Raw genomic sequence first — 115,343 nt, forward strand, 5'->3', positions numbered from 1 at the left:
GAGAGGTGGATGGTGACTAGGCTCCCACTCGTGCTTTAGGCACCGCTGGCTATCAGTCTGCCATCCACTGCTCTCACCCTTTTGAGTTTAATGGGCCTTGAAGACTCAAGCTGGCTTGCCGGCGATAGGGCCGGGGCAGGCAGCAAATCAGGCTCCGTCCAACCCCATCTGCCAGAAGTCCGCCTCCAGGCTGGACGCCTGGCCGAAAATCCCCACCAGTTCGGCAAACCGTTGCTCGGTCATGCTCCGCGCTGCCAGCTCGTCCAGATGCTTGCGCGCCGCGGTGGCGACACCCTGGTAGCCCTCGCCGGCGTACTCAGCGATCCATTCACGGTACGGGTGACTGCTCAAATCGCCAATGCGCTCGGACAGCGTTCGGCCGATCTCGGCATAGCCGATCACGCAAGGCGCCAGCGCCACATGCAGCTCCAGCAGGTCACCCGCAGCGCCGCAGTCCAGCACGTAGCGGGTATAGGCAACCGTGGCCTGGTGTTCTGGTGCCGCCTCGATATCGGCCTGGGTCAGGCCCCAGCGTGCACAAAGGCGCAAGTGCAGTTCGGTTTCGTCCAGAATCGCCGCCAGCCCGGCCTGCGCAGCGCGGATGTCGGCCGGACGACGGCTCTTGTAGGCAGCCAGCGCCCAGGCGCGGGCGAACTGGATGAGAAACAGGTAATCCTGTACCAGGTAGGTGCGGAAGGCGGCTTCGCTCAGCGTACCCTCGCCCATCTGGCGCACGAAGTCGTGGTCGACATAACTGTTCCACTGCGGCGTGGCGGCGGCCTTGAGGCGGTCGAAGATATCCATGCTCATTTGTCCTCCGGGTAGACGGCATCGAAGAAGGCCAACTCCAGCGCCACGGTGCGCTGGTAGAAGTCAGCCGCCAGCACGGCCTCCTGGGGGCCGACGCGGTCGAGTTCGGCTTGCAGGAAGGCAACGAAGTCCTGGAATGCAGTGTTGTCGTGCAGGGTGATCCATTCGGCGTGGACGAAATTGTCCGGCATCGGTTTTGGTGCCTTCAGCGCCCAGTCCAGGTACAGGCCTTCGGCGACATTGAGTACCGCCAGCGCAGCCGCATAGGACCGGGTGGCTGCCGCTTCGCGCATAATCGCCTTGAAGCCCGCGGTTGGCACGGTGTCGGTCGGTTCACTACGTTGTGCCGAGCTTACCCCCAAGGCCTCGAAGGCGCGCAGGAAGTAGGTGTTCTCGTCACTGGAGATCATCCCGGCAAAGCGGCCGAAGCGCAGGCGCGCCTCGAAGGTGTCGGCGGTGGCAATGGCCGCGCCCAGCAGGGTCAGGAAGCTGTCGAGGAAGCGGTGGTCCTGAACCAGGTAGTCGACCATGATCGGGTCCGGCAGGCTGCCGTCGCACAACTGGGTCACGAAGCGGTGGCCAACGGCCGCCGACCAGGTTGGCTCGCTGTGGCGGCGCAGGGTCTGGCTGAAACGTTCGGTCATGTTGCTGTCCTTGATGGGGGTGACAGCGAGACCGCGGTGGTTGGCATGGACGGGCCTCGCAGTGAGGCCGGCAAAAAGGCAGGTTTCAAGCCCCAATCCCTTCGCCGGCATGATCCGGATCAGGTTCGAAGGGTCACCGCGCTACAGCATCCAGCGGTTTCTCAGCCCGTTGCCGGGCTCCCCTTGGTGGCGCTCAGGTATACCCCAGGGCGCCGCTGCTGTCACTACCCAGACTACCCAATCCGTGGGCAATGGGGCCCCACTAGTGGGGCCTTTCACCCATTTTTGACACCATGGCATTCAGCGCGCATCAGGCGCCACAAGGGTTTGTTTAACAAGATATTCCTCGGATCCAGGTTGGCACAGCCGTTGCTCTAACCCCATAAACGGGCAAAACGCCATTGATGGCCACAAGCCATAAAGCCGCGAGCGAGGCATAAGGCAATGAAGACAACTGCCGTGATCCACCCTGCCAGGCATGCGTTCCAGCTGTCCTCTGTCACTGCGCTGATGCTCAGCTTAGGGCTGGTCACGGTCATGGCTGCCCCCCTCGACGACAACAGCATGCCGCCGCCGACCGACCCGTCGGCCTACACCGACCAGCCGGCCGACCCGACCCAGGCCTTGCTGGACCTCTACAACATGCCGCCGACCAACCAAGGTGCGCTGGAGCTGACCAATGGCGTGTTCGGTGACCGCGACACGGTACGCGCCAACAACGTGCTGCCGCCGGCCCTGCAAACCGGAAACAAATACCCCACCAACGGCAAGCCCAGCCCGCTGTTCGGGGCACTGCCGTTTACCCAGCAGTTGCTGCTGTTCGAGGAATTCGGCACGGAAAAGCTCGACCCCACGCTGCCGCCGCCCCCCCTGACCTTCCCCGTGCCCACCTTGGGCGCAGCACCGGCGCAGGACCCTAACGTGGTAGCTCGCAGCGGCCCCAGCGGCACGGCCCTGGAAGCCTTCCTCAAACAGCCGGGCCTGTACCCGTTCCCGACCCAGTATTCCAACGTGCTCGACCGCAACCCGTGGAAGGCGCAGATCGAGATGTTCCTCAACCGCAAGCCGGTCGGATCGCCGGCGGAGGGCCGGCCACCAGGAAAAGGCTGGTCGCACCAGCGCTGGAACGAGTTCACCCCACAGGCGGGGTTCAAGACCGCCCAGGCCGGTGCGCGCATCAACCTCGGCCTGCGTGACCGCAGGCAACTGCACAACTATGCGGTTGGCGAGTTCGCCCCGGGCGGCCTGTACTACCAGACCTCCGACATCCCGACCACGCTGGGCACCACCAAGGGTATCGACACCCGCTTCCACCCGAAAATGCCACTGCAAAACCACAAGTCGCTATGGACCTTCGACGGCACCTTCCCGCCCAAGTTGCTGATGGTGCGCTATGGCCAGCCGATCCTGATGCGCCACTACAACGCCTTGCCGATCGACCCTTCGGCCAACGCCGGCTTTGGCCTGCACACCCTTTCGACCCACGAGCACAACGGCCACTCACCGGCCGAGAGTGACGGCTTTGCCAACGCCTACTTCTTCCCTGGGCAGTACTACGACTACCGCTGGCCGCTGCAACTGGCCGGTTACGACACCATCAACACCCGGGCCCAGGACCCGCGTGCAGCGTTCCCCTGCTCGCCGGGTGAAACCCTGTTCGTCAATGACGCCTCGCCAGGCCTGAAAACCTGCCAGAACGGCAGCATCAAGATTCGTGGTGACTGGCGCGAAACCATGAGCACCCACTGGTTCCACGACCACATGCTGGATTTCACGGCGCAGAACGTCTACAAAGGCAACGCCACCATGATGAACTACTACAGCGCCCTGGACCGTGGCAACGAGGCGCTGCAGGATGGCGTGAACCTGCGCTTCCCCAGTGGTTCGGGCATGCCGTGGGGTAACCGCGACTATGACGTCAACCTGGTGTTCGCCGACAAGGCCTGGGATGCCAACGGCCAGCTGTGGTTCAACCCGTTCAACACCGATGGTTTCCTCGGCGACCAGATCCTGGTCAACTGGCAGTACCGGCCCGTGCTCAAGGTACGGGCACGCAGCTACCGCTTCCGTATCCTCAACGGCTCGGTGTCGCGCTACTTCAAGTTCGCCGTGGTGCGGGAAATTGCCGGTACCAGTGGCGAATTCAAAGGCCCGACCGGCTCCAACGTATCGTATGCGCGGGTGCCGTTCCACATGATCGCCAACGACGGCAACATCATGGAACACACCGTGCCGTTCGACGGCACCCTGGACCTCAACGGTGACGGCAACCTGCAGGACAACAACGGCATCCTGCCACTGCAAGGTATCGCCGAGCGTTACGACATCATCATCAACTTCGCCAAGAACGGCATCAAGGTCGGCGACAAGCTGTACTTCGTCAACCTGGAAGAGCACTTGAGCGGCAAGGGGCCGGAAGGCGCCATCTCGCTGGCCGACGTGCTCTCGGAAAAGTACAAGCCAGTGATCAAGCAAACCACCAACGGCCCGCGCTGGGAAAACGGCGACCCAGGGATCGGCAAGTTCCTGCAGCTTGTGGTACAGCCCTACAGTGGCCAGGACCTGAGCATGAACCCGGCAGACTATGAGCCGGCCAAACCGGGCAAGGCCGAAGGCCTGAAGATGCTACCACTGCCGATTGACCGCAACTCTGCCACCGACCAGGCCAAGCTCAAGGCGGCCCGCCACCGCGAGTTCATCTTCGGTCGCTCCGACGGTACCGATACCCAGCCCTGGACCATCAAGACCGATGGCGGCTTTGGCTACAGCATGGACCCACGGCGTATCGGTGCGGCGCCACAGCTGGCCCAGCAGTCCACCGACGGCGGTTTCAGCGGCGACGGCACACTGGAAGTGTGGAAGATCATCAACGGCGGCAATGGCTGGAGCCACCCGGTGCATGTGCACTTCGAGGAAGGTGTAATCCTCAGCCGCGACGGCAAGGCACCGCCAGAATGGGAAAAATGGGCGCGCAAGGACGTGTACCGCATCGGGCCGGATGTCGATTCGTCGGAAGAAGTGGAAATGGCCATCCGCTTCCGCGAGTTTGCCGGTACCTACATGGAACATTGCCACAACACCCAGCATGAGGACTCATCGATGCTGCTACGTTGGGACCTGGAACACCCAGGCCAGTTCCAGGTGATGCCGACCCCGTTGCCGGGCTGGGATGGTGTGGAGTACGTGGCTTCGGTTGGTCTGCCGACCTTCCGCACCAAAGACCATGGCGAAGACCCGGCCAACAAGCCGCCGGTCGCGGCCAACGACAGCGCTGCAACCACGGCCGGCAAGCCGATCACCCTGAATGTACTGGCCAACGACACCGACCCGGAAGGCAACCTGCCGCTGAAGGTCGTCGGCCTCAGCCAACCGGACTCCGGCCAGGGCACCACCAGCACCGATGGCACCACGGTGACCTACACCCCGCCGGCCACGGTTGCCACGCCGTTCACCGCCAGCTTCAACTACTCGGCGCGTGACGCCAAGGGCGCCGAATCGGTAACACCGGCCACGGTCAGCATCGCGGTAGGCGCGGCGGCGATCGACCAGATCCAGGTCACCACTGCCACGGTGCAGGTGCTCAGCGGCAACCGTTTCACCTGGGAGGTCGCAGGCACTACCTCGGTGGCCACGGGCAACAGCATCACTGTGACCGTGGCTACCACCGGCGGCCCGGTGAACCTGGGCACCGCCACAATGACCGCCACGGGCAGCGGTGCCAGCTGGCGGTTGGTGGCAACCACCAGCGGCTATGGCCCGGCCACGCCGGCGACGGTGACCGTGAAATCGGCGCTGGGGCAGAGCGTAACCGCGCCAGTCAGATACAAATGAGGGTAAAGCGGGGGGGGCGCTGTGCGGCCCATCGCTGGCAAGCCAGCTCCCACCTCGACCGCATCGGCTCCAAGCCTTGTGCACTACCTGTGGGAGCGGCTTTAGCCGCGAAGAATCCAACGCGGTGCATGGCACCGGCTGCGCCGGTGTTCGCGGCTAAAGCCGCTCCCACAGGGCCCCTGCTAACTCAATGAGTGATGTGCAGTTCTGTGGAGGCTGGCTTGCCGGTGATGGGCTGCGTGGCAGCCTCAATACCGTTACGAGGACCGCATCATGTCCGGCTCATGGCGTTTCCTGCTGGTGCTCTCGCTGTTCGCCGCCAGCATCCCGTTCTGGCCGCTGCAACCGCAACAACCCGTGGCCGAGGAAGCGGCAACCCCTTGGGGCGCCGACTACTTTCCCAACATCCCCCTGCTCACCCAGGAGGGGGAAAAAGTGCATTTTTTCGACGACCTGATCAAGGACAAGGTGGTCGCCATCAACTTCATCTTTACCGGCTGCTCCGACTCCTGCCCAGTGGAAACCGCCCGGCTGCGCCAGGTGCAGAAAATCCTCGGTGATCGGGTCGGCAAGGACATCTTCCTCTATTCCATCAGCATCGACCCCTACAACGACACCCCCGCCACCCTCAAGCGCTATGCCGAAAAGTTCGGCATCGGCCCTGGCTGGACGCTGCTCACCGGTGAGCCGGCCGATATCGAGCAATTGCGCCGTAGCCTCGGCCTGTACATCGAAGGCCTGGAAAACGGCCGCTCCAAGGACCACAACCTGAGCCTGATCATCGGCAACCAGGCCACCGGCCGCTGGATGAAGGCCTCGCCCTTCGAAAGCCCGTACATCCTCGCCGACCGCCTGGGCAACAGCCTGCACAACTGGAAACAGGCCAGTGCCATGGCCAATGACTACGCCCAGGCTCCCAAGATACGCCCCCCCAGCAGTGGCGAGCAGCTTTTCCGTACCCGCTGTTCGTCCTGCCACACCCTTGGCAACGCCGAGCCAGGGCAACCCGGCATCGGTCCTGACCTGCTGGGCGTGACCCGCCAGCGTGACGCCAACTGGCTGACCCGCTGGCTTAAGGAACCCGACCAGATGCTGGCACAGAAAGACCCCCTGGCCATGCTTCTGTACGAACAATACAACCGCCTGGCCATGCCCAACATGCGCCTGGGCGATGCCGAAGTCAGCGCGCTGATGAGCTATATAGAGGAAGAAACCGCGCGCCTGCAGACGCCCCTGGCAGCTAAGGGAAACCCTTAAAGGCAACGCGCCATCAGTCATACTGAAAACCACAGCCGGGACAGGCAACCCATTTCGGTTTATCGTGTGCCTATCGCCCACCAACACCCGCACCATGACCGACATCGAGCGCTACCTCCGCGCCGCCACCCGTGACAACACCCGGCGCAGCTACCAGGCCGCCATCGAGCATTTCGAAACCCACTGGGGCGGCTTTCTCCCGGCCACGGCCGAGAGCATTGCCCGCTACCTGGCCGATCACGCAGACCAGCATGCAGTCAGCACCCTGCGCCAGCGCCTGGCCGCGCTCAGCCAATGGCACGTGGCCCAAGGTTTCCCCGACCCGACCAAGGCGCCGCTGGTGCGCCAGGTACTACGCGGCATCCGCACCCTGCACCCGGCACCACCCAGGCAGGCCGCGCCGCTGTTGCTGAAGCATCTGCAAAGCGCGGTGGAATGTTTTGAAGAAGAAGCCCGCCAGGCCCGGGAACACCATGACCTGGCCGCCTTGCGCCGGGCGCGCCGCGACGCTGCCCTGTTGTTGCTGGGCTTCTGGCGCGGCTTTCGTGGTGATGAACTGGCACGCCTGCGCGTCGAGCACATCCAGGCCGAGGCCGGTGTCGGCATCACCCTGTTCCTGCCGCGCAGCAAGGGCGACCGCGAAGCCCTGGGCGTACAACACCGCACCCCGGCCCTCAAGGCCTTGTGCCCGGTCACGGCCTACCTGCAATGGCTGGAAGTCGCCGGCATCGCCCATGGGCCGGTGTTCCGCAAACTCGACCGCTGGGGCAACCTCAGCGACGCCGCGCTCAACAGCAACAGCCTGGTCGGCCTGCTGCGGCGCATGCTGGAACGCGCCGGGGTACCGGCGGCGCTGTATACCGGTCACTCGCTGCGCCGTGGCTTCGCCACCTGGGCCACGGCCAACGGTTGGGAGTTGAAGTCGCTGATGAGCTACGTGGGCTGGAAAGACGCCAAGTCGGCGTTACGCTACATCGACGCGGCGCAGCGCTTTGGTGAACTGGCCGTGCTACCGGCCAGCCAGGCTCAAAAGCTTGTCTCTTGAAACCCAGGAACGGCAAGAGCCGCCTGATAGTCCGGTCGAAGCAGGCCCTGGTTCGCTGGACCTAACATTATTGATAGTAGTCGTGACTATCGCCGCTCAAGATACTGGGCATCACAACATGCGTTGTTGAATCAAATATATAACGAAGGTCACACTATGGATTCCAAAAGTTCCATACTTCATGCGCCGGCTATTACAGAGAGTGCAAAGCAGCACACCTATTCAACTTACGGATATCATCAGACAGCCCTGCCGGGCCAGCCATTGCTGGGGTTCAATGGTGAGCACTTCGAGACAGCGTCAAAGACCTACTTGCTAGGCAATGGATACCGGGCCTATAGCCCCAGCCTGATGAGTTTCAACTCACCAGACAGCTTGAGCCCCTTTTTGGCCGGAGGGATCAATTGCTACTGTTTCTGTGGGAACGATCCGGTCAATCACGCCGATCCGGACGGGCATATGTACAAGCGCAAAACGTCTCTCGGCAAGATTCCTACCAAATCTTCAGGCTCTGGCAGCAGCGGCGACAATCTGACGCTCTATGTGCAAAAACCAGCAACCAATGAGGTGGTCTACCCATCTATTGCACCGCCTTACCCCGCGCCTCGTGCATCCAGAGCCACAGAACAGAACAGGTCACCTCAGGGCCGGGCTCCGATGCCGCTACCTGAGCAATCCCCTTGGGGAGATCGCAAGGAAACCGTCGATGAACTTTTCAGCAGGCTACTCGGTGCTCAGCAACGCGGAGGCACTCACCAGACCGATCTGATCCTGCCCTCCGCGCCCAGTGGCTATGCACGTTTTCAAACCCCGCCAGATACCCAAAACGCGGCACAGACCATTCGACAGACTTAGGTACGGCCGCCCCAGCAGGCAATACCCTGTGGGAATTTACACAGGTTCACCGGTCAACCTGCTCAGATCTGCTTCGCGCAGCGCCACAGCCGCCCGATATCACAAGCCCGTCCTCGCAGCAGCCCGGCGGCATCGGTACATGCCTGCTCCAGGCTCATCGGCCCGCTGGCCAGGGCAAAGGCGGCATCGATACCATGGGCATACAGCTGCTGGTAGCCCTCACCCAAGGTCCCGGCCAGTACCACCACCGGCACCCCATGGCGCTTGGCAACCCTGGCCACACCCATCGGCGTCTTGCCACGCAAGGTCTGGGCGTCGAAGCGCCCTTCGCCGGTCACCACCAGGTCCGCGCCCTGCACCAATGCATCCAGGCCGGCCAGTTCAGCCACCACTTCCACCCCGGGACGGAACTGCGCGCCCATGAATGCCCGGGCCGCGAACCCCATGCCGCCGGCAGCGCCGCAGCCTGGGTAGTCCCGCACATCCTCACCCAGCAGCTGCGCACAATGGTCGGCAAAATGCCCCAGGGCCTGGTCCAGCGCTTGCACCTGCTGCGGGTTGGCGCCCTTCTGCGGGCCGAAAATCGCCGATGCGCCGTTGGTGCCGCACAGCGGGTTGTCGACGTCTGCCGCGACTTCGAACTGCACCTCGGCCAGGCGCGGATCGAGGTCGCTGGCATCGATGCGGGCCAGCTTGGCCAGGGCCAGGCCACCCTCTTCCAGTGCTTGCCCGTCGGCGTCCAGCAGGCGCAGGCCCAGCGCCCGCAACATGCCGCTGCCAGCGTCGTTGGTGGCGCTGCCGCCGATGGCCAGCACCACCCGTTGCGCGCCGGCGGCCAGGGCGGCGGCAATCAGCTCGCCGGTGCCCCAGGTGCTGCTGCGGCAGGCATCGCGCAGGCCAGTCGGCACCAGCTGCAGGCCACTGGCCTGGGCCATTTCGATGATCGCCGTGCGGCTTTGCGCCAGCCAGCCCCAACCGGCTTCGACGCTTTGCCCCAGTGGCCCGCGCACGGCCTGACGACGCAGCTCGCCGTGGCTGGCGGCGAGAATCGCATCCATGGTGCCTTCGCCACCGTCGGCCATCGGGCACTCGACCAGCTCGGCCTCCGGCCAGGCTTCGCCCAGGCCTACCGCGATGGCGCGGGCGACACCGGCAGCGTCGAGGCTGTCCTTGAACGAGTCGGGGGCAATGACGATCTTCATGGGGTTTCTCCTGTCCTGATGAGCGGCATGCTGACAGGTGGCTGCCAAGGTGGCCTCGGTCAAATGCACAAAACGCTGGGCGGGTTGTTTGGGCAGATGCCTTCGCGGCTGCCTCTGTAGGAGCAGCCTTGTGCTGCGAAGTGGCCCGTACTGACCATGCACATCTGTTGCCTGTACCGGCCTCTTCGCAGCACAAGGCTGCTCCTACATGTCTCGCGTCAATCTACAGGCAGCAGTTGCAACCCCAGGTACAAGCTAAGCATCCCTTCCATGCGCAGCGGGTCGACCTCGCCCAGTTCGGCAATCCGTTCCAGGCGGTAGCGCAGGCTGTTGCGGTGAATGCCCAGGGCATCGGCACAAGCCTGGCTCTGGCCGTCATGGGCACACCAGGCGCGCAGGGTGGTGAGCAACTGCCCACTGCTGTCCTTGCTGCGTATACGCTGCAACGGCTCCAGCAATTCATCCAGCGCATCATCGTTGCGATGCCGCCACAGCAATGCCGGCAACCGATAGCGCTGCAGGCTGAGCAGACGCTCGCCGGGCAACACCTCGCGCCCATAGGCCAACAGGTCGCGCACCCGGCGATACCCGCGGCGCAGTTGTTCCAGGCTTTGCGCGGCACTGCCCAGGGCCAGCCGCTCCACTTCCCAGCCATGGCGTTGCAGGCGCTCCAGCAGGCGAGGCTCGTCCAGTGCCACACCTGCCGGGCGACACCACAACAACGACTGGCGGGCTGGGCTGACGCACCAACTGTCCGGGTAGCGGCTCATCAACCATGCCGCCAGGGTTTCGGCGGGTGGCCCCGAGGCCAGCTCGAACAGGCACGGCACCCGTGGCAACTGGGGTTTCAGCCCCAGTTGCCGGGCCTCGTCGAGTAACCGGGGAGAATCGCCGCTACCGCCCAGCAGCAGGGCCAGCAAGTCGTCACAGCGCTGCCGTCGCCATTGCTGGTCGGCCTGCAAATGGCGTTGGGCGAGCAGCATTTCGGCGGTCATGCGCACCAGCTCGCCATAGGTGCGCACTTGCTGCGGGTCACCGGTCAGGCCAAGTACGCCCATCAATCGGCCATCAAGCATCAGCGGCAGGTTCACACCGGGCTGCACGCCCTTCAGGCATTTGGCCGCGTCGGTATCCAGTTCGACGATTCGGCCATTGGCCAGTACCAGCTGCGCGCCCTCGTGACGGGTGTTGATGCGCTCCGGTTCGCCACTGCCGAGGATCAACCCCTGGCTGTCCATGACGTTGACGTTGCATGGCAGAATGGCCATCGCCCGGTCAACGATATCCTGTGCCAGGTCATGGTCGAGTTCGAACATTGAACGGTCCTTTGGGTGTCAGGGTTTTGGGCTCGGGCACAGCAGCCTGGTGCAAGTGCTGTGCAAAAGCACAAAGACAGGCACGCCGCTGTCCCCGAGACTCGTCAGGGCGAGCGCCGGAACAGGCGACGCGGCGACAACCATAACAACAGAGAACCCGATCATGGCATACAGCCCCGCCCCTGACCAAGGCACGGACACCACCCGCAACGCGCTGTACCGGCGCATTACCTTGCGGCTGATTCCGTTCATTTTCATCTGCTACCTGTTCAACTACCTGGACCGCGTCAACGTCGGCTTTGCCAAGCTGCAGATGCTCGACGCCCTGAAGTTCAGCGAAACGGTGTACGGCCTTGGCGCCGGCATCTTCTTCATCGGCTACGTGCTCTGCGGCCTGCCGAGCAACCTGGCGCTCAACCGCTTCGGCCCGCGGCGCTGGATCGCGTTGATGATGATCGCCTGGGGCAGCCTCTCCACCTGCCTGCTGTTCGTCACCACACCCACCGAATTCTATGCCCTGCGCCTGCTGACCGGCGCCGCCGAAGCCGGCTTCTTCCCGGGCGTGGTGCTGTACCTTTCGCGCTGGTTCCCGGCGGCCCGCCGCGGCCGCATCATGGCCCTGTTCATGTCGGCGATCCCGGTGTCGGGCCTGCTCGGCGGGCCGTTCTCCGGCTGGATCCTCCAGCACTTCGCCGCCGGCCAGCACGGCCTGGCCGGCTGGCAATGGATGTTCCTGATCCAGGGCCTGCCGACCGTTGCCTTGGGTGTACTGGCAGTGTTCCTGCTCAGTGACGGCTACCAGAAAGCCGCCTGGCTGAGCCCGGCCGAACGCCAGCTGATTGCCGCCGACCTCGACGCCGATGCCGCCAGCAAGCCGAATACCACCGGTGACAGCGTGCTCGCCGTGCTGACCAACCCGTTGATCTGGACCTTCGGCTTTGTCTACTTCTGCATCCAGAGCGGCGTATACGCGATCAACTTCTGGCTGCCATCGATCATCAAGAACATGGGCTTCGACAACCCGCTGCTGATCGGCTGGCTCAGCGCCATCCCGTACCTGCTGGCCGGTGTGTTCATGATCCTCTGCGGGCGCTCGGCCGACCTGCGCAACGAGCGCCGCTGGCACCTGGTGGTACCGATGCTGATGGGCGCCATCGGCCTGCTGATCGCGGTGAACTTCGCCAGCAACCCGGCCATCGCCATCCTCGGCCTGTCGATCGCCACCATGGGCGCCCTCACCGGCCTGCCGATGTTCTGGCCGATGCCCACCGCGCTGCTCAGCGCCGGCGCAGCTGTCGCCGGCCTTGCGATCATCAACTCGGTGGGCCAGATGGCCGGCTTCCTCAGCCCGTATCTGGTCGGCTTCATCAAGGACCAGACCGGCTCGACCGATGCCGCGCTGTATTCGCTGGCGGCGTTGATCGTGCTGGGTAGCCTGGTGGCCTTGCGGGTCACCCGGGCCGGTGCGCTGAGTACTGCACGGGCCAGTTGAGGCATTCGCGGGTAAACCCGCTCCCACAGGATCACCACCAACTGGAAGATTGTGGGATCCATGTGGGAGCGGGTTCACCCGCGAAGAGGCCCGACCAGGCCACACACAATCCACACCCTCCACCGGTCGTCAGCTCAACGCATCCCCTCCCCAGCCCAGGCGTCAAATGGTTCCAAAGCCCCCTTTGGAGAACCTCCATGACCCAGTACGCCGTGGCCCGCCTGGCCCAGCTCGACGAACACCGCCCCCTGCGCGTCCAGGCCGGCAGCGAGGAGATCATCCTCATCCGCCAGGGCGACCAGGTGCACGCCTACCAGGGCAACTGCCCCCACGAAGGCGCACCACTCAATGAGGGCGTGGTCTGTGGCGGCCTGCTGATCTGCCCCTGGCACAAGGCCGCGTTCGCCGTGGACGAGGGCGCAGTCTGCGAGCCGCCGGCGCTGGCCGACCTGCGCCGCTACAGAACCTGGGTCAAAGGCGACGAGGTCTGGGTCGACGACCAACCCCTGCCCAGAACCGAGCCGCCCCGCCACAGCGATGCCCGCTGTTTCGTGGTGGTCGGCGCCGGCGCCGCCGGCAGTGCCGCAGTCGCCACCCTGCTGGACCATGGCTTCGCCGGCCACCTGGTCTGGGTCGATCAGGAGCGCCAGCCGGCCTACGATCGTACTTCCCTCAGCAAGTTCGTGATCGCCGGGCAGATGCCTCCCGATGAAGTGCCAGCCCTGCTCGATGCCGACGCCCTGCGCAAGGGCCAACTGGAGCGCAAGCATGGCAAGGTGCGCACCCTGAACGCTCAGAAGCGCCAGGTCACTCTGGCCGACGGCCAGCAGATCGACTATGACGCCTGCCTGCTGGCCACCGGCGGCAAAGCACTGCGGCCCGATATCCCGGGCGTCGATCTGCCCGGGGTATTTACCCTGCGTTCACGGGAGGATGCCGCGCACCTGCTTGACGCTGCCGAGCCCGGCCAGCCGGTAGTGATCGTCGGCGACGGGTTCATCGGCCTCGAAGCCGCCTCGGCCTTGCGCAAGTACGGCGTGCAGGTGCACCTGGTCACTCGCCACGAAGTCCCCCTGGCACGGCAGTTGGGCGAGCGCATCGGCCGTAGCATCCGCGAGCTGCACGAACGCAAGGGGGTCACCTTCCACGGGCCCACCGAGGTCGAACGGATCGAGGGCCAGGGCAAGGTCGAAGCCGTGCTGCTGGCCAACGGTGAGCGGCTACAGACACCATTGGTGCTGTTGGGCACCGGGGTAGAACCGGCGACCGCTTTCATCCAGGGCGTGCTGCTGACCGAAGACAAGTCGGTGCAAGTCGATGCCGAAATGCGCGCGGCAGATGGCCTATGGGCCGCGGGGGATATCGCCACCTTCCCGCTCAGCGGGCGCCCGGTGCGTATCGAACACTGGCGCCTGGCCCAGCAACACGGGGTGATCGCCGCCGCCAACATGCTCGGCGAGCAGCGCCGCTACGCCGATGTGCCGTTCTTCTGGACCTACCAGCACGGCCGCACCTACGAAGTACTTGGGCACGCACGGGACTGGAACCGTATCGAGTTCGTCGGCGAGCCGGAAAAAGGCGACTTCATCGCCTTGCAATGCGTGGATGAGCGGGTCGAGGCGATCATCGCCAAGGGCTATTCCGATGCCATGGCGACACTGTCGCAACGCCTGAAACGCCCGTTGAGCCTGCAAGAGGCCTTGGCGCTGATCGGTTGAGGCCACCTTTCATTGCGCCGCGGTTGTGTGTAAAACAGGTAGATCAGCCGATCTGTTAAAGGACCCACGCGCATGATCTACCGCCCCCTCGGCCACAGTGGCCTGCAGGTTTCCGCCCTTACCCTGGGCAGCATGATGTTCGGCGAGCAGACCAGCACCGAGGACGCCCTGCGCATCATCGACAAGGCCTGGGACCAGGGCATCAACTTCATCGACACTGCTGACGTGTACAACGCCGGGCGCGCGGAGGAAATCGTCGGCGAAGCGGTGGCCCGCCATCGCCAGGACTGGATCGTGGCCAGCAAGGTCGGCTTCGGCCCGGCCGATGGCCTGCCCAACCGCAGCGGGCTGTCGCGCAAACACATCTTCAACGCCCTCGATGCCACGCTGACGCGCATGGACATGGACTACCTGGACATCTACTACCTGCACCGCGAAGACCACAAGGTACCGCTGGAGGAGAGCGTGCAGGCCATCGGCGACCTGCTGCGCCAGGGCAAGATCCGTTACTGGGGCGTGTCCAACTTCCGTGGCTGGCGCATCGCCGAGGCCTGCCACATTGCCGAGCGCCTGGGCGTGCCGAGGCCGGTGGTGAGCCAACCGCTGTACAACATCGTCAACCGCCAGGCCGAACCGGAGCAACTCACCGCTGCGGCTGCCCACGGCCTTGGTGTAGTGCCATACAGCCCGCTCGCGCGGGGCGTGCTCAGTGGCAAGTATGCGCCAGGCGCAGTGCCAGATGCCGGTAGCCGTGCCGGGCGCCAGGACAAACGCATCATGGAGGTGGAATGGCGCCAGGAGTCGCTGGCCACCGCCCGGCAGATCCAGGCCTATGTTGAAGCCAAGGGCGTGGGTATCGTCGAGTTCGCTATCGCCTGGGTGCTGAACAACCAGCTGGTCAGTTCGGCGATTGTCGGGCCGCGTACGGAAGAACAGTGGGATACCTATGGCGGTGCGCTGGCGGTGAAGATCACGGCAGAGGATGAGGCATTCATCGATTCATTGGTGACGCCGGGGCATGCGTCGACGCCGGGGTTCAATGATGTGGCTCATTATGTGAGCGGGAGGCTTGCACGGCCTTGACCTGCTGCTTGGGGCTGGAGAGCGAGTGTCGGTGCAATCATCGTTGACTCAGTTTACTTACAAACGCTCTCACAGCTTCATTGTTGCGCGCCAGAATATCAGCTGCGACACTTTTCCCCCATCCTGTGGTTACATCGGCACCGTGCCCCAACTGCCAGAGCATGCTCAGTGCCATCTTCTGTTTGACCTCTGCCCCCTCGCGCCCGGTCTCTTTTACAAGCTGATGCCGTACAAACTCGTGAACAACCTTCGCTCTCTTTTCTGGCGTCATTCCCTTAATTCCAAGCGTTGTAGAAAAAGTATCCCAGTTCTTTTGATCTGAGTCGCCGCCCCAGGTTTTTTCAGCAGGTCGCACCGTAGCTTTCGACTGGACGCGATTGGTCGAAATGGCGCGTGACTCAACCAACGAGGTAGTTGCCCGCAAATTGGGGTCATCAACAGACATTACTGCCATGTGGCGAGGCAGCCGCCTGGGACCAACACGGGGATTCGGATTACGTCGGTAGGCTATAACCTTGATATATGAATGACCGCTAGGATCGACACGGTTTATAGGGTCACCCGAGCAATATCCATAACTATTCCACCCACCTTCATCAAATGGGCTGAGGCTGTCCGGGGTCGTGAAGCGCATGAGAGAACAACAGTAAAGACGAACACCGTTACCTAAGAAATAGCCTTGAAGCAGTGGATCAAGCGCCTGGCCATTGAACCCAACTAATATAGTTGGGCTTCCGTTACCTGAATGACCATAAACAGTATAAGCACGCGCCGTGGTGGTGCTGTTTGAATCATGGGCAAGGCCTTCATAAAGCGGCATCGTAACCTTGGCCGGTTGTTTCATGATCCTGCCCTCACAAAGAAATATACACAACTTAACGACTTGGTTGTTTCATACTTGGTTGTTTCATGGTAGCGAAGGCTGGAGTGCCCGGTAACTGTCAAAACTGCCAGTTCACTTCAGGTTTCGCCCGTGCTTGTCGATTGGGGAGCCTTGCGCCGGGCTCCCGCCCCCCTCGCCAGCTGAGGGCCGAGTACTACTGCCGGCCTCTTCGCGGGTGAACCCGCTCCCACAGCAACCCCAAACTTTCAAGACAGGCGCAGTACCTGTGGGAGCGGGCATGCCCGCGAAGAGGCCGGCAGGTTTTAGCTCAGTTCAGCCAAGGCTCGCGCGGCATAGGCATGCGAACGCTGCCGCGACAGCGGGTCGTGGATGCGGCAGTCAATCATCAGTTCATCTGCGGCGGTCTGCTCGATCAGCGAGCGCAACCCTTCCCTTACCCGCTCCGGCCCACCGGCCACGGTGCAGGCCATGACTTGCTCAAGTACCGTGCGCTCATGGTCCGGCAGGCTCTCGACATAACCTTCCTGTGGCTTGGGCAACAGGCCGAAGCGCCCCACATGCAAGTCCAACATCCACTTGCGATGGGAGCTGGCCAGGTAGTCCGCCTCGGCATCGCTGTCGGCGGCGAACAGGTTCATGCCCACCATCACATAAGGCTTGGCCAGTTGTGCCGAAGGCTGGAAGTTGGCCCGGTAATGGGCGATGGCCTGCAGCAGGTAGCGCGGGGCAAAGTGCGAGGCAAAGGCATAGGGCAAGCCCAGTTTCGCCGCCAGGTCGGCGCCGAACAGGCTGGAGCCGAGGATCCATACCGGCACATCGTGGCTGCCAGGTACGCCACGCACCCGGCGCTTGCCGTTGTCGGCCAGATAATCGCGCAGCTCGGCGATGTCCTGGCTGAAATCACGCTCTGGTGCGGCACCACGCAAGGCACGCACGGTTGGCCCTGAGGTGCCTGGCGCACGGCCCAGCCCTAGGTCGATACGGCCTGGGTGCAGGGTGTCTAGCGTGCCGAACTGCTCGGCCACCACCAGCGGCGCATGGTTGGGCAGCATGATGCCACCGGCGCCGACGCGGATATGCCGGGTGGCGTTTGCGATTTCGTTGATGACCAGTGACGTGGCGGCCGAGCCGATGCCCGGCATGTCGTGGTGTTCGGCGATCCAGTAGCGGCTGTATTGCTGTTGCTCGACATGGCGCGCCAGTTGGCGGGACTCTTCGATCGCGTCGGCGAAGGTCTTGCCTTCGCCGATCATGACCAGGTCCAGTACGGACAGTGCAGTCATGGGGTCTCCACGGGGATTCTCGGTGACTGCCAGTTTCCCTGCTGCGCAGCCAGTGATAAACCCGGCTTCAGGCCCGGCACAGGGGCCTGCCAGTCCCCAATCAGTATTCCCAGGGCACGCCCGGTTCCCAGCTGGCTACCAGCAGGTCGATGAAGCCGCGTACCCGTGGCGACAGATGGCGCTTGCTTGGATAGACGATGCGAATCGGGTCCGCCGGCGGCCGATAGGCTTGCAGCACCTCCACCAGGGTGCCGGCGCGCAAGTCGTCGCCGGTGATGTAGGTAGGCAGGTGAATCAGCCCGAAACCCGCCCGCGCGCCATCGAGCATCGCCTCGGAGCTGTCGATGTTCAGCCGCCCGGGGTCTTCGCACAGATGCAGCCCCGCTTCGGTATGGAAGCGCCACGGCATGGTCTTTTCGCCGGCCAGGAAGGCGATCTTGTCGTGGCCATAGAGGTCGCCGGGCACCTGCGGTACGCCGCGCGCGTCCAGGTAAGCGGGCGAGGCGCAGGTGACAAACTGCTGCCAGGCCACCGTGCGGGTCAACAGTTGCGAGTCTTCCTTCGGTGCACCGATACGCACCGCAACGTCGATACCCTCCTCGACCAGGTCGACGAAACGGTCGGTGAAGCGGATATCGGCGCGCAGCTCGGGCCACTGCTTCAGGTAGCGGTCAAGCATCGGCAACACATGGCGCTGGCCGAATGACAGGGGGGCTGTCAGGCGCAGGGTGCCGGTGGGCTTGCCACGGCGCTGGGCCATGGTGCTTTCCACTTCGTCCAGGTCATCCAGAATCTGCCGCCAGCGCTCGTAGGCCACCAGGCCTTCGTCGGTCAGGCTCAGCTTGCGCGTGGTGCGATTGAGCAGGCGTACGGCCATGCGCGCTTCCAGACGGGCGATGCTCTTGCCCACCGCCGAGCGCGTCAGGCCAAGGGTGGCAGCGGCGGCGGTAAAACTGCCGGCCTTCACCGCACTGACGAAGGCGGCGATGTCGCCAAAGCGGTTGGGTTCCATGGGCGGTTCCTGAGTCCGGTGCGGCCGGCTTAGATGGGTATGAATCTGTGAAATACAAGCGGGGGCTGCTTTGCAGCCCTTCGCGGCCCCGATTACTGGTTCAGGATAATCCTTTGATGACCAGCAGATGCACCGGATAAAACAGGTAACCCCAACGTCCCACCGCAGGCACCCGCCAACCCTCATGGCGCAGCAGCGACCACCCGAGCGGAATCGCCGAGGCTGCGGCCATCAGCGTCAGCACGGTAATTGGCGCCAGCAGATGCTCCCTTAACCAGCTGTTGGTCAGATTCCCGCCCATGGCCAACAGGCAAGGCAACAACCAGGCCGCCCCTCCCTTGCTGCGCGCCATCAACCAGGCGCCCGGCAGCATCAACCCCGCCAGCCCGTACATCAACTGTTCACTGAACAGCCACCCCGCAAGCAGACTGGCAAGGCCAATCACTCGCGCCGATCTCAATGAGTGATGCACACCCCAGGCGACCAGCAACCCCAACACCAGGGTCGGCATCACGCTGAACGTTGGCGAACCACTGTCCAGCCGACGATACACAGGCTCCGACAGCCCCGCGAACACCAGCATCAGCACCACATAACGCAGGTTGCCACGGGTGTACAGCGCCTCTGCCCTGCCGCGCCCCACATTCACCGCAATCGCCAGGCAAAACAGCGGAAATGCCAACCGGCCGAGTACGAACAGGCCATCGGCATCAGGCCAAAGGATGCGTAGGTGGTCGGCGACCATGGTCAGCATCGCCGTCCACTTGACCAGGTCCAGCCCGGCTGAGCGCATGCCTCAGTGCCCGCGCTCGACTGGGCCGGCCCCCAGGTGGCGATCGGTCCAGGCAGCCAGTGGCAATGGTGGCTGCTGCTCGACGATCCGTCGCCAGATCAGCACCAGGTCGTCGCCATTGAACGCCGAGCCTGGCCCGGCACCCTTCCACATTGATGGCACATCGGCAATCCAGTGCCCCTGGCTGTCACGGTGGGCCATGCTGAAGCGGAACGTGTAGTTTCCCGGTATGCCCATACGCAGGTCGCTGACCACCAGCGCATCACCTACCTGGTCGTAGCGCAGCCAGTCATCGGTAAACCAGCGCAAGCGCTGGTGCAACGGGTGCCCGGCCAGCGCTTGCGCCAGCTGCAGATTACGCGGCAAACGCTGCATTTCTGGCGCCTGCTGGTCAAACCCGCTGCTGATGCCTTCGTAGTAATCACCATCCGGGGTTTTGGCCAGCACCCGCCAGACCAGGCTGTTGAAGGCGATCGGTACGGCACGTACCTGGCTGACGGCAATACCTTGCTGGTCGAGGGCAGCCTGAAAACGCTGCTCGGCCGCCATGCGTCCGGCCAGGCCGAAACCCAGGTAGGCTGCGCTGAACACCAAGGCCAAGGTCAGAAACCGCGTAGCCCTGCTCGTCAGCCCTTTGATGATTGCGTAGATCACCGCCGCCAGCAGCGGCACGGTGTACACCGGGTCGATGATGAACACCGCTGCCCAGCTTTCCGGGGTGGTCTGCAGGGGCCAGAACAACTGCGTGCCGTAGACCGTGAAGGCGTCGAGCAACGGGTGGGTGACCAGCACCAGCCAGAACGCCAGGAACAGCCTGGGCAAGGTATAGCCTTTGCCTGGCCAGCACGTGTTGACCAGCCAGGCCAGCAGCAAGGCCAGCCCGGTGAGCACGAACAGGGAATGAGAAAAGCCGCGGTGGTAGGTCATCTGCGACACCGGGTCGGCGTAGCGGATGATCACGTCCAGGTCGGGAACCGTGCCCAGCGCCGCGCCATACAGCAGCGAGCGGCGGCCCTGGATACGGCCGAGCACGGTGCCTTGCAGGGCGGCGCCGAGAACAGCTTGGGTGATGGAGTCCAAGGGTGGCAATCCTGAAAAGGTGGTTTCCGGAAACTACCCTCATCTCAGAACAACTGCCAGGTGTACACCAGCGTCAAGCGGTTCTCGTCGATGTCGCTGCGGTAGTTGGACCGGGCCATGGCATTGCGTACCCGAATCCCCAGCCCCTTCAGCACCCCGCCCTGCACCGCGTAACCAATGTCCAGGTCACGCTCGCGGTCACGCCCTTCATAACCCAGCCCGGTGTCGACATTGTTACCCGTGATGTAGCGCACGGTCGCGGTCAGCCCCGGTACGCCCATGGCCGCGAAGTTGTAGTCGTAGCGCACCTGGTACGAGCGTTCATCGGTATAGGCGAACTCATAGGTGGGCACTTCGTTACCCAGCGGCGAGATGTTGGCGAACACCCGTGGGAACGGGCTGTCGCCATAAATGCCCTGGTAGCCGGCATGCAAGCTGTGCCCGCCATGCCGGGCGGTAAACATCGAGAAGAACGCCTGGTTGTCGATGTTGCCGAGCAACGCATCGCCATCCTCGTGCGCGGTGAAATACCCCAGGTTGGCGCTGAGCACCCAGTTACCGACGGGCTTGCTGTGCTTGAGGCCGACAAAGCTCTGTTGGTAGATGTCCTCCAACTGCCCATACCACAGGCTGACACTGCTCTGGTTGGCATTGAACGCATAGTCCCCGCCCAGGTAGTTGAAGGCATCGCTTTCTACCTGGCGCATCGGCACATGGCCGAGCATGGGGTTCATCTTGCCGTCGCCGCCTTCGTTGCGCAGGTGGGTACTCTTCAGGTGCCCGGCCTGCATGGTCAGGCCGTCGATTTCCGCAGAGCTCAGGCTGGCGCCTTGATAGGTCGGTGGCAGCAGGCGGATGTCGCTGAAGGTCAGCACCGGCAGGTTGGGTTGCAGTTCGCCGACACGCAGTTCGGTCTTCGACAAGCGGGCTTTGAAAGTGGGTGCCAGGCGGCTGTATTCGTCGGCGGCGCGGCCGTCACCGTGCACTGGCAGCAACCCGGTGTTGGTGCGGTCGGGGCTGCTGTCGAGCTTGATGCCCAGCAGGCCCAGGGCATCCAAGCCAAAGCCGACCGTGCCCGGAGTGTAGCCGGACTTGAAGTCGAGGATGAAACCCTGGGCCCACTCCTCGGCCTTGGATTGCCGGTTGGCCCCGACAATGTCGGAGTAATCACGGCTGAAGTAGTAGTTACGGGCACTCAGGGTGGCCTTCGAATCTTCGAAGAAGCCGCCTTCGGCGGCCAGCAACGGTTGGCTGAGCAAAGTCAGGCCCAGGGCGACGCAAGGGGTGTGGTTCATTCCGAAGCTCTCTTGATCTTGTTTTTATGGGTAAAGCGTTGGAAACACAGCGGTTCATGGGGTACGAGGCAGCGCCTCCCGGGCACGTGGCTGGCCCAGCCTGAGCAGCGCATGAGCCAGCAGGCCGAACAGCAGCCCCCAGAACGCCGCCGAAAAGCCCAGGAAGGCCACCCCCGAAGCGGTGACCAGGAAGGTGAACAAACCGGCATCGCGCTCGACCGGTTCCGCCAGGCTGCGGGCCAGGGCCTCGCTGATGGCGCCATACAGGGCCAGCCCGGCCAGGGCGGCGATCAGGGCGGCGGGAAAAGCCGCGAACAGCGACATCAGCGTTGCTCCGGCGACGCCCAGCAACAGGTACAGCGCACTGCCAGCCACCGCCGCGACATAGCGCCGCCGTGGGTTTTCATGGGCTTCATGGCCGGTACACAGGCTGGCGGTGACTGCCGCCAGGTTCAGCCCGTGGCAACCGAACGGCGCCAGCGCGGCACCGGCCAGGGCACTGGCACCGATGATCGGGCTGGCCGACGTGGGGTAGCCGGCGTTGCGCAGTACCGCCATGCCCGGCATGAACTGCCCGGTCAGGGCCACCAGCACCAGCGGTAGTGCCAGGCTGAATACCGCTGCCAGGCTGAACTGCGGGGTGACCCACTGCGGTGACGCCAGCTCCAGCACCAACGCCTCGCTGCGAAACGCCCCGCTGGCCACGGTCATCACCGTGCCCACGCACAGCACCGCCGCCACGGCGTAGCGCGGCTGCACCCGGCGCATCAGCAGGTAGGTGACGAACATTGCCAGTACCAGCAGTGGTTGCACCGGCAAGGCGCGGAACACCTCGATGCCGAAGCTGAACAGGATGCCGGCCTGCATGCCGGCGGCGATGGAGCCCGGCAGGCGCGCGATGATGCGGTCGAAGGCCCCGCTGATGCCGATCAGCAACAGGACCAGGTTGGCCACCAGGTAGGCACCCACGGCCTGCTCCAGGCCCAGTAGCGGCAAGGCGGTGACCAGCAGCGCCGAGCCAGGGATCGACCAGGCGATTACCACCGGCACCCGGTAGCGCAGGCTGAGCAGCGCGCCGAGCACGGCGCTGCCCATGGACACTGCCCAGACCCAGGAGGACAGTTGCCGATGAGACAGGCCGGCGGCTTCGGCGGCGTGAAAGATGATCACCAGTGGGCCGGCGTAGGAGATCATCGTGGCGATGCAGCCAGCGACGATGGCCGACAGGGAGCAGTCCTTGATCAGGGTTTTCATGACGCTTCTCGCAAGGCAGCGGCCGGCCTTTGTGGCTGGCTCTTGTTCTGGTGTTGGCTTTTTCGCGGGTGAACCCGCTCCCACAGGGACTGCGCAGGTTTCAGCATTTGCGCCGTACCTGTGGGAGCGGGCGCGCCCGCGAAGAAGCCAACTCGGTGGCTCAGGCCTCCTGCAATGCCCGCGGCCGCCCACTGCGCTGCTCATCCGCGCTGCCCTGGGCCCGCTGCAACTGGAAGTCGAACTTCAGCTCGGCATGCCGCCCCGCCTCACCTTCGACGAACACCACCTCGCCCACCAGTCCATCCCGCGTGGCATAGGCGAAGTCGTCCCACAGGTACTTGTCCCCGGCCAGGTTGATCTGCGTGGTCAGGTGCCGGTGCCCTGGCGCCGAGATGAAGAAGTGCACATGCGCCGGGCGCTGGCCATGGCGGCCCAGCAGGTCCAGACACTCCTGGGTCGGCCCCTGCGGGTCGCAGCCATAGCCCGACGGCACGATGGAGCGCGCGCGATAGCGCCCTTCGGCATCGGTGACGATGCGCCGGCGCAGGTTGTACTCGGACTGGCTCTGGTCGAAGAACGAATAGGTGCCGCGGGTATTGGCATGCCACAGGTCCACCGTGGCACCTGGCAGCGGCCGGCCCTCCGGGTCGAGCACCTGGCCCTCCAGGTACATGAGCGTGGCCACGCCCTCCTCGCTGCCGTCGTCCATGCGTACTTCACCTTCGGCGATAGGCGCACCGGCCACGTACAGCGGGCCTTCGATGGTGCGCGGGGTACCGCCGCCCAGCCCAGCCTCGGCGTCCTTGGCATCCTGCAGCAGGTCGAGAAAGTGCTCGATGCCCAGCCCTGCCACCAGCAGCCCGGCCTCGCCGCGCCCGCCCAGGCGGTTGAGGTAGTCGACGGCATGCCAGAACTCGTCCTCGCTGATTTCCAGGTCTTCGATCAGCCGCGCGGTGTCCTGCAGCACGCACTGCACGATGCGCTTCAGGCGTGGGCTGCCGGCATCGTTGCCGAAGCCTGCGGCCTCTTCGAAGAACTGCTGCACCTCGGCAGTGTGGGAAATTTTCACGGTCATGGTGGGTCACCTCATGTTGTTGTTCTGGAATTACGCCTGCGCTGCAATGGCCTGGGCATGCCGACGGCCGCTGGCCAGGTGCACGGCCATGGCCAGCGCGGCGATCGCGCCAGGTATGGCGAAGGCGATGAAATTGAGTTGCAGGGGCAAGTTGATGCCCATCAGTGCACCACCCAGCAGCGGCCCGACGATGGCACCGTTGCGGCCGATGCCCGAGGCCCAGCCCAGCCCGGTGGAGCGCACCGACAACCCGTACATTTGCGCAGCGCCGGCATACAGCAGGATCTGGGTGCCGATGGTGGTGGCGCCGGCAATGAAGATCAGCAGGTACAGCACCGGCATCGGGCTATTGACACCCAGCAGGCTGATCGACAGCGCGGCAGCCATGAAGAACGCGACCTTGACCTTGACCAGGTTGTAGCGGTCGCCCAGCCAGCCGCCGAGGATCGCCCCAGCCATGCCACCGAAGTTCAGCGCCAGCAGGAACGACAGGCTCGAGCCCAGGCTGTAGCCGGCGTTGGCCATCAGCTTTGGTAGCCAGGAGCTGAGCGCGTAGACCATCAGCAGGCAGCAGAAGAACGCCAACCACAACGCCAGGGTACGAACGGCCAGGCCGTTGCGGAACAACTCCAGCACCGACGCCCCGCTGCCTTTGCGGTCGGCTGCCTGCAGCACATCATCCGCCTGCACGTCGCAATCCGGGTCCAGCCGCTTGAGCAGCTTGCGGGCCTCGTCGGTCCGGCCCTTGCGCACCAGGAAACCGATCGATTCCGGGAGGTGGTAGAGGATCACCGGCAACAGCAGCAGTGGTACCGCTGCGGCGAAGAACATCGATTCCCAGCCGAAACGCGGCAGCATGAAGATGCCGACGCCCGCCGAGAGCATGCCGCCGAGCGAGTAGCCACTGAACATGATCGCTACCAGCGTGCTGCGCAGGCGCTTGGGCGCGTACTCGTTCATCAGCGCCACGGCATTGGGCATCAGGCCGCCACAGCCCAGGCCGGCGATGAAGCGGTAGATGCCAAACTCGCTCGGGCTGCTGGCAAACCCGTTGAGGATGGTCGCCCCGGAGAACAAGGCGAAACAGATGGCAATGCCCTTCTTGCGCCCGATGCGGTCGGCCAGGCTGCCAAAGGCCAGGGCGCCGAACATCATGCCGAACAGCGCATAGCTGCCCAGCGCACCGGCCTGCAGCGGGGTCAGCCCCCACTCTTTCATGATGACCGGCAGTACCACGCCGTAGATGAACAGGTCATAGCCGTCGAAGATCAGCAGCAGGCCGCACCAGGCCATGACCATCCAGTGGAACGGGGTAAAGCGCGCGTTATCGATGATCGGGTGTACGTCAAGGGTTCGCATGGCATCTGTCGCTCTTGTTTTTGTTGTGAAAGAAAGCTCTTGCCTTGGGGTGTCGCTCAGCCGAGGTCACCGCCCCCTACCGGCAAGGTCACGCCGGTGATGTACGAGGCTTCGTCGGACGCGAGGAACAGAATCGCGCCCACCTGCTCGTCGATGCTGCCGTAGCGGTGCATCAGGCTGCTGTCGAGGGTCTGGTCGACGATCTGCTGGTACCAGTGCTTTTCCTGTTCGGTCTGCTCGGCACTGTTGCGCGGCACGCGCCGGGGTGGCGCTTCGGTACCGCCGGGGGCGGTGGCGTTGACACGGATGCCACGGCCGGCCGTTTCGAAAGCCAGGCACGCGGTCAGCGCGTTGACGCCGCCCTTGGCCGCGCCGTAGGGCACGCGGTTGACACCACGGGTGGCGATGGACGAGACGTTGACGATGGCGCCGCTGCCGCGTTCGAGCATGTATGGCAGTGCGGCGTGGCAGCACCAGAGGGTGGGGAACAACGAGCGGCGCACTTCGGCTTCGATCTGGTCCACTTCGTAGTGTTCGAAGGGCTTGGCCCAGATAGTGCCGCCGACGTTGTTGACCAGGATGTCGAGGCGGCCAAAAGTTTCCACCGCGCTGGCCATGACCCGCGCGCAGTCGCCATGTTGTTCCAGGTCGGCGGTGAGGGTGAGCATACCCTCGCCGGCCAGTTCGTGGACCAGTTCGGAGCGGTCCACCGCTACCACTTGCGCACCTTCGGCCTTGAGCCGCCAGCACACGCCACGGCCGATGCCCTGGGCGGCACCGGTGACCAGGGCAACCTTGCCTTGGAATCGGTTGTTCATATCCATCTCTCCGGTTCGCCACAGTTCCTGTGGGAGCGGGCATGCCCGCGAATGCGTCCGACCAGACAAAGTTCTTGAGCCTGCTGGCCTCTTCGCGGGCACGCCCGCTCCCACAGGGTCGGCGTATTACTTGGAATAAAAGGAATCAGGCCGCCGCCGCGAACTTCTCGTAGTAGAAGTTCGCCGGGGTAATGCCCTGCTCGCGCACGTACTGGCTGACCGCCTCGACCATCGGTGGCGGGCCGCACAGGTACACGTCGACATCGCCATCGTTCAGGTGGCGCGGCTCGATGTGCTGAGTCACGTAGCCCTTCTGCGGGTACTGGCTGTCCGGGTTGGCCACGCAGGCGCTGAAGGTGAAGTTGGGGATGCGCGCCGCCAGCGCCTGCAGGCGGTCGAGTTCGACCAGGTCGAAGTCGTTGGTCACGCCGTAGATCAGGTGCAGCGGGTACTCGCTACCCTGCTCGGCGATCTTCTCCAGCATCGCCGTGAACGGTGCCAGGCCGGTGCCACCTGCCAGCAGCAGCAGCGGGCGCTGGATCGGCCGCAGGTAGAAGCTGCCCAGCGGCCCGGCCAAGGTCATGCTGTCGCCGGCCTTGGCCAGGTTGGTCAGGAAGCTGCTCATCAGCCCGCCGGGCACGTTGCGGATCAGGAAGCTGACTTCGCCGTCCTTCTGCAGCGAGCTGAACGAATAGGCGCGGCTCTGCTCGCTGCCCGGCACCTTGAGGTTGACATACTGCCCCGGCAGGAAGGCCAGGCGGCTTAGGGCCTCGCCCTTGATCGACAAAGCAATGGTGCTGGCCGACAGCTGGCGGACATCGCTGATGGCGGCCTCGAAACTGGCCTGTTCGGTCTTGCACAGCTGCGACGAGGCCGGGATGCGAATGACGCAGTCGCTCTCGGCGCGCATCTGGCAGGTCAAGACGTAGCCTTCGGCGACTTCGTCTTCGCTCAGGGCGTCTTCGATGAAGTTGTCGCCCAGGTCGTAGCGGCCGGACTCGGCCTTGCACTTGCAGGTACCGCAAGCACCGTCGCGGCAGTCCAGCGGGATGTTGATGCCCTGGCGGTAGGCGGCGTCGGCCACGGTTTCATGGCCGGTGGCTTCGATGAAGCGGGTAACCCCGTCTTCGAAATTCAGTGCGATCTGGTAGCTCATGTTGCACCTCGCGGGCGAGCCGGGCCACGGCGCGTCACAGGACGCACCGGGCAGCGCTCGCAAAAACCCTGGATCAGATGTGGTAGATGTCGATGACCTGGCGCACGTAATCGTTCTTCAGCACCACCTTCTTGGCCTTGATCAGCGGCCGCTCACCGCGCAGGTCGAGGGTGTAGAAGCTGGTGCCGAAGTAACTGTCGGTGGTCTTGTAGCGGAAGCTCAGGGTGTGCCAGTTGAAGCGCACCTGGCACTCACCTTCGCCCTGCTCGACGATCTCGATGTTGCTGATGTTGTGCGAGGTGCGGGTGTCGGGCACGGTCGCACTGGAGCGCTCGGTCTTGATGCGGAACACCCGGTCTTCCAGGCCGCCACGGTTGCCGTACCAGATCAGCGAGATTTCGCTTTGTGGGTCTTCGGTAAGGGTGTCGTCATCGTCCCAGCTCGGCATCCAGAAGCTGGCATCGCAGGCGTACAGTTCCAGCCACTGGTCCCACTGGGCATCGTCGAGGTAACGCGCTTCACGGTAGAGGAAGTCGCGCACGGTTTCATACAGGCTCATTGCACGGCCTCCACGGGGATCAGTTGCTGTTCGTCCTTCAGTGCCTGGATCATGGTTTCCTGCCAGTACTTGTGCTGCAGCACGAACAGGCCTTCGTCCTCGGTGCGTACACCGGACAGCAACGGCTTGAGTTCGATCTCCCTGGCCGCCTCGTCGGCGCCCTCCACCCAGTGCGCAGCGCCGCGGGACATGTCGTTCCAGCCGGTACCGCCGCCATAGCCGGTCTGGCACGAACGGAACTCCTCCAGGTCATCCGGGGTGGCCATGCCGCTGACGTTGAAGAAGTCTTCGTACTGGCGAATGCGCTTGGCGCGGGCATCGGCGCTCTCGCCTTTCGGCGCGATGCAGTAGATGGTGATTTCGGTCTTGTTCACCGAAATCGGCCGGGCGATGCGGATCTGCGAGCTGAACTGGTCCATCAGGTACACGTTCGGGTACAGGCACAGGTTGCGCGAGTTCTCGATCATCCAGTCGGCACGGGCCTGGCCGAAGTCGGCTGCCAGCTGGTCACGGCGCTCGTAGGCCGGGCGGTCCTCGGGGTTGGCCCAGCGGGTCCACAGCAGCAGGTGGCCGTGGTCGAAGGAATAGAAGCCACCGCCCTGCTTGGCCCAGGCGCCGGCGCTCATGGTCTTGATCTCGTCACCCGCCTCGCGCTGCTTGCGTTGGTTCTGGGTGGCGGCGTAGTTCCAGTGCACCGAGCTGACGTGGTAGCCGTCGGCGCCGTTTTCGGCGGTGAGCTTCCAGTTGCCTTCGTAGATGTACGAACTGGCACCGCGCAGCACTTCCAGGCCTTCCGGTGACTGGTCGACGATCATGTCGATGATCTTGGCCGACTCGCCCAGGTGCTCGACCAGCGGCTTGACGTCGGCATTCAGGCTGCCGAACAGGAAGCCACGGTAAGACTCGAAGCGCGCCACCTTGGTCAGGTCGTGGGAACCGTCGCAGTTGAAGCTGTCGGGGTAGCCGGCGTTGCTCGGGTCTTTGACCTTGAGCAGCTTGCCGCTGTTGTTGAAGGTCCAGCCGTGGAACGGGCAGGTGTAGCTGGAGCGGTTGCCGCGCTTGTGCCGGCAGAGCATGGCGCCGCGGTGGCTGCAGGCGTTGAGGAAGGCATTGAGTTCACCGTCCTTGTTGCGCGCGATAAAGATCGGCTGGCGCCCCATGGTCAGGGTGAGGAAGTCGTTTTTCTCGGGGATCTGGCTTTCATGGGCCAGGTAGATCCAGTTGCCCTCGAAGATGTGTTTCATCTCCAGGTCGAACAGGCGTGGGTCTGTGAACATCTCACGCTTGCAGCGGTAGATGCCCTTTTCACGGTCGTCCTCGAGCAAGGCATTGAGGTAGTCGAATCCCAGGGACATGGCCAGGGTCTCCCTTGTTATTGTTTAGACCTGGTCAGGTTAGGGAGACGGCTGGCGGGGGACTATCCGGATTGTGCAGAGTATTATCCAGGTTTCCTTGTTTGCTCTATCCGCTCGAGCAAATTGAGCATGTACCTTTCATTAGCCAAAAACGATTTCATCCTCTGCTCGAGATGCTCAACCCTCTCAAGCCCAGTAATCAGCTTTTCAGATGCGATGAACCTAGGGTCACTGCTCGTTGAGGCAGGGTGCGATTTGAGATTGGCTAGCAGATTCTGTGCGTCCCTGCTTAAGCTCACTTTTACACCTTCAACCAAAGGGAGATCAGCTTTGGTGAATCTGCTTCGAAAGTTCAATTCGTCAATCCACTCACCCGAGCCCCTACCCTGATAAGCGATCAAGTCCTTGAATGTTGCACTAGGGCGATTTGCTATGTGAGACGCAAACGGTCCAATATCATTACTACTATATTCAGTGGGTTGCTTCGCTGCTGCGGCCATTGTCTTACTTGACGACGCGATTGGAGCTTTGGTATCACTTAAGCGCCTGTTGAAGTTCCTTTTCAGCGTATGCCCGCTGGGGTCGGTGTTGTTGACAGGGTCGCCGCTACAGTAGCAGTACGTATTAATCCCGCCTGCGCCAAAAGGACTAAAACTATCAGGCGCGCTGAAACGCATTAAAGGCGAGATGAAGGCACGGTAACCATCCCCCAGCAAATAGTGTGAAGTAGTCTTTTCTTTTCGTTGCCCGCAATATCGCAACACCGAAGTACACAGCTTGTCATTGTCATTTCCGTACGCGCTGTACTGTATCGAACACACGCCGCAGTTTAAGAGCCCCAGAACTGAACCTTGCATATCCGTAGCGTAAAGCGCTGTCTGGTCAGCACCACGCTGCGCCAACGCCTGTCCTGCGGCGCGCAACAGGGCCGAAGCCGCTGAGCCAGGATCTTTGACCACCGAGAGGCCTTCGGGAGAGTAGAAATATAATTGCCTCTGCGACTTCGCCATGGATGCCACCATTTATCCGAGATAGAGCAAACGGTGACTCAAGAGCAAAGCGCTCGCAACTGGCAGAAATACTAGGCGACAAGCCAAGCCCCCCTCATCCACGCCGCTTGAACGTCTGCGAAGGTAGCTCACCAAACTGCCGCCGATACACCTCGGAGAACCGTCCCAGATGCAGGAATCCGTAATCCAGGGCCAGCTCAGTCACACTGCGTACACCACAGGTTGGGTCGTTCAGGCATGCATGCACCCGTTCCAGCTTTCGCTGGCGTACGTAATGTTTGGGCGTGGTGCCCAAGTGCTGATCAAACAACGCATACAACGAGCGCAAGCTCATACACGCCTGCTCTGCCAACACCTCAGCCGACAGCTCCAGTTTCAGGTTGCGCTCAATGTACTCAAGAATGCGCTCAAGCCCCGCTTGCGGTACGCTCAGGCATTCGCGACGGATATTGGTGCTCATCAGGGTCAGCAGCTTGCTGGCGACGATCTGGCTGTAATGGCCCTGCACCCTGGGCAGCGAATCGCTCACCTCTGCCTCCTGGCAAACCATGGCCAGCAGGTTGACGAACCCGTCCAGCTCTTCCAGCCGGTAATGATTGCGCAAGAACCGCACCCCGCCATCGGGTCGCTGCCAGCGCTGTTCGTCGCAGATCGAGTCCAGTAGCCGGGTCGGCACCTTGAGGATGAATTTCTCGCAGTCTTCCGAGTAGGTCAGGTCAACCGGGTCGTCGGGGTTGATCAGCAACAGCTCGCCCGGCACCAGGTGCTGCTCGCGCTTGTGCCCGCGCCACAGGCAGTTGCCATTGAGCAACACCTGCAGGTGATAGATGGTTTCCAGTGCCGGCGAGGTAACGCGCACGCTGCCGCCGTAGCTGATGCGGCACAGGTCCAGTTCGGCGAACTTGCGGTGGCTGAGGCTGGCTTGCGGATGGGTGGTGCGGGACAGACCGATGCAATGCTGGCCTACATGCTGGTTGACATAATCAGACACAGCATAAGGGTCGGCGTGATGAAACACGCTACTGCGCTCGCTCAACAGGCGGCTTTCCATAGGCAAGGCACTCGGTATCGTTATTGTTCTGGTCGCCGCGTCCTACGGCCCGGTGGGCTGTGGTTGCGGTCGTCACGGTCATTCTATCGAGCCGGCTGCGGGTCGCGGGGGCAGGCGACAACCGGTGGATGGGCACACTTAAGCAAAAAGGCGGGGGTTGGGCAATGCAACCTTGGGAATGGATGGGCGGATAGCGGACAGACGGGACAGTGGCCGTGTTCGTTTATCGAACGGTCTTTCCTGTACCGGCCTCTTCGCGGGCATGCCCGCGAAGAGGCCGGTACAGGCTACCCGGTTTTCCCGGAACCGCTCACGTCACTGTACTGGCAGGAAGTTCATCAGCAACAGGCTTTGCGCGTAATTTAAGCCAATCCGCCGATAACGCTCATCCAGCAACTCCGCCAGCAAGTCCAGCCGCGCCACGATCTTGCCGAACTCCACAGCAAAACTCAGGTTGCTGCCCTCTTCCGAGATCTCGTTGGAGAACAATAGCAGCACGCCATTGGCATCCTGTCGCTGGCTCAACATCCAGGTGGCCTTCTCGATATTGCGCGCCGCGTTGTTGACGAACAGCGGGTCGATGGTATCGGTCATGTAGAACTCGGTACGGCCGCCGTGCGCGGTGATCAGCATGCTGCCGATGGCGTAGATGAAGGCACCGACCCGATCACCGCGAAACTCGGGGCTCAGGGCATAGCTCAAGGCTGCCAGGTCGCGACGGTTGCCCAGTTGCGGCAAGGGCTGGCGTTGTTCGATGGCGATACGGATTTGCCGCTCGGCAGTGGCAGCGTCCACGTAGCCGGACAGCTTCCACTGGTTGGGGTTGCGCAGGTACAGCTTGTTCATCAGCAGGTACAAGCTCTGCAGGTTGTCGCGCATGGACAGCGTGGCCAGGCGGTCGACGCTGGTCTGGAACAGTTCGCTGGGCTTGCCGTTGCCGAGCTGGTTGACCATGTCGCGCCCCTGCTGCTGGGTGCAGGCGCACAGGCATGTGAGGGTGCCTGCCAATAGCAGGCGGGGGAAAAATTTTGGCTTGCTTGCAACCATCGGCACCGGACAGATATTCGGCGGCCGCACCGGGGATCAGAGCGGCCTGGCCAAGCATAGAGCCCGGAAATTGGAAAAAGTGCGGTGATCGGGGGTTTTGGATACCTGTGCCGGCCTCTTCGCGGGCTTGCCCGCTCCCACAGGGACCGCACAGCCCGCAGCACCTGTGGTGAACCTGTGGGAGCGGGCAAGCCCGCGAAGAGGCTAGCGCAGGCAACACATGAATCACATGGCGTGCCGCAACATCTCCACCACCTGCGCATGCAGCGCCGGGTCACCACAGGCCACTACACACCCGCCGTTCTGCGCACTGCTGCCATCCCACGCCGTGATCACCCCGCCCGCCCCTTCGATGATCGGCATCAGCGCCTGCACGTCATACGGCTGCAGGCTCGCCTCGACGATCACGTCGACAAACCCGGAAGCCAGCATGCAGTAGGCATAGCAGTCGCCACCGTAGCGCATCAACCGTGCCTTGCCGGCAACGGCCTCGAACGCAGCCTTGCGCGCGGCGGTATCGAACATGTCCGGCGTGGTGCACATCAACGTGGCCGAGGCCAGGTCGGCACAGGCGCGGGTCTTCAACGGCGTACCGCTGCGCCAGGCGCCTTGCGGGGTGCCGACAAAGCGCTCGCCGGTAAACGGCTGGTTCATCACCCCGACCACCGGGCGCACGCCGTCGTTCAAGGCAATCAGCGTGCCCCACAGCGGCAGGCCGGTGATGAAGGCGCGGGTGCCGTCGATCGGGTCCAGCACCCAGGTAAGCGGGCTGCTGCCGACTGCCACGCCGGCTTCTTCGCCGAGGATGCCATGTTCGGGGTAACGGGCCTGGATCAGCTCGCGCATGGCGTCCTCGGCAGCCTTGTCGGCCACGGTCACCGGGTCGTACAGGCGCCCGCCCTTGTCCTCGACGTCCAGGCTGGCGCGAAAGTATGGCTTGATCGCCACAGCGGCAGCATCGGCCAACTGCTCGGCAAAGGCGCGGAATTCGCCGATCTGTTCAGCACTCAGGGACATGGGGCGGGCCTCGTGAAAATGATGGGGCCCGCATCATACCCGACACGCCGTACCGTGCCAGCCTCCGTCAGCTGCTCATGCAGCCCTGCGCGGTCTAGACTGAACAAGACCAGGTCACCGGGGGGCTGCCACACGTGGAGGTGTGAGATGAGCCAGTTCAAGCGTCTGTTCGTCATGCTTGGCCCGCAGATGCGCCATACGCCGGCGCTGCAACGCGCTGCGGCGTTGGCGGAATCCAGCGGAGCCTTGCTGGATATCAACGTGTTCGTCGACGATGTCGACACCTTCGGTTTGATGAGCGATAGCCACGAGCGTGAACGGCTGCTCAGCGACAACCGCCAATGGCTGGCGGACGAAGCCGAACAACTGGCCAACGCCGGCCTGGATGTGTCTACCGAACTGCTGCTGACCCGCGACCCGCTGGGCAGCGTGCTGGAGCGGGTCGAACGGCTGGGTTGCGACCTGCTGATCAAGGACGTGCAGCATGAACCGGTTCTCAAGCGCCTGCTGGTAACACCACTGGACTGGCAGTTGCTCAAGGACAGCCCGGTCGCCGTGCACCTTGTCAGCGATATCCGCCTGCCCCTGCCCCGGCAGATTGCCGCCGCAGTGGACCTGAACAGCCATGGCGCTGGCGAGCACCTGGATGAGCAGGTGATCCACTGCGCCCATGCCTTGGCCCTGCAGTGCAATGCCGAGTTGCACCTGCTGCATGTGTGCGACGCGGCCAAGACCCACATTGCCGACTTCGGCGCCGGTACGGTGACCATGCCCGGCTTCGATGGCAGCGTACGGACCGCCCAGCGGGCGGCGTTCAACCGGTTGGGCGACCACCACCAGATTCCGCTGGAGCGAAGGCACTTCCTGGAGGGGGCAGCGATCAAGGCCATTGCCGAGTTCGTCGGCCACAGCCGGGCGGATGTGATCGTGATGGGCAGCCACCGGCACGACGCCATGCAGACGTTCCTCGGCGGGACCACGGCGCATGTGCTGGAGCATCCGCTGTGCAATGTGCTGGCGATCAAGGCGGTCCGCTGAAGGCTGGGTAACCTGGACCGGCCTCTTCGCGGGCGCGCCCGCTCCCACAGGAGTCACCACAGGGCCAGGCACCTGGGTCCCTTGTGGGAGCGGGCATGCCCGCGAAGAATCCAACACGCTTGGCCGGCCTGGTATCTGGCACACCAGTACCACTTAAAAAGAATGAATTTGATAATGATTCGTAGTAGTTTCTCGGCGCTTGCCCACCCTACCCTCAGCGCCTTACTCCAGGATCGTCCCGTCGATGCGTCGCACGTTCGTTTCGCTTTGTGTGCTTCATGCTGTCTCCCCGCTTGCCTTTGCCGAGCCTGAACCGCTCAGCGAACCCGCCCAGATCGAACTCCAGGCCCTGAACATCACAGGCAGCGCCGACAGCGAACGTGCCGATGGCCCGGTCGAGGGCTACAAGGCCACCCGCTCGGCCAGCGCCACCCGCACCGACACCGCCCTGCACGAAACCCCGCAATCGGTCAGCGTGGTACCCAAGGATGTACTGGAAGACACCGGCGCCACGCGCCTGCAGGACGGCCTGGACTACGCCGGCGGTGTCGGCCGCGCCAACAACTTCGGCGGCCAGGGCCTGACCACCTTCACCGTGCGCGGCTTCACCACCGGCGAGTTCTACCGCAACGGTTTTCCGATCAACCGCGGCTACCCCAACGCCCCCGATGCCAACACCGTCGAGCGCCTGGAAGTGATCCGTGGCCCGGCCAGCAGCCTGTATGGCCGTGGCGACCCCGGCGGCACCTTCAACGTGGTCAGCAAGCAGCCACTGCCAGAATCCAAGGTCACCCTGGGCAGCCAGTTCGATGACCAGGGCATGCACCGCGCGACCCTGGACGCTACCGGGCCGCTGAACCAGGACGGCTCGCTGGCCTACCGCCTGAACCTGCTGGGCGAAGGCGGCGAAAGCTTCCGCGACGACGTGGAAAGCGAACGCTATGACGTGGCGCCGGTGCTCAGCTGGCAGGTCAACGACAGTACGAAGATCGTCTTCGAGGGTGATTTCATGCGCAACAACCACCCGCTGGACCGTGGCTTGACCCGCTACCCGACCCAGGCCGGCAGCGCTTCACGCGATACCTACATCTGGGAGAAAGGCAGCGACAACCTGCTGCACAATGACAACAACATGGCTCAGGTGCGCTTCGAACACCTGCTCAACGATAACTGGACGCTGGGTGGAGGCTTCCAGTATCTCGATGGCTCGCTTAAAGGCAATGCTGTAGAGGCCACCATTGCCCCAGCAGATGGCCGTACCCTGCAGCGCAACTTCAATTACCGAAAGCTGGAGTGGACCGACCGCGACTGGCAGTTGAACCTCACCGGGCATTTCGATACAGGTGCGTTCAGCCATACCCTGCTGACCGGCGTCGAGTACGAGAACTACCATTACAATTCGATCATTCGCCGTTCCACCGCGCCCTACACGATCGATATTTACAATCCGGTACTAGGCCAGCCGAGGCCGGAGCTGGCAGCGTTACCAACTACCTGGGACAGCGAGAAGCTCGAGACCTGGGCGTATTTCATCCAGGACCAGGTGGCCCTGACGGAGCGCTTGAAGGCACTTGCAGGTGTACGCTTCGAGCGTTTCGAGCATGATTACGACGACAAGCGGCCCGCGAACCGCGACTTCAGCAAAGGCGAGAACGGCGTCACCCCGCGCTTTGGCCTGATCTACGACCTGACCGACTCTGTCGCCGTTTATGCCAACACCGCCCGTTCGTTCAAGCCCAATAGCGGTGCCAGCCTGCAAGGTTCGGGCTTCGACCCGGAGAAAGGCAAGTCGTACGAACTGGGTATGAAATGGGAAGCGCCGGACCGTCAGCTGAGCGTTGACGCGGCGATCTATCACATCGTCAAGGAAAATGTGCTGACACGCGACCCGGCGGACCCCAACTACAACCTTGCCGCTGGCGAAGTACGTAGCCGTGGTCTGGATATCAACATCGCCGGCAATGTCACGCCAGAATGGCGGGTGATCGGTGGCTACGCCTACGTCGACGCTGAAGTGACCAAGGACAACCGCCTGCCCACTGGCACCCGGCTGGCGAACATTCCTAGGAACAGCTTCAGCCTGCTCAACACCTACGAATTCCAGGACGGACTGGCCAAAGGCCTTGGGCTGGGGGTTGGGGTGAAGTACGTCGATGACCGCAATGGCCAGACCGAGGCAGTGACTTACAACATGGACCAGTACACCGTTGTTGACCTGCTGGCCTTTTACAAGGTCAACGACAACATTCGCCTCAACCTGGACCTGAAGAACCTGTTCAACAAGGAATACGACGAGGGAGCATTCAACTTCTACGCCTACCCAGGAGCGCCGCGGACGGTGCAGGCTGGGGTTTCGTATACCTTCTGAATTGCCGGGGCTGCTTCGCAGCCCTTTCGCGACACAAGGCCGCTCCCACAGAAGTTAGGCGCATACCTGTGGGAGCGGCCTTGTGTCGCGATGGGCCGCAAAGCGGCCCCCGGTCTCAGAAGCCTTTGCTGTAGAACAGCGAGTACGACTCGATCCCGTCGTTAGGCTGCTTGAGCCCCGCGTTGGAGTAATGCATCGCGCGGATCCCCACCTTCTGCTCCCCCGGCAATTTCAGGCCAAAGCCGATGCGGTCTTCGAAGTTGACCGCCGAGCCCAGGCGCTGGTCGCCCACATCGGTCTTGGAAAACGCCGCCAGGCCAATGCCCGCCTCGATGTACGGGGTATAGGTAAAACCGCTGAATTCGTAAGTGAACACCGGGCTGAACGACAGCGAGTGCGCGCCACTGGCCTCACCGCCTTCCCAATAGGTATAGGCCGCATCCCAGTATCCGGTCAGATAACCGGCGCTGCTTTCCAGCCATTTCTTGTCCCAGTCAAACGACAGGCCAATACGGTAGGTCATGTCGCCTTGGCCAGTGGCGCCAACGGCGCCGGTCACCTGCGCTGCCTGGGCCAGATTCGCTCCGGCAAAGGCCAGCACTGCAGCAGCCAGCGAAGCTGCTAGACGGGTTTTCATCAACGACTTCTCCTGATGGTCTACACGGCAAGCGGGGGCTTGGGCCCCTCGATCTTATGCGGTGACCGGTTGCATCCAGACCGGTCACACGAAGTAATACTTTTCTGATTATCATCCAGATAATCAGAAAGTTGAAAGCGAGTTGCCACTATTGGCTAATTCCGTCTGCCAGCATCTGCCCTGCCGAACAGCAGGACTCAGTCGTATTCCGCTTCTTCGTGTTCGCCCAGCAGACGCCTTTGCCTGGGTGTGGCCTCCTCCAGCACCTGCGGATTGAAACGCCAGTTCAGGTAGGGCGAAAACTTCTGCGCGACCATGCGCCGACCATAGTGCACTTGCAGCATGTCGCGCTCGCGTGACTGGGTGCAATTGGCCCCACCGCTGTGCCAGACATCACTGCGAAACACCAGCGCGTCCCCTGCCTTGCACAGCACCGGCTGGGCCTCATGGCCCTGCCAGTGTTGCTCGCCAGCCCGCGGTGGCCGCGCCGCACGGTGGCTGCCCGGTACAACCCAGGTCGGCCCGATGTGATGGTCGATATCGCTAAGGTACAGCTGCGCAGTCAGGATCTGCGCGGGCTGGGTGAAGTCGCCACGCTCACTGAGCCAATCGGGCAACTGCATGGGTAGATGGTCCAGGTGCAGGGCCACGCCGGAGTAGCCCGGGTGGCTGCGCCAGGCGGTTTGCCCGATCACATGGCAGTCGGCGCCCAATGCCGCTTCGGCCAGGGCAATCAGCGGCGGCAGGTCGAGAAAGGGCAACCACAACGGGTTGCGGTTGAACACGCACTTGTAGTGTTCCAACAGCCCCTGGTAATCCCAGTGGATGGGCTGCAGGTCATCGATGGCGCAGCGCAATAAGGCGATACGCAAGGGTTCGAGCACACCGGGGAGCAACACATAGCCCCGCTCGTCCAACATCTCCAGCTGAAGGTCCAGGCTCATGGCGATGCGCTCCTTTCAGGCAAGAGCACATCCGTACTCCTGCCCGTTTTTCCATCAACGCCAGTTCAGGCTAACGGTCGTGGGGGCCTTGCCACTCACGGTCACCAACTGTTGCACCGTCTCACCCTGGGCGTTGCCAGTGACTTTGTACTTGCCGGGAGGCAACTGCACGTACAGCAGCGGCCCGGCATCCACAACGCTGAGCACGGACTGGCCCTGTGCATTCTGGATGTCGACGTTGGCACCGCTCTGGAATTCACCTTCCGGGCCGGTGGAGAGCTCTACGTGAAGGTCATAGCCCGGGGTTTTGCGCAGGGCGTTGGCTTCATCCTGGCCGATGCCGCCCTGCAGGTAGCGGATGCCGTTCTGCTCCTGCTGTTGCAGTTGCACGGCCTGCATGTTGATTGGGGCATTGAGGTCGGCGGCGGCGGCCAGGGTCCATGGCAGCGCCAGGGTGATCAGCAGCGCCGCGCCGAGGGCATAGTGATGGTTACGCATGGTACGACCCTCCTTTCGAGGATGGCTTACCTATTATCTGATCCTTCAGGCGTAACGGCGTTCGTGCTGATGCATGGTCGTCGGGATGAAATTTGCGTCAATGGCGTGGGTTTTGCGTTAGAACATCAGCTTGCGCGCCCTTCTTCGAGCAATTTCACGAACATGCTCAAACTGCGCGACACGGTGCCCCGTCGCCACACCAGCCAGGTTTTCAGGTAGCGGAAATCCTCCGACATCGGCCAGGCACTGACGGTGCTGCAACCGGGCATGTTGTCGAGCATGCTGCGCGGCATCATGGCCAGGCCGGCACCGGCGCTGACGCAGGCCAGCATGCCGTGGTACGACTCCATCTCGTGGATCTTGCCCGGCACGGCCTGGTCCTGCACGAACCAGTTCTCGAAGTGGTGGCGGTACGAACAGTTGGCGCGAAAGGCGTAGATGCTTTCGCCATTGACGTCCTGGGCGCGGGTTACCGGGGCGTGGTTGAGCGGCGCGATGACCATCATTTCTTCCTCGAACACCGGCATGCCCTCCAACGTCGGGTGCAGTACCGGCCCGTCGACGAACGCCGCTACCAGGCGGCCAGACAGCACGCCTTCGAGCATGGTCCCGGAAGGCCCGGTGGACAGGTCCAGGTCGACCTTGGGGTAACGCTGGTTGTAGGCCGCCAGCAAGGCCGGGATACGCACCGCCGCCGTGCTTTCCAGCGACCCCAGGGCAAAGGTGCCTTGTGGGTCTTCACCAGCCACGGTCAGTCGCGCCTCGTGCACCAGGTCGAGGATGCGCCGGGTGTACTCGAGGAAGTTCCAGCCTGCGGGGGACAGCCGCAGGCGGCTCTTTTCACGAATGAACAGCTCCACGCCCAGGTCCTCCTCCAGTTGCTTGATGCGCGTGGTCAGGTTCGACGGCACCCGGTGGATATGCTGCGCGGCGGCACTGATGCTGCCCTGCTCTGCCACGGCTTTGAAGATCTCCAGTTGCACCAGGTCCACAGCCTTTCTCCAAACGTGAATGTTTCGCTCATTATTATTCAGTTTTCATTAAAGCCATAGCCCACTAGTCTGGCGTCACGGTTCAACAACAACGAGAGTGTCCCGCCATGAGCGCGATCAGCAGCCTGACCCACGCCATCTCCCTCGACCCGTACAGCGGCGAGCAGATCGGCGCCTACCCGTTCGACACCGACGCCGCACTGGAAGCGGCGCTGCAACGCGCCAAGGTTGGCTACCGCCAGTGGCGCCAGGTGTCGCTGGGTCAGCGCAGCGAGTACCTGCTTGCCTTGGCCAGCACCCTCGAAACCAAGGCCGAAGCCTTCGCGCAAATGATCAGCCACGAAATCGGCAAGCCGATCGCCCAGGCTCGCGGTGAAGTCAGCAAGTGCGTCGGCCTGTGCCGCTGGTACGCCGAACACGGCCCGGCCATGCTCGCCCCCGAACCGACCCAGGTCGAGAAAGCCCGCATCGAATACCGCCCGCTGGGCCCGATCCTGGCCGTGATGCCATGGAACTTCCCGGTCTGGCAGGTACTGCGCGGCGCCGTGCCGGCGATCCTGGCCGGCAACACCTACGTACTCAAGCACGCGCCGAACGTGATGGGCAGCGCCTACCTGCTGGGCGAGCTGTTCAAGGATGCCGGCCTGCCGGAAGGCGTGTTCGAAGTGCTGAACGTGACCCCGGACGGCGTCACCCGCGCCATCAACGACCCGCGCATCGCCGCGGTGACCCTGACCGGTAGCGTGCGCGCCGGCATGGCGATTGGTGCACAAGCCGGCGCCGCGCTGAAGAAGTGCGTGCTGGAGCTGGGCGGTTCCGACCCGTTCATCGTGCTGGCCGATGCCGACCTGGATGCCGCTGTGAAGGCAGCGGTGATCGGCCGCTACCAGAACACCGGCCAGGTCTGCGCTGCGGCCAAGCGCCTGATCGTCGAGGAAAGCATCGTTGACGAATTCACCCGCAAGTTCGTTGAAGCCACCCGCGAGCTGAAGGTCGGCAACCCGCTTGAAGACGGTACCTACATCGGCCCGATGGCCCGTTACGATCTGCGCGACGAGCTGGATGGCCAGGTCCAGGCGACCATCGCCGAAGGCGCCACCCTGCTGCTGGGTGGCCACAAGGTCGATGGCGTGGCCAACTTCTACGCGCCGACTGTGTTCGCCAATGTCACCCCGGAGATGACCGCGTTCAAGCAGGAGCTGTTCGGGCCAGTGGCGGCAATCATCAGCGCACGGGATGCGGAGCATGCGGTGGAACTGGCCAACGACAGCGACTTCGGCCTGGCCTCGACCATCTACACCGCCGACTACGCGCTGGCCGAGCGCATGACCGCGGCGCTGGATACCGGCGGCGTGTTCATCAACGGCTATTGCGCTTCCGACCCCCGCGTGGCGTTTGGTGGGGTGAAGAAGAGCGGCTTCGGGCGTGAGCTGTCGCACTTTGGTGTGCGTGAGTTCACCAATGCCCAGACGGTGTGGCTGGACCGTAACTAATTGGCAATTGGGGCTGCGTTGCAGCCCTTCGCGGGCACGCCCGCTCCCACAGGTTGGTACATGACCTGTGGGAGCGGGCGTGCCCGCGAAGGGCCGCAATGCGGCCCCGAATACTTCAATCGCGAACCTGATCCTTGACCCAGTCCAGCATCCCCCCCGGCACGATCAGTTCATGCCGCGCCCGCGAACAGGCGGTATACAACCCCGCCAGCATCCGCGCCCGCTCATTGCGGTTCCCCGCCACCTGCGGCGCTACCATCAGCTCTGGCGACACCATTACCCGGGCGAACTCCATGTTCTTCACATCCCGCACCCGCCCCAGGAACAGCTTGGGCGCCTTGTCCCAGCGGTAACGGCTCTTGGCCCTGGCGAAGTGCTCCGGCGTGTAGCCCTTGCGTAGCATGTTGGCCACAGCAACGAACGCTTTGTCATCACCCTTGTCCTGCTCCAGCGCCTGCCAGCTGGCATAGCGGAACAGCATCGGGTGACGTGGCCGGGTGCCATGGCGGTACAGTTCGATGCAGTCTTCGACGAACAACTCGAAGTCCTTGCGCGCGCTTTTCAGCAGCACGAACGGCACGCCCTGGTGGGTCAGGCGCTGGAACCAGCCAAACAGGCCCCATTCATCGTCGACGATCAGCGCCGTAGGCTGTTCCGGCACGCTCACCGTATCGAAGAAGCTGACCCGGGTGTAATGCTCGGCGCTGCCACTGAAGGCCGCCTGGATCGCCGCCGGGTGTGCCTGGATCAGCGGGTTGAGCACGCTGTCCATCGCCGGCCCGGCCCGCAGTGAATGGTCGATGTAACGTTGGCGGATAAAGCCGCCATGGTGCGCGCTGAGGCCGTTGAGGTTCTGCAGCTCGTCACCCAGGGCAATGATCGACTGCGGGCTGCGGTCGAGCACGGCAAGCATCGGTGCCGACAGCTCGTGGGCCTCGTCGACAATGACATGGGTGTAGCGGCTGTCGATCACATAACCGGTCAGCGACAGCAGTTTGACCCGGTGGTAGTCGCGCACCGGCAACTGGATTTCCCGTGCCGACGGGCGAATCAGCTCCTGCCAGTACAGCCGTGCCTTTTCCAGCAACACTTCCTGGTCCAGCGGCGTGGTCCCCGGCCCGGCCCAGGGCAGGTGGTGCAACTGCAACTGGGTGTCGGCGCTGTGGCAGAACGTACGCACCGCGCGGATGCACAAGGCAACCACATCGCCTGCGGCGAGCGGGCCGATGTCAGGGATGGCCAGCCAACGCACCACCTGCGCATCCTGCGGGCGCCACGACAGCTTGGTGCGGTACGGGTCGCGCAGGCGCCAGCCGTTGCCGGTGAGGTCGCGGTTGAGCAGCTCGTCGGCCAGCTGGCCAAAGGTCAGCGCGGTGTAGGCGGCCGCGTCCTTGACCCGCGCCTGCAGGGCGCGCAGCTGGCCTTCGGTCAAGGCCAGCAACAGCGTACGCTGCGGCTCGAGCAGGCGGGCGAACTGGTGGATCAGGAAGGTCTTGCCGGTGCCGGCAAAGCCCTGTACCGCCACCGACTCGTCAATACCACTGAGGAATTCGCGCAACAGGCGGTTCTGCTGGTCGCTGAGCATCAGGTCGCTGGCCAGAGACGGCAGGTACACCGGGTGCAGCGGGGTTGCACGCTGGCGGTAGCTGTCGGCGAACTGGAAGTTCCACTGGCCCTCGGCGTCCAGCAGTTCGTCGGCCTGGTACTGCACCTCGGTCGACAGCAGTGCGATACCGTTTTCGCCCAGCATGCCCAGGCCCATGGCGAAGGCTTCGCGATCGAAGTGCTGCGCCACCTGGCCCTGGAAGCGGCCGGGTGCGGCGCTTTCGACTTCGTTGGCAATACGCACGATTTCGGCAAAGCGGCGCTCCTGCGCATCCGCCGAGGCGGTGGCGGGCTGGCGCGGCAGGTTTTGCACGAACAGCACTGCGGCGGCGTCGAGGACGCTGGCGGTGGTGAAGAAGTCGGTGGTGGGCTCGCTGGCGAGGCGGTCGGCCTGGTCGCTGGGCAAAGGCAGGTAGAACATCGGCACCTCGGGTGGAATCAGGGCGGCACGATAGCAATTTTCGCGGTGGAATGCTGGGCTGTGTATGTCTGGGCCTGCCTCTTCGCGGGCTTGCCCGCTCCCACAGGTTCACCTCAGGGGCAGGCATTGTGAGATCCCTGTGGGAGCGGGCGAGCCCGCGAAGAGGCCAGTAGCTACACCACCAAATTCAGCCCCTGCCCCGCTTCAAGGTCTCACTGGGAAACTCCTTGAACAATTGCCGGTAACTCTCTGAAAACCTTCCCAAATGCCAGAACGACCAACGCATCGCCACTTCGGCGACGGTCACGCCACCGCCACGCAACAGATCGCGCCGCGCACCGTTCAGCCGGCGCAGGCGCAGCCAGTGCGCCGGCGTCATACCGGTAAACGCCTTGAACGCCTGCTGCAACTGGCGCAGGGAAACCCCCGCAACATCCGCCAGCTCCACCAGGTTCAGGGTTTCCTCCGGGCAGTCGGCCGCCCACTCGCTCACCCGGCGCATGATCGCCCGTTCCTCGTCACGCCGGCCCAACGCCACGCCCTGCAGGCGCTGGCAGGCGTTGTCGAGGATGTACAGGCAGTCTTCCAGTAGCTGCTCCGCCAGGGCCTGCCCCTGCAGCGGGCAATCGGCCTCGCCCAGGCGGGTCAACGTCGCGCTCAGCCAACTGCCGAACAGCGCGTTCTGCCCGCTGCCCAGCGGCACCATGAACAATCCTTCCAGACGCTGCGGATCAAGCCCATGGCGGGCCAGGAAGGCCTGGTCGAACACCACCGCCACTTCCTGATAGTTCTCCGGCGTGATCCAGATGTTGCGGCTCTGTTCGTTCAGCAGGTACAGGCTGTTCTCGCTGCGGTCGAAGCAGAACGCCAGCGAACCGCCCGGCGCGCGGAAAAACTGCTCTACCCGGGTGTTCAACCGCTCCTCGTACACCTCCACCCCATCCAGCCCCAGGCAACGCAGCTCACCGCTGAAATGCCCGGGCGACATCTGCCGGTACTGCTGCTGCCAGCCAGGGGTGGCACGTACTTGCTCGGTAACGTCGGTGGTGTGGAAAGCCTGGACTTGCAGGGCATTGGCGGTTGTCACGCGCGGTCCTATTTGCACTCTTTTGGTGCATTCATTGCCGGAGAAAGTGGATAGATCAGCCTTGCGGGCTGCGACCAAGATAGTCTCCAGCGCGTCACCTGGGAAGCGGGACGCCTTCGAAACCGTGCAACGGTTTTCGCCGGCACGCTCGCTCCCACACTAAAACCCAACCAAGAGGTCTGTATGAACGCCCCCTTCGATCAGCTGTCCACCTGGCTGAAAGAACACCGGATCACCGAAGTCGAATGCGTGATCAGCGACCTGACCGGCATCGCCCGCGGCAAGATCGCGCCCACCGCCAAGTTTCTCCACGAGCGCGGCATGCGCCTGCCCGAGAGCGTGCTGCTGCAGACGGTCACCGGCGACTACGTTGACGATGACATCTACTACAACCTGCTCGATGCCGCCGACATCGACATGGTCTGCCGCCCCGACCCGGCCGCGGTGTATCAGATTCCGTGGGCGATCGAGCCGACCGCGATCGTGATCCACGACACCTTCGACAAGCAAGGCAACCCCATCGAACTGTCGCCGCGCAACGTGCTGAAGAAGGTACTCAAGCTGTATGCCGACAAGGGCTGGCAGCCGATCGTGGCACCAGAGATGGAGTTCTACCTGACCCAGCGCTGCGAAGACCCGGACTTGCCGCTACAAGTGCCGCTGGGGCGCTCCGGCCGCGCCGAAAGCGGCCGCCAGTCGTTCTCGATCGATGCCGCCAACGAATTCGACCCGCTGTTCGAAGACGTCTACGACTGGTGCGAGATCCAGGGCCTGGACCTGGACACGCTGATCCATGAAGACGGCCCGGCGCAGATGGAGATCAACTTCCGCCATGGCGACGCCCTGGACCTGGCCGACCAGATCACCGTGTTCAAGCGCACCATGCGTGAAGCGGCGCTCAAGCACAACGTGGCCGCCACCTTCATGGCCAAGCCGATCACCGACGAGCCGGGCAGTGCCATGCACCTGCACCAGAGCGTGGTCGACATCGCCACCGGCAAGCCGATCTTCGCCAATGAAGACGGCAGCATGAGCCAGCTGTTCCTGTACCACATCGGCGGTTTGCAGAAGTACATCCCCAAGCTGCTGCCGATGTTCGCGCCCAACGTCAACTCGTTCCGCCGCTTCCTGCCGGACACCTCGGCACCGGTGAACGTCGAGTGGGGTGAAGAAAACCGCACCGCCGGCCTGCGCGTGCCCACCTCCAGCCCCGAGGCGATGCGCGTGGAAAACCGCCTGCCAGGTGCCGATGCCAACCCGTACCTGGCCATCGCCGCCAGCCTGCTGTGCGGCTACCTGGGCATGGTCGAGCGCATCGAGCCCAGCGCACCGGTGCAGGGGCGCGCCTACGAGCGGCGCAACCTGCGCCTGCCGATCACCATCGAGGACGCCCTGCAGCACATGGAGGACTGCGAGACCGTGCAGCAGTACCTGGGCAAGCAGTTCGTCCAGGGCTATGTGGCAGTCAAGCGTGCAGAGCATGAGAACTACAAGCGCGTGATCAGCTCGTGGGAGCGTGAATTCCTGATGCTGAGCGTGTAATCACCTTCCAGGGCATGCACTGGACCTGTAGGAGCAGCCTTGTGCTGCGAAGGGGCCAGTACCGCCACAGTAGATCTTTTGCCCTACCGGCCTCTTCGCAGCACAAGGCTGCTCCTACAAGGTAATGAGTCACCTGTGGGAGCGGCCGCCATACACCGAACGCCAAGAACTAGACCAACGAGGTGTCCCCATGCGTCATCTGCAAGCCCTGATCCCCGCCGCATTCACCCTGCTGTTCGCCACCACCACCCAGGCCACCCCCTCGGTCAGCGTGTACAACTGGACCGACTACATCGGTGACACCACCCTGGCCGACTTCCAGGCCAGCAGCGGGATCAAGGTGGTCTATGACGTGTTCGACTCCAACGAAACCCTGGAAGGCAAGCTGCTGGCCGGGCGCACCGGCTATGACGTGGTGGTGCCATCCAACCACTTCCTCGCACGCCAGGCCCAGGCCGGCGCCTTCCTGCCGCTGGACCGCAGCAAGCTGCCGAACTGGCAGCACCTGGACCCCAAGCTGCTCAAGCAGCTTGAACAGAACGACCCCGGCAACCGGTACGCCGTACCCTACCTGTGGGGCACCAACGGCATCGGCTACAACGTCGACAAGGTCAAGGCGGCCCTGGGTATCGACCATATCGATTCATGGGCAGTGCTGTTCGAGCCCGAGAACCTGAAAAAGCTCAAGCAGTGCGGCGTGGCGTTCATGGATTCGCCCGACGAACTGTTCCCGGCCATGCTCAACTACCTGGGCATGGACCCGCGCAGCGAAAAACCGGCTGACTATGCCAAGGCGGAAGCCCGCCTGCTCGAACTGCGCCCCTACATCACCTACTTCCACTCCTCCAAGTATGTTTCCGACCTGGCCAATGGCGATGTCTGCGTGGCCTTCGGCTACTCCGGCGACGTGTTCCAGGCCGCCAACCGCGCCGTGGAGGCGAAAAACGGCGTGAAAGTCGCCTACAGCATTCCCAGGGAAGGCAGCAACTTGTGGTTCGACCTGCTGGCCATCCCCAAAGACGCCAACAACCCCGAACAGGCCCTGGCGTTCATCAACTACCTGCTCGACCCCAAGGTAATCGCCAAGGTCAGCACCACGGTCGGATATGCCAACGCCAACCCCGATGCCCAGGCCTACATGGACGCGTCGCTGGTCAACAACCCCGAGATCTACCCACCCCAGGACGTGCTGGACAAGCTGTACATTTCCAGCACGCCGAGCCCGAAGATCATGCGCGTCATGACCCGCTCCTGGAGCAAGATCAAGTCCAACCGCTGAGTCGAGAACGCTCATGTCTTTCACTACCCAACACACCGCTTCGTACTATGCCGCCACGGCACGCAATGCGGCGCCCTACCCCAGCCTGGAGGGCGAACTGACCGCCGATGTGTGCGTGGTCGGCGGCGGGCTGACCGGGGTCAATACCGCCCTGGAACTGGCTGAGCGCGGGCTCTCGGTGGTGCTGCTGGAAGGCCGGCGCATCGGCTGGGGCGCCAGCGGCCGCAACGGCGGCCAGCTGATTCGCGGCATCGGCCATGACGTCAGCGGCTTTGCCCGGCATGTCGGCCAGGAGGGCGTACATTACCTGAAGCAGGCCGGCATCGACTCGGTGGCGCTGGTGGCCAGCCGCATCGCCCAGTACGGCATTGCCTGCGACCTGCGCTGGGGCTTCTGCGAACTGGCCAACACCCCCGCGCAGTTCGCCGCCTTCAAGGACGAACAGGACGACCTGCTTGCACTCGGCTATCGCCATGAAACCCGCCTGGTCAATGCCGACCAGCTGCATGAAATCGTCGCCAGCGACCAGTACGCCGGCGGCCTGGTGGACATGGGCTCGGGCCACCTGCACCCGCTCGACCTGGTCCAGGGCGAAGCGCGCGCCGCCCACGGCCTGGGCGTACGTATCTTCGAGCAGAGCCCGGTGCTGCGCATCGAGCATGGCCCCCGCGTGACCCTGCACACGGCCTGCGGCAAGGTGCGGGCAAGCAGCCTGGTGCTGGGCTGCAACGCCCACCTCGATGAACTGGAGCCACGCCTGAGCGGCAAGGTGCTGCCGGCCGGCAGCTACGTGGTGGCCACCGAGCCATTGCCTGAAGCACTGGCCAGCAGCCTGATCCCGCAGAACATGGCGCTGTGCGACCAGAAGGTCGGCCTGGACTACTACCGCCTCACGGCAGACCGGCGCCTGCTGTTCGGTGGCGCCTGCCACTATTCTGGCCGCGACCCCAAGGACATCGCCGCCTACATGCGGCCCAAGGTGCTGAAAGTGTTCCCGCAACTGGCCAACGTGCGCATCGACTACCAGTGGGGGGGCATGATAGGCATTACCGCCAACCGCTTCCCCCAGGTCGGGCGCCTCAGCCAGCACCCCAACGTGTACTACGCCCAGGGCTATTCCGGGCACGGGCTGAACGTAACGCACTGGACGGCGAAACTGCTGGCCGAAAGCATCGCCCTCGGCCACAGCCAGGGGCTGGACGTATTCAGCGCCGTGCCACACCTGACTTTCCCCGGCGGCAAGGCACTGCGCTCGCCGCTGCTGGCGCTGGGGATGTTGTGGTATCGGTTGCGGGAGGTGCTGGGTTGAGTTCGCCTGGAGGTTTTCTGCGGCTGTGAGACCGAGCGCCGCGCGGGTGGCGCTCGGTCTCACAGCCGCAGAAAACCTCCAGGCGAACCCTTCCAGCCGCAACTTTTTACCTTTTCACAAAGGATTGGAACCTACCCACTGGCCAACTGTCACGCACCTGCTAGCGTTGTTCTGGCCGACCTATCATGGATGCATTTTCATCATGAAATCATTGCCCCGCATTACCCTGTTGTGCGCCGCACTGCTAACCATGGCCGCCTGCTCCAGCAATCGCGTGGACCCCAAGGACTATTCCGGCTTCCTCAAGGATTACAGCCGACTGCAGGAAGCAAAGAGCCCTTCGGGTGACCCGGTGATGCGCTGGATCGACCCCAAGGTCAACGTCAACCAGTACAGCCAGGTATTCATCGAGCCCAGCCAGTTCTACCCCAAGCCACAGCCGACGGAGGTCATTTCGACGCAGACGCTGCAGGAAATCACCCGTTACTTCAATGAAGCGCTGCGCCGTGAAATGGGCAGCGTCGTGCCGCTGGCCAAGGGCCCCGGCCCGGGTGTGATCGTGGTGCGCCCGGCAATCACGGCAGTGTCGACCAGCAACGAGGGCCTCAAGCCCTATGAAGTGATCCCGATCGCCTTGATTTCGGCCGGTGTGAACACTGCCATGGGCGGCCGTGACCAAGAGGTGGATGTCGGTGTGGAAGCTGCGTTCCTCGATGGTTCCAGCCAGAAGGTGCTGGCCCAGGTCGTGCGCAAGGGCACGGGACAGGAACTGGAGAACAAAACCACGAAACTGACTTTGAATGATGTCAAGCCGGTGCTGGATGGCTGGGCCAAGGACATGCGCGCGAGCTTCCTGGCAGCGAAACAGAAAGCCCGCTAGCACCTTGAGTTTTAGCAACGCACTCCCGAGTGCTGCAGAGCAGCCTCGGGGTGTTTCAACCCAGCCTCGAAGACAAATCCGGGGGTTGCCTCAGGATTTAAGGTTACCCGCCTCTGATCGGATCTTGCTAGCCGCGTCCGTGGTATTGTTGATTTCGTCAAACGGATACGGGGGAGGCAGTGAAGGCTGGGGAGGGACATGTATGGGAGGGGCGCTCGGCGAGGATGCGGTAGCGACTGACTCTTGGAATAGTGTAGTGAAGCCCCAACGTTTCCCCGCCTGCTTGAAGGTTACACCGTCGTTTTTGTTCTTGGCTACGAGAACTGCTAGTCGTCCGGAAGCATTTGTTGCCTCATGAATGTAGCCCTGATTGTTCGCTATGGCGCCTCTGATCTCGGCTTTTATTTCTGGCGTCACCGGAATGCCATGAGCTCTCAATACTTTGCTCAAACCCGTTCGATTAAATTTGACACGATTTCCAAATACCCACAGCCCCTGGGTGTCGAACAGCTTAAATCGGTTATACCCAGAAGGATCATGAAAGTTCACCGGATCCCCGGAGCAGTAGTTGTATGAACCCAGACCGCCCCGGCCAAATGGGCTTTCAGTATCAGGGGAACAGAACCTCATGAGCGTTACACTAAAAAGCCGTTTTCCTTGACCAAGTGGATAACCGCCTCCCGCTGGGTCACGCCATTGACCGTTAAAACCTGCCAGTGCCAACGATTGCTCCAGCAAAGAAAAGCCATAAGGGGAGTAAGTTTCCCGTTCTTCCCCCCTTCTTCCCCATGCAGCGATTACCGTATTGTTACCTGCGGTTTGCAGAAGTTCCAAGTCTTCCGACTGCTGCGCCAGCAATTGATTTCTCGCGTACAATAGACGAGCCGTTTTTTTGCCTGCTTGACACACCAGTTCCCGGCCAGAATAAAACAGCAAAATACCTGTATGCTTTTGCAAAAGTCCATTCATAGCGATGATATCCAGGATGATTGAGGCCATCATGGAAGTATCGGCAACAGTCGGCAACTAGCATTTTTAACAGTCCCGTCAACACTCCACGAACGCAACAGCAAGGCCGCCGCGCGAGGTCTCCTTGTAGTTGGCATGCATGTCCGCCCCGGTATCACGCATGGTGCGGATCACCCGGTCGAGCGAGATGAAATGCTCGCCGTCCCCACGCAACGCCATCTGCACGGCGTTGATCGCTTTCACCGCAGCAATCGCGTTGCGCTCGATACACGGCACCTGCACCAGGCCACCCACCGGGTCGCAGGTCAGGCCAAGGTTGTGCTCCAAAGCAATCTCGGCCGCGTTCTCCAGTTGCGGCGGCGTAGCACCCAGCACTTGGGCCAGGCCGGCAGCGGCCATTGAACAGGCCGAGCCCACCTCGCCCTGGCAGCCAACCTCGGCGCCGGAAATCGACGCGTTCTTCTTGCACAGGATGCCTACCGCCGCTGCCGCCAGCAGGAAGTCCACCACATCCGCGTCGCACGCGCCCGGGTTGAACTTCATGTAGTAGTGCAGCACCGCCGGAATGATGCCGGCAGCACCGTTGGTAGGAGCAGTCACCATGCGCCCGCCGGCGGCGTTCTCTTCATTCACCGCCAGGGCGAACAGGTTGACCCACTCCATGGCACTGAGGGTGGAACCGATCACGTTGGGCTTGCCCAGCTCCTGCAGGCTGCGATGCAGCCGCGCCGCGCGGCGCTTGACGTGCAGCCCGCCGGGCAGGATGCCTTCGTTGCGCAAGCCATTGTCGACACATTCACGCATGGCGGCCCAGATCCGCAGCAGGCCCTCACGCACCTCGGCCTCCGGGCGCCAGGCACATTCGTTGGCCATCATCAATTGCGCCACGCTCAAGCCATGGGCCTTGCACAAGGCCAGCAACTGCGCCGCACTGTCGAACTCGTACGGCAGCGCCACCGCGTCCGCTTCGCCTGATGGCGCATCGATCTCGGCTTGCTCGACGATAAAGCCACCGCCCACCGAATAGTAGGTCTGGCGCAACAGGCTGCCCTGCCCGTCCATGGCTTCCAGGCTCATGGCATTGGGGTGGTACGGCAGGTTCTCGTCGAGCAGCAGCATGTCACGGCTGTACTCGAACGCCAGCGGGTGGCTGCCATCGAGCATCAGGCAGTGCTCCTGCATCACCTGGCCTATGCGCGACTCGATGGTGGCCGGGTCGATACGGTCCGGCCACTGCCCCATCAGGCCGAGCAGGCAGGCGCGGTCAGTGGCGTGGCCAACCCCGGTGGCCGACAGCGACCCGTATAACCGCACCTCGACACGGCTTACCCTGGCCAACAGCCCCTGCTCATGCAGGGTCCGGGCAAAGGTAGCCGCCGCCCGCATCGGGCCGACGGTGTGGGAACTGGACGGCCCGATGCCGATTTTGAAAAGGTCGAAAACACTGATAGCCATGCTAATGCCTGACCGTGCGCAGGTATGAAACCGCAACACGGTTATCTGGAAAAATTGAGCGTTATTGCGAAGTTGCGCGATACTGCCGCGCTGGCTCACGGATGACCAACGAAACTTCCTAAGCAAGGCTTTAGTGGTACTAAACGATGCGACGACAACTCAATGGCCAGATGTTCGTCTGGCTGCATGTGTTCGCCTGTGCGGCCCGGCACTTGTCCTTCACCCGCTGTGCCGAAGAACTGCACATCACCCCGGGCGCAGTCAGCCAACAGATGCGCCAGCTGGAAGAACGCCTGGGCTACCGGCTGTTCCTGCGCCGGGCACGCGGCGTGGAACTGAGCGCCGAAGGGCAACGCCTGGCGCAGACGGTGGCCGAAGCCTACGGCAGCATCGAAGCCGAACTGCTGCGCCTGGACGCCGGTGAAATCCGCGGCACCTTGCGCCTGCGCTCGATCCCGTCGTTCCTGGCCAAATGGCTCACACCCCGCCTGCCACGCTTTCAGCAACGCTATCCGGACATCGAGCTGCGCCTGGTGGCCGAAGACAGTGCCCAGGCGTTGACCCCGGGCGATTTCGACCTGGCCATCGACCTGAACGATGGCAGCTACCCCGGCATGCTCTCGACGCCGCTGCTGGACGAGCAGATCTTCCCCGTATGTTCCCCCACCTTGCTGCGCGGGCGCCCGCCGCTGCACGGGCCGGCGGACCTGGCGCACTATCCGCTGCTGCACGACATCACGGCCTGGCGCGGCAGTTCGGAATATGCCGAATGGGAGTTCTACCTGGAGGGCATCGGCGCCGCTGGCCTGGATGTACGGCGTGGGCACACCTTCAACCGCAACCACCTGACCATCGAGGCGGCGATTGCCGGCATTGGCGTGGCGATTGCCCGGCGCACGCTGCTTAACGACGAACTGGAGCGCGGTGCGCTGATCGTGCCGTTCGGGGTGCCGATCGCCAATCACAAGCGCTATGTGGTGCATTACCCACCGGGCGGGTTGAACCAGCCGGGGGCCCGGGCGGTACATGACTGGCTGGTGGAGGAAGCGCGGGGGTTCAGGGAGATCTATCTCAAATTTTGAGGTGGTGCATAAAGGGAGCGCCGCGCGGGCGGCGCTCGATCGCATAGGCAATACAATTGTCACGGCAAGCGCCTCGCAGCACTTGACTCAATAAGCCTGCTTGCCGGTAAACGCATTCAGCGTGCGCACCAGAATCACGAAATCCAGCCACAGCGACCAGTTGTTGATGTACTCGATGTCCGAGTCCACCCGCTGGATCATCTGCTCGATATCCTTGGTCTCGCCCCTGAACCCGCGCACTTGCGCCAGGCCGGTCATGCCAGGCTTGATATTGTGGCGGGCAAAGTAGTCGACGATGTCCTGCGAATACAACGTGTCATGTTGCAATGCATGCGGCCGCGGCCCGACCAGCGACATCTCCCCAGTCAGCACATTGAACAACTGCGGCAGTTCATCCAGGCTGGTGCGGCGGATAAAGGCGCCGACCCGGGTCAGCCGCGGGTCATTCTTTTGCGCCTGCTTGACCACGCCCTCTTCCGGCTGGTGCACATGCATGCTCCTGAACTTCCAGATGCGGAACGCTTCCCCGGTCCAGCCGGTGCGTTCCTGACGGAAGAACACCGGGCCGCGGCTATCGAGCTTGATGGCCAGCGCAACGGCCAGCAACACCGGCGATGCAAACAGCAGGATCAGCGCCGCCAATACCCTGTCTTCGAGGTTTTTCAGGAACAGGCTCATGCCCGTCAGCGGTGTTTCCGACAAGGTCAGTACAGGAATGCCGGCAATTTCCCGCACGCTGTGGTTGATCAGGCGCAACGAGAAGATATCCGGTACCCAGTTCACCGCAATGCACTTGTCGAGCAGCTTCAAATACACATCGTTGATGACCTCGGAGCCACCCAGTGGGGTCACCAGATACACCGTACGGATGCCGTAGCGGGCCACGATATCGTCGAGCTCGGCAACATGCCCGAGCACCGGCAGGCGCTGCTTGCCTTCGGCGCTTTCGCGCCCCGGCTCATCGCCATTGGCGATCAGCACGCATCCCAGCACACGCTCGCCAAACCAGGGGTTGTTGCTGATTTTCTGATACAGGAAGTTGGCCAGGTCACCGGCGCCGATGATCAGGGCGTTGTCCAGGCGTGCATGTGCGCTAAAGCGCTTTTGCAATTCACGCACGGCAAAGTGCAGGAACAACTGGGCGATGTAGCCAATGATGAACAATTGCACGACCAGCAGCCGCGAATAGGTTTCGCTCTGTTTGGTCAGGAAGGCCATGACCACCAGAAAGCAAAAGGTTGCCGACCAGGCCTTGAACAGCCGGAAAGCCTTGATGGAAAGCCCGACGTTGGTACGGTAGATTGCATAGTGATCGTAGATGACTGCCAGTGCGCCAATCAGCAACAGCAGCATGATCACGTAATCGGAAGTGATGTAGCCAAACTGGTCGTAGATCAGGTACCAGGCAATACTGGTAACTGCAATTCCATCGAGGCCGGCCTGAATGGCGTTACTTACGCTGCTTCTTCTCTGCAGTAAGGAACGACTGCTTCTGGGTTCGAAAACCATCTCAGACCTCATCGATTTGCGAGCAGCAAGTGCCTGCGATCAAACAGCCAGTCTTGACAACGGCTCATGCACAGCCAGTGAGCCAGAATCGGAGCCTCAGGCCATGATCTCACTGTAGCAGCCAACCGCCATCAGTGTGCCCGGAATCACTGCCCGCCCGGAATCTGGCAGACTCAAACGGTGCGCTGGCTCGGCCCCACGCCCCGGCGGTACAGCAGAGTGCGCAGCAGGAACAACGGGTTGCCCACTACATAGCGCATGAACAAACGCTTGGGCTCGCGCAACAGCCGGTACAGCCACTCCCCGCCCAACCGCCGCAGCCACTCGGGCGCCCGGCTGACCTTGCCGCCGAGAAAGTCCAGGATCGCGCCGCCGCACACGATCAGGCACGGCTCGCCAGTGGCCGCCAGCCTTGCCGCCACAGCCTCCTGCCTGGGCATGCCCATGCCCAGCACGATCAACTCTGGTTGCTGCTCCCTGGCCAGTTGCAGGTAGGTCTCGACGCTGGCAAAGCCATCGTGAACCGACACCGGCACCACCCCGAACAGGGCTGCGCTGCGCTGCACGGCCTGCTCCAGGTGAGGTTGCCGGGTGCCCCAGAACGCGACCCGCCGCCCACAGTAGGCGGCCAGGAGCCGAGGAATGAAGTCGGTACCATTCATGTTGAGCCCGGATTCAAGCCCCAGCCGGCGATAGAGGATCGCCATGCCGGAGCCGTCGCGCAGCAGCACATCGGCCGCCGACAATGCCTGGTGGTAAGCGCCATCGCGTACCACCAGGTTCATTGCATGGGCATTGACGAAGCCCAGCACGGTCGCGGTTTGCGGGGCGGTCAGCCTGTCGAGCAGGCACTGCGCAGCAGCGGCATCCGCCACCACTTCGAGCTTGCCGACAAGGGTGTTCCAGCGTTTCTGCCACTCAGCCATCAGTCTTCATCCCGTTTCGAACGTACCCATTCAACCTGGCGCTTGATCAGGAACCCCAGATACAAGGGGACCTTCCTTACAGCGTAAAACGGCGCGTACAGCAGCACGGAAAAGGGGATCAGTTCGCGACAGAAGCGCGCCCAGGCCAGCACGATGGCAAGGCCCAGCAATGCCAGCGCGCAAAGGGCGATCCACGCCGGTGTCGCCAGGCCGAATAGCATGTACGCCAACCAGGTCATAAGGTTAAGCCCGAGCAGGGCCAGTACCAGCAACGCCAGCGGAGGCACCAGCAGGTCCAGGGTCATGGCCAGCAAGCTGCTGTTTCGCTGGGTGATTGCGACCAGCGCACGCCTGGGCGCATCGGCCAGCATCATGCCCAGGTGACCATGCTCCCAACGTGTGCGCTGGCTACCCAGGCCTCGCTGGCTGGCAGGGAACTGGCTGCTGACCACGGCCTCGGGGCAGAACACTGGCGGCTTGCCCTGCTGGCACAGGTCCAGGCCCAGCTTCACATCCTCCACCAGATGCCCATTGGCCAGGTCGATCAACGCCAGGTCACGCCAGCCGAACGCCATGCCCGCACCCATCAACTGACAAGGCAGGCCCAGCCGTGCCCAGCCACGTGGGCGCACCAGGTTCTTGACCCGCCAGGCGAACTCGGCAACCTGCACTTTCAGCCCGGCCCCTGCCGGTGCGCGCATCAGGTACAGCGCCTGCACCGGGCGAGCGACCTCGCGGTAGCGCTGCGCCAGTCGCTCGATCGCCCCCTCGCCCACCTGGCAATCGGCATCCACCACAATCACCACCTCGGGCGGCTGCCCGGCCAGGTGGCGCACACCAAAATCCAGGGCGTAGCCCTTGCCACGCAACCGCGCGTCGTGACGCTCCACCACTTCGGCACCGGCCTCGCGCGCCAGCAGCGCTGTGTCGTCAGTGCAGTTGTCCGCCACCACCAGCAAGCGGTCGCCAGGCCGCAACTGCGGGGCAATGCTCGCCAGCGTGGCACGAATGATCGAAGCCTCGTCATGGGCTGGCACCAGCACTGCCACCTGCGGACGAGCGTTGGTGCCCAACGGCTGCGTGCGCGCCGGCAGGCAGGCCATCAGCACCTGCACCAACAGCAGTAGCACCGGCAACAGGACGATGGCCGCCAGCATGCCCAGTAACCAAGCCAATACACTCATCATGCGGATGCCCTGAAATAGCCGGCCAACCTGGCCGCCTCGGTGTCGATGTCATGCCGTTGCAGCACACGTTGACGGGCCGCCTCGCCCATGCGCTGCAGCACTTGGGCAGGTTGTGCCAGGCAGTCGGCCATGGCCGCCGCCAGCTCGTCCACGGCACCGGCGGGGAACAACCAGCCGTTCTCGCCCGGCCGCACCAACTCGGGAATGCCTGCCACATAGGTGGTCAGCACTGGCCGGCGCAAGGCCATGGCCTCCATGATCACCACCGGCAAACCCTCGGCAAAGCTGGGCAGCACCAGCGCACGGGCAGCAAGGATCTCCTCGCGCACCTGTACGCTGCTGATCCAGCCGGTAATGCGCACCTGCTGCTGCAAGCCGTACCGGGCAATCAACGCTTCGATCTGCCCACGCATTTCACCGTCGCCGGCCAGCACCAGCTCGAAGGCGGTTGACCGGGTAGCCAGTATCCGCGCGGCCTCGAGCAACAGCAGCTGGCCTTTCTGCTCGCACAGGCGGCCTACACACACCAGGCGCGGCGCCGTGGGCACGCTGACCGGCGCCACTTCGTGGAAGCTGCGCTCAAGGCCGCAATGCACCACCTTCACCTTGGCCCAGTGGTCGTGTGCCACCCAGCGAAACAACTGGCTGCGGCCGTACGAACTGACGGCCGCGACAAAAGCGGCACGCCGCACCTTTTCGCCCATGTGCAGGAACTGCGGTTTGTCGAACTCTTCCGGCCCGTGCACGGTAAAGCTGTAGGCTGGCCCGCCCAGCACGTTGGCCAGCATCACCACCTCGGTGGAATTGGTGCCGAAATGCGCGTGCACATGTTTTGCCTCACCTGCCTGCAACCACTGGAGTACCTGGCAGGCTTCGGCCAGGTAGGCCAGGTGGTAGGGCCAGGCGCGGTCGGCCCGCAGGCCCAGGCGCATGGCCAGCCACAGCGCCTGGAAGAACCGGCGCGGCTGTGTGCGCAGCACCTGCCAGGTTGGTGCCAGCAAACCCCTGATGCCACTTTGCAGCACATAGCGGGTCTTGCCCCGCTCGCTCGCGTCTTCGGCGTCCTGCAATTCGGCATCCCACCCACGCAGGGCAATACGCTGCACCTCCACCCCCTGGCGTTCCAGCGCCAGGATCTCGCGGCGGATGAAACTGTGGCTGACCTTCGGGTACTGGTTGATGAAATAAGCTATGCGCATAGGAATCCAGATCAAGACCCGCGTAATGGACCTTCAGACCTGCCGTAGCAGCGCCAGCCGTTACTTCAGGCTGTCGACTACCGGCGGCCGGCGCCTCGCCGATGCCTCCTCGTCAGGTGCATCCCCCTGTTTCCCTTGTAGTCCAAGGTTGTGACCGCTGCCTGGCAACGCGGCCTGCAAGCGGGCGAAAACATCGTCGAGCAACGCCTGGCGGCGGCGGTACATCGCCCGCTTCTTCGCCGGAATATCCTGTTCCGCCCGCTGTGCTGCGGCCAGCGGGAGGGCGAAGAAGTCCGCATGGTGTGACGCGGTAGCGCCGTGTTCCAGCCAGATCACGTCATAGTTGGCCGCCAGGTCCTGGCCTTTGTCGTTGCCAAAATACGCGTGCCGATGGTGGCGGCAGGCATCACTGACGGCATACAGCTGCACCACGCCCAAGGTCCTGGCCAGGCACTTCAACCCCTCGAGCAGCAGGCTGCGGGGGCGCAACCCCTCGAAGTCCTTGGTCAGGTCGCGGTAGATGGCCAGCGAGGTTTCGCTTTCGATACCCTTGTGGATGCCCTGCACGGCACCGATGAACAGGCACAGTTGACCCTGGCTGCGGCACAGGCTGAACGCCAGGGAAGCCACGCGCAGGTCGCTCTGGAACAGGTTCAATACCAACTCGCCTTCGCGCTTGAACCAGATCGGCCGGTCCAGGACCAGGCGACAGCCCGGCGAATGGCTGGACAGCTCGCACAGCGTCAGGCTTTCGTCCCGCCCCAGCAGCAACAGCGCCGGAAACTGCCCGGCCAGCACTTCGAAGTGTGAAGCCACCACCTCCAGGCGCTGCGGGGCTTCCCAGCATTTGCTGAGGTAAGGCCACTGCACGACACCGATGCAATCCACGCCCAGCCGCTGCAGACCTTGCTGGCCCAGCGCCGCCGTCATGCGCTGCAGGAACGCATTCAGCTCAGGCCAATGCCTGGCAATCTGCAGCGTCAATTTGTACTTGTTGTTCAGCGCCCGCAACGAGTAGCCCGGCTGCAAGGTAAACACGCTTTTCACGATCGTGCCGAGCATCATGGGCCTCTCTCACTTGTACTCGATCAACGCCGATTTGCCGGCCGCGATGCGGTGGCGCAAGAACTTCAGTTGACCGAGCATTTCCGGGAACTTGCCCAATACCAGAAACACCGCTTGTAGCCAGTTCTCCCGCACCGACTTGCCACCTCGACGGGCCAGGCGTACGGCCTGCAGCGGGTAGACCAACAGCAACAACAGGCCCCAGCCGCCCAGCAGCAGGCAGGCCAGCACGATCACCACGGGTATGCCCAGGCCCCACAGCCAGGCCCGGCGCGATTCGCGCAGCCAGTGCCGCTCCGGCGGCTGACCATGCAGGTAAACCCCCTCGGCATAGGCATGGCCGGCGCGCAGGCTACGCCGCCACCATTGGCTGAAACGGGTCATGGCGGCATCGTGCAGGGTCATCTCGGCGTCCAGGCGCCAGACCTTCCAGCCCTTTGCCCGCAGGCGCACGCACAGTTCGGGCTCTTCTCCGGCGATCAGATCGGGGCGGAAGCCGCCGACGGTGGTGAAGGCATCCACCCGCATCAGGGCATCACCACCACACGCCTTGGCTTCGCCGATGGGGGTGTCCCACTCCAGGTCGCACAACAGGTTGTACACCGACCGCTGAGGAAAGCGCTCGCGTCGGCGGCCACACACCACTGCCACTTCAGGATGGTCGTCGAGAAACGCCTGCGCCGCGGCCAGCCAGCCACCATCCACCTCGCAATCGCCATCGACGAACTGCACCAGATGCATCGACGGCAGCAGCCGCTGCAAGGCGCCAAAGCCTTCGTTACGTGCGCGCGCGGCGGTGAACGGGGTGCCCATGTGCAGCGCCAGTACCTCTACCCCCAGGCTGCGGGCCAAGTGCGGTGAACCATCGGTGGAGCCCGAGTCGACGTACATGACCTTGTCCGCCCCATGCAGCAGCGAACGCAGGCAACGCTCCAGGCGCTGACCTTCATTACGGCCAATCACCACCACACCAATCCCGCTCGCCATGGGCCTCACTCGACGGGCGCCGTGGCGGCCGGTTGCCTGGCCTTGATGATCGCCGGCACCCCCACCGCCAGCGAGTTGTCCGGCACATCCACCAGCACCACGGCATTGGCACCGATGATCACATTGTTGCCGATGCGGATGCTACCCAGCACCTTGGCCCCGGTGCCGATATCGACGTTATTGCCGAACACCGGTGCAACCGGTTCGTTGACGTTCTTCAGGCCCACTACCACGCCGTTGCGGATGCGGCAGTCATCGCCGAACCGGGCATAGCCGCTGATGACGATGCCGCCAAAATGGTCGATGACGAAGTTGCGGCCGATCTCCGCTTCGCACGGCAGCTCCACACCCGTGATGATCTGCACGAACTTGTAAAGGATCTTGTAGATGAGCGAAAACAGCTTGCGCAACAGTGCCGGGCGCACGCCATAGCGCCAGCGACCGAAACGGTACACCAGCAATACCCAGAAGCCCTGGGCGCCCCAGTCGCCGCCATGGGCACGCAGGTCGGCACGTATATTCTCGAACATGGCTCCACCTACCTTGTCGGTTGGCTGGCGTACCGGGTCTTGAACAACAGTGACCAGGTCGCCCGGCAGTGACGCCAGCAGGCCTGTATTGCGCCCCGGCCGCGTCGTTTCAACAGCGCCTTGAGTGCCAGCACCAGGTCGCCCAGGGTGACCAGCAGCATGTGCAGGGCAAGCCCCGCCAGCCCGTGATGCTTGCGAAAGTACAGCAGCTCGCTTTCGATCTGGTATGACGAGATCTGCCGGCTGGCCGCCTCCAGCTCGGCCACCGACCTGGAACTTTCACCACCAATGTGCACCACCGTGGTGTGCGGGTAGAACACCACTTTCCAGCCCGCTGCCTTCACCCGCTTGCAGTGGTCCACCTCCTCGTAATAAAGAAAGTAGCGTGGGTCGAACAGGCCCACCTGATCGAGCACTTCGCGACGCACCAGGTAGAAGCAGCCAGGCAGCCAGTCGCACTCGCGGACCGAGGCGTGGTCCCAGTTCATTTCGTCGACCATCTTCAAGCCCGGGAAGAAGCGCCCCAGCCCGGTACGCCCGACAAACACGTTGAGCGGTGTGGGGAAGTAACGGCAGCTGGGCTGCAGGTCGCCGTCGCGGCTCTCCAGGCGCACCCCCAGCACCCCGCATTCAGGGTGGGCGTCCATGTAATCGAGGGTTTTCTGCAGGGAATCGGCGGCGACGAAGGCATCGGTATTCAGCAGCAAGGCGTACTTGCCCTTCAGGTGCGCCAGCAATTGGTTGTTGGCCCGGCCGAACCCCACGTTCTGCTTGTTGCTCAGCAGCAACGCCTGCGGGCACACCTCGGCCATGCGCTGCAGCGAGTCATCGACCGAGGCGTTGTCCACCACCAGGTAGCTGGCCAGCCGTTCGCTGTCGGCCCGGCGCAGCGCATCGAACATCGGCTGCAGCAGCCCGGCCGTGTTGAAGTTGACCACCATGACGTCCACAGGTTTGCTAGCCATTGTTGCCATCCCCGAAGAAATACTGGCGCCTTTGCGCCATCAGCAGCGGCTCCAACTGCGGGTCATAGGCGCCATTGCGCTGCTTGATCAGGTCGATCCACGGGTAGGCTTCGCAACGTGCCTCGACCCGTTTGATCAACGCCTCGGTGGTGCAGATGAACTCTGCCGGGTTGCCACCAAACACCGTGCCCGGCGGCACGTCCTTGGTCACCACGGAACCGGCGGCCACGATCGACTCAGGGCCGATGGTCACGCGGGGCATGACGATCGCACCATGGCCGATGAAGCAATTGTCCTTGATGTCGATGAAGCCGACCGAATCCAGGTGCTTGCCGAAGCGATGTTCAATCAGCAATACCACCCCGTCATGACCGATCAGCGTGCAATCGGACAGGCCCACACTGTTGCCGATGCGAACCAGCGAAGGGTCGAGGAATTTGCAGCCTGTATTGACATAGAAGTTGCTGCCTACCGAGTGGAAGTTGCCCCAGCGGGTAAGGTAGGCCCCCCATTCAAGCCCTGAAGGCTTGCAAAACTTCCTGTAAAACGAGCTTCCTCGCCCCGTTGCATGGACATAGTGCGTCACTGCCTTGCGTATCCATCCCTTCATGCTGCCCGCCTCGCAATCAAAGCAATCTGGACTGTTCCTGAGGCACGTCTGGTCTGGTTCTTGTGGGTACTGACCGCAGCGCACTCAACTCGTGTACAACATGCATCACACCACGGCGCCCTTGGCCGCGCCCATCCTGGCGTCGAGGTGGTCGGCCAGGCGTACCGCAAACTGCAGCAGCGGCATGGTCGGGTTGGAGGCGCCGCCCGTGGCAAAGATGCTGCTGCCGGCGACGTATAGGTTTTCGGTACCGAACACTTTGCAGTTGGTATCGACAACACCGAATTGCGCCGACGATGCCATGCGAGTGGTACCCATGTGGTGGGCATGTGGCGACAATTTCAGCGGTATCGAGGTGTCGTAAACGAAGTCATTGAGCTTGATGAACCCCAGGTTCATGTCCGCCCACTGCTTGGCCAGTTCGCTGCCAATGCACTTGATGGTGTGCCGGTCATCTGCGGTCAGTGCCCAATTGACATTGACCTTGGCCACGCCCAGTGCGTCCTTCTCATCCAGCAGCGAAATGCGGCTGTGCAGGTTGGGGAACTGCTCGATCATGGTGCTGATCACACCGTCACCGGGGCAACTGAACCTGGCCACGAAGGCAATCTTGCTGGCAACCCCCATGTCACAGGCCAGGTTCTCCAGAAAATGCTTGACCTCGGCAGTACGACCATAGGTTTGCACATCGGCCAGCAAGGCGGCCCTGACATTGCCTTTACCTGCCTTGTATTCGTCAACGAAGGCATCGGTGGTGTAGTACTCGCGCGGCTCAGGGGCCAGCCCCGACTTGAGGATGAAGGTGCCAAGGTCAATGTTCAGATGCTCCATGAAGCACCCGCCGACCAGCCCGTCCTTGCTCACGACCCCGGCCGCCACCAACGACTCACTGTTGAGCAGTTGCCGGGCATTCTCGATGGCACCGGTGGCCAGCACGAAGTTTCTCGCAACCAGGCGCTGGCGATTGCACTCGTAATCGGACAGTACGACTGCGGCCAGGCGGCCAGAGGCCTGGTCAAACTCCAGGTTCACGCAATTGCAGTTGATGAATACATCCAGGCCTTGGGTCTGCTCGAGGGCCGTGGCGTATTTTTGCGCAAAGCGCGTTGGCGGGCTGAGCAGAAAGCGGTCTGGCTCGAAGTCACCGCCGTCCAGGCCAGTATTCAACGCGTGAAAATCCGACCCAGGCGGCAGGTCGACGATTTCCATGGCAGCAGGCAAGTAGCCTGCGATTTCCGAATAGGGAATGGGCCAGCCAGGCAAGTCGCCAAGGGGGGGAATGGAAAAGTCCGAGGGGCTGAACGGCCGGCAACGGCCTGCCCAATGGTTGGATGTGCCGCCGAGGTAACGTAGCCGAGCTTCCTTGGCATACAGCTCCAGGCCGGTGGACGCACAGGCGTACAAGGCTTGCGAGTTCGCCGAGTACTCACGCCCGCCGCCTTCGGCAAGCAGTACGCTCCAGCCGGCGGCGGCCAGGCGCAAGCCCAGGGTGATACCCGCCGGGCCGGCGCCAATGATGCAGACATCGTAGCTGTCGCGCAGTACCTTCTGCTGCTGATAGTCCTTGATCATGCGTGTTCGTTCCGGAAGTAACGGGACGGCAATACCCAGCCGTTGATCACTACAAACCCGGACCTGTCGGCAGGTTGACTGGCAACGGCTGCCGTAGCGCCGAACACCACACCACCAACGCCCAGCAAGACACAACTCTGGAGAAAGCCTCTACGACCCAACTGCGCAGTACAAAAAGTAAGCTTCCCCATGATCCCGTGACCTGTATCTTTGAAAGTTTCACCCAGCAAGCCGCATTACAGCCAGTTGAAAAAGGCTGTCAGCAGAGCCCCGCAAAGCGCCCCGACCAGTAGCATCGGCAGCACCACCAGTTCACGTTTGAGGCTGAAGATATCCAGTTTGCAATTCACATACACGATCAGCACCAGAGTTGGCACGGCATGCAGGGCAACCCCCCAGATCGCCCAGTCCACACCGCCAATCGCCAGCAACAGCGGTAGCAGCCCCCACAGCGAGACCAGGCGGATGATGTTGTCCATGGCCTGGTACTTGGTCAGGCCCAGGGCAATCCACACCTGATGAGCCAAGGTATAGCGCAATGTGAGGAACGACAGCGAAAGAATCGCCAGCATCGGGCCTGCTTCACGGTAGCGGTCGTCGTACATCCAGCTGATCAGCAGCGGGCTGGCGGTCAGGAAACCGCCACAGATGAACAGCACCAGCAGGTCGACCAGCAGACGGAAGCGGTGATACAGCGCCTTCAGGCGCTCCTTGTCATCGGCCCGAGCCGCTTCGCTGAAGGCGGGCAGCGCCACGGCACCGAAAATTTTCATCAGCGCGGTCTGCACGGCACCGAGGATCAGCACGGCAATCGAATACACCCCCAGTTGTGCCGCCGTCATGCTGGCGCCAAACCACATGCGGTCACCGTACATGGCCAGCACGCCGACCATCGACGACAGCAGAATCCAGCGGCCAAATACGATCAGTTCGTTCAGCGCGCTGCGGTCCCACTGCAGGCGGTTGCTGTGCCCTTTGAGGGCGGTGTGGCCCAGCAGGGTCCAGGCCAGGGCCGACACCAGGCCGGCGATCACCAGCGCCCAGACCGAGTGTGTCAGGTAGCCCAACACCAGCATCACCAACAGGCCGATCACCTGCGAGGCCAGGTCGACCAGCACCACACGCTTCTGTTGGAAAGTTCGTACCGCCACATCTATCTTGGTGGACTGGAAGCCCCAGATCACCGCCGACAGCCCGGTTGCCGCCAGCACCATCGGCAACACCGGAGCGGCATAGGTAGAGTCCGCCGGCCACAGCTCGGCCAGCTGGGCAAGCCAGGCCCCCAGGGCTAGCAGCAAGGTCAGGGCAAACAGCACGAAGCCGCGGATGATCTGCACGGTCCATGCGGTATTGAGAAAATGCGGATCGTCACCGCGATGGCTCTGGATGATGTTCTGGCGCAGGCCGACATCGGACAGCAAATGCAGGAGTACCGAAACGGTGGTGGCGATGACCATCACCCCGAACATTTCCGGCAGCAGCAAGCGGGCCATGACCAGGTTGCCGCCAAGGCGCATCACCTGTGACGCCACCTGCGAAACCAGGTTCCATGACCCGGCCCTCAGAGCCCGCTTGCGCAGGCTCGCGGTGGCTGACACATCAATCGACGGCATGACGTCAATCTCTGACTGATTGGCTAAAAGGTCACTATAGTTTCAATTAGCCACGATGCTAGCCGTTGCCCGCCGAGGGAAAGGTGTACATAGCCAATGCCTGAACATTTTCGTGCGTTGATCGTCATCCTGTTTCTGGCGAGCGTGGTCTTCCTGCTGGCGCGGCGGCCTGCCACCGACCTGATCCCGCTGAGCGCCTTCAAGCGCCGGCGCAACCTGTGGTTCCTGCTTACCCTGCTGGCCTTCGTCTCGCACAGTTTCTGGCTGTACCTGGGTGCGGGCGCCGTCATCCTGTTTATCGCCGGGCGCCGCGAGCACAACCCCATGGCGCTGTTCTACATGCTGCTGTTCCTGATCCCGCCGGCTTCGGTGCAGGTGCCCGGGTTTGGCGTGGTCAATTACCTGGTCGACCTCAACCATATCCGCCTGCTGACCCTGTGCGTGCTGTTGCCGGCGGCCCTGGCCCTGCGCCTGCAAGGCGACACCCTGCGCTTTGGCCGCACCTGGCCCGACAGACTGCTGGCGGCCGGCCTGGTGCTGATGAGCGTGCTGTACCTGCGCGAAACCACCCTGACCGACACCCTGCGCCAGACGCTGTACCTGTATGTCGATGTGTTCCTGCCGTATTACGTGGCCAGCCGTGGCCTGCGCCAGATCAGCGACTTCAAGGACACCCTGCTGGCCTTCGTGCTTGCCTCCTTCGTCCTGGCCCTGATCGGCGTGGCCGAGTACGTACGCCACTGGCTGCTGTACAGTGCCCTGATCGACGCCATGGGCGTGCCGTGGAGCATGTCCGGCTACCTGAGCCGTGGCGGTTCGCTGCGTGCCAGCGTCACCACCGGGCAGGCGATCGCCCTGGGCTATGTGATGAGCGTGGCCATCGGCCTGTTCCTGTTCGTCCAGGGTTATGTGCGCCGCCCGTTGCAGCGGGCGCTGGGCGCCCTGCTGCTGGCCGCCGGGCTGTTCGCGCCACTGTCCCGTGGCCCGTGGATCGGCGCCGTGGTCATCGTGGTGGTGTTCATCGCCCTGGGCAAAGGTGCGGTCAGGCGCCTGGCGCTGCTCGCCGCGGCCGGCATGCTGGCCCTGCCCTTGCTGACCATCGTGCCCGGTGGCGACAAGGTACTGGACCTGCTGCCGTTCATTGGTAACCTCGAGAAAGAGAACATCACCTACCGCGAACGGCTGATGGACAACTCGTGGATAGTCATCCAGCGCAACCCGCTGTTCGGCTCGTTCGACTTCCGCAACACCCCGGAAATGCAATCAATGATCCAGGGTGAAGGCATCATCGACATCGTCAACACCTATATCAACCTTGCACTGCGGGTCGGGCTGGTCGGGCTTGGCCTTTTCGTGGCGTTCTTCGCCACTGTACTGCACGGCATCCGCAAGGCCATGCGCAGTTTCCCCGACAAGGACGACGAGCGACGCCAGCTCGGCCGGGTATTGCTGGCGACACTGATCGGCATCCTGGTGATCATCTTCACCGTCAGCAGCATCACCTTCATCCCGGTGGTGTACTGGTCTGTCGCCGGACTGGGCGTGGCCTACGTCCAGATGGTCCGCAGGCTGCAGAACAGCCAGGCCATCGCGCTGGCCGACCCCGGCCTTCAACCCAGGTAACGCCCATGAACGTGCTCACCCTGCGCTGCCCAGGTTTTCCAACCCTGCTGCGGGTTTCCGCCATTGCTGGCCTGGCCTTGCTGCCGCTCACCAGCTGGGCATCGGCGTGGCAAGTCAGCGTCGATGAACAGAATGGCCTGCCCATGGTGACACACGGTGGTGGGCCGGTGATGAAAGCCAAGTTCGACTTCTGGGCGGCCAACTGGAGCTGGACGGGGTTCGCCACCACGTTCAAGGTCAATGGACCCTACCACTACACGCTGCAGGGCAAGAACAAGGAGCTGGACTTCGACCTGGCGGCGGATATCCGCAAGGCGCAGGCGCAAACCCTGAGCTGGGCCTTCGACCTCGACGCCCACAGCCGCCAGGCCGGCGTAATGGGTGGCGGCATGGTGTTCCAGTTCGACCCGATGCAAATTGCCGGGGGCATGGGCGCCCCGCAACTGCTGCCCGGCAACCGTGGCTGGTCGTGGGGCAAGACTGAACAGGGCCGGCGCATCGAAATGCGCTTCGACCCGCCACTGGCCAAGGTGTATTTCGAGCGCGGCAACCCGTCCGAACTGCGTGCGTTCATCTACAGCGACCCGATCAGCGCTGGCCGGCAGCAGATCAAGGCGGTGCTCAACATCACCGGCGACATCGACCTGGGGCCCACGCCCAGCGAACGCTTCGGCCTGGTCGACCCCGCCGGTTGGCCCGACGACCAACTGGACTGGCGCACCTCACCAGTGGACCTGTCGTTCCTCAATGCCGCGGAAAAGCCTGCCGGCAAGCGTGGCTTCGTCAAGGCCGTCGGCGAACAGCTGATGTTCGAGGACAACACCCCGGTGCGCTTCTGGGGCACCAACCTGTCCGCCTATTCGTTGTTCAAGAGCCCTGACGAAGAAATCCGCCAGCAGGCCAAGCGCCTGTCGGCTCTGGGCTTCAACCTGGTGCGCCTGCACCACCACGACTCGCCATGGGTCAGCCCGAACGTGTTTGGCGACGGCTCGCTGGTGCGCGATACCCAGCAACTCAGTGCCGAATCGCTGCGCAAGCTCGACCTGTGGATCAAGGCACTCAAGGACGAAGGCGTCTATATCTGGCTGGACATGCATGTGCAGCGTGCGCTTACCGCCAATGACCACATCGATGACTTCAAGGAACTGGCCAAGGGAGAGGAACGCGTTGACCTGAAGGGTTACGCCTATGTGAACAACAGTATCCAGAACGCGATGAAACGCTTTGCCGAGCAGTACCTGACCCATGTGAACGAATACACCGGCCTTGCTTACAAGGACGACCCGGCCATCGCTGCCGTGCTGCTCACCAATGAGAACGACCTCACCCAGCATTATGGTAACGCCCTGATGCCGAACAAGGACGTACCGCGTCACAGCGGGCGCTACATGGAGGCGGCCAAAGCCTTCGCCAAACGCTATGACCTGCCCACCGATCTCACCTGGCGCGCCTGGGAGCATGGCCCTTCAAAGCTGTTCCTCAACGACCTGGAACAACGCTTCAACGCCGACATGATCGCCCACCTGCGCGGCCTCGGTGTGAAAGTGCCGATCGCCACCACCAGTACCTGGGGCGGCAATGGCCTGAGCGCGCTGCCGGCACTGACCGCAGGCGATATCGTCGACGCCCATAGCTACGGCGCCAATGGCCAACTGGAGAAGAACCCGTTGAGCAGCGACGGCATGATCGACTGGATCGCCGCGGCCCAGGTGGTCGGCAAGCCGCTGACTGTCACCGAGTGGAACGCCGAGCCCTTCCCACTGCCCGACCGTCACACACTGCCGCTGTACGTGGCCGGCACCGCCGCCCACCAGGGCTGGGACGCGATGATGCAGTACGCCTACAGCCAGCAGGCCTTCAACCCAGGCTGGCGCACAGCGGATAACTGGCACGCGTACAACGACCCGGCGATGATCGCCACCCTGCCCGCTGCCGCCCTGCTCTATCGCCGTGCGGATGTGAAGCCGGCCACTACCCGCTACGTGTTCGCGCCGCCCCCCGCCACCCTGTACAACCAGGAGGTCACCCCGCGCAACTCGCCGCTGCTGCGCACGGCCATGGAAAAGGGCCAACTGCAGATCGCCCTGCCACAGACGCCGGAGTTGCCCTGGCTGAAACCCGCCGCCATCCCTGCCGGTGCGCAGGTGCTGCAGGACCCGGGGCAGTCCCTGCTGCCAGCCGACGCCACGGAGGCAGTCAGCGACACGGGTGAACTCAAGCGCAACTGGCAACAGGGCATCTACACCATCAACACACCGCTGACCCAGGCCGCGACCGGCTGGCTGGGAGGTCGCTCGATCAGCCTCGGCGCCATCCAGGTGCAAGCACAAACACCGTACGCCAGCGTCGTGGTGCAAAGCCTGGACGGCAAACCCTTGGGCCAGTCGCGCGAGCTGCTGGTGTCGCTGGGCACCCGTGCTGTGCCCAAGGCCGATGACAAGACACCCTTCAACGTCGAGCCGCTTGCTGGCACCTTGAGCATCAAGGCGCCCGCTGGCCTGAAGCTGTTCGCCCGGGATGCACAGGCACAGTTGAAACCGTTGCCGATGGCTTACCAGGATGGGCGCTACAGCATCACGTTCGACGGCAAGTACATGTCCAACTGGCTGTTCTTGAAATAGGGTATATGGCCATCTACCCTCACAACAGACCTGTAGCTGAAAAGCGCGGCTGTACAACAGCAGAGTCCAGGAGGCATGGATGAAGTTTCTGGTTGTCGGTGGCGCGGGCTACATTGGCTCGCACATGGTCAAGCACCTGCTCGGTGCAGGCCATGAGGTAGTGGTGGCGGACCTGGTCTCGCCCGGCCCCGGCATCCAGTGGGCGAAACTGGACATCGCCGACGAACCCGCCCTGGATGTGCTGTTTGGCGTTTGCCGTTTCGATGCCGTGTTCCACTTTGCCTCGTTCATCCAGGTGGGCGAGTCGGTCAGCGTGCCCGGCAAGTACTACCAGAACAATGTCGCGGCCACCCTTGCCCTCCTGCAGGCCATGGTGAATGCCGGTATCAGGTACCTGGTGTTTTCTTCCAGTGCTGCGGTTTACGGCAACCCGCAGTATGTGCCGATCGACGAAGCGCATGCCAAGGGGCCGATCAACCCGTATGGGCTGAGCAAATGGATGGTCGAACAGATTCTCGAGGACTTCGACCGGGCCTACGGCTTGAAGTCGGTATGCCTGCGTTACTTCAATGCAGCGGGTGCTGACCCGGAAGGCCAGTTGGGGGAGCGCCATGACCCCGAAACCCACCTGATCCCGTTGATCCTGCAGGCTGCCTCGGGCCGGCGTGAGGCGGTAACGGTGTTTGGTCGCGACTACGACACGCCGGATGGTACCTGCATACGCGACTATGTGCATGTGGCCGACCTGGCGGCGGCCCATGCACTGGCGGTGGATTACCTGCTGGCGGGTGGCGAACGAACCGCGTTCAACCTGGGCAATGGGCTGGGCTTTTCGGTGCAGCAGGTGATCGACACGGCCCGGGCGGTGACTGGCCGACCGATCCGCACCCTCGACGCGCCCCGCCGCCCCGGCGACCCGCCCCGGTTGGTGGCCGATGCTGGCAAGGCGATGGACATGCTGGGCTGGCGGCCGGAGTTTGCCACGCTGGAGCCGATTGTGCGGCATGCATGGCAGTGGGAGTTGCAGTATCCCTGGGTTACGCGTCAGGCCTGAAGTTCGGAAGGCGCTGCGCCTCCCTGTGGGAGCGGGCGCGCCCGCGAACACCGGCGTAGCCGGTGCCATCCACCGCTTCGCCTGCTTCGCGGGTGAACCCGCTCCCACAGGGACCCCGCCAGCTGAAGGAATGCGCCATACCTGTGGGAGCGGGCGCGCCCGCGAACACCGGCGCAGCCGGTGCCATCCACCGCGTCGCCTGCTTCGCGGGCATGCCCGCTCCCACAGGATCCCCACCAGCCGAAAGAATGCGCCATGCCTGTGGGAGCGGGCGCGCCCGCGAACACCGGCGCAGCCGGTGCCATCCACCGCGTCGCCTGCTTCGCGGGCATGCCCGCTCCCACAGGATCCCCGCCAGCCGAAGGAGTGCGCCATACCTTTGTGTCGCGAAAGGGCTGTAAAGCAGCCCCGGGATCTAAAGCTTCAGTAATAGGTCCGTGGCTGCTCGTCGGCCTTGTTCAATACCGTCCCCACCAGGTTCACCCTGGCCAGGTGATGCAGGCAATCCTCGATTTCCTTCCTGTTGTTCATACCGTTGGCCACCACCAGCAGCACACAGTCGAACTTGGGTATCACGGTGATCGCATCGTCAGAGCTGAGCAGCGGCGGCAAATCGAAAATGCAGATGCGCGACTCGTAGCGGTTGCGCAGTTCACTGATCAGGTTGCTCACTTTGGGCGACGACAGCATTTCAGTAGACAACGGTACCGGTACCCGCGTCGGCAGCACCACAAACCGAGGCAAAGTCGGGTTGACCAGGCAGTCCTGCAACTCGGCCTTGTCCGTCAGGAACTCGTTCAGCGCCTGGTCCATGGGTAGGCCCAGAGTGCTGCCGACCTTGGGCCGACGCAGGTCGAAGTCCACCAGCAACGCGGTCTTGGTGGTGTGGTGGGCGATGCTCATGGCCAAGTTGATCGCCAGCACCGTCTTGCCCGCTTCAGGGGTTGGCGAGGTGATGGCCAAGGTTCGCCAGCCATTCTCATCCATGGTCCTGAGCACTTGCGTGCGCAGCAGGTCGATCGGCCCGTTCATGTGCGAGTTCTTGTTGTAGGCAACGATGCGGTGACGCTCCAGGTGCTCCGCACGCAGCGGCACCACCTTGGTGTTCACGTAATCAAACTGGCCAGGCACTTCCGCCAGCGCCGTTCCTGGGGCGGGTGACAAGGCCTGCGGGGTGCCTGGGGTAACCGGGTGAAGATTATTGCCAACAGCCTGCTTGGTCCCGTCCATCACTGCTTCCCTATGCAAACCGAGACATGACTTTTAACAACAGCACATCCAGTGGCATGTAGAACACGTGCACCAGCACTACCATGATAGCCGCCAGCGCCAGTGCCGCCAGGATCAGCCAGTTGCGCCAACGCTTGCGCCTGGCCACGTCGGCCTTGGTATCGATGTAGGGCAGCGCCACCAGCACCCGCCTGCCCAGCAGGTTTTCCAGGGCTCCGACGCCGCGAATACGCTGATTGAACATTTCCAGCAACATCACCAGCGCACCGCCACCTGCCGGTGCCAGCACCAGGCCCAGCGCGGCGATTTTCTTGCGGTTGGGCTTGATCGGTTTCTCGGGCATCAGCGGTGGTTCCAGCAGTACAAAGCGCTCGGCCTTGTTCTCCTGCTCCAGGCTTTCGGTAATCTTCGCGCCCATTTCCTTGGCGCGGATTTCCTCATACTTCTTGCGCGCGTTGTCGTGGTCACGCATCAAGGTCACCAGGCCACGCTCGACCTGCGGCGCCTCAAGGATCTCGGCCTCGTAGCCTTCCATCTTGCGGGTCAACTCGCGCTTCTGCTCGGCCAGCGAAGCAATACGCTCCTGCGCTGCGCTCATCTTGGCGCGTACGCGGGCAACATCAAGGCCGACCGTAGACGCCGCCGCCGTGCGATTGCCACTGGCTTCGAGCGCCTGGATCCTGCGCTTGACTGCCACCACATCGGGGTGGGCTTCCTTGTAGCGGCTCAGCAACTGGGCATACTCGGCCTTCAGGCTGGGCAGGTCCTGGGGCTGTTCGGCACTGGCCGCCCTGGGGCCTTCGCCGGCCTTGGTGGCCAGCCCGGCATTGGCCGCGGACAGTTCCAGTTCCAGGTAACGCAGTTCTTCCTGGGCGGCCTTGTAATCACGGTCGACCTCGCGGAACTCCAGCTCCGACCGCGACAGCATGTTCATGCGCAGGGTCTGGTGCTCGGGCAAGGCATTGGCGTGCGCCTGCTTGAAATCCGCCAGCTGGTTTTCCAGGCTGGCCAGCTCGGCCCCCAGCTTGTTCGCCTCCTGAGTGAGGAACTCGGTGGTTTCATTGGCCCGCTCGGTACGCTGCTTGAGGTTCTCGTTGAGGAACAGCGTCACCAGTTCGTCGGCGACTTCCTTGGCCACTTCCGGCTGCTTGTGCTCGAAGGAGACATTGAACGCCACGGTCGCTTCACCGCGCCCGCGCACATAGGTGGTGAGGGTCTCGACCACGACGGCACTGCGCATGTGGTCGATCTTGTCGCTTTCGCTGAAGCGTTTGTCGGGGAACAGGTTGTACTTGCCGATGATGCGCAGCAGGTTCTCGCGGGTCATCACCCGCTGGCGAATCACCTCGATGCGCTCATCGGCAAAGCTGGTGTTGTTGGTCGACACCAGCTCGGGCGAAATCTGCTGCGACTCCACCAGGATGGTGCCGGTCGACTGGTAGATCGGCGGCACCATCACTGCGACAGCGACGGTCGCGGCCAGGATGACTACGATGCTCACCCCCAATATCAGGCCCCGGTCCTTGATTATGGCGATGTAATCTCTGAGGGAGAGCTCGTAGTCAGACTTCATGGGGCCACCTGCCTGAAGTTCAGATGTCGGGGTACCTGTACGTCAACGTCAAACCCACGATCGTAGCGTTTGCATCGGCTTCGTGATCCTGCTGCCGTTCCTTGTACATCAACGACAGGCGCAGATCCCAGTACGGCGAAAACTGGCGGCTGGCCCACACGCTGTAAGTCTGCAGGGTGTTGGGGGTCTGCCCTTTGCTGTCCTGCCAGGCAGCGTCCGCGCCCACCCGGGTCAGCTCGCTGACGGCGTAACTCCACACACCGCGCACTTGGTCCAGTTCGGCGAAGCCGCCTTCGGCGCTGGCCACCGTGCTGCGTTCGGCGGTGAAGCTGGCGTCGGCGCGCACACCGGTGTACAGCAGCGCAACCCCACCCTCCCCGCGTTGCCCACCTTCGTCGCCGGAAACCTTGGTGACGCCCACATGCGCATCGGCGCTGAGGCGTTCGGAGAACTGGTACTTGACCCCGATCGCCGGGCTGTAGCTGTTCGAGGCCGTCGCCGTCTGATCCTGCTCGGGCTCATAGCGCCGGGCGCCAAAGCGGCTGTACACATCAGCCCGCTCACTCCAGGCGTAGGTCCAGGTGAACACGTTGCCCAGTTCGTCGTAACCCGTCAGCGTACTGATGTCATAACGAGCACGGTTGTACGTGGTTTCGTTGCTCAAGGTGCTGCGTTCGGTAACTGCCTGGCTCCAGTTGCCGGTCAGCGTATACAGCTTTTGCGTACCATCGGTGGTGACCACGCCGGTATCCAGCACCGTTCCCGACAGCGTCGAACTTTCGTTATAGCGCGCCAGCAGGCCAAAGCGCCCGCGCTCGGTCTGGCGCTGCCAGCCCAGGCTTACATCGGGGTCCTCACGGTTGTCGACCACCGCCGTGTCGGACGAGCGCAATACATGCATGCCCAGCCCCAACCTCAGTTCGTCACGGTCGAAGGTACCGATCAGGGTGTAATCCGGCGCGATGATCGTGCGCGTTATGCCCTTTTCACCCGACGACAGCAGCAAGGGGTTGCTGTCGTATTCGACGGATGTCGGTACCACCACCGTAGACTGCCAATTTGCTGCCAGGACCGTGTCCGTAAACGGCAACACCAAGATTGCCGTTGCAATGCTAGTTGTTCTAAGAAGAGGCATTAAGTGTTCTTATTAAAGGCAAGATCAAGGAACGACCAGCGTATCGCCAGCCTGAAGTTGGATGTTGGTGGACATATCCCGGCCAGACACCAGGTCTCTATATCGCACGGGCAGGATTTTTTGGGAAGCGCCGGTACCGCGGACAACTTTGATTTCGCTTTCGTCGGCAAACTTGTCCAGGCCGCCCGACATGCTCAGGGCCTGCAGCACTGCGGTAGGGCCCGCCATTTGTACCGGCCCGGGCTTGATCACTTTGCCTTGTACATAGACCAGGTTGCCGGCGATGCTCTTGACGACAACGCTGACGTTCGGGTCGGGGAGGAATTTTTCGAGCTTGGCAGCCACTTGTTTTTCAACTGCCGTTACATCCAGCCCGGCAACATCGATGCGCCCGGCCAAGGGGAAAGTGATACTGCCATCGGGAAGTACGGTGGCTTCCTGGCGCAGGCTCTCTTCCTGCCATACCGAAACCATCACCACATCGCCGGGGCTGAGCAGGTAGGCGGCACTGTTGGGGTCGGCGCTACCGGCACCGGACCACACCATCAGCATGCAGAACGCGGCAAACATTGAACGCACCATGAGGGTCCCTCCGGCCAAAAGGCCCGGCAAAGAGCACTGAATGAGAACAGCACACCAACTCTCGCTCCGCTTCGCGGCATACGCCCGCCACGATGGCCTCGATTTTCCTGGAGGCCTTACCTTGACGCTGTGCAGCCTGGCTGTGCTGCCTGCAACCGTGGACCTACACAGGCTACTGGCAATATAGCAACGGTTGGGGAATTGACAAGCCAAGCCCCGGGCCGCTGGCATCAAGGGTAAAACTCAGGCTGGCGGACTCAGATCTTTCTACTGTTGGCGACTATCACGAAGCCAACGACAGCAAATGCAAAGAACCACCCTGCAGTTGAAACAGGGATGATACTGTTCTGATTGAAATACGCATCCGCCGCCCGCGCCGCACCACTTATCAGCACCAGCAAAGACATCGATTTGATAATCAGAGCCGTGCGCATACGTCCCTCCTTTATAGAGGAAAATCAACTATTTGTTGGCGCAGTATTCGGGAGTTGTTGCGCTGTTGAATTGAGCTTAGGGCACAATGACATTGCGTCAATGATTCGACACTATAATAAAATTCAATGGGCAATGAACGATATCGTCAAAATATCGACATGCCAGTCGAGCATGGAAGCGCTGCCAGCCATGGCGTCAGCGTTTCATTGCTGGGATAGGCAGTAACCGTGGGGCACGCGGCCCCCGTCGTATTACTCGTCAGCGTGGTGTACCACGACCAGCAACTGCGCCGGCAGCGGCCCCACCGATCTTAGCCGGTGTGGTGTCTGGGCATTGAAATGCAGGGCATCGCCTTGCTCCAGCAGCACCCGCTCGCTCATGAAGTCCACTTCCACCTGGCCGGCGTGGACGAACAGGAATTCTTCGCCCAGGTGTTCCTTGAACGTGGGGTCGCTGAACTCGGACGGCGGCTGGATCAGGAACGGCAGCAGGCTGCGCTGGCCGACCTGGCTGGTGAGGGCCGCGTACCCTGGCCCTGCCCCGTCACCCACCAGGGCCTGGCGCTCGCCATGGCGCACCAGGCTGTAGCGGCTCTGCCCGGCCTGCTCTTCAGCGAACAGTTCTTCGACATTGACATTCAGTGCCCGCGCCAGCTTCAGCGCGGCGGCGATCGAGGGGGTGTTCAGGCCGCGTTCGACCTTGGACAGGTAGCTTTTGGTCATGCCGGTCTTGTCGGCCAGCAGTTCCAGGGTCATCCCCAGTTTCTTTCGCAGCAGTTTCAATCGGATAGACATGTGACGCGGGTTTCCCAGGCGAAGGCAGCCTGGCCATCATACGTGGACTGTCAGGGAAATGCTGGGGCTGCTGTGCAGCCCATCGCCGACAAGCCAGGCTCCCACAGGCATTGCACCTGGCTTGAGGCCAATGCAATCGAGGTGGTAGCTGGCGTACCGGCGATGGGCCGCGCAGCGGCCCCCGACTTTACGGCATCACTGGCGGCAGGTACTGCAACGTCGTACCCAATGCCCACAGCAACACCAGCACCAGTGGCACGTGCACCAGCAACTGCACGAACGAGAAGCCGATCAGGTCGCGTGCCTTGAGCCCCAGCACACCCAGCAGCGGCAGCATGTAGAACGGGTTGATCAGGTTCGGCAAGGCTTCGGCGGCGTTGTAGATCTGCACCGCCCAGCCCAGGTGGTACTGCAGGTCATTGGCCACCAGCATCACGTAAGGCGCCTCGATGATCCACTTGCCACCACCCGAAGGGATGAAGAAGCCCAGCACCGCCGAATACACGCCCATCAGCACGGCATAGGTGTCATGAGTGGCGATCTGGGTGAAGAACAGCGAAATGTGATGGGCCAGGGTCTGCTCGTCGACGCCCTTCACCTGAGTGAGGATGGCAGCGATCGAGCCATACAGCGGAAACTGGATAAGCACACCCGTGGTAGTCGGAACCGCGCGCGCCACTGCATCGAGGAAGCTGCGCGGGCGCCAGTGCAGCAAGGCACCGAGCATGATGAACAACAGGTTGTAGGTGTTCAGCCCGGAAATGGCGGTAATCGCCGGCTTGGTGGCGAACTCCTGGTACAGCCAGCCGGCGGCCAGGGCCACCAGCATGAGGATCAGGATCGGGCTGTGTTCCAGCCACTCGCCCGGGCGGGTGCGCTGGGGTGCCGGTGGCGCTGTGAAGCTGGGGTCGACCCCGCAGTCCTGGGCGCTACGCGCGCTGTTCGGGCCCGGGGCCGTGGCGTAGGCGATGACCAGCGAGACCACCACCAACGCCGCCAACATCACACCGGACTGCCAAAGGAAGATGGTTTCGGTGAACGGGATCACCCCGGTAATCGACAGGATCGACGGTGGCAGGCTGGCCGGGTTGGCCTGCAGTTGCGCCGCCGACGAAGACAGGCCCAATGCCCACACGGCGCCCAGGCCCAGATAGGCGGCGGCACCGGCGGCGCGGTAGTCCATCTTCAGTTCGGTGCGCCGGGCCAGGGCGCGCACCAGCAGGCCACCGAACACCAGCGACAGGCCCCAGTTGAGCAGCGACGCCAGCATCGAGATCAGCGCCACCCAGCACACCGCCGAACGGCCATTGCCAGGGATGCGCGCCAGGCGGTCGATCAGCCGCGCGGCGGGGGGCGAGCTGGCTACCACATAGCCACCGATGACCACGAAGGCCATCTGCATGGTGAACGGGATCAGGCTCCAGAAGCCATCGCCAAAGGCCTTGGCGGTGTCGGTCGGCTTGGCGCCCATGGCCAGGGCACCGATGCCCACCAGCATCACCGCCAGGGCGGCAAACACCCAGGAATCAGGGAACCAGCGTTCGGCCCAGTTGGAGCAGCGCAAGGCAAAGCGGGCGGAGCGGCTGTCTTGGATTTCAGCGGCCACGGTTCAATTCCTTTTATTGGTTTTATGAGGTGAAGCAATACTGCCAGACAACGCAAAAAACCTGTGGGAGCGGGCGTGCCCGCGAATGCGTCGGTAAATTCACCGCAGCATTCGCGGGCACGCCCGCTCCCACAGGGTAGGATCGCATGATGCGTTAGAAGGTCATTTCCTTGACATCATCCGGCACGATCAGCTTGCCGGCGGTTTTCTCGATGATTTCTTCAACGCTCACCCCGGGCGCGGTCTCGCGCAGGATGAAGGCGCCGTCTTGGATTTCCAGGTAGGCCAGGTCGGTCAGCACCTTGCGGATGCAGCCGGCACCGGTCAGCGGCAGGCTGCACTGCGGCAGCAGCTTGGACTCGCCGTCCTTGGAGGCATGGGTCATGGTGACGATGATGTTCTCGGCACCGGCCACCAGGTCCATGGCGCCGCCCATACCCTTCACCAGCTTGCCCGGAATCATCCACGAGGCGATGTTGCCTTGCACATCCACTTCGAAAGCGCCAAGCACGGTCAGGTCTACGTGGCCGCCACGGATCATGGCGAACGACTGTGCCGAATCGAAGATCGAGGCACCGCGGCGGGCGGTGACGGTCTGCTTGCCGGCGTTGATCATGTCGGCATCGATGGTGCCTTCGGTGGGAAATTCGCCCATGCCGAGCAGGCCGTTTTCCGACTGCAGCATCACATCCATGTCGGCGGGTACGTAGTTGGCCACCAGGGTCGGAATGCCGATCCCCAGGTTGACGTAGTAGCCGTCCTTCAGTTCACGGGCGACGCGTTGCGCCATCTGTTCGCGGGTCAGTGCCATGGTCAGGATCTCTTTGTTGTTCTGGTGGATGGCGCTCAGGCCTTGACGGTGCGCTTTTCGATACGTTTTTCGAAGGTGCCGACGATGACGCGGTCCACGTAGATGCCCGGGGTGTGGATCTCGCTGGGCAACAGCACGCCGGGTTCGACGATCTCTTCCACTTCGACCACGGTGATCTTGCCGGCGGTGGCCGCCAGCGGGTTGAAGTTTTGCGCGGTGTTGCGGTACACCACGTTGCCGTAGTGGTCGGCCTTCCAGCCCTTGACGATGGCGAAGTCGCCGGTGATGGATTCTTCGAGGATGAACTTGCGGCCGTTGAACTCGCGCACCTCCTTGCCGTCGGCAACCGGGGTGCCGTAACCGGTGGCAGTGTAGAAGGCCGGGATACCGGCGCCACCGGCGCGCATTTTTTCGGCCAGGGTGCCCTGCGGGGTCAGTTCCACTTCCAGCTCGCCGCTCAGCAGCTGGCGTTCGAACTCGGCGTTCTCGCCCACGTAGGAGGCGACCATCTTGCGGATCTGCCGGTCTTCCAGCAGCACGCCCAGGCCAAAGCCATCGACACCGCAGTTGTTGGAGACCACGGTCAGGCCCTTGACGCCACGGCGCTTGATTTCGCTGATAAGGTTTTCCGGGATGCCGCACAGGCCGAAACCACCAGCCAGTACCGTCATGTTGTCGGTCAGGCCTTCGAGGGCCTGTTCATAGGTTGCAACGCGCTTGTCCAGTCCGGCCATGCTGATCCGCCTTTTGTAGTTGTTGAACCGACGAGGCTGTCGGTGAGCGTGTGGGGACATCTTCACCGCAAGCGACTGATTTGTTAATTTTGTTTTCATCATCGATTGATAAACTTTGCAAAACAACCAACAGGCCTGTCATGAACGTCAAGCAACTGCGCGCCTTTGTCACCGTGGCCAAGTACCAGAGCTTTGCCCAGGCCGGTGAACACCTGCATGTTTCGCAACCGGCCCTGAGCCTGACCATCAAGGCCCTGGAAGAGAACCTTGGCGGCGCCCTGCTCAGCCGCACCACGCGCAGCGTCAGCCTGACTGCCGAGGGCGAGGTGCTGCTGCCGCTGGCGCGGCGCCTGCTGGCCGACTGGGACGACACCGAAGAGATGCTGCGCCAGCGTTTCACCCTGCAACTGGGCCGGGTTTCGGTGGCGGCCATGCCGGCCTTTGCCGGCAACCTGCTGCCCCACTCGCTCAAGGTATTTCGCCAGCGCTACCCGAAGGTCAACGTCACCGTGCACGATGTGATCAACGAACAGGTGCTGGAGCTGGTACGCCATCGCCGCGTCGAACTGGGCATCGGCTTCGAACCGGACAACATCGATGGCCTGGATTTCCACCCGTTGTACATGGACCGGTTTGTCGCCGTGGTGCCCGCCGATTCGCCCTTGGCGCAGCTACCCCAGGTCAGCTGGGCACAATTGCTGGCCGAAGACTTCGTGGCCCTGCAACGCCCTTCGGCGGTGCGCCTGCTGATGGAGCAGAACGTGGCCGCCCACCACGGCAAGCTGGCGGTGGCTTTCGAGAGCCACCAGCTGTCGACCATCGGCCGCATGGTCGCCAGTGGCCTGGGGGTCAGTGCCGTACCGGCGCTGTGCATCAACCAGATGCAGGAGCTTGGTGCCCGCTGCGTAACCCTGGTCGAGCCCACGGTCGAGCGCCGCATCGGCGTGATTGCCCTCAGCGAACACAAGCTTTCCACGGCGGCGCAAGCGCTGCTCGAGGTGCTGCTTTCCAATACCCGGATCCCGGAGGTGACATGCGTTACGTGAAACTGGCAGGTTCGAGCGTTCCGGCCATCGGCCAGGGCACCTGGTACATGGGTGAAGACCCGGCCCGCAAGGCTGCCGAGGTGGCGGCCCTGCAACAAGGCATCGAACTTGGCCTGAGCTTGATCGATACCGCCGAGATGTATGCCGAAGGTGGCGCGGAAGAAATCGTTGGCCAGGCCATTGCCGGGCGCCGCGACCAGGTGTTCCTGGTCAGCAAGGTGTACCCGCACAATGCCAGCCGGCACGGCATGGCAGCCGCCTGCGAGCGCAGCCTGACCCGCCTGGGCACCGACTGCATCGACCTGTACCTGCTGCACTGGCGTGGCCAGCACCCACTGGAGGAAACCGTCGACGCCTTCGAGCGCTTGCGCGAGCAAGGCAAGATCAAGCGCTGGGGTGTTTCCAATTTCGACGTCGACGACCTGCGCGAGCTGCACAACCCCGATTGCGCCACCAACCAGGTGCTGTACAACCCGGCCCAACGTGGCATCGAGTTCGACCTGTTGCCGTGGTGCGAAAAGCGCGCGCTGCCGACCATGGCCTACTGCCCGCTGGCCCAGGCCGGGCGCCTGTTGCAGCACCCGGTGCTGGCGGAAATCGCCGAGCGCCATGGCGCCACAGCGGCCCAGGTCAGCCTGGCCTGGGTGACCCGGGATGACGGGGTGATAGCCATCCCCAAGGCCGTGGCGCCCGAGCATGTGCGGCTGAATGCGGCTGCGGGTACGCTGAGCCTGACCAGCGAAGACCTGCGGGCGATCGACCGGGCGTTCCCGGCACCGACACGCAAGCAGCGGTTGGCGATGGTGTGACAGAACTGAACTCGCAAGCAATTCTGGTACCCTGTGGGAGCGGCTTTAGCCGCGAAGAATCCAACGCGCTGCATGGCACCGGCTGCGCCGGTGTTCGCGGCTAAAGCCGCTCCCACAGGGACCGCGCAAAAAACAGGATTTTGCGTGAGGCGCCGGGGATTAATGGAAATCCCGGCTGCGCACATCCAGCCCTTGCAACAGCGGGCTCACATCCTCCAGCCGCCGCGCGATCAGGTGGCGCACGCCATTCTCCTGCTCCAGCCGCCCGCTGACCTTGAGCAACTGCGACCCCACCAGCGCCCGCCGCTGCCGTTCGGCAAGCTCCCGCCATACCACCACATTGACCATACCGTGCTCGTCCTCCAGGGTGACGAAGGTCACACCACTGGCGGTCTGTGGCCGCTGGCGGCCCACCACCAGCCCGGCCACGGCAATGTGGTCGCCATGCCCGACACCTTGCAGTTCGTGCGAACTGCGACAGCCCAGCGCCCGCAGGCGTGGGCGCAACAAGGTCAAGGGATGCGGCCCAAGCGTGGTACCCAGGGTCTGGTAATCGGCCATCAGGTCCTCCGCGACGCTGGGGACAGGCAGTACAACGGTGCTTTCCGGCAAGGCTTCCACATCGACGAACAAAGGCAGTTGCGGCTGCACCGCCGCCACCTGCCAGCGCGCCTGGTGCCGATCGCTGGCCAAGGCGCGCAGCGCGCCGGCATCGGCCAGGTGGGCGCGGGCACGCGAGTCGAGCCCGCCACGCAGGCACAGGTCTTCCACATCGCGCCATGGCCGTTGCGCCCTGGCCTGCGCCAGGCGCCTGGCATCGGCCTCGGCAAGACCGCGCACCAGGCGCATGCCCATGCGAATGGCCAGGGCCCCTCCAGGTTCAGGCTCAAGCGTGCAGTCCCAGTCACTGTGGCAAACATCCACTGGCCTTACCTCGATGCCCTGGCGCCGGGCCTCTTGCAGCAACTGGTCGGGGCTGTAGAAGCCCATGGGCCAGCTGTTGACCAGCGCGCAGGTGAAAATCGCCGGTTCATGGCACTTGAGCCAGCTGCTGGCGTAGCACAACAAGGCAAAGCTGGCCGCGTGCGACTCCGGGAAACCATAGCTGCCAAAGCCCTTGATCTGCTCGAAGATGCGCTCGGCAAACGCCAGCTCGTAACCATTGCGCAACATGCCCTGCACCAGCCGCTCGCGGTGTGGCTCCAGGCCGCCGTGGCGCTTCCAGGCGGCCATGCTGCGGCGCAACTGGTCGGCCTCGCCCGGGGTGTAGTCGGCCGCGACCATCGCCAGCTCCATCACCTGCTCCTGGAACAGCGGCACGCCCAGGGTACGCTCGAACACTGCCTTCAGTTGCGGCGAGGGGTACGTCACCGGTTCCTGCTTCAGGCGCCGGCGCAGGTAAGGGTGGACCATGTCGCCCTGGATCGGCCCGGGGCGGACGATGGCTACCTCGATGACCAGGTCGTAGAACTTTTCGGGCCGCAGCCGCGGCAGCATGGCCATTTGCGCGCGTGACTCGATCTGGAACACGCCCATGGTCTCGGCACGGCTGATCATGGCGTAGGTGGCCGGGTCTTCGCCGGGGATGGTCGCCAGGGTCAGGTGCCGGCCACGGTGGTGTTGCAGCAGGTCGAAGCAACGGCGCAGGGCACTGAGCATGCCCAGCGCCAGCACGTCGACCTTGAGCAGGCCAACCATGTCCAGGTCGTCCTTGTCCCACTGGATCACCGTGCGCTCCGGCATCGCGGCATTCTCCACCGGCACCAACTCGTCCAGGGGTTGCTGCGAGATAACGAAGCCGCCCGGGTGCTGTGACAGGTGCCGGGGGAAGCCGATCAGTTCGCCGGCCAGCACCAGCACCCGCCGCAGCGAAGGGCTGTCCGCCTCGAAACCGGCCTCGGCCAGGCGCTGATCATCGGGTATGCGATCGCTCCAGCGGCCACAGCATTTGGCCAGGGCATCCACCTGGTCGGCGGGCAGCCCCAGCACCCGTGCCACATCCCGCACCGCACCGGCAGCATGGTAGGTGTTGACCACCGCAGTGAGCGCCGCCCGGTGCCGACCATAGCGACGGAACACATACTGGATCACCTCCTCGCGCCGGTCGTGCTCGAAGTCCACGTCGATGTCCGGCGGCTCGTTGCGCTCGCGCGACAGAAAGCGCTCGAACAACAGGTGATGTTTCATGGGGTCGAGCTCGGTGATGCCCAGCACGAAGCACACCACCGAGTTGGCAGCCGAACCCCGGCCCTGGCACAGAATGCGCTGGCTGCGGGCGAAGGCGACGATGTCGTGCACCGTCAGGAAGTAGCTTTCGTAGCCCAGCTCCTCGATCAGCGCCAGCTCCTTGGCCAGTACCTCCCGCACCTTGCTGCTCGGCCCGCCAGGCCAGCGCAACGGCAAACCCTGCTGGCACAATTCACGCAACCAGCTCGCCGGGGTATGCCCCTGGGGCACCAGTTCGCGTGGGTACTGGTATTTCAACTCGCTCAGTTCGAACTGGCAGCGCGCAGCGATGGCCAGGGTCTCGGCCAGCAGGTCGGCGGGATAGAGTTCGCCCAGTTGCGCCTGGCTGCGCAGGTGCCGCTCGCCATTGGCAAACAGGAAGCGCCCGGCCTCGGCCACCTGGCAATGTTGGCGAATGGCGGTCATGCAATCCTGCAAGGCGCGGCGACCACGCACGTGCATGTGCACATCGCCACAGGCCACGGCGCGGATGCCGACCCTGGCCGCCAAGCCGCGCAAGCGTTCAAGGCGCAATGTATCGTCACTGCCGCGGTGCAGGTGCACGGCCAGCCACAGGCGCTCGCCGAACACGCCGTGCAGCCACTGCCCGGGGCTGGCATCGCCGCAGTCATCGGCGACCCACAATGCCAGCAGGCCCTGATGGTGCTGCTGCAGGTCGTCGCGAAACAGTTGGTACTCGCCCTTCTGCGCCCGCCGCCTGGCCCGGGTGATCAGCGCGCACAGGTTCTGGTAGCCGGCCAGGTCCTGCACCAGCAGCACCAGCCTGGGGCCGTCCTGCAACTGCACTTCACTGCCCACGATCAGCCGCAGCTGGTGTTCCTTCGCCGCCTGCCAGGCACGGACGATGCCGGCCAGGGTGCATTCGTCAGTGATCGCCAGCGCCTGATAGCCCTGTTCACGCGCGCGCCGGAACAGCTCGTCGGCACTCGACGCACCGCGCTGGAAACTGAAGTTGGACAGGCAATGCAACTCGGCATAACCCGGGGTGTTCATGCGAACCAGCCCTGCAGCCACAACGGGCCGGCCTTGCTCAGGTCGCGGTAGGCCCAACCGCGCAGGCCGTCACGGGTTTCGATGCGGTAATAGTCGCGGCGTACATCGCCGCCATCCCACCAGCCCGACTCGATGCGCTCGGCATGGCCTTGCACGCGGTAGCCGGCTTCGTCCAGCGCCACGGGGGCCGACAACAGCCAGCCAGGGCGGCTGCCAGGGACCACCGGCATGTTGCCCCGGGCACCCTGCTCTACCGCTTGCCAAGCGCATTCAGGGCGATGATCGGCTGCCGCGCTCAGCCCCTTGACCGCCTCATCCCCCAAGCGGGCACGCAACCGTTCGCGCAATTGTTCCCAAGGTTGCGCCTGTTGCGCACGCGGGTCGAACAATGCCTGGTGTTGCGGCACAAAGGGTGGCAGGTCTTCGGCAACCAACCGCAGGTTGCGCACCGGTGCGGGAATGCGCAGCGGCTCCAGGCGCCCGCGCGCCAGTTCGAACAGCATCGCGGCATCGCGTTCGGCGGCCAGCAGGCCCACCTTCAGCAAGGTATCCGGCCCTTCGGCGTGCTCCAGGTGCAGGCAGAAACGCTGCACGCCACAGTCACGCCCGGCGAGGAACGCGGCAAGGTCGTTGAGCATGCGTCGCAGCGGGAACAGCAGGGCCTGGTGTGATTCGACGTCGAAGTTCAGCTCCAGCCGGGTCTCGAAACGGTCCGGTGGCTGGTAGAAGTCCAACCCCAGGTTGCGCAGGCCGAGCAGCTGGTCAAGGTGCAGTTGCACCTGGGCCGGAAAGCGCCTGGCCAGGCTGTCGCGGGGCAAGGCCAGCACCTGGCTCAACTGGCGCAGCCCCATGCGGGCAAAGGCTTCGGCAGCCTGCGCAGGCAAGCCGATACGCTCGATGGGCATGCCCAGCAGCGCCGCGCGGGTGGCGTCGGCATCGCTCACGGCCAGGCCATCGTGGCCGTTGGCGAGCATGCGCGCCGCCACCGGGTTGCTGGCCAGGACGATGCGTTGGCGCAAGCCCAGTTCCGCCAGCTCCTGGCGCAGGCGTGCCTCGAACAGCGGCCAGGGGCCGAACAGCTGCAGGCTGGAGCCCACCTCCAGCAACAGCGCCCGTGGGTAGTGCAGGCTGACCTGGGCGCTGAAGCGGTAGGCCCAGGCCGCCAGCAACTGCTGCACCTGGTCGATGCGCCTGGGGTCGGCTTCGACGCAGCTGAAGCCATCGGCCAGTGCACGTGCCGCCGTCAGGGTTTGCCCGGCCCGCAGGCCGAGCGCGGCTGCCGCCGGGTTGACCGCCTGCAGTACGCGTCGCTGGGTCGGCCCGCCAAGCAGCACCAGAGGTGTATCGGGGTCGTCACGCTCACGCAGGACCGTGTCCAGCGCCAGCTGAGGGAACAGGATGCAGGCCCAGAGCATGCTGCATCAGCCCCGCCCCGGGCAGGCGATGGGCAGCGCCGGTGGCATGCCGCCACGGCTTTTCAGCACGCGCCATTGTGCCGGACGGGTGTCGATGGCAATGCGCAGCGCTGCAGGTGAAGGGTTATGCGCCGCCTGTTGCGGCCTGCAGGCGAAGGCCAGCGCCTGGCCGGTTTCGGCAGCCACCTGCAAGCGCCGCAGGGCGCGATCATCGGCACGCTCCGGCCAGCACAGCACCGCCGCGCAACTGCCGGAACGCAGGCACTGCTCGGCAGCCCACAGGGCATCTGCAGGTTCGGCGGCCACCTGTACCAGCCAGCGCAGGTCCACCCCCGCGGCCTGCCAGGCCGGGGCGTAAGGAATGAATGGCGGTGCCACCAGTACGATTCGGCTGGCCTCGGCACTCAAACGGGCCAGGGTTGGCCACAGCAGCTGCAATTCGCCACAGCCGGGGCTGGCCAGCAACAGTTCGCTGAGCGCAGACGCCGGCCAACCGCCTTCCGGCAGGCACTGGTCAAGGGCAACATGGCCCGTGGGCTGCAGGCCGAGTGGCCGCGCCTGGGCCTGCCGGCCGCGCCATACCCGGCGCTGGTCGAGCAGCCTGTCGAGGTCGACCACCGCGCCCATCAGTCACGCCTCAGCAAGCCGCAGAACACGCCTTCGATGAAGAACTCCTGTTCGGGCCGCACATCGATGGGCGCATAGGCCGGGTTGCGTGGCAACAGCCGGTAACCGCCGCCCTGGCGTTGCAGGCGCTTGATGGTCACCTCGCCGTCCAGACGCGCGACCACGATCTGGCCATCGCGGGCGTCGGCCTGCTGGAGGATGCCGACCAGGTCGCCGTCGAAAATGCCGTCGTCGATCATCGAGTCGCCACGCACCTTCAGCAGGTAGTCGGGGGTACGGCGGAACAGGCTGGGGTCGAGCAGCAACTGCTCGTGAATGTCGAGGTCCGGGCCGATGGGGGCGCCTGCCGCCACCTGGCCGAGCACTGGCACTTCGAGGATTTCCGGGCGGCGCAGCCGTTCGGCCAGGCGTATGCCCCGCGCCTGGTTCGGCGTGACGTCGATGTAGCCGGCCTGACACAGGGCGGTGATGTGCTTGCGCGCGACACTGCGCGAGGCAAAACCGAAGCGCGTGGCGATATCGGCCAGGCTCGGCGGCTGGCCGTGATCGGCAATGCGCTCACGGATGAACTCGAAGATGGCGCGGCGTTTTGGGGTTAGATTGTCCATGGAGCACATTTGTACTCTTTTCGGAGCACGCTGAACAGCCCCCTTCGTCGTCGGCTTTCGCTATCATCCCCAAGCGTGTGATTTTTGATCTGGATATCCAATGCTGACTGCCCTGCTGTTCGACCTCGACGGAACCCTCACCGACACTGACACCTTGCACCTGCAGGCCTTTCGCCAACTGTTGCGCGAGCATGACGGCCGCGAACTGAGCCAGGCGCAGTTCGATGCCCAGGTCAGCGGCCGCGCCAACGGCGAGCTGTTCGCCGAGTTGTTTGCCGGTGCCAGTGCCGAACAGTGCCGGGCGCTCGCTGACCGCAAGGAAGCGCTGTTCCGCGACATGGCGCCGTCTCTGGAGCCGATGCCGGGCCTTTTGCGCCTGCTGGAACATGCCCGGGCTCGAGGCATCGGCATGTGCGTGGTGACCAACGCGCCGCGGCTGAACGCCGAGCACATGTTGAACGCCATGGGCCTGGGCCAGCGCTTCGAGCATGTGCTGGTGGCCGAGGAACTGGCACGGGCCAAGCCGGACCCGTTGCCCTACCTGACCGGGTTGCAGCGGCTGGGTGCCGAGGCCGGGCAGGCACTGGCCTTCGAGGATTCGCTGCCGGGGGTGGCGGCAGCGAGTGGCGCGGGGATCTTTACCGTGGGCGTGGCCACTACGCAGACACCGGAGCGGTTGCTGGCGGCGGGGGCCGGGTTGGTGATCGATGATTTCAACGACCCGGCGTTGTGGGCGTTGATCGGGCGTAGGGCTTGAGGTATGTGTTGGATTTGAGATCGAGCGCCGCCCGCGCGGCGCTTCGCAGCACAAGGCTGCTCCTACCGTTTGTTCCGGGCCAATTATTCCTGTGAAGAAGGCACGCGGTCCCTTGGTGCCCACCTCGATATCGTGCCGTACAAACAAGGCGATCGCGTGCATTGGTACAGGCGTTACTGGCCCGAAACAGATGTAGGAGCAGCCTTGTGCTGCGAAGCGCCGCGCGGGCGGCGCTCGATCTCAACTCCACCATAACCCCCCAAGCCGTACACCCTAGGCCCCCATGCTGATCGACGAAGAACTGACCCTCAAGAAGCTGGAAACCTTCCTCGCCTTCATGCGCACCGGCAACCTCGGCCGCGCCGCCGCCGAGCTGGCCACCAGCGCCGTCAGCGTGCACCGCGCCATCCACTCGCTGGAAAGCGCACTGCGCTGCCCGCTGTTCAAGCACGAAGGCCGCCAGCTGATCCCGCTGGAAAGCGCCTACGTGCTGGAAAAGAAAGCCCGCCAGCTGATCCAGGACGCCGAGCAGATGGTCCGCCAGACCCGCGAAGCCGCCGGCTTCTACGCCGAGCGCTTCCGCCTGGGCGCGCTCTACTCGCTAACGGTAAAAACCGTGCCCAAGCTGGTCATGGGCCTCAAGCTGCGCCGCAGCGAACTCAACATCGACCTGACCCTGGGCTCCAACGTCGACCTGCTGCAGCGCCTGAAGAACCACGAGCTGGAGGCCATCCTCGTGTCGCTCGACGAAAGCGTCAGCGACCCGGCCTGCGAGCAGTTGCCGCTGTTCTCCGATGACATCTTCCTTGCCGTGCCCATCGATTCGCCCTTCGCCGAGCAGGCAGAGGTGGACCTGGCCGACCTGGCCGACTCCACCTTCATCACCCTGACCCAGGGCTTCGCCACCCACCGCGATGGCGCCCGGGTGTTCCAGCAGGCCGGCTTCGAACCCAAGGTGGCCATGCAGGTGAACGACATCTTCACCTTGCTGAGCATGGTCAGCTCGGGCGTGGGCTTTGCCCTGCTGCCCGGGCGTATCGCGGCGGTGTACGAAAACAGGGTCCGGTTGATTGCCCTGAAGCCGCAATATCGCTTGCAGCAGCATATCGGCGTGGTGTTCCTGAAGGCGCGGGAGCGGGAGCCGAATTTGCTGGCGTTGCTGGCGGAGTGCCGGATGTATAGCCTGGAGCGCTGAGGGGCCTCGGACACAGCTTCTTTTTGTTGTTTGCTGGACTGGCCTCTTCGCGGGTAAACCCGCTCCCACAGATACCGAGCGAGCCTCGGGCAATGCACTTCCCCTGTGGGAGCGGGTTTACCCGCGAAGAGGCCGGTACAGGCTGACTCAAACCACCAAGGCCCGCTGCACCTCGCCCACCGTTGTAGCCAGGCTGTTCAGGTGCAGGTTCAACACCCGCTCCACCGGCGCCTGGTCCAACGGCCAGTGCAAGGCAATGCTCCCGGCCAGGCGCCCTTCGGCATGCACCGGCAAGGCAATTGCGCGGATCAGGAACGGCAAGCGCACCGGGTACTCCCAGTGCCCTTCGGTCCGCTGGCCAAACCCCTTGTTCGCTTCCTCCTCGATATCCCGCAGCACCGTCTCGTCGCCCACCCGCTCATGGGCCGCCAGGCGCTGCACTTCATCAACCGCCAACTCACCCAGGCACGCCCGCCCCATCGCCGAGTGGAACAGGCTGGCATGGTGCCCGACGATCTGGCAGGTGTGCGGGTAGCGCTTGCGCAATACCTGAGGGATGGCGCTTTCCATCACCTCCAGCCGCTCGCCATCGAAACACGACAGGTCGGCCACCAGCCCGGTGCGCTCGCTCAATTCCAGCAACATTGGCGCGGCGCTTTCCACCAGGCGCCGCTTGAAGCGCAGCTGGCGATCACCAAACAGGCGCCGCGCGCACAACCGGTAACGCCGGTCGCTGAGGCCGCGGTAGACCCAGCCCTGCTCCTGCAAGGTGGCGAGCATGCGCGACACCGTAGCCTTGGGCAGCGCCGTCAGGTAATGCAGTTCTTCCAGGCCCAACGCCTGGTGTTCGCCCAGCAGGTCGACAATGGCCAACGCCCGTTCTACCGAGCGCACGCCGCCACTGTCTGCCGTGATACCCATGGGTGTGACCTCCCTGTAGCTGGATGGTCAGGATAGCCAGCAAGATCCGCGCCTGCCCAGCGGTTTCATGGCGCTTGCAAGCTCCGGGGTGGGCGCCGTACTACCCAACGGGTGAGCTGTTCATGGGCATAGGCCAGTTGCAACACCGCATGGTCGGCCTGGGCCGGGCCGATGATCTGCAGGCCCATGGGCAACCCTGCAGCGTTGAAGCCGACCGGTACGCTGATGCTCGGCAAGCCGGCCAGGGTCGGCCCTATCACCACTTCCATCCAGCGGTGATAGGTGTCCATCGCCCGCCCCCCGACCACCGTTGGCCAAGGTTGCCGTGCATCGAAAGGGAACACCTGGGCCGATGGCAACAGCAGGAAGTCGTAACGTTCGAACAGCTTGCCCAGCGCACGGTACCAGTCACTGCGGACCACTGAAGCCTGGTACACCGCCGCCGCGCTCAGTTGCAGGCCACCCTCAACCTCCCACTGCGCCTCGGGCTTGAGCAGCACGCGCCTGCCCGGGTCGGCGTAGGCCGCGCCGAGGTTGCCGTGCACCAGGAAGTGGCGATGGGTCAGCCAGCATCGCCACAAACGCGCCAGATCGAACTCCGGCTGGCAGGCCTCGACCCGACACCCCAGTTCGGCGAAGTCCGCCAGGGCCGCTTCGCACAGGCTCAGCACCCCGTCATCCATCGCCAGGTAGCCCTCGTAGTCGCCCAGCCAGCCAACCCGCACGCCGCGGAAATCGCGCTGCAACCCGGCGGCAAAATCGCGCCGGCCCTCGCCCAGCGACAACGGCGCCCGCGCATCGAAGCCTGCCTGGGTGGACAACAGGCGCGCAACATCCACCACGCTGCGGCCCATCGGCCCCTCGGTGGCCAGCTGCTGCACGAACAGTTCCGGCGCCGGCCCATGGGGCACGCGACCCTGCGACGGGCGCAGGCCATACACATTGTTGAACGCCGCCGGGTTGCGCAGCGAGCCCATCATGTCGCTGCCGTCGGCGACCGGCAGCAGGCGCATCGCCAGCGCCGCCGCCGCCCCGCCACTACTGCCCCCGGCCACCTTGTCCGGATCGTAGGCATTGGTGGTGGTGCCGAACAGGGTGTTGTAGGTCTGCGAACCAAGGCCGAATTCCGGCACATTGCTCTTGCCCACGATCAGTGCCCCGCTGGCCCGTACCCGCGCCACGCTGATCGCGTCGTGCTCGGGTACCTGCTCGGCGAACAGCGGCGAGCCCAGGGTGGTGCGCAGCCCGGCAGTAGCGGCCAGGTCCTTGATCGCCTGGGGCATGCCATGCATCCAGCCGCGCGAATGGCCACGGGCCAGCTCGCGGTCACGCTCATCGGCCTCGGCCAGCAGCGCCTCGGCCGGACGCAGCGACACCAGCGCATTGACCTGCGGGTTGAAGCGTTCGATATGCACCAGATAGGCCTGCATCACCTCACGGCAAGACATCTGGCGGGCATGGATGGCCTGTGACAATGCCTCGGCATCGAGGGCAACGATGGGGTCGATGGCTAGCGACATCACGGTTTCACTCCAAGGTTGAAAGCGGCAAGCTTGCCCGCGCGTGGGGCTTCTTTCAGACAGTAGGTGCCCAGCAGTGTCAGCAGGCAGGCGAACAGCACGTAGAACGACGGCGCCACCGGAGTGCCGAGCACCTTGCTCAGCCAGGTGACGATCAACGGGGCGAAGCCGCCGAACACCATCACCGCCACGTTATAGGCCACCGAAACACCGGTAGAACGCACTTCGACCGGGAACTGCTCGGCCAAGGCGGTAGGTGCCGGGCCAAAGAAACCGCCGATGGCGGTGCACAGCAGCAGTTGCATCACCAGCAGGCGCTCCAGCGATGGTGCGGCGGCCACCCACACATACAACGGGTAAACCATGACGAAGAACGCCAGAGTGAACGCCATCAGCACCGGGCGCCGCCCCAGCCGGTCAGACAATGCCCCGGACAGCAGGATCACCACAGTCATCAGCCCGACAGCCAGCATCTGCACCAGCAGCACCTGGTCCAGCGGCAGCCCAAGGTTCTTGTGGGCGAAGGTCGGCATGTTCACCAGCACCACGTAGAACGACACCGTCGCGCCACAGGCCAGCCCCATCGATACCAACAGGCTGCGCCGGTGCTCACGCAGCACCTGCCACAGGCTGGGCGACTGGCCCTTGGCCTGGCGGCGCGCTTCGATGAATTCCTCGGGCTCTTCCATGTGCTTTCGAATCCACAGCCCTACCGGGCCGATCAGCAGGCCGAGCACGAACGGGATACGCCAGCCCCAGCTGTCCAGTGCCGCAGGCGTGCACAGGTGGGTGACCAGGGCCACCATCGCCGCCCCGGAGAACACCGCCAGGCACTGCCCCACCAGTTGCCACGAACCATACAGGCCTTTGCGGTGGGCTGGCGCGCTCTCCACCAGAAATGCCGTGGCGCTGGCGTACTCACCGCCGGTGGCAAAGCCCTGCAGCATGCGCGCCACCACGATCAGCATCGGCGCAGCCATGCCGATGGCCAGGTAGTCGGGGGCAAAGGCGATCATGGCAATGGACACGGTCATCAGCCGGATGATCATCTGCATCGCCGCCTTGCGGCCCTTGCGGTCGGAATACATGCCCAGCAGCACACCGCCCACCGGGCGCATGAAAAAGCCGACGCCGAAGGTGGCCAGGGCCATCAGCATCGAGGCGTATTCGTCGTCGGAGGGGAAAAACTGCCGGGCGATGATGCTGGCCAGAAAGCCGTAGACGATAAAGTCATACCACTCCAGGGCGTTGCCGATGACGGCGGCGACCACTTGTCGGGTACGCGACACGCCGGTGCTCGAAGTCTGCATAGGAAACACTCCATACGATGATTGGGTGATCGCCCGGGCGCGGTCGCGCCCGGGTTCCAGCGGCAGTCGTAAAAAAGAAAGGTCAGGCGGGAGCGAGCCAGCGCTCTGCCAGCGCACCCCAGTAGGCGGCGCCGGTCAGCAGGATGTCGTCGTTGAAGTCGTAGGCCGGGTTGTGCACCATCGGCCGCGATACGCCATTGCCGATGAACAGGTAGGCACCCGGGCAGCGTTGCAGCATCCAGGCGAAGTCTTCGCTGCCCATCAGCTTGCGGGTGTTACCATCCACTGCCTCGGCACCCAGCAACTCCACTCCCACCTGCCGGGCGAAGGCGTTTTCCGCGGCGTGGTTGACCAGCACCGGGTAGGCCGGGCGGTGTTCGATAGTGGCGCGGCAGCCAAAGCTCTCGGCCTGGCTGACGATAATGGCCCGCACTCGCTCCAGGGTCTGCGCCCTCACCTCGGCGTTCAGCGCGCGCAGGCTCAGGCGCAGCAGCGCCTGCTGCGGGATCACGTTGGCCGCTTCGCCGGCCTGCAAGGCGCCGACGGTAACCACGGCCGCCTCCTGCGCATCGATATTGCGCGCCACCACGGTTTGCAGGGCCATCACCACACTGGCCGCCGCCACCAGCGGGTCGACGGTCAGGTGCGGCATCGAGCCATGGCCGCCAACCCCGTCGAGGGTCACCGTGAGCAGGTCTTGCGAGGCCATCATCGGCCCCTCGCGAAAGCCCAGGTGCCCGGCCGGCAGCCCGGGCATGTTGTGCATGCCAAACAGGGCATCGCAAGGGAAGCGCTCCAGCAGGCCGTCGGCCAGCATCGCCTCGGCGCCACCCTGGCCCTCCTCGGCCGGCTGGAAGATCAGCGTCAGCGTGCCGTCGAACTGCCGGGTCGCCGCCAGGTAGCGCGCGGCGCCCAGCAGCATGGTGGTATGCCCGTCATGGCCGCAGGCGTGCATGCAGCCCTGGTGCTGGCTGCTGTACGCGGCACCGGTGGCCTCGTGGATGGGCAGCGCGTCCATGTCGGCGCGCAGGCCCAGGCGGCGTGGGCTGCTGCCATTGCGCAGTACGCCGACCACGCCGGTCTTGCCGATACCGGTATGCACCTCATAGCCCCATTCTTCGAGTAGGCGGGCGACCAGCGCCGAAGTGCGGCTTTCTTCGAAACCCAGTTCCGGGTGAGCGTGGATATCGTGACGGATTGCGTGCAGGTCGCTAGCCACATCGTTCAGCCAGGCCAGGATGTGCTGATGTCGGGACATGTAGAGTCTCCTCGCGCGGGTGGTTTCCCGTTCTTGTTGTTCGCCTTGAGGTCACGACGGGTGAGGCAGGTCGTGCTTGGCGACAGATAAGCGCGAGGAGGCTGAGAGCACAATCGAATCTGGTTTCACACGGTGGAACACAAAGTCCCGCCGTTGCCGTTGATTGCCAAATCGCCGTTACATTTTCGCCCCAACACGCACCAACAATACTTTTTCGGGCAAGGGCTCCAGAATGGCTGATTCCCTGCCCCGTAATCGGTTCCACCCGGTGGCTTCCTTCATCGATTCCACTGCCAATTTTCCGAGTGGGATCCTGTTCAACCTGGCTTCCTGATAGGTTGCTTTCATATCGGAATACAGCTGCCTCAACTTACCCACCCCTGCAAAAGAAGCGCCCCCAATACCCACCGCGGAAGCGGCTTCGCTCGTGAGTGAACCCGCTGGAAATGCATACGCCATCACCACACCAGGCACTTTCGTCAGGGTGGCGACCAATCCACCATTGAATACCAGCGCATTGTTGGTACGGCTTGAAGCATCAAACTCGGCGGGTACGGGCATGCCTTTGGCCTTGGCTACGGATCGTTTGACGATGGTTCTGGACGCCTTATTCAACGCAGACAGCATGCCCACGGTTCCCCAGACTAGCCCCGTCCCTTGCCACAGCAAGCGCGTGGGCGAATGCCCATCACGGTCGACATGGTTCACCGGGTCGCCTTTGCAATAGCAGTAGGCATTGGGCCCTCCCCGGCCAAAAGGGCTAAGGGTGTCTGGGCTATGAAAACGCATCGACACCGTGCCATAGGCACGCTTGCCATTACCCAGCAGGTAACAGCGCGGTAATGACACCTGACATTCTCCGGCAAAAGCCAACAGTGAGTGGTGCCGAGCTACGTGATAACCATAGGGGGTATATGAATGGATTGAGGAGTTATTGATTAACTGGATCGATGATTGCGGGTCGATGGCGAGTGAAGACGAAAGCTGCATGTTTGAAATTCCCGTGTTGTTTTTTTGTACAACGACACTAAGCACTTGAACATGCCTGCATAACTCTCAGATCTGCTGATCGGAAGCATTGCCCCAGCAGGCGCTACATATTTGCTGTTACCTTGAGCACACTGTTCAGCTACAGCCAAGGACTGCCTCATGCCCCCACGCCCAACCACCCCAAGCGGCTTCGTTCGTGTGCGGGGTGCCCGCGAGCACAACCTGAAGAACATCGATGTCGATATACCCCGTGACGCCCTGGTGGTGTTCACTGGCGTGTCCGGCTCGGGCAAGTCCTCGCTGGCCTTCTCGACGCTCTATGCCGAAGCCCAGCGCCGCTATTTCGAGTCGGTGGCGCCCTATGCCCGGCGCCTGATCGACCAGGTCGGCGTGCCGGATGTCGACGCCATCGAAGGCCTGCCACCGGCCGTGGCCCTGCAGCAGCAACGCGGCACGCCGAGTGCACGTTCCTCGGTGGGCAGCGTGACTACCCTGTCCAGTTCGATCCGCATGCTCTACTCCCGAGCCGGCCACTACCCGGCCGGCCAGGCGATGCTGTATGCCGAGGATTTCTCGCCCAACACGCCGCAGGGCGCCTGCCCGGAATGCCATGGCATGGGCCGGGTCTACGAAGTGAACGAAGCGACCATGGTCCCCGACCCGTCGCTGACCATCCGCGAGCGCGCCGTGGCAGCGTGGCCCATGGCCTGGCAGGGCCAGAACCTGCGCGACATCCTGGTGACGCTAGGCTATGACGTCGATATCCCCTGGCGCGACCTGCCACAGGCGCAGCGCGACTGGATCCTGTTCACCGAAGAAACACCCACTGCACCGGTGTATGCCGGGCTGACCCCGGCGCAGACCCGCGCCGCCCTCAAGCGCAAGCAGGAGCCCAGCTACCAGGGCACGTTCATGGGTGCCCGGCGTTACGTGCTGCACACCTTCATGCACTCGCAGAGCGCGCAGATGCGCAAGCGCGTGGCCCGGTTCATGCGCCCCAGCCCCTGCCCGCTGTGCCAGGGCAAGCGCCTGAAGCGCGAAGCGCTGGGCGTGACCTTTGCCGGCCTGGATATCGCCGAGCTGTCGCACCTGTCGCTGCAGGCGCTGGCCGAGGTGTTCCGCAAAGTGGCGGCAGCAGACTACCTGGCACAACAGCAGGACGACCTGACCCTGGAAAAGCGCCTGGCGGCGCAACGCATCGCCAACGAACTGCTCGAACGCATCGACACCCTGCTCGACCTGGGCCTGGGCTACCTGGCCCTGGAGCGCAGCACCCCGACCCTGTCCTCTGGCGAACTACAGCGCCTGCGCCTGGCCACTCAGCTGAACTCGCAACTGTTCGGCGTGATCTACGTGCTCGACGAGCCGTCTGCCGGTTTGCACCCGGCCGACAGCGAAGCCCTGTTCGACGCGCTGCAGCGCCTGAAGCAGGCTGGCAACTCGGTGTATGTGGTGGAACACGACCTGGACACCATGCGGCGCGCCGACTGGCTGGTGGATGTAGGGCCTGCTGCTGGCGAACATGGCGGCACCATCCTCTACAGCGGGCCACCTAAGGGCCTGGCCCAGGTCGAGCAGTCATGCACCCGGGCCTACCTGTTCAATACGGCGGCACAGGCCACACGCACGCCACGCCAGGCCCACGACTGGCTGAAGCTCGAAGGCATCTGCCGCAACAACCTGGACAACCTCAGCGCCGAGTTCCCGCTGGGCTGCTTCACCGCCGTGACCGGTGTTTCCGGCTCGGGCAAGTCGAGCCTGGTCAGCCAGGCCCTGCTGGAGCTGGTGGGTGCGCACCTGGGCCATGCCGAGCAGCGCAACGAGCCCGAAGAGCAGAGCCTGGAAGATGAACCCGAACAGGCCAGCAGCGGGCATGTAAGCGCGGGCCTTGGCAGCATCAGGCGCCTGGTGCAGGTCGACCAGAAGCCGATCGGCCGCACGCCCCGCTCCAACCTGGCCACCTACACCGGCCTGTTCGACCACGTGCGCAAGCTGTTCGCCGCCACCGAACAGGCCAAGGCACAAGGCTTCGATGCCGGGCGTTTTTCCTTCAACGTTGCCAAGGGCCGCTGTGAGAACTGCGAAGGCGAAGGCTTCGTCAGCGTCGAGTTGCTGTTCATGCCCAGCGTCTATGCGCCCTGCCCGACCTGCCACGGCGCCCGCTACAACCCGCAAACCCTGGCGGTGAACTGGCAAGGCATGAACATTGCGCAGGTGCTGCAACTGACGGTCGACCAGGCAATGCAGGTGTTCGCCGAACAGCCAGCGGCGCGGCGTTGCCTGCAGGTGCTGCAGGACATCGGCCTGGGCTATCTGCGCCTGGGCCAGCCGGCCACCGAACTGTCTGGCGGCGAAGCGCAGCGCATCAAGCTGGCCACCGAGCTGCAACGCATGGCCCGCGGGGCGACGTTGTATGTACTGGACGAGCCTACCAACGGTTTGCACCCTCAGGACATCGACCGCCTGCTGGTGCAGCTCAACCGCCTGGTCGATGGCGGGCACAGCGTGGTGGTGGTCGAGCATGACATGCGGGTGGTGGCGCAGAGCGACTGGGTGATCGATATCGGGCCGGGGGCCGGGGATGCCGGGGGCCAGGTGGTGGTCAGCGGCACGCCGCAAGTGGTGGCCGGGTGTGCTGAAAGCCGCACTGCGGCGTTTCTGGCCAAGGCCTTGTAGCGCCTGCACCGGCCTCTTCGCGGGTAAACCCGCTCCCACAGGTACTGCACAGCTTGCAAGGTCTGTGGTGAACCTGTGGGAGCGGGTTTACCCGCGAAGAGGCCACCGCAGCACATGCCGAGATGCCGTCTTGCCACGATTGCGCCGCTCTAGTCCGTAGGTTCTAATCGCGCACGACCCGTTTGCCTTTGTCACTCAAGGAAGTGTCACCATGTACAGGAAGATCCTGCCGCTGGCGCTGTTGGCACCCCTGGCCGGTTGCTCGAACAGCGAGGACACCAGCGAGGCCAGTTTCCACAAGGCTGCCCAGGCCTACCTCGATACCCAATACCCGCACTGCTTCGTCATCAGCTCATTCCCCACCAAAACCCAGGACTTCGACCTCCATGGCACCAACAAGGCGTTGCATGCCCTGGCCCAGGTAGGCGTGGTCAGCGAAAAGGAGATCTCGCGCACCGAGGTGCCCGCCCGCCTGTGGCAAGCGGCACGCACGGACATCTACTACGCCTACGACCTCACCGACGAAGGCCGCAAGTATTACAAGGCGGATAACGGGCTGTGCTTCGGCAAGGCGCAAGTCACGGCCATCGAGCATTTCAGTGAGCCGAGCGAAGCGACCGGGCAGAAGATGTCGCGTGTGACCTATGCCTACAAGATCACCGGGCTGCCGGCTTGGGCTGCCAATGAAGAAGTGAAGGCCAGCGTTGAAGAACTGGGCAAGGCGGTGGCCAGCAATGAAATGCCGCTCAAGGACACCCGGGAAATGGTGCTGACCAGCCAGGGTTGGCGGTTGCACGACAAATAGCCGTTTGCTGTACCGGCCTTTTCGCGGGCTTGCCCGCTCCCACAGGTGCACCACTGGCCTTGAGACCTGCGCTGTACCTGTGGGAGCGGGTTTACCCGCGAAAGGGCCGGTACAGCCTTACATCCACCAGGCCAGCACCACCGGCAACCAGGCAAACGACAGCACCGTAGAACACATCACCAGGTTCGCCACCTGCTCCGGCTCGCGGTTGGCGCGCACTGCCATCAGGTAGTTGAACACCGCCACCGGCATCGCCGACTGCACCACCAGCACCGCGCGCTCCAGGCTGGCCATGCCCAACGCGGCGCCGACTGCCCAGCCCACGGCAGCCCCCAGGCCAATGCGCAAACCGCCCAGCAGCATGCCGCTGCCCACATGGCGCAGGCGAATGCTGGCCAGCGAAACGCCCAGTGTCAGCAACATCAGCGGGATGGTCATGCCGCCCAGCAGGCCTACCGTATTGGCCAGCCAGCGCGGTAATTCGAAATCGAGAAAGATGATCGGCATGGCGCCGGCCAGGCTGATCACGATGGGGTTGCGCAGCAGTGCCTTGAGCGAAGCCGCAGTACCGGAAATGGCCATGCCAAGGGTGAACTGCACGATCGACAGGGTCAGGAAGAACGCCACGGCCAGGGCCAGGCCGTGTTCTCCAAAGGCATACAGGCTGATCGGCAGGCCCATGTTACCGGTATTGGGGAACATGAACGCCGGCAACAGCACCCGCCAGTGCAGGCCGGAAGCGCGGCACACCAGCAAGCCGGCCAGGGCCATGCCCAGGGTACACAGCAGGCAGGCCATGGCCATGCTGGTGAAGGCGTTCGGGTCCAGTTCGGTACGGCTGAGGGTGGACAGCACCAACGACGGGGTGCCGACGGTCATCACCACCCGGGCGATGAATTCGGTGGGGTATTCCAGGCCCTTGCGGGCCCAGGCAAAGCCGATTCCGGCGACGATGAAAACCGGAGCCAGGACGGCGAACAGTGACGCGAACATAGAGGCCTTCCTTGGGGGTGGGCCCAGCATTATGCCGCAGACTGCGGCGTCTCGTCGCACACCCAGGCCTCTTGGGCAAAACCGCTGAAGCCCGTAGAATCGCGCTTCCTTTTCGCCTGTCGCCTTGAACGGTGGCAACCGGCAGCAATGACAGTCGCATCCAGCCCAGGCACTCCGTGCAGCCCCTCGGCCCCGTTCGGGTCGAGCCGGTGTGCGCGTCCGAAAAGGCGCTCATTCCGCTCATCCAACTAGAGGTACATATGTCTCCGCGTTTGCTGGCCATGGCGCTGGCGCCCCTGCTCGGGCTGTTCATCATTGCCCTGGGCAACGGCTTCATGTCTTCCCTTACCACCCTGCGCCTTGGCGCTGCCGGTGAGTCAGCCACCACCATCGGTGTCGTCTCCTCGACCTACTTCATCGGCCTGACCCTGGGTGCCATCTTCAACGACCGGTTGATCCTGCGCATCGGCCATATCCGCGCCTACACCAGCTTCGCCTCGCTGATCGCCGTGACCATCCTGCTGCAAGGCCTGTTCTACGACGTCACCTGGTGGTCGGTGCTGCGCCTGATCAACGGCTGGGCGGCGGTGGGCGTGTTCCTGGTGATCGAAAGCTGGCTGCTGCTGGCCGGTGACGCCAAGATCCGCGGCCGCCTGCTGGCGCTGTACATGATCGCCTTCTACGGCGCCGGGGTAATCGCCCAGGCCGGCCTTGGCGAAATCACCCACATGGGTGACACCGCACCGTTCATGCTGGCCGGCGTGCTCGCCGCCCTGTCGGTACTGCCCATCGTGATCCTGCCGCGGGTATCGCCGCTGCTGGACCAGGTCGAACCGCTCAAGCCGCGCCAGCTGCTGGGCGTGGCACCGTCGGGGCTGGTCGGCTGCTTCGGTTCGGGTGTGGCCATTGCCGGCATCTATGCCCTGCTGCCGCTGTACCTGCAGCGCATTGGCCTGGATGTGGGTGAAGTCGGCAACATGATGGCCTGGGTGATTCTGGGTGCCATGCTGCTGCAATACCCGGTCGGGCGCTGGTCCGACCGCAAGGACCGCCAGGATGTGCTGATCGCCCTGGCCGCGCTGTGCGTGCTGCTGTCGCTGGTCACGGTATTCCTGCCGTCGGACTCGATCCTGCTGCCGGCCATGCTGTTCCTGCTGGGCGGTGGCGTGTTCACCCTGTACCCGGTGGCGGTCAGCCATGCGGCCGACCGGGCGCCGTCCGATGCGCTGGTGCCGATGATCCAGGGCCTGCTGCTGATCAACTCGCTGGGTTCGGCCATGGCGCCGGTGGCGATTTCACCGATGATGACCGAGTTTGGCGAGGCCGGGTTGTTCTGGGCCTTTGCCGTGGTCAACCTGGCCATGGTGTGCTTCTTCATGTGGCGCCGTGGCAAGCGCCCGGCGGCAGAGCATCCGGCCCCGTTCACAGCTTCGACCACCTTCTCGCCGACCGGTGCCGAACTGCGAGTGACCGAAGACCTGATGCATGCGGCGCAAGAGCATCCGCCGCTGGAGCCGGTGGAGAGTGCTGCGCCAGCGCAGGCGCAGCGTTCAGAATCGCATTGACTCCGGGGGGGGCTGCTTTGCAGCCCTTTCGCGACACAAGGCCGCTCCCACAGAACTGCACATAACTCATTGAATTAGCGGGAACTCTGTGGGAGCGGGCGCGCCCGCGAACACCGGCGTAGCCGGTGCCATCCACCGCGTCGCCTGCTTCGCGGGCATGCCCGCTCCCACAGGGGCCGCGCCGGCTTGTGGATCTGGCGCTAGCCATTCACCAGGTTCGCCGGGCGCTCACCGGCCAACGCAGTGAGCAGGTTGTCCACTGCGCAGCGCGCCATGGCCTGGCGGGTTTCCTCGGTCGCTGAGCCGATATGCGGGGTCGCCACCACGTTGTCGAATTGCAACAGTGGCGAGTCCGCCGGCAACGGCTCCTGCACGAACACATCCAGGCCGGCGCCGCGTATGCGCCGGGCACGCAACGCGTCGATCAGAGCCGGTTCGTCCACCACGCGCCCGCGGGAAATGTTCACCAGGATTGCCTGCGGCTTCATCAGCGCCAGTTCCCGCGCGCCGATCAGGCCTTCGGTGCTGGCACTCAGCGGCACGGTCAGGCAAACGAAATCCGCCTGCTGCAACAGCTCATCCAGGCTGCATTGACGCGCGGCATAGCGCGCTTCCACGTCAGGCTTGGCACGCTGACTGTGATACAGCACGCGCATGCCGAAGCCAGCCGCGGCGCGTCGGGCCAGGGCCTCACCGATGCGGCCCATGCCGACGATGCCCAGCGTCTTGCCGTGCACATCGCTGCCGAAATACGCCGGACCAAGGTTGGCCTGCCAGTGACCTTCTCGCACCCAGCTCGCCAGTTCCACCACCCGCCTGGCAGTGGCCAGGATCAAGGCAAAGCCCGTGTCGGCGGTGGTTTCGGTCAGCACGTCAGGCGTGTTGGTCAACATCACGCCGCGCCGGCTGAGTTCGGCGATGTCGTAGTTGTCCACGCCGACCGAAACGCTGGACACCACTTCAAGTTGTGGCGCCAGATCGAGCAGGCTGGCGTCCAGGCGCAGGCTAGCCCCCAGCAGCCCGTGTGCACCCGGCAAGGCGTCGCGCAGGCGCGCCAGGCCATCGGGCTGGGTGGTATCCACCCAGGTTACCTCGACGTGATCTTGCAGGCGTGCCATCAAGTCGTCGGACAGGCGTTTGTACAGGACGATTCGCTTCTTCATTGCAGAGGTTTCCTAATGGTTCATGGCCAGACGCGAACCGCCGCGCTTGGCCCGGCCAGACGTCCGGGAAGTATTGAGTGCGGCAGTGAGCGCCACCGCGGCCAGCAACGCACCGCACATGAACAGGTAAGAGGCACCGGGCCCACCCGTGGCGCCATTGAGGTAGCCCACCAGCCACGAGCCGCCGAACGACCCCAGCGCGCCCATGCTGTTGATCAGTGCCATGGCACCGCCCGCGACGTTGGCCGGCAGGATCTCGGGCACGATCGCGAAGAACGGGCCATAGGGTGCGTACATGCAGGCGCCGGCGACCACCAGCAACGTGTACGACAGCCAGAAATGCTCGCTGCCCAGAGCGTACGAGCCATAGAACGCCACGGCGGCGATCAGCAGTGGCGGCCAGACGAAGCGCTTGCGCTTCTGCAGGCGGTCGGAAGCCCACGACACACCAACCATGGCCAGCACCGCCGCCAGGTAAGGTACCGACGATAGCCAGCCGGCCTGCACGATATCGAGGTTCGCCGCCTGCTTGAGGATCGACGGCAACCACAGCACGAAACCATACACACCGATGCTCCAGCAGAAGTACTGCAGCGCAAGGATGATCACCTGCGGCGAGCGGAACGCCTCACGGTAGTTCTTCACCGGTTTGATGCCTTGCTGCTCGGCGGCCAGCGCCTGCTCCAGGTCGGCCTTCTCCTGCTCGCTCAGCCAGTTCACCTGGGCCGGGCGATCATCCACCAGGCGCCACCAGAAGAACGCCCAGATCACCGCAGGCAGGCCTTCGATGATGAACATCCAGCGCCAGTCGTAATGCTTGACGAGGTAGCCCGACACCACCGACATCCACAGGATGGTCACCGGGTTGCCAAGGATCAGGAAGGTATTGGCGCGCGAACGCTCGGCGCGGGTGAACCAGTGGCACAGGTACACCAGCATCGCCGGCATCACTGCCGCCTCCACCACCCCTAGCAGGAAGCGGATGCCGATCAGCATGTAGACGTTGCTGACCACGCCGGTAAGCGTGGCAAGGCCCCCCCAGAGGATCAGGCAGACAAAGATCAGCTTCTTCACACTGCGCTTTTCGGCGTAGATGGCGCCAGGCACCTGGAAGAAGAAGTAACCGAGGAAGAACAGTGCCCCCAGCAGCGAAGACAACGCGGGGGTGATATGCAGGTCTTCAGCCATGCCGGACGCGGCGGCGAAACCGTAGTTGGCACGGTCCAGATACGCCAGGCTATAGGTGAAGAACACGATCGGGATGATGTACCACCAGCGGCGAGGTGCCAGGCTTTGGCTTTGCATGGTTCGTTTCTCCTGAGCTTGTTGTTTTTGTTGCAACAGGTAATTCGGGGTCAAGTGTTCACGCGCTTCTGCGCAGGTCGTGGGCTTCCAGTTCATGGCGCAGCGGCAGCCCTTCCATGTCGCCACGCGACTGCACGGCGCGGCTGCCGCACCAGTTGCCACGCGCCACTGCCTCGGCCACCGGGTGGCCCTCCAGCAGCGCGCTGAGCACGCCAACGGCAAAGGCATCGCCGGCGCCGACGGTGTCCACCACATGGCTGACCGGCACTGGCGCCACCTGGCCTTCGCCCTTGGCGCTGCGGAAGTAGGCACCGGCGTCGCCCAACTTGATCACCACCAGTTCCACCCCTTGGTCGAGGTAGAACGCAGCGATGTCTGCCGGAGTGTGCTGACCGGTCAGCAGCCGGCCTTCTTCCAGGCCTGGCAGAACCCAGTCGGCCTTGGCCGCCAGGGCATTGACTTCGCGCACCATGCTGCTTTGGTCAGGCCACAGCGAGGGGCGCAGGTTCGGGTCGAAGGAGATGCTGCGCCCGGCGGCGCGCATGGCGTCCACCAGCGCATGGGACAGCGCCCGGCAACCCTCCGACAGCGCCAGCGGGATGCCGGTGGCGTGCAGGTGGCGGACCTGCAGCCAACCCGGGCGCAGCAGCGCTGGCGACAGGCGACTGGCCGCCGAACCACGGCGGAAGTACTCCACTGCCGGATCGCTACCGTCATCACAGCGGGCCTTGAGCTGAAAGCCGGTGGGGTAGCTGGCATCCACCTCGACGCCGGAGCAGTCCAGGCCTTCGCGGCGCAAGCTGTCGAGCACGAAACGGCCCAACGAATCGTCGCCCACCCGGCTCAGCCAGCGGACCTTGAAGCCCAGCCGCGCCAGGCCGATGGCCACGTTGCTGTCGGCACCAGCGATGCGCTTGCCGAACTGGCCGACACTGGCCAGGTCGCCGGCCTGCTCGGCGACGAACATGGCCATGGTCTCACCGAAACACAGCACGTCATGCTCATGCATGGCTCAGCTCCTCACTCGATGCCACGCCCTGCCCCAGCGCCGCCAGGTCGCGCACCTGGGCACGGGTCAGCGCCAGCAGATCGTCGCTCACCAGCGGGTACTCGACGGCACGCACCACGCCGGGGGTGAACTCGGCCAGCAGCGCAGCCCACTCCTGCAGGTCCGCGGCCTCTGGCGGTACTGCTGCCAGGCGGCCATCGGCCAGGCGCTGCACGGCTTTGCAATGCACATAGCGCACCCAGCGGCCAAGCTGACGTGCGGCGTGCCGGGCAGGCTCGCCCTGCCACTGCCAGTTACCGATGTCGAAGGTCATGCCCAGGCTCAGCCCAAGCTCGTCGGCGTGCTGAAAAAACTGCTGCAGGGGTTCAATTCGTCCGCCTTGCACGGTCTGGTCGTTCTCCACCAGCAGCAACGGCGCGTGAGCCGGCAACAGCGTCGCCAAGGCCGCGACGTCACAGCCCGCACAGTAGTGCCCCAGGGAAACCTTGAGCGCTACCGCGCCAAGGGCGCGGGCGGTTTCCAGCTTGTGCACCAATTGCGGATCAGGCACGCCTTGTGCGGTCCACAGCTCAAGGGGCGTGGAATACAGGCACTCCAGGCGCAGCGCGGCAATGGCTGCAGACAGCGCTGCAGTGTCCGGCGCACCGGTGAATAGTTCTTCGCGCAGTTCCACGCGGGTAACGCCAGCGGCAGCCAGCAGGTCAAGGAACTGCTCCTGGCCACGTTGCCGGACAAAGTCGGCGCCGTAGCTGGAGAGGCTGATGGAAACGGGGTTCGAATGCATTGTTGTTGTCCTTATGAAACCGGTTTCATTTTTTGCCAGCAGCAGGCACACAGATGCCTGCCTCTGATTACTGTGGCTGGGTTGAACCTCGGATGATCAGCTCGGCCTTGAAGTCGATGCGCCGGGCTGCCCCGCTGTCACCGCGCAGGCGACCGAGCAGGCTGTCGAATGCCGCCACGCCGATACGCTCGGTGGGCTGGGCCAGTGCAGTGATGCCACTGCCGACCAAGGGGTACCAGTCGAGGTCGTCGAGGGCGATCAGCCCGACGTCCGCGAACAGATTGCGCCCTGCCTCATGCAGGGCTCGGGTCACGGCCAGAGTGGCGACACCGTTGAAGGTGAAGATGGCCTGCGGGCCATGGCCACTGCCGGCGAGGAACGAAGCCAGCTGGCCATCCAGCCCGGTGCCGGTTTCCAGCACCTGCTGGCGCATGCCGGGGCGACGGCTGACCGATGCGCCAAACGCCTGCACCCGTTCCAGGCGCGAACTGGTGCCATCGAGGGGCTCGGTTACCGCCAGGATGTCGCGGTAGCCTTGCGCCTGCAGATGGTCGAGGGCCTGCTCGACCGCGTCGGCATTGTCCAGGCCCACCAGGTCGACATTCAGTTCGGGCAACTGGCGGTCGACCAGCACCATGGGGATGTCGCGCTGCAGGTTGAGCAATTCGCCGGGGTGATGGCCAAGCGTGTTCACGATCAGCCCTTCGACGTTGTAGGACTGCAGGGCCACCAGGTGGTGACGCTCCTGCTCGTCGTCGCGGTTGGTGTTGCACACCACCAGGCTGTAGCCGTGCTGGCGGCAGGCAGTTTCCACGCCATGCATCACGGCCACTGAATAGGGGTTGAGGATATCGGCCACCAGCATGCCGATCAGGCGTGTCTGGCCGCGCTTCAGGCCACGGGCCATCTGATTGGGGCGGTAACCGAGGCGCTCGATGACCTCTTCCAGGCGCTTGGCGGTGGCTTCGGCGAGCAACTGGCGGTCGCCACCGATGTAACGGGAAACGGTGGCCTTGGAAACGCCAGCGACACGCGCTACTTCGCTGATGGTGACCCGTTCGCGGGCATGGGCAGGCGCGTCGGTCATGGGCTGTCCTTATGATTGTTGTGATCGCGATGAAACCGGTTTCAATACAGCAAAATCACATGCGTTCGTCAACATGCCGTTGGTCGGGAGTGCGATATTGATGCCTAGGAAATACAACAAGAATACGTTTTAACTAACTGATATGTATATGAAAGTACATACGAAACCCGGTGAGAGCGGGTTCACCCGCGAATGCGATGTTGAATGTGCCGACGCATTCGCGGGTAAACCCGCTCCCACAGTGGATTGGGGGTGCAGACAAAGGGATGCAGTTAACGGAGGGCTTTCACATCACTGGCGGTGACGGCATCCCCTTGGTTACCCCAGCTGGTACGAATGAAATTCACCACCTCGGCAACCTCCTGGTCACTCAGGCGCCAGCCGAACGCCGGCATGGTGAAGTTGGACGGTGCCGTGTGCGTCGCCGGCACCGTGCCCCCCGCCAGCACCACGTGGATCAGCGATGTGGCATCCGCCGTCTGCACCACCGGGTTGCCGGCCAGGGCCGGGAACACGCGGGTATAGCCTTGGCCATCGGTACGGTGGCAGGCCGCGCAATTGTCGATGTACACCGCCGCTCCGGGCTTGCTGTCGTCGCCCTTCCACAGCGCATCCGCCACCTGTTTGTCATAGACGTGCGGCTGGTCGTCAGGGTTGCTCGGCGGCAGCGTCTTCAGGTAGCGGGCGATAGCGGTCAGGTCGGCGTCGCTCATGTGTTGCATGCTGTGCTCGACCACGTCGCTCATGCCACCGAACACGGCGCTGCGGTCACTACGGCCGGTCTTGAGAAACTGCACCAGCTGCTCCTCGCTCCAGCTACCCAGGCCGTCCTTGTGGTCGCCACGCAGGTTCTTGGCAATCCAGCCTTCCAGCGGTGCACTGCCAGCCAGGAACTGCTCGCCATCCTGTGGGCTCAGTGCCTTTTCCTGCATGGTCAGCGCTCGCGGTGTATGGCACGCGCCGCAGTGCCCCAGGCCCTCGACCAGGTAGGCACCGCGGTTGACTACCGGGTCGGCCGCCGCCGACGCCTGCCAGGGCCTGGCCTCAGGCGCGAACAGCCCGCGCCAGATCGCCAGTGGCCAGCGCATGCTCAACGGCCAGGGAATGTCGGTGGCCTTGTTCGGCTGCTCGACCGGCTGCACGCCTTTCATGAAGTAGGCATACAACGCCTGCATGTCCTGCTCGCTGACGCGTGCATAGGACGGGTATGGCATGGCGGGATACAGGGTGCTGCCGTCCTTGCCGATGCCCTTGCGCACAGCCTGGTCGAAGTCTTCGAAGCTGTACTGGCCGATACCGCTGGCCGCCGGGGTGATATTGGTGGAGTACACCGTACCGATCGGCGTTTCCATCGGCAGCCCACCGGCGAACGGCTTGCCGCCCTTGGCGGTATGGCAGGCAACGCAGTCACCGGCGCGGGCCAGGTACTCGCCCTGGCGCACCTGCGCATCGTCATTGGGCGCGGCCTGAGCAGCCACGCTGGCACCGAGCAGGGTTGCGATCAACATTGTCTTCATGTGCATCGCTCCTCAAGCCTGGACCAGCGGGCCAGGGTTTTTCAGGTACTGCTCGCGGATGGCGCGGGCCGACCAGTAGGTCAGCGCAGCCACCAGGCCGGTCGGGTTGTAACCCAGGCCTTGCGGAAACGCCGAAGCGCCCGGGACAAACACGTTGTGCACATCCCAGCTCTGCAGGTAGCGGTTCAATGCACTGGTTTTCGGGTCGGTGCCCATGATCGCGCCACCATTGAGGTGTGTGGTCTGGTAGCTGGCGGTGTTGAAATGGTCCTTGACCTTCTTGCCCAGCACGGCAATGGTCTTTGGGTTCATCGCCTGGGCGATCTTGCTGAGTTTGTCGACCATGAACTGGTTCATCCGGATGTCGTTTTCCTGCCAGTCGAAGGTCATGCGCAGCAGCGGCTGGCCATAGGCATCCCGGTAGGTCGGGTCAAGGTCCAGGTAGTTGCCACGGTAGGACTGGTGGGCGCCGTGCGCGTCCATCGACACCTGGTGGGTGTAGTAATCGGCGGTGGCCTTCTTCCAGGCGCTGCCCCAGGCCGGCGTGCCGGGCGGGTTTGCGGTGCCGGCAATCGGCCGGCTGCCGGCCTGGTTCACCCACATGGGCGAACCACCGACGAAGCCGTGCGGGCCATGGTCGAAGTTGTCGGCGTTGAAGTCATCGATGGCAATGCCGTTGCCACCGGCGCCGATGAAGTTGTTGGTGTAGGTGTCCTTGTCGAAGAACGCCTTGACCGTACCCATGTTCTGGTAGGCGAAGTTACGCCCGACCACGCCTTCATTCTTGACGGGGTCGTACGGTTTGCCGATGCCGGACAACAGCATCAGGCGCACGTTGTTGAACTGGAACGCCGCCAGGATCACCACGTCCGCCGGCTGCTCCACTTCCCGCCCCTGCGCGTCGATGTAGGTCACACCGGTGGCCTTGCGCTTGCTGTCGTCCAGGTTCACCCGCAACACATGGGCATTGGGCCGCAATTCGAAGTTTGGCACCTGGCGCAGCGCCGGCAGGATGTTCACGTTGGGCGAGGCCTTGGAGTACATGTAGCACACGTAGCCGCTGCAGAAACCGCAGAAGTTGCACGGCCCCATCTGCGCCCCGTACGGGTTGGTGTACGGCCCGGAAGTGTTGGCCGATGGCAGGTTGTAGGGCTTGTAGCCCAGGCTGGCCGCCGCCTTTTCGAACAGCCTGGCCGACACCACGTTTTTCTGCGAAGGCAGCGGGAACGGGCTGGAACGGTCCGGCGCATAGGGGTTGCCGCCCTTCCCTTCACCCACTACCTGGCCATTGACGGTCCAGGCCTGGCCAGAAGTACCGAAAACCTTTTCAGCGAAGTCGAAGTGCGGCTCCAGTTCTTCGTAGGTAACACCGAAGTCCTGGATAGTCATGTCTTCAGGGATGAACTTGCGCCCGTAGCGTTCTTCGTAGTGGCTGCGCATGCGCAGTTCCATCGGGTCTACCCGGAAATGCACGCCCGACCAGTGCAGGCCTGCGCCACCGACACCTTTACCCGGCAGGAAGGCACCGAGCTGGCGATTGGGCAGTGCCACGTCATTCATGCCGTGGCGGATGGTGACGGTTTCCTTCGACACGTCGACGAACAGCTTCTTGCGCACGCTGTAGGTCAGCTCGTCGATCACCTGCGGGTAGCTGCCTTCCGGGTAGGTGTCCTGCATCGGCCCCCGCTCCAGGGCCACCACCTGCAGCCCGGCCTCGGTCAGCTCCTTGGCCATGATCGCGCCGGCCCAGCCGAACCCGACGATCACCGCATCCACTTTCTTCATCACGGTCGCCATGCCTCAGGCCCTCTCGCCACGGATCGAAACAGCCGGGAACGGGTAAGGCTCGTTGCGCTCGACCCAATCCATGAAATCGGCGCGAGCGCCGGGGAAGCCGATCTGGGTCCAGCCAACCATGCCTTTGTTGCCACCATGGATCGGGTCGCAGAAGAACCCTTCACGGGTGTTCTGCACCAGCAAGCTGAAAAACACCTTGGCCGGCACGGTGTCGAAAACCAGCTCTCCAGCTTCGACTTTGCTCAGAACATGGTCTCGGGTAGCGCTATCTTGGGCAGCAAAAACTTGCCCGGAGTTGGCCTTGCACCAGCCGTCCACGGCGGCGATGCCCAGGCGGTAGATCTGCTGCGGGCTGAGTTGCAGCTGGTAACCCAGTTCAGGCGCGGCGTCGGCCTTGAACGGGCCCTGCATGTACCACTGCGCGCCGGTTGCATAGGGGGTGTTCATCTGCCGGTCGATGAATTCGGCAGCGCCGGCTTCCAGTGCGCCGGGGCCAAGCTCGTCGGCCGGGATGATGCGCGAGACGGCCGCCTGTACGAAGGCCCACTCCTCGGCAGTGAAGAAAGTCGGCTGGTACTTGCCCGCTGGCGGCGTGGCAGGCACTTTGGGTTCGTGTTGCGGGGCCGCAAGCAGCTGACCGGCGCCCACGCCAAGCCCCGCGCTGGCCACGGTGACCACAGGGATCAAGGTCAAGGTCTTGCGCAGAAAATCCCTGCGCGGGTTGTCTGGGGCATGCTCAGGCATTGCGAGTCCTCATCGGCTGTGTGCGGCCTTGAAAAGCGCCATCTGATTTTCAATGTGGGGGGTGGTCTTGATAGGTCATCAAGAAAACAGCCGGATAATCTAGCGCGTTCAGAAATGTTTTGAAACCGGTTTCATACTTGACTTCCCGCGGCCTAAGCCACTCCCGCACTGCTGTCGGGCCAAGGCTTTTTTCACATCTGCCTCACTCTCTACCGACATCCCGCTACCTACAGTGCCGACGCTCTTGTGTGGAGCGAGCTGACTGGAGTGGCAAATATGCGGCAAGGCGTTATCGACAAATTCCCCGCCTCACGGCTTGCCCAGGTATACCTATTGCCTTGGGGCACGGCGCTATTCGCAGTCTTGTGCCTGCTGTTCATCCTTGGCGGAGCGGCAGCCTGGGCGCATACCCGTATGGCCATCCCCGACCTGGGCAACCCCCATCACCTGCAGCACAGTGGGCTCGAGGCCGCCTGGGCGAACGGCTCGGTGATTGTGGTGCTGCGCCATGCCGAACGCTGCGACCGCTCCCGCGGAGCCTGTCTGGGTGACCCAACCGGTATCACGGTCGCGGGCAGCCGGGTGGCCGCCGATGTAGGTCTCGGCCTGCAACGCCTTGGCCTGGGCAAAGCCGATTTATGGGCCAGCCCGGAGGTGCGTACCCAGCAAACCGCACACGCCATGTTCGGTAAAACCATTGCCACGCAGGACTGGCTCAAGCAGTGTGATGGCCAGTTTTCCGAGACCGCCTTTGCCCACAAGCGAATCGGCCACAACCTGGTGCTGGTCAGCCACAGCGGCTGTATGGAACAACTGGAGCGCACGCTTGACGTGCCTGGCAGCGCGCGCTCGAACAGCTATGCCAGCGCCCTGTTCATCACCCAGGGCAGCGATGGCAAAGAGAGGCTGCTGGGCCAGATGGCTGCCAGTGAATGGCGCGAACTCGTCGACGCCAAGGAGCTCTGAACATGCCACCGCGCGCAGTTTTCTACCGCAACAATCTGCTGCTGCCTCTGTTGCTGGCCGCTACCGTGTTCATGGCATTCGACCTCACAGAGCTCGATCGCTGGATCAGCAACCTGCTACTCGACCCGGTCACTGGCCAGTTCCCGCTGTTGCACAACCAGTGGTTCGAGAAAATCACTCACAAGTGGCCAAGGGTCCTGCCGGACTGGACCGGTGAACTGGCAGTCATCGGCAGCGTGCTGTCGTTCATCTGGCCGCGCCTGGCCAACCGCCCGCAAGCGTGCCTGACACGGTTACTGGAAAATGCCCGAATCGCACCAGTCTTACGCTTTACCACCAACCACCGCCGCGACCTGCTGTTCGTGGTGGTGGCGTTCGCCCTGAGCACCACAGTGATTCACTACCTTAAAAGCCATACCAGTGTGTATTGCCCGGTGGAAACCACGCTGTATGGCGGCTCGCACGCCCGGGTCGAATGGTTCGAGAACTTCTCCTGGTGGGGCAAGGCCGGTGATGGCCGCTGCTGGCCGGGTGGCCATGCCTCCAGCGGGTTTACCTTGTTGGCGCTGTATTTCGTGGCGTTGCGTCACCGCTGGGCGCATGCCCGCAAGCTCCTGGTGGCGATTCTGCTGATCGGGTTCGTGTACGGTACTACCCGGGTGTTGCAGGGCTGGCACTACATGTCCCATACGTTCTGGGCCGGTATTTTTGTCTGGTTTACCACCTGGATAACTGCGTTGTTCTTCTATGGGCGCATCGCTTTACAAGCGCCGGAGCACAGCCCTGCGATAGGTAGTACGCGGGCTCCGGACTTCGCATAATACCTGTGGGAGCGGCTTTAGCCGCGAACACCGGCGCAGCCGGTGCCAGGCACCGTGTCGCCTGCTTCGTGGGCACGCCCGCTGCTACAGCGACCGCGTTCACGCAAATGTCAGGGTTGGGTCGACACGACCTGCCCCAGTCCCCCAACCTTGGGGGCACGGTGCCCACCGGCAAACGCCTGCAAATCCCCTTGCAATAGAATTGGATCCCTTGCCCTGCAAGGGCTACAGCACATTTTTCCCGGCTTGGCACGCCTATTGCCGATCTCCTGCCAGACGCCCCAAGTCCATGGGCCCGTTTGCAGGAGGAAATGACTCATGCACCGACCGATACCCCACCCGCTGGCAGTGGCGATTGTCGCCGGCATGCTCCAGCTCCCGGCGCAAGCTGCCTTGAATGCTGTCGATCCAGGCGCCTATGTCCCCGCCAACGGTAAATTCCCCGCCTGGTACCAGGACAGTCACGGTCGCACCCTCGACCTGTGCCTGACCAAGGCGGTGAGCTCCAGGGTCGCCGGCGCGCCCGGCGCACCGTCGTACATGTGCACGCTGCTGCCCACACCCGGCGTGTTCGACGATACCCAACCCATCGCCTTCCCCGGCAACTTCCCCGATGAGGCGTTCTGGTTCACCGCCGACGCCACCATCGTCGACGCAGCGCGCGGCATCAACCTGGGCTACGGCACGGCGATAGAAGCTGCGTTCAGCTCCGGAGACCCTGTCGATGGCGACCAGGTCAGCTTCGCCCGGGTACGTATCCGGGTCGATGTCCCCACCGCCGGCACCTATGTGATCACCCACCCCTACGGTGTCGAAGTATTCGACGTGCCAGCCGGCGGGCGGCGGGCGATCAACATGACCCGCGACATCGGCATTGGCGGCGCAGGCGACTTCACCGGCGCCCTCAAAGGCGATGTCGGGCCATTCCTGCGCAGTGTCAACGGCCCCTACACCGAGGGCAGCGAGCGCTTCATCGGCGACCCGAACCTGGAAGAACGGGTGACCGGCAGCCCGTTCAACACCAACTATGTACGCATCGAAGGCCCCGGCGGCATCGACCTGCGCACCGAGCTGTTCGCGATCTCGGGCAAGCTTTCCGAAGTGGCCCTGCCAACCCCGCTGATGCCGCAACGCAGTACCTACTCGCGGCATACCGAGAACGGCAACCTGCGCGCCCAGCAGGACATCTTCGTCATGGCCCCGCCGCCACCGGCCAGCGTCGCCCTGACCAGCCAGACACCCAACCTGAACCTCACCGAGGCCAACGGCACTGGCGCCTGGTACGCCCAGTCGGTCCTCGACCCGGCCGCCGGGACGATCCTGACGCTGACCGCCAACAACAGCGTGGCAATCCCCACCAGCAGCCTGACCACCGCCAACGTGCCACTGACCGACCTGGTCACCATCACCCAGGCTCAGTACCGCCTGTCCACCGGCGAGCTGACCCTGGTGGCCAGCACCAGCGACGAAACCACGCCGCCGGTACTCACCGCGCGCACCGGCAACGGCACGCTGATCGGCAACCTGAGCGGCAACGGCGCCGTGAAGACATTGAGCACCAGCCTGTCGCCCATCCCGCCGGCCAAGGTGCAGGTCACCAGTGCCAATGGCGGTAGCGACACCGAAGACGTGGTGCTGGTGCCATGAACAGACAAAGGCTCAGCCTTCAAGGAGGCAGCATGAACACTTGGTCGCGCCGTGCGCTGTTGGCCGCCGGATTCTCCCTTACCGTTACCAGCGCTGCCTTTGCCGCGCTGTCTGATGTCGACCCGGGGCCCTACACCTTCGCCACCGGTGGCTTCCCGATGTGGTACAAGGACAGCCTCGACCAGTCCCTGGAGCTGTGCCAGTCACGTGCCGTCAGTTCGCGGGCCGCAGGCGCCCCGGGTACACCGGCCTACATGTGCACCCTGCTGCCCGAACCCGGCATCTACGACGACACCCTGCCGCTGGTGTTCCCGGACAACTGGCCACCGGAAATGTTCTGGTTCCTGGCCGAGACCTCCATCCCGGCCGTGGGCAACAGCGGCTATGAACTGGAAGTTTACGTCGCTGGCGTGGAAGCAGCCTTTGCCGCCGAAAACCCGGTGGATGGAGACCAACAGAGCTTCGCCCGCATCCGTATCCGCGTGTCGGTGCCCACTGCCGGTACCTACACCATCACCCACCCCTATGGCGTAGAGACGGTCAACGTCACCACACCAGGCCGACGGGCAATCAACATCACCCGTGACATCGGCATCGGCGCGCCGGGCAACTTCCGCGGAGCACTGGCGGGGGCGATCGGCCCTTGGCTGAAGGGGGTTGGCGGGCCTTACACCGAGGTCAATCCCGACACTGGCGCCACCGAAACCTACATCGGCGACCCCAACATCACCGAAGCGGTGACTGGCAGCCCCTTCAATACCAACTTCGTGCGCATTCAAGGCCCTGCTGGCACCATCCAGACCAACGCCTTCACTGTCTCGGGCAAGGTGCTGGACCCGCGCGCGCAAACACCGGTCACCCTGGAGCGCGCCACCTACTCGCGCAACGCCACCGGCACCCGTACTGAAGTGTTCGCCAAGGCTCCCAGTGCAGCCAGCCTGTGCATGCGCAATGGCATCGCCCTGGTCGGCACCCCGCCTTCGCCGTGCCAGTACACCCTCACCGCCGACAACAACGGGCTGTTCTTCCACCAGCAGTTCGGCCAGGTCGCACCGCCTGCGGTGGTGGTGGTCACCGCCAGCAACAGCGCCGGCGGCACCCAGCCGACCGCGCTGTCGAGCAAGCTCACCGATGTGGTCAAGGTCAGCACCGCACGCTACGACTGGGCCAACAAGCGCCTGCTGATCGAAGCCAGTTCCAGTGACGAAGTGGCAATCCCCGACCTGCTCGCCCAGGGCTACGGTCGCCTGTCCAAAGCAGGCACGCTGCAAAGCCTGACCGTCAACGACGTGCCGCAGCCACCGGCCACCATCACGGTCAAGTCGGCGCGTGGCGGCAGCGATGTCGAACCAGTGGTCGTGGTCGGCAACGCTCCGGTCGAGGCGGCCAACCAGCCACCGCTGGCCCGGGCCGATATCGGCAGCACCAGCGTCGGTATCCCGATCCCCCTCAACCTGCTGCAGAACGACAGCGATCCGGACGGCAACGTGCCGCTGACCATCAGCGACCTGACCCAACCCGCTACCGGTCTTGGCGGCGTGGTGATG

At 63.6% G+C, this 115,343-nt stretch carries 96 protein-coding genes, 1 pseudogene and 1 riboswitch (1 of these 98 running past the window's edge); of the genes and pseudogenes, 29 read left to right on the forward strand and 68 right to left on the reverse strand.

From position 1 onward, the window contains the following. Positions 1-147: 147 nt before the first annotated feature. Both tenA and A4C63_RS19280 read right to left on the reverse strand, forming a co-directional pair. Positions 148-810 carry a thiaminase II gene (gene tenA, locus A4C63_RS19275; protein WP_063914090.1) on the reverse strand — a complete coding sequence of 221 codons (663 nt, stop codon included), beginning with the start codon at positions 808-810 and terminating at the stop codon, positions 148-150. Then, complete coding sequence (locus A4C63_RS19280; protein ID WP_063914091.1) at positions 807-1,454, reverse strand: TenA family protein; 648 nt, start codon at positions 1,452-1,454, stop codon at positions 807-809. Before A4C63_RS19280 ends, tenA begins: the two co-directional genes overlap by 4 nt. Before the next feature lie 78 nt (positions 1,455-1,532). Beyond that, a riboswitch (TPP riboswitch) is annotated at positions 1,533-1,648 on the reverse strand. Between the two features lie 250 nt (positions 1,649-1,898). On the opposite strand from A4C63_RS19280, the gene A4C63_RS19285 reads away from it, so the two are divergent. From A4C63_RS19285 to A4C63_RS27090, 4 genes are all read left to right on the forward strand, one after another. After that, complete coding sequence (locus tag A4C63_RS19285; RefSeq protein ID WP_063914092.1) at positions 1,899-5,285, forward strand: Ig-like domain-containing protein; 3,387 nt, start codon at positions 1,899-1,901, stop codon at positions 5,283-5,285. A 273-nt stretch (positions 5,286-5,558) separates the two neighbouring features. Continuing rightward, complete coding sequence (locus A4C63_RS19290) at positions 5,559-6,542, forward strand: SCO family protein (protein ID WP_063914093.1); 984 nt, start codon at positions 5,559-5,561, stop codon at positions 6,540-6,542. Between the two features lie 94 nt (positions 6,543-6,636). Continuing rightward, a complete protein-coding gene (locus A4C63_RS19295) occupies positions 6,637-7,587 on the forward strand; it encodes a site-specific integrase (protein WP_063914094.1) in 951 nt (316 codons plus the stop codon). Between the two features lie 156 nt (positions 7,588-7,743). Continuing rightward, positions 7,744-8,442, forward strand: a complete 699-nt coding sequence (locus A4C63_RS27090; RefSeq protein WP_082888372.1) for an RHS repeat-associated core domain-containing protein — start codon at positions 7,744-7,746, stop codon at positions 8,440-8,442. A gap of 62 nt (positions 8,443-8,504) precedes the next feature. Here A4C63_RS27090 and A4C63_RS19300 read toward each other — a convergent pair whose 3' ends face one another. Beyond that, the gene (locus A4C63_RS19300) at positions 8,505-9,644 is read right to left on the reverse strand and encodes a glycerate kinase (protein ID WP_063914095.1); all 1,140 of its coding nucleotides are present in this window, start codon (positions 9,642-9,644) and stop codon (positions 8,505-8,507) included. Positions 9,645-9,862: 218 nt separating this feature from the next. Further along, complete coding sequence (locus A4C63_RS19305; RefSeq protein WP_063914096.1) at positions 9,863-10,960, reverse strand: sugar diacid recognition domain-containing protein; 1,098 nt, start codon at positions 10,958-10,960, stop codon at positions 9,863-9,865. A gap of 163 nt (positions 10,961-11,123) precedes the next feature. On the opposite strand from A4C63_RS19305, the gene A4C63_RS19310 reads away from it, so the two are divergent. The 3 genes from A4C63_RS19310 (at position 11,124) to A4C63_RS19320 (ending at position 15,253) form a co-directional block, all read left to right on the forward strand. After that, the gene (locus A4C63_RS19310; RefSeq protein WP_063914097.1) at positions 11,124-12,452 is read left to right on the forward strand and encodes an MFS transporter; all 1,329 of its coding nucleotides are present in this window, start codon (positions 11,124-11,126) and stop codon (positions 12,450-12,452) included. 197 nt (positions 12,453-12,649) lie between these two features. Further along, positions 12,650-14,170 (forward strand): FAD-dependent oxidoreductase, encoded by a 1,521-nt coding sequence (locus A4C63_RS19315; protein ID WP_063914098.1) that lies wholly within the window; start codon positions 12,650-12,652, stop codon positions 14,168-14,170. A gap of 72 nt (positions 14,171-14,242) precedes the next feature. Beyond that, positions 14,243-15,253, forward strand: coding sequence for an aldo/keto reductase (locus tag A4C63_RS19320; protein ID WP_063914099.1), 1,011 nt, complete (start codon positions 14,243-14,245; stop codon positions 15,251-15,253). 37 nt (positions 15,254-15,290) lie between these two features. Here the strand turns inward: A4C63_RS19320 and A4C63_RS25915 are convergent, their stop codons facing one another. The 18 genes and pseudogenes from A4C63_RS25915 to hisN form a co-directional block, all read right to left on the reverse strand. Continuing rightward, positions 15,291-16,097 carry an RHS repeat-associated core domain-containing protein gene (locus A4C63_RS25915; protein WP_082888373.1) on the reverse strand — a complete coding sequence of 269 codons (807 nt, stop codon included), beginning with the start codon at positions 16,095-16,097 and terminating at the stop codon, positions 15,291-15,293. Positions 16,098-16,399: 302 nt separating this feature from the next. Further along, positions 16,400-17,380 carry an LLM class flavin-dependent oxidoreductase gene (locus A4C63_RS19330; protein ID WP_063914101.1) on the reverse strand — a complete coding sequence of 327 codons (981 nt, stop codon included), beginning with the start codon at positions 17,378-17,380 and terminating at the stop codon, positions 16,400-16,402. 100 nt (positions 17,381-17,480) lie between these two features. Continuing rightward, a complete protein-coding gene (locus A4C63_RS19335; RefSeq protein WP_063914102.1) occupies positions 17,481-18,392 on the reverse strand; it encodes a LysR family transcriptional regulator in 912 nt (303 codons plus the stop codon). Positions 18,393-18,492: 100 nt separating this feature from the next. Then, positions 18,493-19,185 (reverse strand): TraX family protein, encoded by a 693-nt coding sequence (locus A4C63_RS19340; RefSeq protein WP_063914103.1) that lies wholly within the window; start codon positions 19,183-19,185, stop codon positions 18,493-18,495. A gap of 3 nt (positions 19,186-19,188) precedes the next feature. Then, the gene (locus A4C63_RS19345; RefSeq protein ID WP_063914104.1) at positions 19,189-20,265 is read right to left on the reverse strand and encodes a metal-dependent hydrolase; all 1,077 of its coding nucleotides are present in this window, start codon (positions 20,263-20,265) and stop codon (positions 19,189-19,191) included. A 44-nt stretch (positions 20,266-20,309) separates the two neighbouring features. After that, the gene (locus tag A4C63_RS19350; RefSeq protein ID WP_063914105.1) at positions 20,310-21,560 is read right to left on the reverse strand and encodes an OprD family porin; all 1,251 of its coding nucleotides are present in this window, start codon (positions 21,558-21,560) and stop codon (positions 20,310-20,312) included. 54 nt (positions 21,561-21,614) lie between these two features. Beyond that, complete coding sequence (locus tag A4C63_RS19355) at positions 21,615-22,814, reverse strand: benzoate/H(+) symporter BenE family transporter (RefSeq protein ID WP_063914106.1); 1,200 nt, start codon at positions 22,812-22,814, stop codon at positions 21,615-21,617. Between the two features lie 160 nt (positions 22,815-22,974). Then, a complete protein-coding gene (gene catA / locus A4C63_RS19360; protein WP_063914107.1) occupies positions 22,975-23,889 on the reverse strand; it encodes a catechol 1,2-dioxygenase in 915 nt (304 codons plus the stop codon). Positions 23,890-23,919: 30 nt separating this feature from the next. Next, complete coding sequence (locus A4C63_RS19365) at positions 23,920-25,248, reverse strand: aromatic acid/H+ symport family MFS transporter (RefSeq protein WP_063914108.1); 1,329 nt, start codon at positions 25,246-25,248, stop codon at positions 23,920-23,922. A 56-nt stretch (positions 25,249-25,304) separates the two neighbouring features. Beyond that, the gene (locus A4C63_RS19370) at positions 25,305-26,066 is read right to left on the reverse strand and encodes a 1,6-dihydroxycyclohexa-2,4-diene-1-carboxylate dehydrogenase (protein ID WP_063914109.1); all 762 of its coding nucleotides are present in this window, start codon (positions 26,064-26,066) and stop codon (positions 25,305-25,307) included. Between the two features lie 145 nt (positions 26,067-26,211). Next, positions 26,212-27,222: a benzoate 1,2-dioxygenase electron transfer component BenC gene (gene benC / locus A4C63_RS19375; protein ID WP_063914110.1), complete on the reverse strand. Its 1,011-nt coding sequence runs from the start codon at positions 27,220-27,222 to the stop codon at positions 26,212-26,214. Positions 27,223-27,295: 73 nt separating this feature from the next. Then, complete coding sequence (gene benB, locus A4C63_RS19380) at positions 27,296-27,781, reverse strand: benzoate 1,2-dioxygenase small subunit (RefSeq protein WP_063914111.1); 486 nt, start codon at positions 27,779-27,781, stop codon at positions 27,296-27,298. Beyond that, entirely contained in the window at positions 27,778-29,136 is a 1,359-nt protein-coding gene (gene benA, locus A4C63_RS19385) for a benzoate 1,2-dioxygenase large subunit (protein ID WP_063914112.1), read from the reverse strand. Before benA ends, benB begins: the two co-directional genes overlap by 4 nt. 83 nt (positions 29,137-29,219) lie before the next feature. Then, complete coding sequence (locus tag A4C63_RS25920) at positions 29,220-29,993, reverse strand: RHS repeat-associated core domain-containing protein (RefSeq protein ID WP_371106116.1); 774 nt, start codon at positions 29,991-29,993, stop codon at positions 29,220-29,222. Then, a pseudogene (locus A4C63_RS27095) lies at positions 29,967-30,068 on the reverse strand (RHS repeat-associated core domain-containing protein); the annotation flags it as partial. The gene A4C63_RS25920 and the pseudogene A4C63_RS27095, both read right to left, overlap by 27 nt. A 172-nt stretch (positions 30,069-30,240) precedes the next feature. Beyond that, positions 30,241-31,197 (reverse strand): benABC operon transcriptional activator BenR, encoded by a 957-nt coding sequence (gene benR / locus A4C63_RS19395; protein WP_063914114.1) that lies wholly within the window; start codon positions 31,195-31,197, stop codon positions 30,241-30,243. A 315-nt stretch (positions 31,198-31,512) separates the two neighbouring features. Continuing rightward, positions 31,513-32,244 carry a hypothetical protein gene (locus A4C63_RS19400; RefSeq protein ID WP_063914115.1) on the reverse strand — a complete coding sequence of 244 codons (732 nt, stop codon included), beginning with the start codon at positions 32,242-32,244 and terminating at the stop codon, positions 31,513-31,515. Between the two features lie 225 nt (positions 32,245-32,469). Next, positions 32,470-33,261: a histidinol-phosphatase gene (gene hisN / locus A4C63_RS19405; RefSeq protein ID WP_063914116.1), complete on the reverse strand. Its 792-nt coding sequence runs from the start codon at positions 33,259-33,261 to the stop codon at positions 32,470-32,472. Positions 33,262-33,408: 147 nt separating this feature from the next. Between hisN and A4C63_RS19410 the strand changes: the two genes are divergently transcribed. After that, positions 33,409-34,299: a universal stress protein gene (locus A4C63_RS19410; protein WP_063914117.1), complete on the forward strand. Its 891-nt coding sequence runs from the start codon at positions 33,409-33,411 to the stop codon at positions 34,297-34,299. A 244-nt stretch (positions 34,300-34,543) separates the two neighbouring features. Next, positions 34,544-36,667, forward strand: coding sequence for a TonB-dependent siderophore receptor (locus A4C63_RS19415; protein ID WP_063914118.1), 2,124 nt, complete (start codon positions 34,544-34,546; stop codon positions 36,665-36,667). A 115-nt stretch (positions 36,668-36,782) separates the two neighbouring features. Here A4C63_RS19415 and A4C63_RS19420 read toward each other — a convergent pair whose 3' ends face one another. The 4 genes from A4C63_RS19420 to A4C63_RS19435 form a co-directional block, all read right to left on the reverse strand. Further along, on the reverse strand, positions 36,783-37,304 hold the full coding sequence (locus tag A4C63_RS19420) for an acyloxyacyl hydrolase (protein ID WP_063914119.1): 522 nt from the start codon (positions 37,302-37,304) through the stop codon (positions 36,783-36,785). Positions 37,305-37,501: 197 nt separating this feature from the next. After that, positions 37,502-38,248: a phytanoyl-CoA dioxygenase family protein gene (locus A4C63_RS19425; protein ID WP_063914120.1), complete on the reverse strand. Its 747-nt coding sequence runs from the start codon at positions 38,246-38,248 to the stop codon at positions 37,502-37,504. A 54-nt stretch (positions 38,249-38,302) separates the two neighbouring features. Next, a complete protein-coding gene (locus tag A4C63_RS19430) occupies positions 38,303-38,746 on the reverse strand; it encodes a hypothetical protein (RefSeq protein ID WP_063914121.1) in 444 nt (147 codons plus the stop codon). Positions 38,747-38,871: 125 nt separating this feature from the next. Continuing rightward, complete coding sequence (locus A4C63_RS19435) at positions 38,872-39,738, reverse strand: LysR family transcriptional regulator (RefSeq protein WP_063914122.1); 867 nt, start codon at positions 39,736-39,738, stop codon at positions 38,872-38,874. A 107-nt stretch (positions 39,739-39,845) separates the two neighbouring features. Here A4C63_RS19435 and A4C63_RS19440 point away from each other — a divergent pair, with 107 nt between their 5' ends. Then, positions 39,846-41,231 (forward strand): aldehyde dehydrogenase family protein, encoded by a 1,386-nt coding sequence (locus A4C63_RS19440; protein ID WP_063914123.1) that lies wholly within the window; start codon positions 39,846-39,848, stop codon positions 41,229-41,231. 115 nt (positions 41,232-41,346) lie between these two features. Here A4C63_RS19440 and A4C63_RS19445 read toward each other — a convergent pair whose 3' ends face one another. Further along, the gene (locus A4C63_RS19445; RefSeq protein WP_063914124.1) at positions 41,347-43,257 is read right to left on the reverse strand and encodes an AAA family ATPase; all 1,911 of its coding nucleotides are present in this window, start codon (positions 43,255-43,257) and stop codon (positions 41,347-41,349) included. Between the two features lie 187 nt (positions 43,258-43,444). Then, complete coding sequence (locus A4C63_RS19450) at positions 43,445-44,344, reverse strand: helix-turn-helix domain-containing protein (RefSeq protein WP_063914125.1); 900 nt, start codon at positions 44,342-44,344, stop codon at positions 43,445-43,447. 183 nt (positions 44,345-44,527) lie between these two features. Between A4C63_RS19450 and A4C63_RS19455 the strand changes: the two genes are divergently transcribed. The 4 genes from A4C63_RS19455 (at position 44,528) to A4C63_RS19470 (ending at position 49,354) form a co-directional block, all read left to right on the forward strand. Continuing rightward, positions 44,528-45,886, forward strand: coding sequence for a glutamine synthetase family protein (locus A4C63_RS19455; protein ID WP_063914126.1), 1,359 nt, complete (start codon positions 44,528-44,530; stop codon positions 45,884-45,886). A 190-nt stretch (positions 45,887-46,076) separates the two neighbouring features. Next, positions 46,077-47,165 carry a polyamine ABC transporter substrate-binding protein gene (locus tag A4C63_RS19460; protein WP_063914127.1) on the forward strand — a complete coding sequence of 363 codons (1,089 nt, stop codon included), beginning with the start codon at positions 46,077-46,079 and terminating at the stop codon, positions 47,163-47,165. 13 nt (positions 47,166-47,178) lie between these two features. Beyond that, a complete protein-coding gene (locus tag A4C63_RS19465; protein WP_063914128.1) occupies positions 47,179-48,474 on the forward strand; it encodes an FAD-binding oxidoreductase in 1,296 nt (431 codons plus the stop codon). A 202-nt stretch (positions 48,475-48,676) separates the two neighbouring features. Next, positions 48,677-49,354 (forward strand): DUF3313 domain-containing protein, encoded by a 678-nt coding sequence (locus A4C63_RS19470; RefSeq protein WP_063914129.1) that lies wholly within the window; start codon positions 48,677-48,679, stop codon positions 49,352-49,354. Positions 49,355-49,444: 90 nt separating this feature from the next. On the opposite strand, the gene A4C63_RS25925 is transcribed toward A4C63_RS19470, so the two are convergent. Continuing rightward, complete coding sequence (locus A4C63_RS25925) at positions 49,445-50,356, reverse strand: RHS repeat-associated core domain-containing protein (RefSeq protein ID WP_082888375.1); 912 nt, start codon at positions 50,354-50,356, stop codon at positions 49,445-49,447. A gap of 45 nt (positions 50,357-50,401) precedes the next feature. Continuing rightward, positions 50,402-51,778 (reverse strand): L-serine ammonia-lyase, encoded by a 1,377-nt coding sequence (locus A4C63_RS19475; RefSeq protein ID WP_063914130.1) that lies wholly within the window; start codon positions 51,776-51,778, stop codon positions 50,402-50,404. A gap of 146 nt (positions 51,779-51,924) precedes the next feature. Between A4C63_RS19475 and A4C63_RS19480 the strand changes: the two genes are divergently transcribed. After that, the gene (locus tag A4C63_RS19480; RefSeq protein ID WP_063914131.1) at positions 51,925-52,860 is read left to right on the forward strand and encodes a LysR substrate-binding domain-containing protein; all 936 of its coding nucleotides are present in this window, start codon (positions 51,925-51,927) and stop codon (positions 52,858-52,860) included. 87 nt (positions 52,861-52,947) lie between these two features. Here the strand turns inward: A4C63_RS19480 and A4C63_RS19485 are convergent, their stop codons facing one another. The 11 genes from A4C63_RS19485 to A4C63_RS19535 all read right to left on the reverse strand — a co-directional run bounded on the left by A4C63_RS19485 (position 52,948) and on the right by A4C63_RS19535 (position 65,023). Next, positions 52,948-54,369, reverse strand: a complete 1,422-nt coding sequence (locus A4C63_RS19485; RefSeq protein ID WP_063914132.1) for an undecaprenyl-phosphate glucose phosphotransferase — start codon at positions 54,367-54,369, stop codon at positions 52,948-52,950. Positions 54,370-54,542: 173 nt separating this feature from the next. After that, on the reverse strand, positions 54,543-55,295 hold the full coding sequence (locus tag A4C63_RS19490; protein WP_063914133.1) for a WecB/TagA/CpsF family glycosyltransferase: 753 nt from the start codon (positions 55,293-55,295) through the stop codon (positions 54,543-54,545). Beyond that, on the reverse strand, positions 55,295-56,482 hold the full coding sequence (locus A4C63_RS19495; RefSeq protein ID WP_063914134.1) for a glycosyltransferase family 2 protein: 1,188 nt from the start codon (positions 56,480-56,482) through the stop codon (positions 55,295-55,297). The genes A4C63_RS19490 and A4C63_RS19495 overlap by 1 nt, the downstream gene beginning before the upstream one ends. Continuing rightward, positions 56,479-57,681 carry a glycosyltransferase gene (locus A4C63_RS19500; RefSeq protein WP_063914135.1) on the reverse strand — a complete coding sequence of 401 codons (1,203 nt, stop codon included), beginning with the start codon at positions 57,679-57,681 and terminating at the stop codon, positions 56,479-56,481. The genes A4C63_RS19495 and A4C63_RS19500 overlap by 4 nt, the downstream gene beginning before the upstream one ends. Positions 57,682-57,741: 60 nt before the next feature. Then, positions 57,742-58,746, reverse strand: coding sequence for a VirK/YbjX family protein (locus A4C63_RS19505; protein ID WP_063914136.1), 1,005 nt, complete (start codon positions 58,744-58,746; stop codon positions 57,742-57,744). Positions 58,747-58,755: 9 nt separating this feature from the next. Continuing rightward, positions 58,756-59,733, reverse strand: coding sequence for a glycosyltransferase family 2 protein (locus A4C63_RS19510; RefSeq protein WP_063914137.1), 978 nt, complete (start codon positions 59,731-59,733; stop codon positions 58,756-58,758). Positions 59,734-59,738: 5 nt separating this feature from the next. Next, on the reverse strand, positions 59,739-60,263 hold the full coding sequence (locus A4C63_RS19515) for a serine O-acetyltransferase (protein ID WP_063914138.1): 525 nt from the start codon (positions 60,261-60,263) through the stop codon (positions 59,739-59,741). Positions 60,264-60,271: 8 nt separating this feature from the next. Then, positions 60,272-61,228 carry a glycosyltransferase family 2 protein gene (locus A4C63_RS19520; protein ID WP_063914139.1) on the reverse strand — a complete coding sequence of 319 codons (957 nt, stop codon included), beginning with the start codon at positions 61,226-61,228 and terminating at the stop codon, positions 60,272-60,274. Further along, the gene (locus A4C63_RS19525) at positions 61,221-61,838 is read right to left on the reverse strand and encodes a DapH/DapD/GlmU-related protein (protein ID WP_063914140.1); all 618 of its coding nucleotides are present in this window, start codon (positions 61,836-61,838) and stop codon (positions 61,221-61,223) included. The genes A4C63_RS19520 and A4C63_RS19525 overlap by 8 nt, the downstream gene beginning before the upstream one ends. A 105-nt stretch (positions 61,839-61,943) precedes the next feature. After that, positions 61,944-63,410, reverse strand: coding sequence for an FAD-dependent oxidoreductase (locus A4C63_RS19530; protein ID WP_063914141.1), 1,467 nt, complete (start codon positions 63,408-63,410; stop codon positions 61,944-61,946). Between the two features lie 236 nt (positions 63,411-63,646). Further along, positions 63,647-65,023 (reverse strand): oligosaccharide flippase family protein, encoded by a 1,377-nt coding sequence (locus tag A4C63_RS19535; RefSeq protein ID WP_063914142.1) that lies wholly within the window; start codon positions 65,021-65,023, stop codon positions 63,647-63,649. Between the two features lie 96 nt (positions 65,024-65,119). Between A4C63_RS19535 and A4C63_RS19540 the strand changes: the two genes are divergently transcribed. The 3 genes from A4C63_RS19540 (at position 65,120) to galE (ending at position 70,321) form a co-directional block, all read left to right on the forward strand. Then, a complete protein-coding gene (locus tag A4C63_RS19540; protein WP_063914143.1) occupies positions 65,120-66,646 on the forward strand; it encodes an O-antigen ligase family protein in 1,527 nt (508 codons plus the stop codon). A gap of 5 nt (positions 66,647-66,651) precedes the next feature. Beyond that, a complete protein-coding gene (locus A4C63_RS19545; RefSeq protein ID WP_063914144.1) occupies positions 66,652-69,267 on the forward strand; it encodes a cellulase family glycosylhydrolase in 2,616 nt (871 codons plus the stop codon). 79 nt (positions 69,268-69,346) lie between these two features. Continuing rightward, positions 69,347-70,321, forward strand: a complete 975-nt coding sequence (gene galE / locus A4C63_RS19550; RefSeq protein ID WP_063914145.1) for a UDP-glucose 4-epimerase GalE — start codon at positions 69,347-69,349, stop codon at positions 70,319-70,321. A 423-nt stretch (positions 70,322-70,744) separates the two neighbouring features. Here the strand turns inward: galE and A4C63_RS19555 are convergent, their stop codons facing one another. The 9 genes from A4C63_RS19555 to A4C63_RS19590 form a co-directional block, all read right to left on the reverse strand. Next, positions 70,745-71,551: a CpsD/CapB family tyrosine-protein kinase gene (locus A4C63_RS19555; protein ID WP_063914146.1), complete on the reverse strand. Its 807-nt coding sequence runs from the start codon at positions 71,549-71,551 to the stop codon at positions 70,745-70,747. A 10-nt stretch (positions 71,552-71,561) separates the two neighbouring features. Continuing rightward, positions 71,562-73,124, reverse strand: a complete 1,563-nt coding sequence (locus tag A4C63_RS19560; protein WP_063914147.1) for a Wzz/FepE/Etk N-terminal domain-containing protein — start codon at positions 73,122-73,124, stop codon at positions 71,562-71,564. Positions 73,125-73,143: 19 nt separating this feature from the next. Beyond that, positions 73,144-74,259 carry a hypothetical protein gene (locus A4C63_RS19565; protein ID WP_063914148.1) on the reverse strand — a complete coding sequence of 372 codons (1,116 nt, stop codon included), beginning with the start codon at positions 74,257-74,259 and terminating at the stop codon, positions 73,144-73,146. Between the two features lie 24 nt (positions 74,260-74,283). Beyond that, on the reverse strand, positions 74,284-74,841 hold the full coding sequence (locus A4C63_RS19570) for a polysaccharide biosynthesis/export family protein (protein WP_063914149.1): 558 nt from the start codon (positions 74,839-74,841) through the stop codon (positions 74,284-74,286). A 257-nt stretch (positions 74,842-75,098) separates the two neighbouring features. Then, on the reverse strand, positions 75,099-75,275 hold the full coding sequence (gene eppA / locus A4C63_RS26590) for an EPS-associated small membrane protein EppA (protein ID WP_172827540.1): 177 nt from the start codon (positions 75,273-75,275) through the stop codon (positions 75,099-75,101). A gap of 252 nt (positions 75,276-75,527) precedes the next feature. Next, positions 75,528-76,070, reverse strand: a complete 543-nt coding sequence (locus A4C63_RS19575) for a helix-turn-helix domain-containing protein (RefSeq protein WP_063914150.1) — start codon at positions 76,068-76,070, stop codon at positions 75,528-75,530. 187 nt (positions 76,071-76,257) lie between these two features. Beyond that, entirely contained in the window at positions 76,258-77,676 is a 1,419-nt protein-coding gene (locus tag A4C63_RS19580) for a short-chain fatty acid transporter (RefSeq protein WP_063914151.1), read from the reverse strand. A gap of 154 nt (positions 77,677-77,830) precedes the next feature. Continuing rightward, positions 77,831-78,487, reverse strand: coding sequence for a CoA transferase subunit B (locus A4C63_RS19585; protein WP_063914152.1), 657 nt, complete (start codon positions 78,485-78,487; stop codon positions 77,831-77,833). A 35-nt stretch (positions 78,488-78,522) separates the two neighbouring features. Continuing rightward, positions 78,523-79,221 (reverse strand): CoA transferase subunit A, encoded by a 699-nt coding sequence (locus A4C63_RS19590; protein WP_063914153.1) that lies wholly within the window; start codon positions 79,219-79,221, stop codon positions 78,523-78,525. Positions 79,222-79,361: 140 nt separating this feature from the next. On the opposite strand from A4C63_RS19590, the gene A4C63_RS19595 reads away from it, so the two are divergent. Beyond that, a complete protein-coding gene (locus A4C63_RS19595) occupies positions 79,362-80,267 on the forward strand; it encodes a LysR family transcriptional regulator (protein WP_063914154.1) in 906 nt (301 codons plus the stop codon). After that, a complete protein-coding gene (locus A4C63_RS19600; RefSeq protein WP_063914155.1) occupies positions 80,255-81,076 on the forward strand; it encodes an aldo/keto reductase in 822 nt (273 codons plus the stop codon). Before A4C63_RS19595 ends, A4C63_RS19600 begins: the two co-directional genes overlap by 13 nt. Positions 81,077-81,235: 159 nt before the next feature. Here A4C63_RS19600 and A4C63_RS19605 read toward each other — a convergent pair whose 3' ends face one another. Genes A4C63_RS19605 through lexA form a run of 4 tightly spaced genes read right to left on the reverse strand, consistent with a single transcriptional unit; the run spans position 81,236 to position 86,975 of the window. Next, complete coding sequence (locus A4C63_RS19605; RefSeq protein ID WP_063914156.1) at positions 81,236-84,316, reverse strand: error-prone DNA polymerase; 3,081 nt, start codon at positions 84,314-84,316, stop codon at positions 81,236-81,238. Next, the gene (locus tag A4C63_RS19610) at positions 84,313-85,731 is read right to left on the reverse strand and encodes a DNA polymerase Y family protein (RefSeq protein ID WP_063914157.1); all 1,419 of its coding nucleotides are present in this window, start codon (positions 85,729-85,731) and stop codon (positions 84,313-84,315) included. The genes A4C63_RS19605 and A4C63_RS19610 overlap by 4 nt, the downstream gene beginning before the upstream one ends. Before the next feature lie 6 nt (positions 85,732-85,737). Then, positions 85,738-86,358, reverse strand: coding sequence for a translesion DNA synthesis-associated protein ImuA (gene imuA, locus A4C63_RS19615; RefSeq protein ID WP_063914158.1), 621 nt, complete (start codon positions 86,356-86,358; stop codon positions 85,738-85,740). Continuing rightward, positions 86,358-86,975 (reverse strand): transcriptional repressor LexA, encoded by a 618-nt coding sequence (lexA, locus tag A4C63_RS19620; RefSeq protein ID WP_063914159.1) that lies wholly within the window; start codon positions 86,973-86,975, stop codon positions 86,358-86,360. Before lexA ends, imuA begins: the two co-directional genes overlap by 1 nt. Positions 86,976-87,066: 91 nt before the next feature. On the opposite strand from lexA, the gene A4C63_RS19625 reads away from it, so the two are divergent. Next, entirely contained in the window at positions 87,067-87,723 is a 657-nt protein-coding gene (locus A4C63_RS19625; RefSeq protein WP_063914160.1) for an HAD family phosphatase, read from the forward strand. Between the two features lie 283 nt (positions 87,724-88,006). Next, on the forward strand, positions 88,007-88,918 hold the full coding sequence (locus A4C63_RS19630; protein WP_025339263.1) for a LysR substrate-binding domain-containing protein: 912 nt from the start codon (positions 88,007-88,009) through the stop codon (positions 88,916-88,918). Between the two features lie 147 nt (positions 88,919-89,065). Here A4C63_RS19630 and A4C63_RS19635 read toward each other — a convergent pair whose 3' ends face one another. The 5 genes from A4C63_RS19635 to A4C63_RS25940 form a co-directional block, all read right to left on the reverse strand. After that, positions 89,066-89,839 (reverse strand): IclR family transcriptional regulator, encoded by a 774-nt coding sequence (locus A4C63_RS19635; RefSeq protein WP_063914161.1) that lies wholly within the window; start codon positions 89,837-89,839, stop codon positions 89,066-89,068. Between the two features lie 65 nt (positions 89,840-89,904). Beyond that, the gene (locus A4C63_RS19640; RefSeq protein WP_063914162.1) at positions 89,905-91,359 is read right to left on the reverse strand and encodes an amidase; all 1,455 of its coding nucleotides are present in this window, start codon (positions 91,357-91,359) and stop codon (positions 89,905-89,907) included. Continuing rightward, a complete protein-coding gene (locus A4C63_RS19645; protein WP_063914163.1) occupies positions 91,359-92,669 on the reverse strand; it encodes a citrate-proton symporter in 1,311 nt (436 codons plus the stop codon). The genes A4C63_RS19640 and A4C63_RS19645 overlap by 1 nt, the downstream gene beginning before the upstream one ends. 82 nt (positions 92,670-92,751) lie before the next feature. Beyond that, a complete protein-coding gene (locus A4C63_RS19650) occupies positions 92,752-93,927 on the reverse strand; it encodes a M20 aminoacylase family protein (protein ID WP_063914164.1) in 1,176 nt (391 codons plus the stop codon). Positions 93,928-94,104: 177 nt separating this feature from the next. After that, entirely contained in the window at positions 94,105-94,917 is an 813-nt protein-coding gene (locus tag A4C63_RS25940; protein WP_082888378.1) for an RHS repeat-associated core domain-containing protein, read from the reverse strand. A gap of 159 nt (positions 94,918-95,076) precedes the next feature. On the opposite strand from A4C63_RS25940, the gene uvrA reads away from it, so the two are divergent. Together uvrA and A4C63_RS19665 are read left to right on the forward strand one after the other, a co-directional pair. After that, complete coding sequence (gene uvrA, locus A4C63_RS19660) at positions 95,077-97,593, forward strand: excinuclease ABC subunit UvrA (protein ID WP_063914165.1); 2,517 nt, start codon at positions 95,077-95,079, stop codon at positions 97,591-97,593. A 211-nt stretch (positions 97,594-97,804) separates the two neighbouring features. Next, positions 97,805-98,398, forward strand: coding sequence for a hypothetical protein (locus A4C63_RS19665; RefSeq protein ID WP_063914166.1), 594 nt, complete (start codon positions 97,805-97,807; stop codon positions 98,396-98,398). Positions 98,399-98,515: 117 nt separating this feature from the next. On the opposite strand, the gene A4C63_RS19670 is transcribed toward A4C63_RS19665, so the two are convergent. After that, complete coding sequence (locus A4C63_RS19670; protein ID WP_063914167.1) at positions 98,516-99,391, reverse strand: AEC family transporter; 876 nt, start codon at positions 99,389-99,391, stop codon at positions 98,516-98,518. A gap of 260 nt (positions 99,392-99,651) precedes the next feature. Between A4C63_RS19670 and A4C63_RS19675 the strand changes: the two genes are divergently transcribed. Continuing rightward, on the forward strand, positions 99,652-100,956 hold the full coding sequence (locus A4C63_RS19675; RefSeq protein ID WP_063914168.1) for an MFS transporter: 1,305 nt from the start codon (positions 99,652-99,654) through the stop codon (positions 100,954-100,956). Between the two features lie 200 nt (positions 100,957-101,156). On the opposite strand, the gene A4C63_RS19680 is transcribed toward A4C63_RS19675, so the two are convergent. From A4C63_RS19680 to A4C63_RS19715, 8 genes are all read right to left on the reverse strand, one after another. After that, a complete protein-coding gene (locus A4C63_RS19680; RefSeq protein WP_063914169.1) occupies positions 101,157-102,119 on the reverse strand; it encodes a D-glycerate dehydrogenase in 963 nt (320 codons plus the stop codon). Between the two features lie 12 nt (positions 102,120-102,131). Beyond that, positions 102,132-103,424, reverse strand: a complete 1,293-nt coding sequence (locus A4C63_RS19685; protein WP_063914170.1) for an MFS transporter — start codon at positions 103,422-103,424, stop codon at positions 102,132-102,134. Between the two features lie 58 nt (positions 103,425-103,482). Continuing rightward, positions 103,483-104,433 carry a sugar kinase gene (locus tag A4C63_RS19690; protein WP_063914171.1) on the reverse strand — a complete coding sequence of 317 codons (951 nt, stop codon included), beginning with the start codon at positions 104,431-104,433 and terminating at the stop codon, positions 103,483-103,485. Beyond that, positions 104,426-105,217 (reverse strand): hypothetical protein, encoded by a 792-nt coding sequence (locus tag A4C63_RS19695; RefSeq protein WP_063914172.1) that lies wholly within the window; start codon positions 105,215-105,217, stop codon positions 104,426-104,428. Before A4C63_RS19695 ends, A4C63_RS19690 begins: the two co-directional genes overlap by 8 nt. Before the next feature lie 67 nt (positions 105,218-105,284). After that, positions 105,285-106,304, reverse strand: a complete 1,020-nt coding sequence (gene ptxS / locus A4C63_RS19700) for a transcriptional regulator PtxS (protein WP_063914173.1) — start codon at positions 106,302-106,304, stop codon at positions 105,285-105,287. A 272-nt stretch (positions 106,305-106,576) separates the two neighbouring features. Next, on the reverse strand, positions 106,577-107,821 hold the full coding sequence (locus tag A4C63_RS19705; RefSeq protein WP_063914174.1) for a cytochrome c: 1,245 nt from the start codon (positions 107,819-107,821) through the stop codon (positions 106,577-106,579). A 12-nt stretch (positions 107,822-107,833) separates the two neighbouring features. Further along, complete coding sequence (locus tag A4C63_RS19710; RefSeq protein ID WP_063914175.1) at positions 107,834-109,618, reverse strand: GMC family oxidoreductase; 1,785 nt, start codon at positions 109,616-109,618, stop codon at positions 107,834-107,836. Between the two features lie 3 nt (positions 109,619-109,621). Further along, a complete protein-coding gene (locus tag A4C63_RS19715) occupies positions 109,622-110,362 on the reverse strand; it encodes a gluconate 2-dehydrogenase subunit 3 family protein (RefSeq protein ID WP_063914176.1) in 741 nt (246 codons plus the stop codon). A 276-nt stretch (positions 110,363-110,638) separates the two neighbouring features. Here A4C63_RS19715 and A4C63_RS19720 point away from each other — a divergent pair, with 276 nt between their 5' ends. The 4 genes from A4C63_RS19720 to A4C63_RS19735 form a co-directional block, all read left to right on the forward strand. Then, the gene (locus tag A4C63_RS19720; protein ID WP_063914177.1) at positions 110,639-111,328 is read left to right on the forward strand and encodes a hypothetical protein; all 690 of its coding nucleotides are present in this window, start codon (positions 110,639-110,641) and stop codon (positions 111,326-111,328) included. A gap of 2 nt (positions 111,329-111,330) precedes the next feature. Next, positions 111,331-112,149, forward strand: a complete 819-nt coding sequence (locus tag A4C63_RS19725) for a phosphatase PAP2 family protein (RefSeq protein WP_063914178.1) — start codon at positions 111,331-111,333, stop codon at positions 112,147-112,149. A gap of 318 nt (positions 112,150-112,467) precedes the next feature. After that, positions 112,468-113,796: a hypothetical protein gene (locus A4C63_RS19730; RefSeq protein ID WP_063914179.1), complete on the forward strand. Its 1,329-nt coding sequence runs from the start codon at positions 112,468-112,470 to the stop codon at positions 113,794-113,796. A gap of 32 nt (positions 113,797-113,828) precedes the next feature. Then, positions 113,829-115,343, forward strand: the 5' portion of a protein-coding gene (locus A4C63_RS19735) for an Ig-like domain-containing protein (RefSeq protein WP_063914180.1). Its footprint extends 723 nt past the window's final position; only the first 1,515 of its 2,238 coding nucleotides appear in the window; it begins with the start codon at positions 113,829-113,831; the stop codon falls past the right edge of the window.

This window comes from Pseudomonas sp. p21 (genome assembly GCF_001642705.1).
Taxonomy (GTDB): domain Bacteria; phylum Pseudomonadota; class Gammaproteobacteria; order Pseudomonadales; family Pseudomonadaceae; genus Aquipseudomonas.

What these genes read in the sequence shown, in the direction of transcription:
- A4C63_RS25940 (WP_082888378.1), bottom strand. Translation starts at nt 94,917, where the DNA reads ATGCAGCTTTCGTCTTCACTCGCCATCGACCCGCAATCATCGATCCAG.
- A4C63_RS19415 (WP_063914118.1), top strand. Translation starts at nt 34,544, where the DNA reads ATGCGTCGCACGTTCGTTTCGCTTTGTGTGCTTCATGCTGTCTCCCCG.
- A4C63_RS19470 (WP_063914129.1), top strand. Translation starts at nt 48,677, where the DNA reads ATGAAATCATTGCCCCGCATTACCCTGTTGTGCGCCGCACTGCTAACC.
- A4C63_RS19595 (WP_063914154.1), top strand. Translation starts at nt 79,362, where the DNA reads ATGAACGTCAAGCAACTGCGCGCCTTTGTCACCGTGGCCAAGTACCAG.
- A4C63_RS19430 (WP_063914121.1), bottom strand. Translation starts at nt 38,746, where the DNA reads ATGCGTAACCATCACTATGCCCTCGGCGCGGCGCTGCTGATCACCCTG.
- imuA (WP_063914158.1), bottom strand. Translation starts at nt 86,358, where the DNA reads ATGGGCGCGGTGGTCGACCTCGACAGGCTGCTCGACCAGCGCCGGGTA.
- A4C63_RS19575 (WP_063914150.1), bottom strand. Translation starts at nt 76,070, where the DNA reads ATGTCTATCCGATTGAAACTGCTGCGAAAGAAACTGGGGATGACCCTG.
- hisN (WP_063914116.1), bottom strand. Translation starts at nt 33,261, where the DNA reads ATGTCCCTGAGTGCTGAACAGATCGGCGAATTCCGCGCCTTTGCCGAG.
- A4C63_RS19570 (WP_063914149.1), bottom strand. Translation starts at nt 74,841, where the DNA reads ATGGTGCGTTCAATGTTTGCCGCGTTCTGCATGCTGATGGTGTGGTCC.
- A4C63_RS19685 (WP_063914170.1), bottom strand. Translation starts at nt 103,424, where the DNA reads ATGCAAAGCCAAAGCCTGGCACCTCGCCGCTGGTGGTACATCATCCCG.
- A4C63_RS25920 (WP_371106116.1), bottom strand. Translation starts at nt 29,993, where the DNA reads ATGCAAGGTTCAGTTCTGGGGCTCTTAAACTGCGGCGTGTGTTCGATA.
- A4C63_RS19340 (WP_063914103.1), bottom strand. Translation starts at nt 19,185, where the DNA reads ATGCGCTCAGCCGGGCTGGACCTGGTCAAGTGGACGGCGATGCTGACC.
- A4C63_RS19455 (WP_063914126.1), top strand. Translation starts at nt 44,528, where the DNA reads ATGAACGCCCCCTTCGATCAGCTGTCCACCTGGCTGAAAGAACACCGG.
- A4C63_RS19310 (WP_063914097.1), top strand. Translation starts at nt 11,124, where the DNA reads ATGGCATACAGCCCCGCCCCTGACCAAGGCACGGACACCACCCGCAAC.
- A4C63_RS19530 (WP_063914141.1), bottom strand. Translation starts at nt 63,410, where the DNA reads ATGATCAAGGACTATCAGCAGCAGAAGGTACTGCGCGACAGCTACGAT.
- A4C63_RS25915 (WP_082888373.1), bottom strand. Translation starts at nt 16,097, where the DNA reads ATGAAACAACCGGCCAAGGTTACGATGCCGCTTTATGAAGGCCTTGCC.
- A4C63_RS19400 (WP_063914115.1), bottom strand. Translation starts at nt 32,244, where the DNA reads ATGGTTGCAAGCAAGCCAAAATTTTTCCCCCGCCTGCTATTGGCAGGC.
- A4C63_RS19535 (WP_063914142.1), bottom strand. Translation starts at nt 65,023, where the DNA reads ATGCCGTCGATTGATGTGTCAGCCACCGCGAGCCTGCGCAAGCGGGCT.
- A4C63_RS19335 (WP_063914102.1), bottom strand. Translation starts at nt 18,392, where the DNA reads ATGGAACCCAACCGCTTTGGCGACATCGCCGCCTTCGTCAGTGCGGTG.
- benC (WP_063914110.1), bottom strand. Translation starts at nt 27,222, where the DNA reads ATGAGCTACCAGATCGCACTGAATTTCGAAGACGGGGTTACCCGCTTC.
- A4C63_RS19465 (WP_063914128.1), top strand. Translation starts at nt 47,179, where the DNA reads ATGTCTTTCACTACCCAACACACCGCTTCGTACTATGCCGCCACGGCA.
- eppA (WP_172827540.1), bottom strand. Translation starts at nt 75,275, where the DNA reads ATGCGCACGGCTCTGATTATCAAATCGATGTCTTTGCTGGTGCTGATA.
- A4C63_RS19725 (WP_063914178.1), top strand. Translation starts at nt 111,331, where the DNA reads ATGCCACCGCGCGCAGTTTTCTACCGCAACAATCTGCTGCTGCCTCTG.
- A4C63_RS19520 (WP_063914139.1), bottom strand. Translation starts at nt 61,228, where the DNA reads ATGGCTAGCAAACCTGTGGACGTCATGGTGGTCAACTTCAACACGGCC.
- uvrA (WP_063914165.1), top strand. Translation starts at nt 95,077, where the DNA reads ATGCCCCCACGCCCAACCACCCCAAGCGGCTTCGTTCGTGTGCGGGGT.
- A4C63_RS19425 (WP_063914120.1), bottom strand. Translation starts at nt 38,248, where the DNA reads ATGAGCCTGGACCTTCAGCTGGAGATGTTGGACGAGCGGGGCTATGTG.
- A4C63_RS19495 (WP_063914134.1), bottom strand. Translation starts at nt 56,482, where the DNA reads ATGATGAGTGTATTGGCTTGGTTACTGGGCATGCTGGCGGCCATCGTC.
- A4C63_RS19645 (WP_063914163.1), bottom strand. Translation starts at nt 92,669, where the DNA reads ATGCAGACTTCGAGCACCGGCGTGTCGCGTACCCGACAAGTGGTCGCC.
- A4C63_RS19680 (WP_063914169.1), bottom strand. Translation starts at nt 102,119, where the DNA reads ATGAAGAAGCGAATCGTCCTGTACAAACGCCTGTCCGACGACTTGATG.
- A4C63_RS19330 (WP_063914101.1), bottom strand. Translation starts at nt 17,380, where the DNA reads ATGACTGCACTGTCCGTACTGGACCTGGTCATGATCGGCGAAGGCAAG.
- A4C63_RS19280 (WP_063914091.1), bottom strand. Translation starts at nt 1,454, where the DNA reads ATGACCGAACGTTTCAGCCAGACCCTGCGCCGCCACAGCGAGCCAACC.
- A4C63_RS19540 (WP_063914143.1), top strand. Translation starts at nt 65,120, where the DNA reads ATGCCTGAACATTTTCGTGCGTTGATCGTCATCCTGTTTCTGGCGAGC.
- A4C63_RS19565 (WP_063914148.1), bottom strand. Translation starts at nt 74,259, where the DNA reads ATGCCTCTTCTTAGAACAACTAGCATTGCAACGGCAATCTTGGTGTTG.
- A4C63_RS25925 (WP_082888375.1), bottom strand. Translation starts at nt 50,356, where the DNA reads ATGATGGCCTCAATCATCCTGGATATCATCGCTATGAATGGACTTTTG.
- A4C63_RS19510 (WP_063914137.1), bottom strand. Translation starts at nt 59,733, where the DNA reads ATGGCGAGCGGGATTGGTGTGGTGGTGATTGGCCGTAATGAAGGTCAG.
- A4C63_RS19670 (WP_063914167.1), bottom strand. Translation starts at nt 99,391, where the DNA reads ATGTTCGCGTCACTGTTCGCCGTCCTGGCTCCGGTTTTCATCGTCGCC.
- A4C63_RS19355 (WP_063914106.1), bottom strand. Translation starts at nt 22,814, where the DNA reads ATGAAAACCCTGATCAAGGACTGCTCCCTGTCGGCCATCGTCGCTGGC.
- A4C63_RS19715 (WP_063914176.1), bottom strand. Translation starts at nt 110,362, where the DNA reads ATGCCTGAGCATGCCCCAGACAACCCGCGCAGGGATTTTCTGCGCAAG.
- A4C63_RS19605 (WP_063914156.1), bottom strand. Translation starts at nt 84,316, where the DNA reads ATGAACACCCCGGGTTATGCCGAGTTGCATTGCCTGTCCAACTTCAGT.
- A4C63_RS19295 (WP_063914094.1), top strand. Translation starts at nt 6,637, where the DNA reads ATGACCGACATCGAGCGCTACCTCCGCGCCGCCACCCGTGACAACACC.
- A4C63_RS19305 (WP_063914096.1), bottom strand. Translation starts at nt 10,960, where the DNA reads ATGTTCGAACTCGACCATGACCTGGCACAGGATATCGTTGACCGGGCG.
- A4C63_RS19300 (WP_063914095.1), bottom strand. Translation starts at nt 9,644, where the DNA reads ATGAAGATCGTCATTGCCCCCGACTCGTTCAAGGACAGCCTCGACGCT.
- A4C63_RS19560 (WP_063914147.1), bottom strand. Translation starts at nt 73,124, where the DNA reads ATGAAGTCTGACTACGAGCTCTCCCTCAGAGATTACATCGCCATAATC.
- A4C63_RS19485 (WP_063914132.1), bottom strand. Translation starts at nt 54,369, where the DNA reads ATGGTTTTCGAACCCAGAAGCAGTCGTTCCTTACTGCAGAGAAGAAGC.
- A4C63_RS19730 (WP_063914179.1), top strand. Translation starts at nt 112,468, where the DNA reads ATGCACCGACCGATACCCCACCCGCTGGCAGTGGCGATTGTCGCCGGC.
- catA (WP_063914107.1), bottom strand. Translation starts at nt 23,889, where the DNA reads ATGACCGTGAAAATTTCCCACACTGCCGAGGTGCAGCAGTTCTTCGAA.
- A4C63_RS19285 (WP_063914092.1), top strand. Translation starts at nt 1,899, where the DNA reads ATGAAGACAACTGCCGTGATCCACCCTGCCAGGCATGCGTTCCAGCTG.
- A4C63_RS19475 (WP_063914130.1), bottom strand. Translation starts at nt 51,778, where the DNA reads ATGGCTATCAGTGTTTTCGACCTTTTCAAAATCGGCATCGGGCCGTCC.
- A4C63_RS19625 (WP_063914160.1), top strand. Translation starts at nt 87,067, where the DNA reads ATGCTGACTGCCCTGCTGTTCGACCTCGACGGAACCCTCACCGACACT.
- A4C63_RS19525 (WP_063914140.1), bottom strand. Translation starts at nt 61,838, where the DNA reads ATGAAGGGATGGATACGCAAGGCAGTGACGCACTATGTCCATGCAACG.
- A4C63_RS19675 (WP_063914168.1), top strand. Translation starts at nt 99,652, where the DNA reads ATGTCTCCGCGTTTGCTGGCCATGGCGCTGGCGCCCCTGCTCGGGCTG.
- A4C63_RS19480 (WP_063914131.1), top strand. Translation starts at nt 51,925, where the DNA reads ATGCGACGACAACTCAATGGCCAGATGTTCGTCTGGCTGCATGTGTTC.
- A4C63_RS19665 (WP_063914166.1), top strand. Translation starts at nt 97,805, where the DNA reads ATGTACAGGAAGATCCTGCCGCTGGCGCTGTTGGCACCCCTGGCCGGT.
- A4C63_RS27090 (WP_082888372.1), top strand. Translation starts at nt 7,744, where the DNA reads ATGGATTCCAAAAGTTCCATACTTCATGCGCCGGCTATTACAGAGAGT.
- A4C63_RS19585 (WP_063914152.1), bottom strand. Translation starts at nt 78,487, where the DNA reads ATGGCACTGACCCGCGAACAGATGGCGCAACGCGTCGCCCGTGAACTG.
- A4C63_RS19365 (WP_063914108.1), bottom strand. Translation starts at nt 25,248, where the DNA reads ATGCGAACCCTTGACGTACACCCGATCATCGATAACGCGCGCTTTACC.
- A4C63_RS19500 (WP_063914135.1), bottom strand. Translation starts at nt 57,681, where the DNA reads ATGCGCATAGCTTATTTCATCAACCAGTACCCGAAGGTCAGCCACAGT.
- A4C63_RS19350 (WP_063914105.1), bottom strand. Translation starts at nt 21,560, where the DNA reads ATGAACCACACCCCTTGCGTCGCCCTGGGCCTGACTTTGCTCAGCCAA.
- A4C63_RS19290 (WP_063914093.1), top strand. Translation starts at nt 5,559, where the DNA reads ATGTCCGGCTCATGGCGTTTCCTGCTGGTGCTCTCGCTGTTCGCCGCC.
- A4C63_RS19370 (WP_063914109.1), bottom strand. Translation starts at nt 26,066, where the DNA reads ATGAACAACCGATTCCAAGGCAAGGTTGCCCTGGTCACCGGTGCCGCC.
- A4C63_RS19705 (WP_063914174.1), bottom strand. Translation starts at nt 107,821, where the DNA reads ATGAAGACAATGTTGATCGCAACCCTGCTCGGTGCCAGCGTGGCTGCT.
- tenA (WP_063914090.1), bottom strand. Translation starts at nt 810, where the DNA reads ATGAGCATGGATATCTTCGACCGCCTCAAGGCCGCCGCCACGCCGCAG.
- A4C63_RS19650 (WP_063914164.1), bottom strand. Translation starts at nt 93,927, where the DNA reads ATGTCCCGACATCAGCACATCCTGGCCTGGCTGAACGATGTGGCTAGC.
- A4C63_RS19720 (WP_063914177.1), top strand. Translation starts at nt 110,639, where the DNA reads ATGCGGCAAGGCGTTATCGACAAATTCCCCGCCTCACGGCTTGCCCAG.
- A4C63_RS19545 (WP_063914144.1), top strand. Translation starts at nt 66,652, where the DNA reads ATGAACGTGCTCACCCTGCGCTGCCCAGGTTTTCCAACCCTGCTGCGG.
- A4C63_RS19320 (WP_063914099.1), top strand. Translation starts at nt 14,243, where the DNA reads ATGATCTACCGCCCCCTCGGCCACAGTGGCCTGCAGGTTTCCGCCCTT.
- A4C63_RS19315 (WP_063914098.1), top strand. Translation starts at nt 12,650, where the DNA reads ATGACCCAGTACGCCGTGGCCCGCCTGGCCCAGCTCGACGAACACCGC.
- A4C63_RS19695 (WP_063914172.1), bottom strand. Translation starts at nt 105,217, where the DNA reads ATGCATTCGAACCCCGTTTCCATCAGCCTCTCCAGCTACGGCGCCGAC.
- A4C63_RS19440 (WP_063914123.1), top strand. Translation starts at nt 39,846, where the DNA reads ATGAGCGCGATCAGCAGCCTGACCCACGCCATCTCCCTCGACCCGTAC.
- A4C63_RS19420 (WP_063914119.1), bottom strand. Translation starts at nt 37,304, where the DNA reads ATGAAAACCCGTCTAGCAGCTTCGCTGGCTGCTGCAGTGCTGGCCTTT.
- A4C63_RS19600 (WP_063914155.1), top strand. Translation starts at nt 80,255, where the DNA reads ATGCGTTACGTGAAACTGGCAGGTTCGAGCGTTCCGGCCATCGGCCAG.
- A4C63_RS19690 (WP_063914171.1), bottom strand. Translation starts at nt 104,433, where the DNA reads ATGCATGAGCATGACGTGCTGTGTTTCGGTGAGACCATGGCCATGTTC.
- A4C63_RS19460 (WP_063914127.1), top strand. Translation starts at nt 46,077, where the DNA reads ATGCGTCATCTGCAAGCCCTGATCCCCGCCGCATTCACCCTGCTGTTC.
- A4C63_RS19505 (WP_063914136.1), bottom strand. Translation starts at nt 58,746, where the DNA reads ATGATGCTCGGCACGATCGTGAAAAGCGTGTTTACCTTGCAGCCGGGC.
- lexA (WP_063914159.1), bottom strand. Translation starts at nt 86,975, where the DNA reads ATGTGCTCCATGGACAATCTAACCCCAAAACGCCGCGCCATCTTCGAG.
- A4C63_RS19710 (WP_063914175.1), bottom strand. Translation starts at nt 109,618, where the DNA reads ATGGCGACCGTGATGAAGAAAGTGGATGCGGTGATCGTCGGGTTCGGC.
- galE (WP_063914145.1), top strand. Translation starts at nt 69,347, where the DNA reads ATGAAGTTTCTGGTTGTCGGTGGCGCGGGCTACATTGGCTCGCACATG.
- ptxS (WP_063914173.1), bottom strand. Translation starts at nt 106,304, where the DNA reads ATGACCGACGCGCCTGCCCATGCCCGCGAACGGGTCACCATCAGCGAA.
- benR (WP_063914114.1), bottom strand. Translation starts at nt 31,197, where the DNA reads ATGGAAAGCCGCCTGTTGAGCGAGCGCAGTAGCGTGTTTCATCACGCC.
- A4C63_RS19515 (WP_063914138.1), bottom strand. Translation starts at nt 60,263, where the DNA reads ATGTTCGAGAATATACGTGCCGACCTGCGTGCCCATGGCGGCGACTGG.
- benB (WP_063914111.1), bottom strand. Translation starts at nt 27,781, where the DNA reads ATGAGCCTGTATGAAACCGTGCGCGACTTCCTCTACCGTGAAGCGCGT.
- A4C63_RS19640 (WP_063914162.1), bottom strand. Translation starts at nt 91,359, where the DNA reads ATGTCGCTAGCCATCGACCCCATCGTTGCCCTCGATGCCGAGGCATTG.
- A4C63_RS19635 (WP_063914161.1), bottom strand. Translation starts at nt 89,839, where the DNA reads ATGGGTATCACGGCAGACAGTGGCGGCGTGCGCTCGGTAGAACGGGCG.
- A4C63_RS19610 (WP_063914157.1), bottom strand. Translation starts at nt 85,731, where the DNA reads ATGCTCTGGGCCTGCATCCTGTTCCCTCAGCTGGCGCTGGACACGGTC.
- A4C63_RS19630 (WP_025339263.1), top strand. Translation starts at nt 88,007, where the DNA reads ATGCTGATCGACGAAGAACTGACCCTCAAGAAGCTGGAAACCTTCCTC.
- A4C63_RS19445 (WP_063914124.1), bottom strand. Translation starts at nt 43,257, where the DNA reads ATGTTCTACCTGCCTTTGCCCAGCGACCAGGCCGACCGCCTCGCCAGC.
- A4C63_RS19410 (WP_063914117.1), top strand. Translation starts at nt 33,409, where the DNA reads ATGAGCCAGTTCAAGCGTCTGTTCGTCATGCTTGGCCCGCAGATGCGC.
- A4C63_RS19555 (WP_063914146.1), bottom strand. Translation starts at nt 71,551, where the DNA reads ATGGACGGGACCAAGCAGGCTGTTGGCAATAATCTTCACCCGGTTACC.
- A4C63_RS19590 (WP_063914153.1), bottom strand. Translation starts at nt 79,221, where the DNA reads ATGGCCGGACTGGACAAGCGCGTTGCAACCTATGAACAGGCCCTCGAA.
- A4C63_RS19490 (WP_063914133.1), bottom strand. Translation starts at nt 55,295, where the DNA reads ATGGCTGAGTGGCAGAAACGCTGGAACACCCTTGTCGGCAAGCTCGAA.
- benA (WP_063914112.1), bottom strand. Translation starts at nt 29,136, where the DNA reads ATGTCCCTGGGATTCGACTACCTCAATGCCTTGCTCGAGGACGACCGT.